Genomic DNA, 114,137 nt, shown 5'->3' on the forward strand with positions numbered 1-114,137 from the left:
GGGGGCCGCGGGGGGGGGGGGCGACACGGCCGCCAGGGAGGGGCGGGGCGCGGGGGGGGGGGGGGGGGGGGGGGGGGGGGGGGGGGGGGGGGGGGGGGGGGGGTTTGCCGCTCAGGCTGCCAGGTTTAGCTCCTGGTCGGTGACCGGCATCGGCAGCGCGACGTCGGGGGGCGCCGTCGGCACCGGCCGCAGCCGGGCCCGCGCTGCGGCATTCGCCGTGGGCAACAGGTGTACGGCCGACTCGGCGGCCCGGGCCAGCAACCGTCGGTCGGCGTCCCGGGCCGGATGCAGCGCGCCGGCGATCGTCACCGAGACCACCAGCTCCCGCGCCGCCACCACCCGTGCCACCGAGCGCAGCAGGGTGTCCGCACCGAGGAAGGCGGCGGCCGTGGTGGTCGACCCGGTGACCGAACAGCGATAGGTGAGCCGCAGCGGCACCACCGGGCTGCCCGTGTCGATGGCCGCCTGGAACGTGGCGGGCCGGAAACCACCGCCGGGGCGGCAGTCGGTGGCGCCGTTTCCGGCGCACCACGTCGTACCCTCCGGGAAGACCGCCACCGACCGCCCGGCGCGCAGCGCGTCGGCGACCCGGCCGACGGTCCTCGGCAGCGCCAGCGGCCGGGAGCGGTCCACGAAGACCGTGCCCGCCGCCGCGGCCAGTAGACCCACCACCGGCCAGGAGCGGACTTCCCGCTTCGCGACCATCCGGGTGGGCGTGACCGCCAGCACCGCGAGGATGTCCAGCCACGAGACGTGGTTGGCGACCAGCAGCGCGCGTCGCCGGGGCAGCCGACCCCGGACCACCAGGCGGACGCCGAAGGCGCGCAGGGTGGCCCGCGCCCAGCCACTGACCAGACCCTGCCGTTCCCGGGTGGGAAGCACCGGCAACAGCAGCACCACCGCGACCCCGGCCAGCAGCATGCCGAGCGCGGCGGCCAGCCGGAGCACCCGGCGGGCCGCCGGCACGGTGGGCACCTCGCCGGCCGCCGGCAGGCAGTCGTCGTCGCAACCCGAGGAGGGCCACCACAGGTCGCGCGGCACGGCGGTCACCGCTGCTCCCCGCCCAGGAAGTGCCGCAGGTAGCGCGGGTTCATCCGGTCCAGGGAGAAGAGCACGTAGAAGTCCGCGCACCCGAAGTCGGGGTCGTACGCCGGCTCGCCGCAGATCCACGCGCCGAGCCGGAGGTAGCCACGCAGCAGCGGCGGAACCGCTACCCGCCCGGCCGGCGCGGCGGGGACCGGGCCGACGGCGGACGCGGCCTCGCAGAACCAGGGCCGCAACGGGCGGACCCGCAGCGGCGGCGGCGACAGGTGCCGGGCCTGGGCCTGGGCCCACACCTCCGCGACCGTCCGCCCGCCGTCGGCCACCGGCACCGACGCACAGCCGCCGAGCCAGCGGGAACCACGCAGGTGCAGGTAGCGGGTGAGGCCAGCCCACATCAGGTTGATCACGGCGCCGGAGCGGTGGTCCGGGTGCACACAGGACCGGCCGGTCTCGACCAGGTCGTCGTGGAGCGGGTCGAGCGCGGTGAGATCGAACTCGTCCTCGGCGTACCGCCGAGCGGTGCGTCCCGGCGGCAGCAGCCGGTACGTGCCGACCACCTCGCCGGTGCTGTCCTCGCGGACGATCAGATGGTCGCAGTACGCGTCGAAGGGATCCACGTCCAACCCGGCCTCGCCGGGAAGGAGGGTGGCGCCCAACTCGGTGGCGAACACCTCGTGGCGCAGGCGTTGCGCGGCCGCGACCTGGATGGGGTCGTCGGCGATCAGCAGGGTGTATCCGCTGGTCGTCAGAGGGGCGCCAGCGGCATGCAGAACGGCCATGGGATCTGTGTAGGTGCCGGGGTTGCCATCCACGGGGACCACTGGTGTCGGCAGGATGAACGGCGGCCGGCAGATGGCTCCCCGCCCGACCGTGCGAGGCTGCGGGACGGACCGGCGAGGACCGCCGGCACGCCCCACCGGAGGTCGACGATGCGCATCGAGTCCCAGTACAACGGGCCCGCCGGTTCCGGCAACGGCGGCTGGAGCGCGGGGATCTTCGCCACCGGGGCGGACGGCAGCGAGCCGGTCGAGGTGACGCTGCGCCGGCCACCACCGCTGGAGACCGAGCTGACCCTGGCCGACGGCGAGGTCCGGGACCCGGCCGGCGAGTTGGTGGCCGAGGTGCGCCCGGCCGGGGTGGTCGATGCCGTCGTACCCCCGGTCGACCTGGCGACGGCGGTGGCCGCCGCGGCCCGCTACCCCGGCCTGGTCGAGCATCCGTTCCCCAACTGTTACGTGTGTGGGCCGCAGCGGGCCGACGGGCTGCGGATCTTCCCCGGCCGACTGCCGGATGGACGCACCGCTGCGCCGTTCCGCGCGCCCGCGCAGGTCAGCGAGGCCACGGTCTGGGCGGCGCTGGACTGCCCCGGCGGTTGGGCGGTGCTCGCGCCGGGCCGCCCGTACCTGCTGGGTCGGATCGCCGCCGTGGTCGCGGCGCTGCCCCAGCCGGGCGACGAATGCGTGGTGACCGGGGCGTTGGTGCGCGTCGATGGGCGCAAGGCGCTCGTGCACACCAGCCTGTACGGCCCGGACGGCGCGTTGCTCGGCGCCGCGCGGGCCACCTGGATCGCCCGCTGAACACGGCCGTAGTCCGGAGGGAGGAGTCACCTCCACCCCGCGACGGAGGCGAAAGTACGGACCGCGCCTGATTGACCTTGTTGCCACGGGCGGTCACGCTGTGCCACGGCGTACCTCGACGCCACACACGGGAGGAGAACGATGACTGACGGGCAGCGAAGCCCCACCAGCGACGGTCAGATCGTGGTGTCCGGTCTGTCGAAGCAGTACAAGAACGTCCGGGCGGTGAACAACCTGTCCTTCACCGTGGCACCGGGACGGGTGACCGGCTTCCTCGGCCCGAACGGCGCAGGTAAGACCACCACGCTACGCATGCTGCTGAACCTGGTCACGCCGACCGCCGGCACGGCCACCATCAGCGGTCGGCGCTACGTCGACCTCTCCGACCCGCTGCGGCACGTCGGCGCGGTGCTGGAGGCGTCCAGCGCGCACAAGGGCCGCACCGGCATCAACCACCTGCGGGTCATCTGCGCGGCGGCCGGGCTGCCCAAGCAGCGGGCCGACGAGGCGCTGGCCCTGGTCGGGCTCACCCCGGCGGCGAAGCGCAAGTTCAAGGGTTACTCGCTGGGCATGAAGCAGCGGCTCGGCATCGCCGCCGCGATGCTCGGTGACCCTCGCGTGTTGATCCTCGACGAGCCGGCCAACGGGCTGGACCCGGAGGGCATCCGGTGGATGCGTGGGTTCCTCAAGAACCTCGCCCACGAGGGCCGTACCGTGCTGGTCTCCAGCCACCTGCTGTCGGAGATGCAACTGCTCGCCGACGACGTGGTGATCATCGCGGCGGGGCAGCTGGTCCGGCAGGGACCGGTCGACCAGGTGCTCGGGTCGATGGCCCAGGGTGCCCGGGTTCGGGTCCGCACCCCGCAGGCCGAGGTGCTGACCGCCGCGCTGAAGGCGCAATCGGCGACCGTGGACGTCGACGAGCACGGCGTGCTGCTGGTCGCCGGGGTGGACGCCCCGACGGTCGGCCGGTCCGCCCTCGCCGCCGGGGTGGAGCTGCACGAACTGACCACCGAACGGCCCGACCTCGAACGGGTCTTCCTGGAGCTGACGGCCGGAAAGGCGGGCATCCGATGAACCTGGTCCGATCCGAGCTACTCAAGATCCGTACCACCAGCACCTGGTGGTGGCTGGCCCTCGGCGCGTTCCTGTCGATCGCCCTGGCGTTCGCGTTCAACGCCTGGTACGCCGTCACCGTCCTCGGCGGCGACGGCGCGGAGTTCGGTGCCAGCGCCGAGCAGTCGACACCGGCGGCGCAGGCGGCGAACATCTACACCTCGGGCCAGTACCTCGGCCTGATGTTCGTGATGCTCATCGGCATCCTGATGGTCACCAACGAGTTCTTCCACCAGACGGCGACCACGACGTTCCTGACGACCCCGCGGCGGACCTCGGTGATCGTCGGCAAGCTCGTCGCCGCCAGCCTGCTCGGCTTCTTCTTCTGGCTGGTGACCACGCTGATCGACCTGGCCGCCGGGACGATCTTCCTGTCGGCGAACGACTACGGCACCCAGCTCGGTGAGTGGCCGGTGCAGCGGGCGCTGCTGTTCAACCTGCTTGCCTACGCCATCTGGACGATCCTCGGGGTGGGCATCGGCACGCTGATCACCAACCAGCTCGGAGCGGTGATCACGGCGGCGGTGCTCTATCTGATCGGCACCCAGGTGGTGGGTCTGCTGTTCCTGCTCCTGTCGAACGTTCTCGACAGCGAGGCGGTGCTCAAGTGGCAGGTGGTCTGGCCCGCGGTGGCCTCCCAGGTCATGATCGCTGAGGGCACCTCGGAGTTCACTCCGTCCTGGTGGGTCGGCGCCCTGGTGCTGATCGGCTACGCGGTGGTCAGCGGAGTTGTCGGAGTCCTGCTCACCCGACGGCGCGACATCGCCTGACGACGTCCGCGACCCCGGGGCGGCGACGACAAGCGCCGCTCCGGGGTCGGGGCGCCACGGTCGGCAACCGGCCGCGCGAGGCCGGACGGGTACCAGTTCGACACGGGTCGCGCAGGCGTTGCTGAACTTCTGGCATCTTCTGTGAAACCGGCCACGGGACCGAGGCGGAAATGCCTGCGGGATCGGTACGGCGTAGCCTGGGAGCTGTCCAGTCCGTGCTCCTAATCGGGTGCGACGGGACACACCGCGTGCCACACAACCCGCGTGAAAGAGGCGAATACCGGCCGTGTCGACCCAGCAGACTTCGCAGGAGAACCCACTGGCGGGTTTCGGCCCGAATGAGTGGATCGTCGAGGAGATGTATCAGCGTTACCTCGCCGACCCATCGAGCGTTGATTCGGCCTGGCACGACTTCTTCGCCGACTACCGGCCGGCACCAGGCGCGGGCACCCCGGGCGGTGCCGAATCGTCGGGCAAGCCCGCCGCCGCTCCCGAGCCGGACGGCCAGCCGGAGCCCGCCGCCACCGTCGCCCAGCCGAGCGCCCCGGCCAAGCCGGCCGCCGCGAGCAAGCCGGCGACCGAGAGCAAGCCGGCCGCCGCCCAGCCGGCACCGACCAAGCCCGCCGCTGCGGCCCCGCCCAAGGCCGCGCCGGCGAAGGCCGCCCCGGCCAAGCCGGCCGCCAAGGCCACCGAGCCGAGCGCTGACGGCCCGCAGACCACGCCGTTGCGGGGCGTCGCGGCGAAGATCGTCCAGAACATGGACGCCTCGCTGAGCGTGCCCACCGCGACCAGCGTGCGCGCGGTCCCGGCCAAGCTGCTGGTGGACAACCGCATCGTGATCAACAACCACCTCGCCCGTGGGCGGGGCGGCAAGGTCAGCTTCACCCACCTGGTCGGCTACGCGATGGTGCGCGCGCTGGTCCAGCACCCCGAGATGAACAACTCCTTCGCCGAGGCCAACGGCAAGCCGGCGATGGTCCGCCCGGCACACGTCAACCTCGGCATCGCGATCGACCTGGCCAAGCCGGACGGCAGCCGCAACCTGGTGGTCCCCTCCATCAAGGGCTGCGAGCAGATGGACTTCCGGCAGTTCTGGCAGGCGTACGAGGACGTGGTCCGACGGGCGCGGCGCAACGAGCTGACCATGGAGGACTACTCCGGCACCACGATCTCGCTGACCAACCCGGGCGGCATCGGCACCGTGCACTCGATGCCGCGGCTCATGCAGGGGCAGAGCGCGATCATCGGCGTCGGCGCTATGGAATACCCGGCCCCCTACCAGGGGATGTCCGAGGCCACCCTGGCCGAGCTGGCAGTCAGCAAGATCATCACGCTGACCAGCACGTACGACCACCGGATCATCCAGGGCGCGCAGTCCGGCGAGTTCCTCAAGGTGATGCACGAGCTGATCCTGGGCGAGCACGGCTTCTACGACGAGATCTTCACCTCGCTGCGCATCCCGTACGAGCCGGTGCGGTGGATGCGCGACGTGGCGGTCAACTCCGAGGGTCAGATCAACAAGACCGCCCGGGTGCACGAGCTGATCCACGCGTACCGGGTGCGCGGTCACCTGATGGCCGACACCGACCCGCTGGAATTCACGATCCGCAAGCACCCCGACCTGGACGTCCTCCAGCACGGGCTCACCCTGTGGGACCTCGACCGCGAGTTCCCGGTCAACGGCTTCGCCGGCCGGCAGCGGATGAAGCTGCGCGAGATCCTCGGCGTGCTGCGCGACTCGTACTGCCGCCGGGTCGGCATCGAGTACATGCACATCCAGGATCCGGAGGAGCGGCGCTGGGTCCAGGAACGGATCGAGCGCAAGTACGAGAAGCCGTCCGCCGACGAGCAGAAGCACGTGCTCAACCGGCTCAACGCCGCCGAGGCGTTCGAGACCTTCCTCCAGACGAAGTACGTCGGCCAGAAGCGCTTCTCGCTGGAGGGCGGCGAGTCGCTGATCCCGCTGCTCGGTGAGGTCCTGGAGTCCTCCGCCGAGAACGGGCTGGACGAGGTCGTCATCGGCATGGCCCACCGGGGTCGGCTCAACGTGCTGGCCAACATCGTCGGCAAGCCGTACGAGAAGATCTTCTCCGAGTTCGAGGGCCACCTGGACCCGCGCTCCACGCAGGGCTCCGGCGACGTGAAGTACCACCTGGGTCAGAACGGCAAGTTCACCACTCCCGACGGCGAGCACGCGGTCAAGGTGTCGGTGGTGGCCAACCCGTCGCACCTGGAGGCCGTCGACCCGGTGCTGGAGGGCATCGTCCGGGCCAAGCAGGACCGGATAGACCTCAAGCTGGAGGGCTACACCGTGCTGCCGCTGGCGGTGCACGGTGACGCCGCGTTCGCCGGGCAGGGCGTGGTCGCCGAGACGCTCAACCTGTCGCAGCTGCGCGGCTACCGCACCGGCGGCACCGTGCACGTGGTGGTCAACAACCAGGTCGGCTTCACCACCGCCCCGGAATACAGCCGGTCCAGCCTCTACAGCACGGACGTGGCCCGGATGATCCAGGCGCCGATCTTCCACGTCAACGGCGACGACCCGGAGGCCGTGGTCCGAGTTGCCCGGCTGGCGTTCGAATACCGGCAGACGTTCAACAAGGACGTCGTGATCGACATGGTCTGCTACCGCCGGCGCGGGCACAACGAGGGCGACGACCCGTCGATGTCCAACCCTCAGATGTACAAGATCATTGACTCGAAGCGCTCGGTCCGCAAGCTCTACACCGAGGAGCTGATCGGTCGCGGCGACATCACCGTGGAGGACGCGGAGGAGCTGCTGCGCGACTACCAGGCGCAGCTGGAGAAGGTCTTCAAGGCCACCCGGGACGCCGCCGCCGCACCGCGCCAGCTCAACCGGCCGCGCCGCGAGGAGGAGCCGGAGCCGCAGGTCGACACCGCCACCGACGCGTCCGTGGTCAAGGCCATCGGCGAGGCGCACATCAACCTGCCGGAGGGCTTCACCCCGCACAAGCGGATCCAGCAGCTGCTGGACCGGCGGGCCAAGATGTCCGTCGAGGGCAACATCGACTGGGGCTTCGGCGAGATCATCGCGCTCGGGGCGCTGCTGCACGACGGGGTCACCGTCCGGCTCGCCGGGCAGGACTCGCGACGCGGCACGTTCGTCCAGCGGCACGCCTCGGTGGTCGACTCCCGCACCGGCGACGACTACCTGCCGCTGAAGTCGCTCACCAGCGACGGCGACCGCTCCCGGTTCTTCGTGCACGACTCGCTGCTCAGCGAGTACGCGGCGATGGGCTTCGAGTACGGCTACTCGGTGGAGAACATCAACGCCCTCGTCGCCTGGGAGGCCCAGTTCGGCGACTTCGTCAACGGCGCCCAGTCGGTGATCGACGAGTTCATCTCGTCCGGTGAGGTGAAGTGGGGCCAGCGTTCCGCCATCACCCTGCTGCTGCCGCACGGCCACGAGGGTCAGGGCCCGGACCACACCTCCGGCCGGCCGGAGCGGTTCCTGCAGATGTGCGCCGAGGACAACATGCGGGTGTCCATCCCGACCACCCCGGCGAACTACTTCCACCTGCTGCGCCGCCAGGCCCTGTCGCCCAAGCGCAAGCCGCTGGTGGTGTTCACGCCGAAGTCGCTGCTGCGGCACAAGCTCTGCGTCTCGTCGGTGGAGGACTTCACCACCGGCACGTTCCAGCCGGTGCTGCGCGACACGGCCGCCCCGGCACCGGAGGCGGTGAAGCGGGTGCTGCTCTGCTCCGGCAAGGTCTACTACGACCTGTTCCAGGCCCGGCAGGAGCGCGGCGTCACCGACACCGCCATCCTCCGGCTTGAGCAGCTGTACCCGCTGCCGGTGGAGGAGATCCGGGCCGCCCTGGCGCAGTTCCCGAACGCGGAGGACTTCGCCTGGGTGCAGGAGGAGCCGGCCAACCAGGGTGGCTGGTCGTTCGTCGCGCTCAACCTGCTGGAGCACCTCACGGACGTGCGGCTGCGGCGGATCTCCCGCCCGGCTGCGGCCGCCCCGGCGGTCGGCTCGGCCAAGACCCACGAGGTCGAGCAGAACGCGCTGATCGAGGCGGCTCTCCCCCGCCCGTGACCTGACCTGAGCACGGCAGCCGGGGCAGGGCCGTTTCACCACGGTCCTGCCCCGGCTCTCGTAGGTCCCGCCGGTCGGGTTTCACCACCCACCCACCATTCGCCCGGTCCGAGCCGGGCCGAGCACGAGGACGTACCCATGTACTTCACCGACCGTGGCATCGAGGAGTTGGTCGAACGCCGGGGCGAAGACCAGGTGACCCTGGAGTGGCTCGGCGAGCGTCTGCGCGACTTCGTCGACCTCAACCCCGACTTCGAAACCCCCATCGAACGCCTGGCCACCTACCTGGCCCGCCTAGACGACCCCGACGACGACGACGCCTAACCCCACCCACCCACCCCCACCACCCCCCACCCCCCACACCCCCCGCGCGTTGATCATGAAGTTATGCGCGCGTGTCGTCGGCGTGTCGAGCTATAACTCCATGATCACCGGGGCGAAGGGGCTGGGCGCGGGGGTTGGGGGTTGGGGTGTGGAGGGTGGCGATCTTTTAGGGTGGGGCTGTGGCACGGAGTGTTTACCTCACCAGCGTGGGGTCTGGCGGGGGCAAGTCGACGATCGCCCTCGGGTTGGCGGAGTTGCTGTCCCGCCAGGTCGGGCGGATCGGCGTGTTCCGGCCACTGGTCGCCGACACCGGGCAGGACCCGATCCTCGCCCTGCTCAGCGAGCGCTACCGGGTCGAGGTGCCGCTGGCCGAGCTGGCCGGGGCGAGCTACGCCGAGGCTGCCGCCCTGGTTGCCGAAGGCCGACGGGAGCAGCTCATCTCCGCGATCGTCGAGCGCTACCGGGCGGTGGAGCGGCAGTGCCCGGCGGTGGTCGTGGTGGGCAGCGACTTCGACGACCCGGGCGACCCGGCCCGCCCCCGCGAACTGGCCTTCAACGCCCGACTGGCCACCGAGTTCGGCAGCGTGGTGGTGCCGGTGGTGGACGGCTTCGAGCAGGAGCCGGCGGCCGTCGCGTCGGCCATGCGGGGGGCGTACCACGATCTGGCTGACCTGGGCGCGACGGTGCTCGCGGTGATCGCCAACCGGGTGACCGAGCCGATGACGCTGCCCGAGCTGCCGGTGCCCGCGTACGCCATCCCGGAGGTGCCGAGCGTGTCGGCGCCGACGGTGGCCGAGGTGGCGGCGGCGCTCGGCGCCACCCTGCTGGCGGGGGACGACGCCGCGCTCGGTCGGGACGTGCTGGATTTCGTGGTCGGCGCGGCGCATGTGCCGACCCTGCTGGGCCACCTCACCGAGGGCGCCCTGGTGATCACTCCTGGGGACCGGGCCGACCTGCTCGTCGCCGCGAGCGCCGCGCACGTGGCCGGGCAGGTGTCGGTGGCCGGGCTGGTGCTCACCCTCGGCGAGCAGCCCGACCCCCGGGTGATGCGGCTGGTGGAGGGGCTCAACACCGGGTTGGCGGTGCTCTCCGTGCGCAGCGACAGCTACGACACGGTGGCCGCGTCCAGTCGCATCGAAGGCCGGCCCAGCGCGGCCAATCCCCGCAAGGTGGAGGCCGCGCTCGGCGCGTTCGAGCGCTGTGTGGACACCGACGACCTGGCCCGTCGGCTGCGGGTCAGCCGGTCGACGCGGGTCACCCCGTTGATGTTCGAGAACGAGCTGATCGACCGGGCCCGCTCGAAGCCCCGGCACCTCGTGCTGCCGGAGGGCAGCGACGAGCGGATCCTGCGCGCGGCGGAGATCCTGCTGCGCCGTGGAGTGGCCGAGCTGACCCTGCTCGGCCGGCCGGACGACATCGCCCGGCGCACCCGGGAGCTGGGCATCGACCTCGGCGACGCGCACCTGGTCGACCCGGACACCAGCGGGTGGCGTGACGACTTCGCCGCCGAGTACGCCCGGCTGCGCGCCCACCGCGGCGTCACCGCCGAGTTGGCGCACGACATCGTGGCGCAGCCCAACTACTTCGGCACCCTGATGGTGGCCACCGGCCGCGCTGACGGCATGGTCTCCGGCGCGACACACACCACCGCCGCGACCATCAGACCGGCGTTCGAGATCATCCGTACGCTGCCGGACGTCTCGGTGGCCTCCAGCGTCTTCTTCATGCTGCTCGCCGACCGGGTGCTGGTCTACGGCGACTGCGCGGTCAATCGCGACCCGGACGCGGCCCAGCTCGCCGACATCGCGATCTCGTCGGCCGACACCGCCGCCCGGTTCGGCATCGAACCGCGGGTGGCCATGCTGTCGTACTCCACCGGCAGCTCCGGCGCCGGCGCGGACGTGGAGAAGGTCGCCGCGGCCACCGCGCTGGTCCGGGAGCGCCGGCCCGACCTGCTGGTCGAGGGGCCCATCCAGTACGACGCGGCGATCGACCCGGCGGTGGCGGCGACGAAGCTGCCGGGCAGCCCGGTCGCCGGCCACGCCACGGTCTTCATCTTCCCGGACCTGAACACCGGCAACAACACGTACAAGGCGGTGCAGCGCTCCGCCGGGGCGGTCGCCGTCGGCCCGGTCATGCAGGGCCTGCGCCGACCGGTGAACGACCTGTCCCGGGGCGCGGGAGTGCCGGACATCGTCAACACGGTGGCGATCACCGCCATCCAGGCGGCCAGCGAGGAGGCGTCGTGAGTCGGGTGCTGGTGCTCAACTGCGGATCGTCGTCGGTGAAGTGGCGCCGCTACGACGGTGACCGGGCGCTCGACCACGGCACCGTCGAGCGGATCGGTGAGCCCGGCGGCGGCCCGAAGGACCACACCGACGCGGTCCGGCAGATCCTGGCCGGGCTGGACCTCACCGGGCTGGCCGCGGTCGGGCACCGGGTGGTGCACGGCGGCCGGACGTTCAGCGCACCGGTGCTGGTCGACGACGCGGTGCTGGCCGCGATCAGGGATCTGGTGCCGCTCGCCCCGCTGCACAACCCGGCCAACCTGGCCGGCATCGAGGTGGCCCGCGCGGCGCTGCCGGACATCCCGCAGGTCGCCGTCTTCGACACCGCGTTCCACCACACCCTGCCGGAGGCCGCCGCGACGTACGCGATCGACCGGGACACCGCCGAGCGGTACGACATCCGCCGGTACGGTTTCCACGGCACCTCGCACGCGTACGTGTCCCGCCGCACCGCCGAGCTGCTGGGCCGCCCGTACGAGCAGGTCAACACGATCACCCTGCACCTGGGCAACGGGGCCAGCGCCTGCGCGGTGGCGAACGGTCGCAGCGTCGCCACCTCGATGGGCATGTCCCCGTTGCAGGGGCTGGTGATGGGCACCCGCAGTGGCGACATCGACCCGACCGTGATCTTCCACCTGCGCCGGGAGGGCGGGTTGTCGGTGGACGACATCGACGACCTACTCAACCACCGCAGTGGCCTGCTCGGGCTGACCGGCGTCAACGACATGCGCGAGGTGCTGGAACGCCGGGCGGCCGGTGATCGGGCGGCGACGCTGGCCTTCGAGGTGTACTGCCGGCGCATCACCGGCTACGTCGGGGCGTACTACGCACTGCTCGGCCGGGTCGACGCGATCACCTTCACCGCCGGGGTCGGCGAGCACGCCGCGCCGGTGCGGGCCGCCGCGCTGGCCGGCCTGGAACGGCTCGGCATCACCGTGGACGACGCCCGCAACGACGGCGAGGGCGACCGGGTGATCTCGCCCGACGGCGCCGAGGTGAGCGTCTGCGTCATCCACACCGACGAGGAGCGGGAGATCGCCCGGCAGACCAGGGATGTGGTCGGGGCGGCCTGAGGCCAACCAGTCGCGCACCCTCGGGGAGGCCCGAGGGTGCGCGCGAGTCGATGAAACCCGATCAGCCGGTGGCCAACCAGGCGACGAGTGCCACCAGCACCACGACGACCACTGCCGCGCCGATGATGAGCGGCAGGCGGGACGGGGCCTCCGCCGGCGCCGCAGCCTCCGGCGTCTGGGTGAAGGCGCGGAACGCCTCGGTGTTGCCGCTGGGGTCCGTGTAGTTCTCAGGCATGTCGGTGACCCTAGCGAAGCTGGTCACGCGGCACCGTCCCCGGCCCTCGGCGCCGGGGAGGGTGGACCCGGCCGGCGGAGGTGACCCGACCGGGTGGCGGGTGTACCCGAGCCGGACGGCGGGGCTGCTACGCCCGCCCGGGCACCTACCGTGGAACGATGGGGGCGGGGCGGCTACTGGCCGTACTGGTGACAACGCTGCTGGCCGGCTGTGCGCCGGTCACGGCGGTGGCCGGCGCGGCCACCGGGCCACTGCCGGAGCGTCGAGCGCCCGAGGGGTCGTACGCCGTCGGCGTGCGTACGCTCACCCTCGATCCACACTCGGCGCGCCCCCTGCCGGTGACGATCTGGTACCCGGCGTCGACCGATCAGGTGGCGGCCGGGCGGTTCCCGGTGGTGATCTACAGCCACGGGCTGGGCAGCCTGCCCGAGCTGCACGCCGGCCTGACCACGCGTTGGGCGGCGGCCGGCTTCGTGGTGGCCGCGCCCGCGTACCCGCACACCCGACAGGGTGCCGCGCACTTCACCCGGGCGGACGTACGCCACCAGCCGGCCGACGCCTGGCGGCTGATCCGATATCTGAGCGGCCTCGACCGGAGCCGGGTCGACCCCCTCGCCGGGCACCTCGACCTGACGTCGGTCGCCGCCGCCGGGCATTCGGCGGGCGGCTTCACCACCTCCGGCATGTTCAGCGAGGGCCACCCAGCCCGGTTGCGGGCCGGGATCGTGATCGCCGGTGGCGGGTTGCCGGGCAGCTTCGCCGGGTCGCCCGCACCGGTGCTCTTCGTGCACGGCACCGCCGATCCGGTGGTGCCGGTGACTGTCGGCCGGGCCGCGTACGTGCGCACCCCCGGGCCGGCCGCGTTCCTCAGCCTGCTCGGCCAGGACCACGGCGCGTACCTCACGCCGGGCCACCCGGGATTCGCCCCGGTCCTCGCCACCACCACCGACTTCCTGCGCTGGACCCTCTACGGCGACCGGGCCGCCGGTGCCCGCCTTCCCGCCGACGCCCACTCCCCCACCCTGACCCGTTACGAGTCCCGCCCGGCCCACTGATCGCCCCGGCACGCCGAGCACGCCCGCCGGACAGGGCACAATCGGATTCATGTCGCGTCGCGTCACACCCGCACTGATGGCCAGCGCTCTCCTCATGGCCGGCCTGGTCGGCTGCTCAGCGGATGCCAGAAGGACCGAGGGCCCGCAGGCGGCCGTCGAACCACCGCCCGCCGCCACGCCGACACCGCAGGTGCCCGCCGGAAAGGCCCCGCAGCGCGCCTTCGCGGTCGGCGTACGCCAGTTGAAGCTGAAGCGGGACGGCCGCGCGCTGCCGACGACGCTCTGGTACCCGGCGGCCGGGCAGTCCGGCGGCGCGGCCAAGCGGTCGGCGACGGCGGCGGACGGCCGGTTCCCGGTGGTGATGTTCAGTCACGGCCTGGGTGGGCGACCGGACGACTACGCCACGCTGCTGACCCGCTGGGCGGCGGCCGGTTTCGTGGTGGCCGCGCCGACGTTCCCGCACACCTCCCGGGGCGCTGACAACAACGTCCTCGACGTGCTCAACCAGCCGGCCGACGTGTCGTACGCGTTGGATCAGGTGCTGGCGTTGGACGACAGGGCCGGCGACGCGTTGCGCGGCCGGTTGGACGGCGAGCGGGTGGCCGCGGCCGGCCACTCGGCGGGCGGGGTGACCACCATCGGCCTCTTCACCGCGAGCCGGGACGAACGGCTGGACGCGGGTGTGGTGTTCGCCGGCACGGCGCTCGGTGTGGGCACCGCGTTCGCCGGCGCGGCCGCCCCGCAGTTGTTCGTGCACGGCGAGTTGGACGAGGTGGTCGAGTACGCGGCGGGCAAGGCCGCGTACGACAAGGTGCCCTGGCCGAAGGCGATGCTGAGCCTGCCCAAGGGTGACCACGGGCGGGCGCTGCTCAGCGACGGCGCGACGTTGCGGGTCGTGTCGGACACGTCGGTCGAGTTCCTGCGCTGGTCGCTCTACGGCGACGCGGACGCCAAGAAGCGCATCCCCACCGACGCGACGCGCGGCGACATCGCCACCTTCGACGACCACCTCTGAGGTCCCGCCCGCTCGGACCGCTCAAGATCGCGCTTCAACCAGGAAATAGTGGCCTCCCACAACGCGGAGACCACTATTTCCATGATGTTGCGCGATCTTGGGGTGGGCGCGCGCGGCGCGGGGCGCGATCTTGGGGTGGGCGCGCGCGGGGTGGGCGCGCGCGGCGTGGGGCGCGTCAGGCGGTGTGGTCGATGACGACCTTGCCGAAGGCGTCGCCGGAGTGCAGTCGGGCGAAGGCCTCCTCGGCCCGGCTGAACGGGATGACGCTGTCCACCACCGGGCGCACCTCGTTGTCGGAGCAGAACGCCAACAGCTCGTACAGCTCACCGGGCGTGCCCATCGAGGTGCCCAGGATCTCCAGCTGCATGGCGAAGACCCGACGCAGGTTGACCGACGGCTCGTGCCCGGCGGTCGCCCCGGAGACCACGATCCGGGCCATCGGCGCGGCCGACTTCAGCGAGTGGTCGAAGGTGGCCGCACCGACCGTCTCGATCACCACGTCGACCCGTTCCGGCAGCCGGGCACCGGGCTTGAAGGCGGTGGCGCCGAGGGCCGAGATCCGGTCCCGTTTGCCGGCGTCGCGGCTGGTCGCGTACACCCGCTTGCCCATCGCGACGGCGAGCGCGACCGCCGCGGTGGCCACGCCACCGCCCGCGCCCTGGACCAGCACGCTGTCGGCGTCCGCGACGCGGCCCTTGGTGGTCAGCATCCGCCACGCGGTCAGCCAGGCCGTGGGCAGGCACGCCGCGTCGGTCGCCGCCATGCCGTCGGGCAGCGGGATCAGATTCGACCGGGGTACGACCACCCGCTCGGCGAGCGTCCCGGAAAAGTGCTCGGAGAGGATGGAAACCCCGCGCGGGTCGCCCGGGGTGACGACCACCGGGTACACGACCACCGGGTTGCCCTCCGGGTCCAGCCCGACCGCGTCGCAGCCGAGGATCATCGGCAGCTGGGCCTCGGTGAGGCCCACCCCGCGCAGCGACCAGAGATCGTGGTGGTTGAGCGAGGTGGCCCGCACCTGCACGGTCACCCAGTCGTCGGCCGGTGGGGTCGGCTCGGGCCGCTCGCCGACGGTGAGCGCGGCGAGCGGGTCGGCGTCGTCGAAACGGGAGGCAAAGGCAGCACGCATGATCGGCACCGTAACAAGCTGAGCGCTCGTTAAGAAGGCGTGCGCGCTAGCGGCGGGCTACGCCGTCGCGGCGGGCCGCTTCGGCGACCGCCTCGGCCACGGCCGGCGCGACACGCGGGTCGAGCGGGGACGGCACGATCGCGTCGGCGGTCAACGACTCGGCCACCACACCGGCGATGGCGTCCGCGGCGGCGACCTTCATCGCCTCGGTGATCCGGGTGGCGCCGGCATCCAGGGCGCCGCGGAACACCCCGGGGAAGGCCAGCACGTTGTTGATCTGGTTGGGGTAGTCGCTGCGCCCGGTGGCGACCACCGCGACGTGCCGGGCGGCCACCTCGGGGTGCACCTCGGGGGTGGGGTTGGCCAACGCGAACACGATCCCGCCGGGCGCCATCTGCGCCACCGCCGCCTCGGGGATCTGCCCACCGGAGACCCCGACCAGCACGTCCGCGTCGCGCAGCGCCTCGGTGATGTCGCCGTGGCGGCCGTCGGCGTTGGTGCTCGCCGCCAGCTCGGCCTTGGTGCCGGTCAGCTCGGTGCGGTGCCGGCCGATGATCCCCTTGGAGTCACAGACCACCACCTGGTCGGGGTTGACGCCGCCGGCGATCAGCATCTTCGTCACGGCCACCCCGGCCGCGCCCGCGCCGCTCACCGCCACCCGCAGGTCACCGAGCTTGCGATCGAGCAACGTAGCGGCGTTGCGCAGCGCGGCGAGCACCACGATCGCCGTGCCGTGCTGGTCGTCGTGGAAGACCGGAATGTCCAACGCCTCGTCGAGTCGACGCTCGATCTCGAAGCAGCGCGGGGCGCTGATGTCCTCCAGGTTGATCCCACCGAACGAGGGTGCCAACGCCCGCACCACCGCGACGATCTCGTCCACGTCCTGGGTGTCCAGGCACACCGGCACCGCGTCCACCCCGGCGAACTGCTTGAACAGCACCGCCTTGCCCTCCATCACCGGCAGCGCGGCCCGGGGGCCGATGTTGCCCAGCCCGAGCACCGCCGAGCCGTCGGTGACCACCGCGACCGTGTGCGACACCCAGGTGTAGTCGTCAACCAGGGCGGGGTCGGCGGCGATCGCCTCACACACCCGGGCCACCCCCGGGGTGTACGCCAGGGAGAGGTCCTCCCGGCTGGTGAGCGGCACGGTCGAGGTGACGGCCATCTTGCCGCCCCGGTGCAGCTGGAAGACGGGATCAGCGGGGTCCACGGTGGACGAAGACATGGTGGTGACTCCAGGATCTGTCGAGCAGATGTGAGGCGGCGACCTCGCCGGAGGTGGGCGGCGAGCGGTGGCACGCGGTGCGGGGGGTCACCCGGGCACTTTCCGAGCATAGTGTCGACACCACCCCCGGGATGTGAGCAGGGTCATATCTGACGACGAGGCACCCGTCCTGGGCGCGGCCAGTAGCGGGCCACCACCCGTCCGCGCACGTCGGCCACCCCGTACGCGCGGGAGTCGTCGGTGATCAGGTCGTTGTCGCCACGCAGCCACCAGCCACCGTCCTGCGGCCGTACCGCACGCTTCACCACCAGCAGATCGGGCCGGGCCCGGAAGACCGCGACCACCACGTCGCCGGCTCGGATCGGGCGGCCACCGGGGCGAACCAGCACCGCGTCGCCGTGCCGCAGCGTCGGGGCCATGGACGGGCCGGTGACCAGAACGGCGGTCAGCGGCCTCCGCAACCGAGGCGCCTCAGCCGGGTGATCGGCGGCCACTGGTTTCACCTCCACCCGGTTCGGGGAGCATCCCCAGGAGTAATGTCGCCTTTGATCATCGCAAACTTCCCATGGAGGACCCTGATGCGACTTCCGCGCATCCTTGCGCCCCGCGTCACCGCGAGCGCTCACTGCGACCTACCGTGCGGCGTCTACGACCCGGCTCAGGCCCGGATCGAGGCCGAGTCGGTCAAAATGATCTGCGAGAAGTACCAGTCGAACACCGACCCGGAGTTCCGCACCCGGGCCGTCATCATCAAGGAGCAGCGCGCCGAGCTGGTCAAGCACCACCTGTGGGTGCTCTGGACCGACTACTTCAAGCCGCCGCACTTCGAGAAGTACCCGAACCTGCACGGCCTGTTCAACGAGGCCACCAAGCTCGCTGGCGCCGGTGGCGTCAAGGGCAGCCTCGACCCGGCCACCGCCGACAAGCTGCTCGCGAAGATCGACGAGATCTCGAAGATCTTCTGGGAGACCAAGAAGGCGTGACCACTCCGGTCATCCCGACGGTTCGGCCGGCACGTCCTGAGGACGTGCCGGCCGTCGTCGCCATGGTGCACGAGTTGGCCGAGTACGAACGCGCCCCGGAGCAGTGCCACCTCACCACCGAGCAGCTGACCTCGGCCCTGTTCACTCCGGCTCCGGCGCTCTTCGGTCACGTCGCGGTCAACGAGTACGACGAGCCGGTCGGCTTCGCGCTGTGGTTCCTCAACTTCTCCACCTGGGCCGGCGTGCACGGCATCTACCTGGAGGATCTCTACGTCCGCCCGGCGGCCCGGGGCACCGGCGCGGGTCGACTGCTGCTCGCCACGCTGGCCGACCTCTGCGTACGACGCGGCTACCAGCGGCTGGAGTGGTGGATGATCGACTGGAACCCGGCCGCCGGTTTCTACGCCTCGATCGGCGCGAAGCAGATGAGCGAGTGGGTTCCCTATCGGCTCACCGGCGATGCGCTCCACCAGCTGGCCGAGCACGCCACCACTGCCGGCACGCGTACGGGCGACTGACCGGGTAGAGTCCCCGACCGGGGGGATGAGGCGTGACTCAACTGACTGGCCAGCCAGCAACCGACGATGACGTGGTGCACCTCACGGTGCCCGCCGACGGCGGTTACCTCGGCGTGCTCCGCACCGCCACCGCCGGTCTCGCGGCCCGGTTGCAGTTCGCGCTCGACGAGATCGAGGATCTGCGCATCGCGGTCGACGAGGCGTGCGCCATGCTGCTCGCCATCGCCACCCGTGACGCCGAGTTGGAGTGCCGCTTCGCGGTCACCGAGGACGCGCTGACCGTCGAGGTGACAGTGCCGACCGTGCGCGGTGCCACCCTGCCCGCCGAGTCGTCCTTCGCCTGGAAGGTGCTCACCGCGCTGACCACCTCGGCGTCCGCCACGTCCGCCGACGGTCGGGCCACGATCGCGCTGCTCACCCGCCGCTCCGGCGGCTACTGACCGGCCCGACCCGCCGGCGCGGTCACTCGAACCGGGGCGGTCACTCGAAGCCGAGGGCGCGTGTCGTCGGCGGGCAGACCAGCAGCCAGCCCACGCCCAGGCCGAGCGCCATCAGCGGCACGCCCAGCCAGCCCAGGCCTGCCTGAATCATGAACCAACCGATCGGCAGCAGCATCAGCTGGAGCACGATGGCGGGGGCGCGTGCGCCCGCCTGACGGCGCAGCAGCGCGCGGCCCAGCGCCCAGAGCACGGCCGCCGCCCCGATCGCGAACCCGGTCACCAGTAACGCCGCCAGCAGGTCGGTGCGGGTGGCCGTGAGGTCGGCCCAGATCAGCCAGACGGCGATGAGCCCGACGACGGCCGCCTCTGCCCACAGCAGCCGGACCGCCCAGCGGAGCGTGACGGGGATCGGGGCCGAGTCGATGGTCACGCGCGCCACGATACCCGGGCCACCGGAAGGTACAGTGCCGCCCATGCGGGCCGTCCTGGTGGTCAATCCGAAGGCCACCACCACCAGCGAACGCAGCCGGGACGTGCTCGTCCGGGCGCTGCGCAGCGAAGTCGATCTCAGCGTGCGCTACACCCGTCGGCGCGGGCACGCCGTGGCACTGGCCCGGGAGGCAGCCGCCGAGGGGGTCGACCTGGTCGTCACCCTGGGTGGCGACGGCACGGTCAACGAGGTGGTGAACGGCCTGATGACGGCCGAACCACCGACTCGCGCCGGCGACGCGCCGATTGCCGAGCGACTGCCCGCGCTGGCGACCGTCCCCGGTGGCTCGACCAATGTGTTCGCCCGCGCGGTGGGGCTGCCCCGGGAGTGGCCGGAGGCGACCAGCATGATCCTGGAAGGGCTTCGGTTGGGCCGGAGCCGGACGGTGGGGCTGGGCCGCGCCGACGACCGCTACTTCACCTTCTGCGCCGGGTTCGGCCTGGACGCGGCGGTGATCCACCGGGTGGAGCAGGCCCGGCGGAAGGGGCGGGTGTCCACGCCGTCGCTCTACCTGCGTTCGATCATGAACCAGTACTTCCTCGCCTCGGACCGGCGGCATCCGGCGATCGTCCTGGAGCGTCCGGGCGAGCCGGCGGAGGCCGAGCTGGCCACCGTCATCATCCAGAACACGGCTCCCTGGACGTACCTGGGCGACCGGGAGGTCAACCCGAACCCGGAGGCGTCGTTCGACCTCGGGCTGGATGTGCTGGCGTTGCGTCAGCTCCGGGTGGCTAGCACAACACGGACAGTGACGCAGTTCCTGTCCCGGCAGCCGGATCCGCGCGGCCGACAGGTGTTACGACTCCATGACACGGCGGAGTTCACCCTGGTCTCCAGCCGCCCGCAGGCGTTCCAGCTGGACGGGGACTATCTCGGCGAGCGGGAGAAAGTCAGATTCACCTCCGTTCCCGCCGCACTGAGAGTAATCTGCTAGGTCTCGGGTACTGCCCTTGGTCGACACGGTGGCCACAACCGATCGGCCTGGTCGCCGCCACACCGAGGGGCAGGTGCCGGAAATGTCAGCAATGTCACGCGGACTGTACTATATTGATCCTCGACTGTGGCACGCCGGGTAACCAGGAAAGCGCGGAAACCCGGACAAACGGGTTGTGGGCTTGCTCACCGCCCGGAGTTTTTCCGAGCGTCACCCTTGACATCACGACTGTTCGTGAAAGTATTCACAAGCGAACTTGAGTTACCGGGACATTGCCTGGATATGCTCGTCAGGTTGAGCTGTTCCAGCAGGTCCCCGGCGCTAACCGCCTGCTCACGCACTGCCGAATGGACGAACGCTAACTGTCACCTCGGCACTGCGGATGCATATAGGAAAAGCACGACAAGCAATATTTGCCACCCATCCAGAATGAGGAGTGTTGCCGCCATGGACTGGCGTCACCATGCTGTCTGCCGCGACGAGGACCCGGAGCTGTTCTTCCCGATTGGGACGTCCGGACCGGCTCTCCTGCAGGTCGAGCAGGCCAAGGCCGTCTGCAGGCGCTGCTCCGTGACCGACCAGTGCCTTCAGTGGGCACTCGAGTCTGGTCAGGACGCCGGCGTCTGGGGCGGAATGAGCGAGGAGGAGCGGCGCGCTGTCAAGCGGCGCGGCGGTCTCCGGGTGCTGCGCGCTCACTCCGCCTGATCCCCAACGACACAGCTGTACGCCCCGGTGGGTTCGCCCGCCGGGGCGTTCCGCTGTCTCCGGCACCGGATGACCGTGCCGGTACGGGTCACCCAGTCGACGCCGGCACAGGCCGGTCGTCGACCCGACGCAGCACCAACTCGACCAACTCCGGTGCGTCGGTCAACGGCGCGGCAACCGCCACCGCACCCGCCGCCACGGCCGCCTCGGCCACCGCGTCGTGGAACAACCCAGGTGCCAGGAAGTACGCGGACACCGCGACCCGGCGCGCGCCGGACGCCCGCAGCCGGGACACCGCCACGCCAGCCGCCGGTGGAGCCGCCGACGCGTACGCCACCCGGCAGGGCACCCCGAACCGCACGCCGAGCGCATCAGCGACCCGGCCCACCGAACGACGCGCCCGAGCGTCCCGGGTGCCCGCCGCGGCCAGCACCAACGCGTCGAAGCCACCCGGACGCAACACGTCGGAGCCGCCCGGACGCACCGCGCCAGAGCCACCCGGACGCACCGCGCCAGAGCCACCCGGACGCACCGCGCCAGAGCCACCCGGACGCACCGCGTCGGAGCCACCCGGACGCGTCTCGCCCAGCCGACGGCACAGCCCGGCCAGCAGCGCCGGATCGGGCGTGTGGTCCGCCGGGCCGAGCACATCGGTCACCCGTACCGCCAGCGGTGGCCCCGACTGCGTCGCCGCGGCGACCGCCGCCGGAATGTCCACCCGATTGTGGTACGCGGCGGTCAGCAGCAGCGGCACCAGCACCGCCCGGCGGTGACCGGCAACGGCCAGCTCACGCAGCACCTCGGTCGGCCCCGGCTCGGTGTGGTCCAGCCAGCTCGCCCACACCGGTGTGCCCGGCCGGGCCGCCGACACCGCCCGAGCCAGGGCCCGGGTGGCATCGGCCGCTCGTGGATCACGGCTGCCGTGCGCGACCAGCACCACCGGGTCCGCCCCGCCGGCCGCACCGGTCAGGGGCGTCCCCGTGGAGGTCAGATGTGCAGCCCGCACTCGGTCTTCTCGAACATGGCCCACCGGCCGGCCCGCGCGTCCTCGCCGGCCTTCGTCCGGCGGGTGCACGGCCAGCAGCCGATCGACCCGTACCCCTGCTTGAAAAGCTCGTTGACCGGCACGTTGAAGCGGGCGATGTAGGCGTCCACATCCCGCTGCGACCAGGCGGCGATCGGGTTGACCTTGACCTTGCCGCGGCGCGCGTCGAAGGTCACCACCGGTGTGTTGGCCCGCGTCGGGGACTCGTCCCGGCGCAGACCGGCGGCCCAGGCGTCGTACCCGGTCAGCGCCCGCTCCAACGGCTCCACCTTGCGCAGCTGGCAGCAGTCGTCCGGCGACTTGTTGAACAGCCGGGGACCGTACTGGCCGTCCTGCTGGCCGACGGTGAGCCGGGGACGGATCGACCGGACGTTCACCGGCAGCGTCCGGGCCACCTCGTCGCGTACCCGCAGCGTCTCGGGGAAGTGCAGGCCGGTGTCGAGGAAGACCACGTCCACGCCGGGGGCCACCCGGGACACCAGGTGCGCCAGCACGGCGTCGGCCATCGAACTGGTCACGCAGAACCGCTCACCGAAGGTCTGCGCCGCCCAGCGGGCGATCTCCAGCGCCGGGGCGCCCTCCAGGTCCCGAGCGGCCCGCTCGGCCAGGGCCCGCAGCTCGTCCGGGCTGCGACGGGTCGGGTCGGCCGGGGTCGCGCCCGGCCCCACCAGGCGCAGGCTCGCCGCCGAGACGAGACTCATCGGGTCACCGTCCGGCTGAGCAGCCCGGTGAACTTCACCGAGAAGACCCGGGTGCAGGCGTGGCACTCCCAGGCGCCGTGCCCCGCCTCGTGCGGCCGCAGGTCTTCCTCGCCGCAGTACGGGCAGTACAGAGGTGCCGCTCGGTTCTCGCTGCTCACCGCAGTTCCTCCTCGTCGACTCTGATCACCCAGTTGGCGAACGTCTCGCCCTCGCTCCGACCGGCCAGGTAGCGGCGGGCGAGCCGTTCCACGTACTCCGGAAGCTCGTCGGCGGTGGTCTTCAGGCCGCGCAGCTTGCGGCCGAAACCGGCGGTCTGCCCCTGGGCCATGCCCAGCCCGCCGCCCAGGTGCACCTGGAAACCCTCAACCTGCCGGCCGTCCGGGCCGACCACCAGTTGACCCTTCAGGCCGATGTCGGCCACCTGGGTGCGTGCACACGCGTTCGGGCAGCCGTTGATATGGATCGAGATGTCCGCGTCGAAGTCACGCAGCCGTTGCTCAAGCCGGGCCACCAACTCCTCGCCGCGGGCCTTCGTCTCGACGATGGCGAGCTTGCAGTACTCGATGCCGGTGCACGCCATCGTGCCGCGCCGCCAGGCCGACGGCCGGGCCTCCAGACCGATCCCGCGCAGCGCGTCGACAAGCGCCTCCGTCCGCTCCGACGGCACGTCGAGCACCAGCAGCTTCTGGTACGGGGTGAGCCGCACCCGGTCGCTGCCGTGCGCCTCGACCACGTCGGCCAGCTGGCTGAGCTGCGCGCCGGAGACCCGCCCGACCACCGGGGCGGCACCCACGTAGTGCCGCCCGTCGGCCTGCTCGTGCACGCCCACGTGGTCGACCGGCTTCGACGGCAGGATCGGCGCTGGGCCGTCGAGCAGCGTACGACCGAGGTACTCCTTCTCCAGCACCTCGCGGAAGCGCTCCACGCCCCAGTCGGCGACCAGGAACTTCAACCGGGCCCGGTTGCGCAGCCGGCGGTAGCCGTAGTCGCGGAAGATCCCGACCACGCCGGCCCACACGTCCGGCACCTCGGCCAGCGGCACCCAGACGCCGAGACGCTTGGCGAGCATCGGGTTGGTGGAGAGCCCCCCGCCGACCCAGACGTCGAAGCCGGGCCCGTGCTCGGGGTGGTCGACACCGAGGAAGGCGATGTCGTTCGACTCGTACGGGGTGTCCACCAGCCACGAGATCGACGTCTTGAACTTGCGGGGCAGGTTGGAATACTGCTTGTCGCCGACGTACCGGGAGACGATCTCGTCGATCGCCGGGGTCGGGTCGAGCAGCTCGTCGCGGGCCACCCCGGCGACCGGGCTACCCAGCACGATCCGCGGGCAGTCGCCGCACGCCTCGGTGGTCTGCAGGCCGACCGACTCCAACCGGCGCCAGATCTCCGGCATGTCCTCGACCCGGATCCAGTGGTACTGGATGTTCTGCCGGTCGGTGATGTCGGCGGTGTCCCGCGCGAACTCCCGGGAGATGTCCGCGATCACCCGCAGCTGGGCCAGGCTGAGCTGACCGCCGTCGATGCGGACCCGCAGCATGAAGAACTCGTCCTCCAGCTCGTGCGGCTCCAGCACCGCGGTGCGCCCACCGTCGATGCCCGCCTTGCGCTGGGTGTAGAGGCCCCACCAGCGGAACCGGCCCCGCAGGTCCTGCGGGTCGATGGAGGCGAAGCCGCGGTGCGCGTAGATGTTTTCGATACGGGCCCGAACGTTGAGTGGGTCGTCGTCCTTCTTGATCCGCTCGTTGGGGTTGAGCGGCTCGCGGTGGCCGAGCGCCCACTGACCCTCACCCCGTGGCCGGCGCGGCGCTCGGGTCGGGCGAGCCGTCGGGTCCTCGGAACGGGCCGGGATGCTGCTGACCGCCATCGCGGCGTCCTCCGTTGTCTGCTGTGCCTCGGGTTACGCGGGGCGCGGCGGCCGGCCCGGCGAAGCGGGCGGGACAACGGTGTCTTCAGACAGCCGGCGCGAGCGCGCCCGAGACGGATTGGTCGGGCGTCGTCAGTAGGCCGGACAGATCGCGCTGCGCACGCGGCCGTAATCGACGTGGCGACGTGCCACGAAGCGGCGGACGACTGCGGCGGTCATGCGCTCATGCTGCCACACCCCAACCGGGCCGGCCAATGTCCGCGTGCTGGATCCCACATCACGGGCCGCAGGTCAGCCGACCAGCTGGTCGCCGAGGACAGTTCGGGCATAACGCACCACCCGTCCCTGACGTACGCCGACGATCAGGCCGTTGTCCCGCAGCGTGGTGAGGTGGTGCGACGCTGTCGCCGGCGCGAGACCCAACATCGCGGCCAGCTCACCGGTGCTCAGCGGCGCGTCGAGCAGAGACAGCGCCGCCGCCCGTGTACCGCCGAGCAGGGCGCCCAGCGCGGCGCTGGGCGGCGGGGCGGCCCACAGGTCACCGAGCCCGGCGGGCGGATAGCAGAGGGCCGGCCCGGCGTCGCCCTCCATGATCGCGTGCACCGTCGGCCCGGAGAAAGAGGTGGGCAGCAGCGTCCACGGGCGTCCGTCCAGACCGGCCGGCCTGGTCGTGCCAACGGCGACCCGCAGCGCCGCGCCGTCCCACCGGATCAACGGGTGCAGCTCGCGGAGCAGGGTGCGCCCACCCTGCTCGGCGGCGAGCAGCGTCCGCCGCCGGATGTCGGCCAGTGCGAGCGCCCGCAGTCGGGGCCAGTCCGGTGCGATCAGCAGTGTGAAGTACCGGTGGAGCTGCGCGACCAGCTCGTCCGCGGTCAGCCGGGGTGCACCGGCCCGGTCCAGTTGCCGGCGCACCAGGGACGGGTCGGTGCCGGCGACCGCCCGCAGCTCGGCGGCCAGGTTCGGTGCCGCCCCGATCGGAGTGAGGAAATCCGGCACGTAACCGTTGGACGACCTGAGCACCGCCAGCAGCGGCTCCAGGCCGGCGTCCGGCAGCAGCCGCTCCGCGCGTTCCCGCCACGGGCGGTGCATCCAGTACTTCGTCGGCTTTCGCAACGCCCAGGAGCTGGCCACCAGCTCGGCCAGCGGCGAGTGCACGAACCGGACCCGGCTGAGGTCGTCGGGCGAGAACCGAACCTCGATCACCCATAGATTCGACCACGGTCGAACAGTTCGGCGACAGCGCGGGGCCATACCGAGGATCCTCGGTATGGAGTACAGGCAACTGGGCCGGTCGGGCCTGCGCGTCAGCGCGGTCGCGTACGGCAACTGGGTCACCCACGGCAACCAGCTCGACGACGACGCGGCGGCAGCGTGCGTGGCCGCCGCCCTGGACGCGGGCATCACCACGTTCGACACCGCCGACCGGTACGCCCACGGGCGGGCCGAGGAGGCGTTGGGCAAGGCGCTGAGCGGCGTCCGGCGCAGCTCGATCGAGCTGTGCACGAAGGTGTGCCTGCCGGTCGGGCCGGGGGCCAACGACGCCGGGCTGTCCCGCAAACACATCATCGAGGGCTGCCACGCCTCGCTGAGCCGGCTGGGCACCGACTACGTCGACCTCTATCAGGCGCACCGGTACGACGACAGCGTGCCGCTGGAGGAGACGATGCTCGCCTTCGCCGATCTGGTCCGCCAGGGCAAGGTGCTCTACGTCGGCGCCTCCGAATGGACCGCCCCGCAGCTGCGCGAGGGCCTGCGGCTCGCCGCCGAGCTGCGCATTCCGTTCATCGCCAACCAGCCGCAGTACTCGATGTTGTGGCGGGTGGTGGAGGCCGAGGTGTCGCCCGCCTGCGCGGACCTCGGCCTGGGCCAGCTCGCCTGGTCACCACTCGCGATGGGCGTGCTGACCGGTCGGTATGAACCTGGCCGACGTCCGCCCGCCGGCTCCCGGGCCACCGACGGCTTCGGTGGCTCGTTCATCGCCCGCTACTCCTCGGATCTGCTGCTCTCCCGGGTACGCCAGCTCCGACCGGTCGCCGAGGCGGCTGGCTGCACGATGGCCCAGTTGGCGGTGGCGTGGGTGCTGGCCCGTCCGACCGTGGCGAGCGCGATCGTCGGCGCGTCCCGGCCGGAGCAGCTCGCCGAGACGGCGAAGGCGGCCACGGTACGGCTCGACGACGAGCTGATCGCCCGGATCGACGCCGTGCTCGACGAACTCGTGGAGCGTGATCCGGCGAAGACGGCCCGACCGAACGACGTGATGTCCGCCTGGCGCCCGGCCCCTGCCGCTGGGTGACGCCCTACGGAGGGGGTGGCCGTGGCAGGCTCGGACCGTGGGGCAATTGTCCGAGAGGTCGGCCGGGACGGCGTGGGAGCGGCTGCGCCGCCTGCCGGTCTGGCTCCCCACGGCGCTGCTGACCCTGGTGGTGACAGGGTCCGGGCTGGGCTCCGCCCAGCTCTGGCGCGACGAGCTGGCGACGTGGAGCGCGGCCACCCGCTCGCCCACCGACCTGGCCCGGCTGGCCGGCACCATCGACGCCGCCACCGGGCCGTACTACCTGCTGATGCACGGCTGGACCACTGTCGTCGGCGACTCCACGATCGCGCTGCGGCTACCGGCCGTGCTGGCGATGACGGTGGCGGCCGGGCTGCTCGCCGTGCTCGGCGCACGGCTCGTCGACCGGCGCGCTGGCCTCTTCGCCGGGCTGCTGTTCGCGGTGCTTCCCGGCACCTCCCGCTACGGGCAGGAGGCCCGGCCGTACGCGCTGGCCACCATGCTCGCCGTGCTCGCCACACTGCTGCTGGTGACCGCGTTGCGCCGGCCGAGCTGGGCCCGTTGGGCCGGTTACGCCACCGCCGTCGCCGCGCTCGGGCTCATTCACCTGATCGCGCTCACACTGCTCGCCGCCCACGCGCTGGTCGTCCTCATCGCCTGGTGGCGCGGCCCGGCTGCGGCCGGCAGCACCGCCCCGCGCCCCGACGCCGAGCGGGACCGGCGGGCATGGCGGTGGCTGGTCGCCGTGCTGCCGGCCGCGCTGTTGGCTACCCCGTTGCTGGTCAAGGCCCGGGCCCAGCAGTCCCGGCAGTTGAACTGGGTGCACCTGGTCCGGCCGGACGACCTGAGCGCGCTGCCCGGCGGCGTGGCCCAGAGCAGTGTGGTGGGTGGCCTGCTGGTCGGGGTCGCCGCGTTGGGCGCGGCCCGGCTCGGGCGGCGCGCGGTGCTGCCGGTCAGCGCGGTGCTGCTGCCCGTACTGCTGCTCTTCGCCGCCGGCACTGTCGTACCGCTGTGGGTGCCCCGCTATCTGGTCTTCGTGGTGCCCTTCGCGTGCCTGCTGGCGGGCGCGGCGCTGGCCGCCGTGGCCGCACCGGCGGCGCTCGTCGTGGTCCTCCTGGCCGGGCTGCTCGGCCTGCCCGACCAGGCAGCGCTGCGGCGCACACACGAGTGGCCGCGCAGCGCCCCGGTTGACTACGCGGGGGCGGCGCGGGTGATCGCGGACGGTCAGCGACCGGGAGACGCGGTGGTCTACTCGCCCCGGCACAGCTGGCTCTTCCTCGACCTCGGCATCGAGTACCACCTCGCCGACCCACCACGCGACGTGCTGGTCACCGAGGACGAGGTACGCCGCGGCGATCTGTGGGCCGCCGAGTGCCCGCAGCCGGCACAGTGCCTGGCCGGTACGACGCGGGTGTGGCTGGTCGTCTCCGGCCGGCAGGCCGACCCGCTGGCCGCCGTGCCCGACGCCAAGGGCGACGCGCTCCGCGCGGACTTCACCGTCGCCCAGGTCTGGCAGCGCCCCGGCCTCACCGTCGCCCTGCTGACCACCCGCTCCGACCGCTGACCGGTCGCGGGGCGCCGGCTGGGTTCCGTGACGTGCGGGTGTGCGGCGGCGACCGGGCCCGCTCACCTCGATGCGCCTGATGTCTCTCAGTCATCCTGATGACTGAGAGACATCACTCCCATCCCGACATCCGCTCCCGCTGCGGATCCCGCCCACCGGAGGCGGCCGGACGGGTCAGGCCTGCGAGCGGCCGTCGGGGGTGGTGCGGGCAAGCGGGATGACCAGCACGGCCTCGGTGCCACCGTTGGCGCCGGCGCGCAGTTCGATGGTGCCGCGCAGCTCCCCGGTGATCAGGGCTCGGACGATCTGGAGGCCGAGCCGGCTGCCGTTTTCGGCGTCGAATTCCGGGGGCAGGCCGCGGCCGTTGTCGGTCACCGACACGTGCAGCATCTTGCGGAACCGGTGCGCCGAGACCACCACCTCGGGCCGCAGCGACGGGTCCGCCTCGGGAGCGGCGACCGGCACCATGCCGGACGCGGCGGGCACCGGCACCTCGTCCGCCTCGTCGGCCGGCGGGAAGCCGTGCTCGACGGCGTTGAGCAGCAACTCATTGAGGACCATCACCAGCGAGGTGGCGATCTCCGCCGGCAGCACACCGAAGCTGCCCCGCCGCCGCATGCCGACGCTCACCTCGGTCGCCGCGACCTCGGTCGCCGCGCTGGCCACCCGGTCGACGATGCCGTCGAACTCGACCGCCTCGTCGCTGGACATGGAGAGCGTCTCGTGCACCAGGGCGATCGAGGCGACCCGACGGACCGACTCCTCCAGCGCGACACGGGCCTCCGGCATCGCCACCCGGCGGGCCTGCAACCGCAGCAGCGCAGCCACCGTCTGGAGATTGTTCTTCACCCGATGGTGGATCTCCCGGATCGTGGCGTCCTTGGTGATCAGCGCCCGGTCCCGGCGGCGGACCTCGGTGATGTCCCGGACCAGCACCAGCGCTCCGATCGGCACCCCGGCCGGCATCAGCGGCAGCGCCCGGGTGAGCATCGTGGCACCTCGTGCGTCGATCTCCCGGCGGGGTGGCGCCTCACCGCGCAGCGCGGCCAGGATGCCGTTCGAGGCCTCGGTGCCGTCCAACGGGTCACCGGCCAGCCGGCGGTGCAGCGCGGCCAGATCCTCCCCCACCAGGTGGGAGGCGTAGCCCAGCCGGCGGTACGCGGACTGCGCGTTCGGGCTGGCGTAGGTGACCTTCCCGCCGGCGTCGAGCCGGACCAGGCCGTCGCCGACCCGGGGGGCCGAGGTGGTCTCGCCCGGATGCCTCGGCGGCGGGAAGGTGCCGTCCGCGATCATCTGCGCCAGGTCGTCGGCCGTGGTGAGGTAGTTGAGCTCCAGCTGGCTGGGCGTACGCGCGGTGGAGAGGTTGGTGTCCCGCCCCACCACGGCGATCACCTCACCGGCCTCCCCCTCGGCGGTACGCAGCCGAACCGGGATCGCCTCGTGTCGGGCCGGCACGTCGCCGTACCAGACCGGGTCGCCCTCCCGCCAGATCCGGCCCTGGGAGTACGCCACCCCCAGGTGGGCCACCTCCGGCCCGCCGACGATCCGGCCCACCTGGTCGTCCTGGTACGCGGTCGGTGCGGTGGTCGGGCGAACCTGGGCGACACAGAGGAACGTGCCGTCAGCGTCGACCGGCACCCAGAGCAGCAGGTCAGCGAAGGACAGATCGGAGAGCAGCTGCCAGTCGCCGGCGATCCGGTGCAGGTGGTCGATGTCGGCCGGACGGAGATGGGTGTGCTCCTCGGCGAGGTCGCGCAGCGTGGACACGGTGACCAGGGTGCCACGCCGCACCTCACATCGTCGCGGTGACCTTCTTCAACCCGCGCGGCGCGTCCGGGTCCTCGCCTCGGGTGAGCGCCAGGGCCAGCGCCAGACGCTGCATCGGCAGGATGTCCAGCAGCGGGGCGTACCGCTCGTCGACCTCGGGCACGGCCAGCCGGGTCGCGCCCGGCACGTCGGCGGAGCCGACCACCACGACGTCGGCGCGGCGTTCGCCGAGGCGGGGCAGCACCTCACCCATCGACCGGCCACCGGGGCCGGAGCCGACCACGGCGAGCACCGGAACCTCCGGGTCGGTCATCGCGAGCGGGCCGTGCAGCAGGTCGGCGCCGGAGAAGGCGAGCGCCGGCAGGTACGAGGTCTCCATCAGCTTCAGCGCGGCCTCCCGCGCGGTCGGGTAGGCGTACCCCCGACCGGTGGTGACCAACTGGCGGGCGAACCGGTAGCGCGGGGCGAGCTGAGCCGGGGTGCAGTCGGCCAGGGTGCGGGCAGCCAGCTCGGGCAGCGCGTCGAGCGCCTCCCGTTCGGCCTTCGGGAGCACGCCGTCGCCGGCCCGGATCCCCTCCACCAGCATCAACAGGGCGAGCAGCTCGGCGGTGTACGTCTTGGTGGCGGCCACCGCCCGCTCGTGCCCGGCGGCGATGTCGACGCTCAGCTCGGCCACGTCGACCAGCGGCGAGTCGGGGGCGTTGGTCACCGCAAGGGTCAGCGCCCCGGAGGCTCGGGCGGCGCGCAGCACCTCGGCCAGGTCGGGCGAGCCACCACTCTGGCTGACCCCGACGACCAGCGCGTCGGACAGGTCGGGGCGGGCCCCGAACAGGGTGACGACGCTGGGCGAGGCGAGCCCGGCGGGCAGGCCGAGCCGGATCTCGGTCAGGTAGGCCCCGTAGAGGGCCGCGTGATCGGAGGTGCCTCGCGCGGTGAAGACCACGTGCCGTGGGCGACGTTCGGCGATGACCGCTGCCACCCGGGCGATCTCGGCGGCGTTGGCAGCGGAGAGCAGGCGCGCGTAGCCAGCCGGCTGCTCGTCGATGTCGGCGGCCATTCCAGCCCCTGCACGTGTCACGGAAACCCCTCCCCTGCGCGGTTGCCGCGCGCTTCTTGCTCAGTCTTGCACTTTTGAGCGCATCTCAGCAAATTAACGAGCAGGATCGAGCAGATGATCACCAGTTGATCTCAATATCAACTAAGCTTTACCCGCTACACCCCGTCTCACTGCCACGAGAGGACGACGTGCCCGAGGGAACGGACGATCCCGCGCTCTCCGTGACGGAGGAGCTGGCGCTGGCCCGGCTGGCGCTCGACGAGGGCGACCTGCACCACGCCGCCGGCCACCTCGCCGGCGCGTTGGCACAGGCCCCCACCCTCCCGGAGGTGCACGAGACGCTGGCCCGGCTCGCCGCGACCAGCGGCGGCGGCCTCGACCTCTTCCCGATCAACCACCACACCTTCGTCGGTGCGGTCGTCGCCCGCGCCCACCTCCTGGCCACCGCCGGCCGCCCCGCCGAAGGGCTGGAGCTACTGGCCGCGGCCACGGCGTACGCACCCGGCACCGAGTGGGCCGGCGTGCCCTGGGTAACCGCGCCCGAGCTGGCCGAACGGCTGGACCCGGAGCACATCGCCCGCGTCCTCATGCAGATCTGCGCTGCCCTGCCCGACCCGGTGCCGCGGATCGGCCGGGCCCCGCTGACCTCGTACCTCACCCTCGCCCGCAACGCGGCCACCGTGCACCCCGAACACGGTCTGCTGCTGGGCGCGGCGTCCGCGCTGGCCCGGCGCCTCGGCGAGGCCGAGCTGGCGGTCCGCTGGGCCACCCGAGGCGTACGCGCCCAGCCCTCGAAGATGGGCGAGGTGTGGCTCGGGTACGCGTACCGCAGCTCGGGCCGGACCCGCGACGGCCTCGCGGCTCTCGGTCGGGCCGTCGAGCTGGACCCCGACGACCTGGCGATCTACGCGGACATCGCCGGCACCCTGGCCGAGATCGGCCGCCTGGACGAGGCGCTGGAGTGGATCGAGCGGGCGCTGGCGCGCGATCCGTCGTTCGACTGCGCGGTGCACACCGCCCACCGCCTGCGGCACCTGCGCGACGGTGACCTCGCCCACCTGATCGCGCTCGCCGACTTCGTGCGGGACCACCCGGACGACAGCCACGAGCACGGCGACCTGGCCCAGTGCTGCCGGGGCCGGCCCTGGCTCGGCCAACTCACCCCGGCCGGCGGGCCCCTGATCGACGCGATGCGCCAAGCGGTGGCCAACGACGACAACGGTCTCGGCGGTGCCGTACGCCTGCCCGCCGCCGCCCCGCCGAGCGCGGTCGGGACGGCGATCTCCACCGCCCCCGGGCTGCGGATCGAGGTTCTCGGCGCGCCGGAGCCCGACCCGCGCGAGCCCCGACGGGCATCCGCTCAGCGGTTGTGGCACTACGCCGACGCCGTCCCCACGCCCGCGCTGGCGGCACCCTCGGCGGCGGCGGTCGAACGGATCGGGCAGATCGCCCACCCGGCGTGGGCGCATCCACCGGCGGCGTACGACGCCGCAGTGGGCCTGGCCGGCCTGGATCTGGCCGACCTGCTCGGCCTGCTGGTGCACCCGCCGGCGGCGCCGGCCAGCGGGGTGGGTCGGCTGCTGGCCGCCCACGACCCGTCGGTCTGGGTCCGTGGGGTGCAGGTGTGGGCCTGTCTGGGGCTGCTGCACCACCGCACCGACGAGCCGTGGGAGGGCTCGACCCGACGCCGGGTGCTGCTCGATCTGATCTGGGGCGTCGAGGACTGGGTCACTGAGGCAGCGTTGTTCGCCCTCGTCACCGCGGCCTGGGTGGACCCTTCGGTCCGGCCGGACGTGGCCCGGGTGGTGGCGGAGCGGCTGGCCGACGTCGCTGACGTGGCGCGGAGCCGACCGGTCCCGATCGCCGCCTCGCTGGCTCACCTGGCCCTCGCCGCCCCACAGTTGGCCCCGGCGACGGCGGCACTGGCGACCGAACTGCTGGCCAGTCAATCCCCGCAGCTGCCCCGCCCCCGCAACCCCCTACGCCGCCTCTGGCAACGCCTAACCCGCCGCCCCTAACCCACCCTGCCCGCCCTGCCCCGCGCCTCATCCCCGCGATCTTGCACTTTCTGTTGGCGTTTTGCCCGGATAGAGGGCTTATGCAACCGCACAAAGTGCAAGATCGCGGGGTGTGGGGCGGGGCGAGGGTGTTACGCGACCGGGGCGGCCTTGCCGAGGGCGACCTCGGCGTCCTCCTCCGGGGTGGCCTGCGGCGGCGCCTCGTTCGCGGTGCGCAGCGGGATCTCCTTGATGAACCAGGCGAGCACCGGAATCACGATGGTGAACAGGACCGCCCAGAGGAAGACGTGCGAGATGGCGTCGGAGAGTCCGCCGAGCACCGCCTCGCGGGCCTGGGCGGGCAGCTCCTTGAGCTTCTCCAGATCCATCCCGGCGCCGGCCTCGCCGCCACCGAAGGCCCGACCGCCCTCAGAGCTGGCCAGTCGGTTGGCGAAGATCGCGCCGAACAGCGAGATGCCGAACGAGCCGCCGATCGACCGGAAGAAGGTGGCCGCACCGCTGGCCGCGCCGAGGTCCTTCTGCTCCACGCTGTTCTGCGCGATCAGCATCGACGTCTGCATGAGGAAGCCCATGCCGACACCGAGGACGATCATGTACAGCGAGGACATCAGCTTGCTGGTGTCGGTGTCGAGCATGGACAGCAGCGCCATGCCCCCGGTCATCACCACACCGCCGATGATCGGGTAGGCCCGGTACCGGCCGTTGCGGGTGATCGCCCGGCCGATGACCAACGAGACGACCAGCATGCCGAACATCAGCGGCAGCAGCAGCAGACCACTGTTGGTCGCCGACGCCCCCTGCACGGTCTGCTGGTAGAGCGGCAGGAAGTTCATCGCGCCGAACATCGCGAAGCCGAGCAGGAAGCCGATCACCGAGATCAACGCGAAGTTGCGGTTGGCGAAGAGCGCCAACGGCAGGATCGGCTCCTGGACGCGGCGTTCGACCAGGCCGAACGTCACCAACGCGAGCACGGCCAGGACGGCCAGGCCGAAGATCTGCGCCGACGTCCAGTCGTACTCGTTGCCGCCCCAGGTGGTGATGAGCACGATCGCGGTGATGCCGACCGAGAGCAGACCGGCGCCGAGCCAGTCGATCCGGTGCTCGGTGCGGTACTTCGGCAGATGCATGGTCGTCATCAGCACGAGCAGCGCGACACCGCCCAACGGCAGGTTCACGTAGAACGCCCAGCGCCAGGAGAGGTGGTCGGTGATGAAGCCGCCGGCCAGCGGGCCGGCCACCATGGCGATGGCCATGATGCCGGCGATCATGCCCTGGTAGCGCCCACGCTCGCGGGGCGGGACCAGGTCACCGATGATCGCCATCACGCCGACCATGAGGCCGCCGGCGCCGAGGCCCTGCACGGCCCGGAACGCGATGAGCTGGACCATGCCGTCCTGCGGGCCGCCGAACATCCCGGAGCCGGCCATGCCACAGAGGGCGGAGCCGACCAGGAAGACGACGACCGAGGTCAGGAAGACGGACTTGCGGCCGTAGAGGTCACCGAGCTTGCCCCAGATCGGGGTGGAGACGGTGGTGCCCAGGACGTACGCGGTAACCACCCAGGTGAAGTGGTTGAGCCCGCCGAACTCGCCGACGATCCGCGGTAACGCGGTGCTGACGATCATATTGTCGAGCATCGCGAGCATCATCGCGATCATCAGCCCGAACAGCACCACCCGTATGTTGTTGGGTCGTGTGCCGGCCTGTGTTGCTTGAGTCATGGGTAAGCTCCCCCCGAGGATTCCCGTACTTACTTGCCGCCCGGCTAGTCACCTTACTAGCCGCACGGTAAGTTGGGTACGAGGAACGGTCAAGCCAATTGGAGGGCGTGGGTGAGCGAGAGCACAGGCGGCGGAACGCGGGAACGGATCAAGGCCGTCGCGCTCGAACTCTTCACCGAGCAGGGGTACGAGAAGACCTCGCTCCGAGAAATCGCCGAACGCCTCAACGTCACCAAGGCCGCGCTCTACTACCACTTCAAGAGCAAGGACGACATCGTCGCCAGCTTCGTCGAGGACCGACTGGAGCGGATGGACGCGCTGACCGCCTGGGCCGCCACCCAGCCCGCCACCCTGGCCACCCGGCGCGAGCTGATCTCCCGGTACGCCGACACGATGTTCGACGGCACCCAGCCGTCGGTGATGCGCTTCTTCGAGCAGAACCAGACCGCGCTGAAGAGCCTCTCCTCCGGCCAGAAGATGCGCGGACGCATGATGGAGCTGGCCGAGGCGCTCTGCCGGGGCGACGACTCCCCCGCCGCCCAACTGCGCGCCGTGCTGTCCCTGTTCGCGGTGCACACCAGTTGGTTCGCGGTACGCGCGCCGCACATCACCGACGACGAACGCCGCAAGCTCGCGCTGGAGGTGGCCGACGAACTGCTGGCCGCCATCGGCACACAGCCCGGCGCCTGACCCGGGCTCAGCCCGGCCCGTCGGTCGACGGCTCAGCCCGGCCCGCCGGTCGACGGCTCAGCCGCGCGTCAGCTCCAGGCGCAGGCCGAGCAGGTCCACGCCCGGCAGCGGTGACCAGTCCTTCTCCGGAAAACGGACGAACCCACGCCGCGAGTAGAGCCGGTGCGCCGAATCGGCCATCCCGGCCCGGACGCAGATCACCACCGCCGTGCAACCCAACTCGGTCGCCCGGTCGACACATGCCTCGACCAACGCGGCGCCGACACCCCGCCCCTGAGCGCCCGGGTCGACAGCGAGCATCCGGAACTCCGCCTCGCCCGGCCCGGACAGCTCCGCGAACGGAGTGCCCGGCAGTACGAACGTGACCGAGCCGAGCACCGCCTCGGTCACCTCGTCGACCGCGACCAGCACCTCGCCGCTGGCCGCTCGGGTCGACACATCGGCCAGCACCTCGCCGTACCCGTGTTCGCCCTTGAGCTGGCCGTCCGCCTCGTACGCGGCCACGGTCAGCCGGGCCACCGCCGGGAAGTCGGCGCGCTCCGCCGGACGGACCCGCAACCCGGTCAAGCGATCACTGCGATCAGGTCACCGTCCTGCACGACGTCGCCCTCGTGCACGGCGAGCTGCTGGAGCACACCGTCGGACTCGGCGATGACCGGGATCTCCATCTTCATCGACTCGAGGATCACCAGGGTGTCACCCTCGGCCACCGTGTCACCCGCCGTGGCGACGACCTTCCAGACGTTGGCCACCATCTCGGCGCGGATCTCCTCGGCCATGTCCAGGCCCTCCCTCTTCGCGACGTGCCTGCCGGTGTATCCAATCATGCGTCGACCCGTGGTGGGCGCGCAGCGGCGCAGCCGGGATGGCAGGCCCGCCCTGGGGAAGGCGGCGGGTGTCGACCGCACTACCATCAGCGGGTCGGACCCGACGCCGGACCGCCGGTGGCTGCATCGGCGCCGAGGTCGTGCGCAGGACGGATCCGACCCATCACGAGGAGGTCAGCATGGCGAAGAAGTCCCGGAAGAAGAAGGCCCGTAAGAAGAGCGCCGCGAACCACGGCAAGCGTCCCAACTCCTGAACGGGTCGACGGGCCGGCTGCCCGTCGCCGCTCAGCCGGCCGAGGCCGGGTACACCGGTGGCCCGGGTCGACATCGACCCGGGCCACCGGTCTTGCCAGCTCGCGCCGACGCTCGGTCGGCAGCTCAGACGCTCAGTCGGCCAGCTCACGGGAGTCGCTGGTCTCGAAGACCACCAACTCGGTGAGCTTGACCCGCAGCCGCTCGCGCAGCTCGTCCGGCGCGGTCTCGTTGCCACAGCAACGCGCCACCAGCGCCCGCACCTCCTGCTCCAGCCCGTACTCGCGCAGGCAGGGCCCGCACTCGTCGAGGTGGTGCCGGATCAGCGAGCGACGCTCGTCGGCGCACTCCAGATCCAGGTAGAGATACACCTCCGCGAGAACTTCGCGGCAGTCCGTCTCGTGCGGCTCCCCACAGCTCACGTCACACCTCCCGGCCGGCAGCGGCGGCGGTCGAGCCCTTCGCCGAGCGGGCCGCACTGAAGCCCCGCTCCCCCGCGTAGCGCTCGAGCAGCTTGCGCAGATTACGACGGCCACGGTGCAGACGCGACATCACGGTGCCGATCGGCGTGCCCATGATGTCCGCGACCTCCTTGTAGGAGAAGCCCTCGACATCGGTGAGGTAGACGGCCAGGCGGAACTCCTCCGGCAACTGCTGGAGGGCCTCCTTGACGTCACTGTCCGGCAGCCGGTCCAGTGCCTCCGTCTCGGCGGAGCGCAACCCACTTGAGGTGTGCGACTCGGCCTCGGCGAGCTGCCAGTCGGTGATCTCCTCCGTGGGCGCCTGGATCGGCTGGCGCTGCCGCTTGCGGTAGGAGTTGATGTAGGTGTTGGTCAGGATCCGGTAGAGCCAGGCCTTCAGGTTCGTGCCCTGCTCAAACTGGTGGAAGGCCGCGTACGCCTTCAGGTACGTCTCCTGGACCAGGTCCTCGGCATCCGCCGGGTTGCGTGTCATTCGCAGCCCAGCAGCGTAGAGCTGATCGACGAATGGCATCGCGTCCCGCTCGAATCGGGCCCTGCGCTCGTCCGTCTTCTCGGTGGTCAACCGCACATCCCCTCGCGTCGGATGCTTTCCCGCCGAGGATACGCGCACGGACCTACCCGCAGATTCACTTCCGGCTGGTGTGCCCGTGCTCACCGCACCCACCCCGCCCGGTCCCGCCGTCGCGGGCCACTCCGGGCCATCCAGCAGCTGCTTCAGCTGCCGGGCGTCCCGTTCATCCCGTTCCAGGCTTCGTGTCTCGGTTGGCACCGGTCACCCCCCTCGCAGAAAAGTCGTCCGCGGGTTGTAACGCGAGATGACCTGTGGGGCATTCCGGCCGGCCTCCCGTTCCTGGTCCCGGCCCCGACGGCGGCCGGCGCTGGGACCAGGAAGGGCCTGGGAGGACTGGTGTCACCGGCATTGATCGGACCGGCGGCACCATCGGATGCAACGACCCGTGCCCGCGCCGGAAACGGTGCCCCGGCGAGCCGGGGCACGACGGGTCAGCCGGCCGCCCAGCCCTGGGCTTCCAGCCAGTCGCGCACGGCGGCGGCGGTGCCGGCCGGATCCCGACGCAGATCGTGCGTCTCGCCGGGACGGCTCACCACCTGCACGGCCGGCCCCGGCTCCGGCGTCCCGAACGGGTCCCGGTCGCCGTTGACGACCAACGTCGGCAGACCAGTGTCCAGTTCGGCGGCCCGTGAGCGTTCCGGCCGGCCGGGTGGGTGCAGCGGGAAGGCCAGGGCGACGATGCCCGCCGCGCCCACCGCACGGGCCGTCCGGCAGGCCACCCGCGCGCCACTGGAACGCCCACCGACCACCACCGTCGGCACGTCGGCGTGCCGGTCACGCAGCACGCCGAGCACGGCCGCCCAGGCCTCGTCGAGGTGACCCGCCGGTGCCGGCGCGCGTCGACCGGCGACCCGGTAGGGCTGGGTCACCCGGACCACGGCCAGGCCGGCCGCGACCGACGCGTCCCGGACCGCGAGCAGGTCGGGAGCGTCGACGCTGCCGCCCGCGCCGTGCCCGAGCACGAGCAGGGCGGTCGCCGGGTGGACCGGCAGGTCGGTGTCGATGCGCGCCGGACCGCGCGGGGTGTCGATTTCGTTGCTGGCTGGCACCGGCCCATTCTGCGCCGCCGGTCGGGCGACGGGTGCGAACCCGGCCGCCGATCAGCTCAGCGGGACCAGGGTGAGCAGGCGATCGCGCACCGGTGGGCCGGCGTCGTCGATGGCGTCCGGGTCGGGGTCGACCTCGCCACGCCAGGCGACCAGCATCGCCCGTCGTTCCCGCGGCGTGGTGCCGCCCCAGACGCCATGGCAGTCGCCGACATCGAGGGCCCAGGCCAGGCAGGACCCCTGCACATCACAACTTCGGCACAGCGCGACGGCGGCGTCCGCCGGCTCGTTCGGTGCTGGAAAGAATGTCTCCGGATCGACGCTCTGGCAGGTGCCTCTGGTGCGCCACGCGTCGTCCTGTTGCCGTTCTCGCACGGCCCGCAGCAGTCGCGGATCCCGCCGCGCCGCCGCCACCTCGTGCGGACGCGGCATACGTGCCCGTGTCATCCGCCCACCTCCCCCGTGGGACCGGCAAGAACTGTGGACGTCGTCCGCCCCGTGCGAATCGATGACCACTACCGGCGCTGTGTTCTATCGCACTTGGCAACACCGGGACAAGGGTCTGCCGGGAACCTGACCGAACAGTCGGGAGACGAATGCACGGAACCCCGGCAAATCGGCGGCCAACGATGCGGGGAAACGTCAGAACAGGGTCAACTCCTGCGGTGTCACCGTCGGCGCCACCGCTACCCGGGCGGTCAGTTGCGGCCCGTCGTTGCGAACGTCTCCCACCGCCGCACCGACGGGGCGGATCTCCAGCCCCGCCAACTGCTCCGCCGACGCCGGAGTGAGCAGCCGCCCCGGCTCGTCGGTCGGCGCGAGCCACGACGCCCAACGCCCGGGTGGCAGCAGCACCGGCATCCGGTCGTGCACGTCGGCCAGGTCGCCGAGTGCCGCGGTCGTCAGCACGCTGAAGGTGAGTCGGGTCTCGACGTCGGACTCCCAGACCGACCAGATGCCGGCCAGAGCGAGCACCGAACCGTCGCGAGGGGTCATGAAGTACGCCTGTCGGCCGCCGTCGGGCAGCCGGACCCACTCGTACCAGCCGTCGGCCGGCACCAGGCAGCGGCGACGGGAGAAGGAGCCCGCGTACGCCCGACTGGTGGCCACCGTCTCCGCACGCGCGTTGATCATGCGGGCGGCTCCCGAGGCGGACCGGGACCAGTGCGGCAGCAGACCCCAGCGGCCGACACAGAGGCTGCGGTGCCCCTCCGGAGTGAGCCGGACCAGCGGCACCGGGTCGGTCGGCGCGACGTTGTGATCGGCCCGGACCAGGCCGTCGGAGTCGTCGGACGACTCGAACAGCGCGCTCAGCTCGCCGGAGCTCCGGGTCGTCGCGTACCTGCCGCACATGGGGAACACGCTAACGCGTCGGAGGCCTCGTCGGCTGTCCCGCCAACCGGGAGTGCGAACGCCGGTTGCCGCCGCCCACCCGCCGACACGGCAGAATGTAACCGTGGGGAACCTGACCGCGACCCGGCCGCCGCAGCCGTGGACCGCACCGACCGCATCCGACCCGGTGGCGGCGACGCTGCGCCTGCCCGGTTCCAAATCGATGACGGCCCGCGCCCTGGTGCTCAGCGCCTTGGCTGCCGGCCCGTCGACGCTGGCCCGGCCACTGCGCGCCCGCGACACCGAGTTGATGGCCGCCGGCCTGCGGGCGATGGGCGCACACGTCTCGATCAGCGACGACGAGCGCTGGCTGGTCCGACCGCACCCGCTGGTCGGCCCCGCCCACGTCGACGTCGGGTTGGCCGGCACCGTGATGCGGTTCGTGCCGCCGGTGGCGGGCCTGGCCGACGGGCAGGTCACCTTCGACGGTGACCCGTACGTCCGCACCCGGCCGCTCGGCCCGCTGGTCGACGCGCTGCGCTCGCTGGGCGTCCGGATCGACGTCACCGGCACCGGCAGCCTGCCGCTGACCGTGCTCGGCACCGGCCGGATCACCGGCGGCGAGGTGGTGATCGACGCGTCCGCCTCCAGCCAGCTGGTCTCCGGGTTGTTGCTGGCCGCCCCGCGCTTCGACCGGGGTGTCGTGGTGCGCCACGTCGGCCCGCCGGTGCCGTCCGCGCCGCACCTGCGGATGACCGTGCAGATGCTGCGGGCCGCCGGCGCGGCGGTCGACGACAGCACCCCCGACGTCTGGGCCGTCGAGCCCGGCCCGCTCACCGGGCGTGGCTGGGAGATCGAGCCGGACCTCTCCGGCGCGGTGCCGTTCTTCGCCGCCGCCCTGGTCACCGGCGGTGAGGTGACCCTGCAGGGCTGGCCGCACAGCAGCGCGCAGCCGGTCGAGCAGCTCCGCTCGCTGCTGCAACGGATGGGCGGCGAGGTCACCCTCTCCACCGACGGGCTGACAGTGCGGGGCACCGGCGTGGTGCACGGCCTGACCGCCGACCTGTCCGACGTCGGCGAGCTGACCCTCGTGCTGACCGCGCTGGCCATGCTGGCCGACTCGCCGTCGGTCTTCACCGGCGTCGGGCACATCCGGGGCCACGAGACCGACCGGCTCGCCGCGCTCGCGCGGGAGTTCGGCGGCCTCGGGGCGGACATCACCGAAACACCGGACGGGTTGGAGATCCGCCCCCGCCCGCTGCGCGGCGGGATCTTCCGCACCTACCACGACCACCGGATGGCGCACGCCGCCGCGGTGGCCGGGCTCGCCGTTCCGGGCATCGAGGTGGACGACGTGGGGTGTACCTCCAAGACGATGCCCGAATTCCCGGCACTATGGTCAGCGATGGTGACCGGCAAGAGCTGACGCGACGGAGGAACGTCCTGGCGACCAAACGGCGGGAGTACGACGAGGACGACGTACGGGTCCGGCCCGGAAAGTCGTCGCGCCCGCGTACGCGCACCCGCCCGCAGCACGCCGACGCGGTCGACGGGTTCGTCATCGCCGTCGACCGGGGTCGCTACACCTGTGTGCTGTCCGGGGCCGAGCGCGGCGTGGTCGGCGCCGAGCTGCCAACGGTCACCGCGATGCGGGCCCGCGAGCTGGGCCGCAAGTCGGTGGTGGTCGGTGACCGGGTCAGTCTGGTCGGCGACACGTCCGGCGCGGAGGGCGCGCTCGCCCGCATCGTCCGGATCGCCGAGCGCCGCTCGGTGCTGCGGCGTACCGCCGACGACGACGAGACCACCGCCGAGGGTCGGCTGGAACGGGTGGTGGTGGCCAACGCCGACCAGTTGGTGATCGTCAGCGCGCTGGCCGACCCACCGCCGCGCACCGGGTTCATCGACCGCTGCCTGGTGGCCGCGTACGACGCGGACGTCGAGCCGCTGCTCTGCCTCACCAAGGCCGACCTGGCCGGGCCGGAGGAGGTGCTGGGCTACTACACCGAGCTGGAGCTGCCGTACGTGCTCAACCGTCCCGACTCCGACCTCGACGCGCTCCGTGCGCTGTTGAGCGGCAAGGTGTCGGTGTTGGTCGGGCACTCCGGGGTGGGCAAGTCGACGCTGGTCAACCGCCTCGTTCCGGACGCGCTGCGCGCGGTCGGCGTGGTCAGCGCGATCGGCCGGGGCCGGCACACCTCGACCAGCGCGGTGGCGCTGCGGCTGCCGCCGGTGCCCGGGATCGATACCGACCCGGGCTGGATCATCGACACCCCGGGCATCCGCAGCTTCGGGTTGGCGCACGTCTCGGCCGACAGCCTGCTGCACGGCTTTCCGGACCTGGTCGAGGGCACCGTCGACTGCCCACCGAACTGCCCGCACACGGCCGACGAGGCCGACTGCGGGCTGGACGCCTGGGTCGCCGCCGGTAAGGCCGACCCACGCCGGCTGGCCTCGTACCGCCGGTTGCTCGCCTCCCGCGCCGGCGAGGGTGACTCGCGCGGCGACAGTGACCAGCGCGGGCCTGGCGAGGGTGACCGGCGCGGGCCCGACGAGTGACCCGACGGGCGTGGGCTAGGTTGCCGGCATGACCGGGTACGCCGACGACCTCACCCTCGCCCACCTGCTCGCCGACCGGGCCGACGCCATCGCCACGGCCCGGTTCCGCGCGCTCGACCTGCGCGTCGAGGCGAAGCCCGACCTGACGCCGGTCTCCGACGCGGACACCGCCGTGGAGCGGGAGATCCGGGCCCTGCTGGCCGAGCACCGGCCGGCCGACGGGCTGCTCGGTGAGGAGTACGGCGCGCAGCCGTCGACGGACCCGAACGGCCGCCGGTGGATCATCGACCCGATCGACGGCACCAAGAACTTCGTCCGTGGCGTGCCGATCTGGGCCACCCTGATCGCGCTCTACGACGGCGACCGGCCGGCGGTCGGCGTGGTGTCCGCACCAGCGCTCGGACGACGCTGGTGGGCCAGCGCGGGCGCGGGCGCGTACGCCGGGCCGGGCCCTGCGGCCGGCGAACGGATCAGCGTCTCCGCGGTGCGGGAGGTCGCCGACGCCAGCTTCTGCTACTCCTCACTGAACGGGTGGGAGGACGCCGGGCGGCTCGACGCGGTGCTCGACCTGATGCGGGACAGCTGGCGCAGCCGGGCGTACGGCGACTTCTACGGCTACATGCTGTTGGCCGAGGGGGCACTCGACGTGATGGCCGAGCCGGAGCTGTCCCTGTGGGACGTGGCGGCCTTGGTGCCCATCATCACGGAGGCGGGTGGCACGGTCACGGATCTGTCGGGTCGACCGGCCCCGGCCGACGCTGCGGGCACCGACAGCAGCGCGGTGGCCACCAACGGTGTGCTGCACGCCGACATCCTCGCCCGCCTCGATCGGCCAGCCGCGCGCTGACCCCCGGCAACCTCTATCCTCGCCAGGTGGTCTCCTCCGGCTGGTGCTTCCTCGCGGCGATGATCGTCGCGTACGGCTTCGCCAACCTGCTCCAGTCGGTGGCGGCGGCCCGCACCACGGTCCACCACACCTTCGATCCGGGCCTGCTGCTGCGCCTCGCCGGGCACCGGACGTACCTGGTCGGCCTCAGCTGTCAGATCGGCGGTTTCGTGCTCGCCTTCCTGGCCCGACGGGACCTGCCGCTCTTCCTCGTGCAGGCCAGCGTGGCCGCCGGGCTCGGGGTGACCGCCATCCTCGGGGTGCTGGTGTTGAAGTGGCGGCTACCGGCGGCGGAGGTGGTGCTGCTGGCGCTGCTCTTCGCGGGCATCACCGCGCTGGTGCTGTCCGCCCGGCCGGCGCCGTCGAAGCAGCTCGGCCCCGCCGGCTCGATCGCCCTGCTGGTGGCGCTCGGCGTGATCGCGGTGCTCGGTGTCTTCGCCGTGCGGCTGCACGGGGCGCCGGGTTCGGTGGCCCTCGGCTCACTGGCCGGGCTCGCGTTCAGCTCGGCCGCGGTCGCCGCCCGGCCACTGGCGTCCGCGCCGTCCGCCGAGGCGTTCCTCGCCGACCCGCTGTTCTACCTGCTGATCGCCCACTCGATCGTCGGTCAGCTGTTGCTCGGCCTGGCTATGCAGCGCGGCTCGACGACAGCCGCGGTCGCCGCGATGGACGCGGCCGGCGCGGTGCCGGCAGCGATCGTCGGCCTGCTGCTGCTCAACGACAAGATCTGGCCGGGGCGGGAGTGGCTGGCCGCGGCCGGCTTCCTGGTCACCCTGGCCGCGGTGATCGGCCTGACCCGGTACGCCGAACCGCAGCAGCAGCGTTCGGTGGCAGCCCGTCGGGACCACGCCATGGTCGGCGCCGGCCGGCCCGGCTGACTGGCGCAGCTCAGGCCTCGACCGGCTTGCGCCGGCTCACCACCCGCTCGTAGAGGCGCTCCAACGCGCCGGCTGTCCGCTCCCAGGTGTAGCTGCTGCGCACCCGGTCCACCGCGGCGTGTCCGTACGCGAACCGGCCGGCGTTGTCGCCGAGCAGGCGGCGCAGCGACACGCCGAGTGCGCGTACGTCACCGGGGGGCACCAGGCGGCCGGTGACCTCGTCGACGACGGCGTCCGCCAGGCCGCCCATCGCGTAGCCGACCACCGGCACCCCGCAGGCCATCGCCTCCAGCGACACCCGCCCGGCCGAGGAGTAGTGCGGCGTGCAGGCGACCACGTCCGCCGACCGGTACCAGGTGGCCATCTGGTCGTGCGGCACCGCCCCGACGAGCCGTACCTGGTCGACGACGCCGATCTGTTCGGCCAGCTCGCGCAGCCGTCGCGCCTCGGCGTGGTTGGTCAACTGGTCGGCCGGTGGCCCACCGGCGATCACCAACTCGGCGTCGCCGACCAGCCGCATCGCCCGGATCAGGTCCTCCTGGCCGTGCCCGGCGGCGAGCGAGCCCACCGAGAGGATGCGGGACCGCTGTTCGCGCGGCGCGGCCTCGCCATCGGGATGGAACAGGTCGATGTCGACGCCGGCCGGCACCAACGCGACCGAACTGCGTTGCAGACCCATCCGGGTCAGCTCGTCGACCTCGTCGTTGGACTGGGCCACGGCGATGTCGACCGCCCGGGTCAACGCGCGCTCCAGCGTGATCCGCTGGCCCGGCCCGTCGTAGTGACCGCCCAGGTGACGCAACTGCTCGATGCCGAGCGAATGGAACGTCTGCACCACCGGTATGTCGGTCTCGCGAACGGCGTGTGCGGCGGCCAGGCCACCGACCCAGTAGTGCCCGTGCACCACCTCGGGCCGCCAGGCACCCGACCAGTCGTCGGCCAGCCAACGGCCGACCTCCGTCACGTACGGGATCAGCTCGGCGGTGGGCAGTGGGGTGGGCGGGCCGGCGGGCACCTGGTGCACCTGGTAGCCGTCGACGTTCATCGTCGCCGGCACCGCCGGGTCGTCCCGGCGGACGTAGAGCCGGACGTCATGGCCGCGCTCGGCCAACTCCGCCGCGACCCTGGCGATGTGTTGTCGGGTACCGACCGGTGGGCCGTCGGCGTGGCGGTACGAACTGGCGTGCGCGCAGACGAGGCCGACGCGCATGGGTCACCTCCCTGCGATCTTTCCTCGGCGGTGGTCCTCCCGGTCAGAGCGTCCCATTAACCCCGCGACGCTGAGCCGAAACCTGACAGATCAGGAAGAGTCCGCGCGACTTCCACCGACACTTGCGCCACGGCAAGCACAGGCGACACGACCGTACGGGTCGACGATGATCGACAGGCTCTCGGTGGTGTGACCAGGTCCGGCCGGGGGTACCGCTCAGAAATGCCGCTGACCCGCAGCCTCGACGATTCGACCGTGGTGATCACCGGCGCATCCAGCGGGATCGGCACGGCGACCGCGTACGCATTGGCCCGCCGGGGTGCCGCCGTCGTGCTGGCCGCCCGCAGTGAGCCCGCCCTGCGACAGGTCGCCCAGCGCTGCCGGGAGTTGGGCGGTCAGGCGCTGGCCGTACCGACCGATGTGACCGAACTGGAGTCGGTGCGGCGACTGGCCGACCAGGCGGCGGCCGAGTTCGGCCGGATCGACGCCTGGGTGAACAACGCCGCGGTCAGCGCCGTGGGTCTGTTCGACGAGATCCCGGTCGCCGAGTTCCGTCGGGTGCTGGAGGTCAACCTGCTCGGGGCGGTGCACGGCATCAAGGCGGCCATGCCCTACCTGGGCGCCGCCGGCGGCGGTGTGCTGGTCAACAACGCCTCGGTGCTGGCCGAGGTGGCCATGCCGTACCAGTCGGCGTACAACGCCGCCAAGCACGGCATCCGAGGGCTGGCCGACACCGTCCGACAGGAGCTGCGGGTCACCGGTCGGGGGCACATCTCCATCTGCACCGTGCTGCCGGCCACGATCGACACCCCGTTCTTTCGGCACAGCGGCAACCACAGCGGCCGGGAGCTGGTGCCGCCGCCCCCGATCTACCCGCCGGAGGTGGTCGCCGAAACCATTGTCCGGCTGCTGCGCCGGCCCCGCCGCGAGGCGTACGCCGGTGGCGCGGCCCGGTTGATGGGCCTGCAGTGGCGGCTGGCGCCAACGCTGGTGGAGCGCGCCCTCGGCTGGTACGCGCACCGCACCCAGTTCGGGCCGGGCGCCCGGGTGGACAGCAGTGGCAATGTGTTCCACGCCGATGCTCAGGCACGTCAGGACGGCGGCTGGCACGGTCGACGGCGGCAGTTGGTGCGGATGACCGCCGCGTTCGGTCTGGCCGCCGCCGGCACCGCTGTCGGCACCCTGGCGGCCTTCAGCCGCCGATCCCGGTCGGACCGCTGATGGCCGATGTCGAGCGCCCGAATGCGCTGACCGTCACCGGCACGCACAATGGGGCGATCATGGCGAGTTGTCTCGTGGAAGTCGACGAGTCGTCGGCGGTGGTCCGGCTGACCGGTGTGCTCGATGCCGCTGGAGCGGAGGCGGTACGCGGCGCGCTGCTCGGCCGCCTCGCGGACCGGCCCGGTCCGGTGGTGGCCGACGTGAGCGGCCTGCGGGTCGTCGACCCGGCCGGGCGGGGCGTCTTCGCCGACATTCGCCGGGAGGTCGCCGACTGGCCCGCAGCGGATCTGCTGCTGTGTGACCCGGCGGTGGCGACGTCCGCCCACCCGGATCCCGCGCTCGCCGGCGTGCCGGCCTGGCCGACGCTCGACGGCGCGCTGGCCGCGGTCGCGGCGACACCTCTGGCGGCGGTGCTCACCGCCGAACTGGCCCCGGAGGTGGGAGCCGCCCGGCAGGCACGCGAGTTGGTCACCACCGGGTGCGAGCGGTGGGGCATGCCGACCCTCGCCGACCCGGCGTGCATCGCGATCACCGAACTGGTCAACAACGTGGTGGCGCACGCCCAGACCCCGATGACGGTTCGGCTGGCGCCCCAGGAGACCACCCTGCACCTGGCGGTTCGCGACCACTCCCCCCGCCGCCCGGCGTTCGCCGGGGTGTCCCCGCCGACCCAGGCCGGCGGCCGGGGCCTGCTGCTGATCGACACGGTGACCCGTCGCTGGGGCAGCAGCGCCGTACCGGACGGGAAGGTCGTCTGGTGTGTGCTGCACCCGGACGACGAACCCACCTGAGCGGGCTTTCGCCGTCGGTGCCCGGTTCGGCGCCGTAACGCCGAAGCTCACCCGGTTATGGCGGGAGGGCAGCGGGTAGTGATCAGACATGCGCGACAACGAGTACCCGACCCCCGTGTCCGACACCGAGGCGCAAGGGCTGCCCGACACCGCCGATGACGACTCGACCGCCAACGACGACGTCCTCACCGGGCGGGAGGCGGACGGGCCGGACCCGGCACAGCTGCCCGGCGACCGCACGCCGGTGGCGGTGGACCGGTTCGGAACGACCGCCGAGGAGCAACTCGACGGTGAGTCGTTGGACTACAAGCTCGACCGTGAGGTCTACGAGCGCCCGGCGGACGACCCACTGGCCGGCACGATCGACCCGAAGATCGCCTTCGAGGCGGACAATCTGGAAGCCGCTGCGGAGGCTCAGCTGGACGCCGACGTGATGGATCCGGGGCCGACCTCGGACCCGAACTCACCCGTCTCCCTCTACGACCACGGTCAGCTCGGCACACCCGCCGACGCCACAGTGGGCCGGCTGGTGGAACCGGACGAGGGGTCGCACACCGACCAGGAGACCGACTCGGTGGCGTACGACGCCGGATCGGCCGGGGGCGGAGCGACAGCCGAGGAGTTGGCCATCCACGAGACGGAGCCGCCGCGCTCGGTCTGACGTCCGTTCAGTCGTCCAGGCCGCGTTCGATGGCGTACCGGGTCAGCTCGACCCGGTTGTGCAGTTGCAGCTTGCCCAGGGTGTTCTGCACGTGGTTCTGCACGGTGCGGTGCGACAGGCCGAGCCGCTGGGCGATCTGCTTGTACGACATCCCCTTCGCCACCAGCCGCAGCACCTCCGTCTCCCGTTCGGTGAGCTGGGGCGTCGCGGGTTCGGCAGCGCCGGCCCGGCCGGTCCCCCGCCCCGGTCCGGCGGCCAGCCGGCGGTACTCACCGAGCACCAGCCCGGCCAGGCCGGGGGTGAAGACCGCCTCGCCGGCCGCGGTGCGGTGGACCGCCTCCAGGAACTCGGCGGGCGCTGTCGACTTCACCAGGTAACCGGTTGCCCCGGCCTTGACCGCGTCCAGCACGCTCTGCTGTTCGCCGCTGGCGCTGAGCATCAGCACCCGCACGGCGGGCAGCGCCGCGCGCAGGCCCAGGATCACCTCGACGCCGGAGATGTCCGGTAGTTGCAGGTCGAGGACGACGACGTCGGGCCGGGCGGCGGCGGCCACCCGAATGGCCTGTCGCCCCTCGCCGCTGGTCGCCACCACCAGGAAACCGGCCTCGGTCAGGTCGCGGGCCACCCCCTCGCGCCACATCGGATGGTCGTCCACCACCATCACCCGGATCGGGTTCACCGCGGTGACCTCGGCACGCTCAGTTCGATCTCGGTGCCCGCCTCGGGTGCGGACACGATCCGGACCGTCCCGCCCACGTCGGCCACCCGCCCCCGGATCGACTGGGTCACACCGAGCCGACCCTGGGCGGCCGCCTCGGCCAGCCGGCCGTCCGGGATGCCCGGCCCCTCGTCGCGGATCGACACGGTCACCGTCGCCCCCTCGTCTTCGATCAGCACCCAGGCCCGCCCACCGGCGTGCCGTCCCACGTTGTCCAGGGCCGCGCCGGTCGCGGCGGCCAACTCTCCGGCCACCCGTCGGGGCAGCGGCACCGGGGTGGCCGGGGCGGAGAGCGCCACCGCCGCCGAGGCGTACCGCCCGAGCAGGGTCCGCAGGTCCACCGCCTCGCCGCTGTCCGAGAGGCTGGCGTCGGCCGGGCTGACACCGGCGATCAGCGCCCGCAGCGCAACCTCCTGCTCGCCGGCCAGCCGGGCCAACTCGCCGGCCTCCCCGGGCAGGTCGGCGCCGCGCCGCTGCACCAGCGCCAGCACCTGGAGAACCGAGTCGTGAATGTCACGGGCCAGCCGCTCCCGCTCCCGGGTGGCGGCCTCCAGTTCCACCGCCCGTTGCAGCCGCTCCTCGGCGGTCGCCGCGAGCCGGGCCACGTGCCCGACCACCACTCCGGCGAGCAGCATCAGGATCACCCCGGTGAACGAGGACTGGCCGATCCGCTCCCGGGTGGCCAGGTCCGCACCGGCGACCAGCAGCGCGGCGACCGTGCCCCGCCGGCGGCCACCGGAGACAGCCCAGGCCAGCACCGGGCCGGCCATCCAGGCCACCCCGAGGGTGGGTACGCCGTGGCTGAGCGCCGTCCGACCGACCACCCACGGGGTGGCCAGCACGATGGCCACCACCACGCCGAGGTCGGCCAGCAGCAGCGGCCACCGCCGCCAGGCCGGCCGGGCGTATCCGATCGCTGTCGCCCCGGTCCAGACGATCATCAGCAGGATCAGGGCGCCGACGGCGTACGGGTGGGCGTACCGGTCGGCGTCGCGCACCGCGAGCGCGCAGACGTACGCCAGGGAGGCCAGTCTGAACACGGTGAGCGCACGCCACAGCGGCACCTCGAATCCACTCGGCGGCGACGGCATGGCGGTCAGGATGCCACAGCCGGGCGGAGCCCCCGGCGAGCAGCGAGTGCGGTTCGGGAAACCCTGACGTACGGTGGAAAAGCCGCGAATACTCCGAGATGCGCCGCCGGGACGGGCCCATGACGAACGCAGACCCGCACGCACCGCGTACGGTTGTGCCCATCGAACCTGCCCTCCTGATCGCCGAGGCCTTCAACCAGGCCCAGGTGACCGAGATTCGACACTCGGTCGCCTCCTGCGCGCATGCCTCGGGCCTCAGCGGCCAACGGCTGGACGACTTCGTGCTCGCGATCAACGAACTGATCACCAACGCCGTGCGACACGGCGGCGGGCGCGGCTGGCTGCGCCTCTGGCAGGAGCCGGGTGTGCTGGTCTGCGAGATCGCCGACCACGGGCACGGGATCAGCCCGCAGCGACTGGGCGACCGCAGTCGGCCGACCCCGGACACCGCCGGCGGCTGGGGGCTCTGGCTGGCCCGCGAGCTGACCGACGCGATGGAGGTGGCCACCAGCACCGCCGGCACCACCGTCCGCATCACCACCGGCTTGACCACCAACAACCACACCCCGAGCTAAACCCACCCCACCCCACCCCACCCCACCCCACCCGCGCGATCTTGCACTTACTGTCGCGACGAATCACCTAAACCCGCTCATCCTGGCGACACAAACTGCAAGATCGCGCAGCGTGAGGGGTGCCTTGCGGGTCAGGCGAAGAGGGCGGAGACGGATTCTCCGTTGTGGATCCGACGCATCGCCTCGGCCAGGGCCGGGGCCACCGACAGGACCTGCAACTTGGGGACCCGCTTGCCGGCCGGGATGGGCACCGTGTTGGTGCAGACGATCTCCAGGACGCCGTCCTGGTCGCTGAGCCGTTGCAACGCGTCGCCGGAGAAGAGGCCGTGCGTGCAGGCGAGCCGGATCGACCGGACCTTCAGGCCGCGCAGATGCTCCATCAGCTCGACCACCGTGCTGCCCTTGGCGATCTCGTCGTCCAGCACGATGACGTCCCGGTCGGTCACGTCGCCGATCACCGCGCTGATCTTGACCAAGTCATCGCTGAACCGCTGCTTCGCCCCGGCCGCGACCGGCGTGCCGAGCAGCCGGGCGAAGGCAGCGGCCTCCTTGGCGTTGCCCAGGTCGGGCGAGACCACCACGGTGTTGCTGAGGTCGTAACGCCGGAAGTGGGTGGCCAGCTCGCGCAGCGCGTGCAGATGATCCACCGGCACGCTGAAGAAGCCGTGCACCTGCGGCGAGTGCAGGGTCATCGCGAGCACCCGGTCCGCACCGGCGGAGGTGAGCAGATCAGCGACGAGCCGCGCGCCGATCGAGATCCGCGGCGCGTCCTTCTTGTCCGAACGGGCGTACGCGTAGTGCGGCAGCACCACCGTGATCCGACCGGCGGAGGCCCCTCGGGCAGCGTCGATCATCAGCAGCAGCTCGACCAGGTGCTCCTGCACCGGCGGCACCAGCGGCTGGATCAGGAAGACGTCGCGCTCCCGGCAGTTGGCCTGCAACTGGACTTCCAGACAGTCGTTCGCGAACCGGGAGACCCGCACCGGGTGCAGCGGCACCCCCAGGTGAGCACAGATCTCGGCAGCCAGGTCGGGATGGGCGGTTCCACTGAAAACTGCGATGTCGCGCACGTTCGCACATCGTAGGCGAAGCGGAGGGCCCCCGACGGCGGTGGGCCGGAACCCCACCGTCACGCCTGTCGCACCGCGCCGCCGTCCGGGTACGGTGCTGCGGTGACCCCCCAGTACGTCGCCGCCATCGACCAGGGCACCACCTCCTCGCGGTGCATCGTCTTCGACCGGGCCGGGGACATCGTCGCCGTGGCCCAGCGCGAGCACCGGCAGATCTTCCCCCGACCGGGTTGGGTGGAACACGACGCCGAGGAGATCTGGGACAACGTCCAGCAGGTGGTCGCCGAGGCGCTGCGGGCCGCCGACACCGACGCGTCCGGGTTGGCCGCGGTCGGCATCACCAACCAGCGGGAGACCACCGTCGTCTGGGACCGGGCCACCGGCCGCCCGGTGGCCAACGCCATCGTCTGGCAGGACACCCGGACCGGGCCGCTGCTGCGCGAGCTCGCTTCGGCGTACGGCGAGGAGCGGTTCCGGGCCCGCACGGGCCTGCCGCTGGCCACCTACTTCGCCGGGCCGAAGCTGCGCTGGCTGCTCGACGAGGTGGACGGCCTGCGCGGGCGCGCCGAGCGCGGCGAGGTGCTCTTCGGCACCATGGACAGCTGGCTGATCTGGAAGCTGACCGGCGAGCACGTCACCGACGTGACAAACGCCAGCCGGACCATGCTGATGGACCTCACCACCCTGGACTGGGCGCCGGAGCTGCTCGACGCGATGGGCGTTCCGGCGGCGATGCTGCCGGAGATCCGCTGCTCCGCCGAGGTGTACGGCACGGCCGGCGGGGTGCTCGCCGGGGTGCCGGTGGCCAGTGCGCTCGGCGACCAGCAGGCCGCCCTGTTCGGGCAGACCTGCTTCCAGCCGGGCGAGGCGAAGTGCACCTACGGCACCGGCAGTTTCCTGCTGCTCAACACCGGGGCCACCCCGGTGCCGTCGACCCACGGCCTGCTCACCACGGTCGCCTACCGGATCAAGGACCAACCACCGGCGTACGCCCTCGAAGGTGCCATCGCGGTCACCGGCTCACTGGTGCAGTGGCTGCGGGACAACCTGGGGCTGATCTCCTCGGCCGCCGAGGTGGAGGAGTTGGCCCGCAGCGTGGACGACAACGGCGGCTGCTACGTGGTGCCGGCGTTCTCCGGGCTGTTCGCCCCGCACTGGCGCAGCGACGCCCGTGGGGTGATCGCCGGCCTGACCGGCTACATCACCAAGGGGCACCTGGCGCGTGCGGTGCTGGAAGCGTCGGCGTGGCAGACCCGCGAGGTGGTCGACGCGATGAACGCGGACTCGGACGTGGCGCTGCGCCGGCTGCGGGTGGACGGCGGCATGACCGCGAACGGCCTGCTCATGCAGTTCCTCGCCGATGTGCTCGACGTGCCGGTGGTCCGCTCCCGGATCACCGAGACCACCTGTCTGGGCGCCGCGTACGCGGCCGGTTTGGCGGTCGGTTTCTGGCCGGACCTGGCCACCCTGCGGGCCCAGTGGCGCTCCGACGCGCAGTGGGAGCCGACCATGGCCCCGGAGCTGCGCGAGCAGGAGCTGCGCCAGTGGCACAAGGCCGTGCAGCGCACCCTGGACTGGGTGGACTGACCTCAGCGGCCGGTGCGGACCAATGCCACGAACGCGCGCCAGGCCGTCGGCGCGAAGGTGAGGACGGCACCGGGCGCTGTCAGCGGTGTCCTGGTCACTCCCAGCGGTTGCCGGTGAGCTTCTCGTAGACGTCGACGTAGCGGGCCCGGGTCGCCTCGACCACCTCGGCCGGCACGTCCGGGGCGGGGGGCTGCTTGTCCCAGCCGCCGCCGGTGGCCCAGTCCCGCACGTACTGCTTGTCGTAGGAGAACTGCACGCGGCCCGGCTGGTACGACTCGGCCGGCCAGAACCGCGACGAGTCGGAGGTGAGCAGCTCGTCGGCGAGGACCAGGGTGCCGTCCGGCGCCCAACCCAACTCGATCTTGGTGTCCGCGATCAGGATGCCCCGGTCGGCGGCCAACTCCGCGCCGCGCCGGTAGACGTCGAGGGTGATCTGCCGAAGCCGCTCGGCGGTGGCCTCGCCCACCTTGTCCACCACGTCGTCGTACGTGATGGGTTCGTCGTGCTCGCCCATCGGCGCCTTGCTCGACGGCGTGAAGATCGGCTCGGGCAGGATCGACGCCTCGCCCAGCCCTCGGGGCAGGGGCACGCCGGAGACCGCGCCGGTCCGCTCGTACTCCCGCAGGCCGCCGCCAGTCAGGTAGCCGCGAGCGACGCACTCGACCGGGATGATGTCCAGCCGCTGGCAGCGGATGGCCCGCCCGGCGAACTCGGCGGGCACGTCGGTGGCCGAGATGACGTGGTTCGGCACCAGGTCGGCGAGCTGCTCGAACCACCAGAGCGAGAGCGCGGTGAGCAGGCGACCCTTGTCCGGGATCGGCGTCGGCAACGCCACGTCGTAGATCGAGATGCGGTCCGAGGCCACCAGGATCAGGTCGTCGCCGTCGGCGTAGACGTCCCGGACCTTGCCCGAGTGCAGAAGTTCCACGCGCCCTAGTACACCACGCGACACGGGAAGGCCCTGATTCGACCACCCAGCCGAGGGTGACCGGACGGACGTTGACACCTTCGTGCGCTGCCTGCGTGAATGGTCCGACCGCCACCCCCGTAGGTCCAGGAGAGCCCCGTGCCCGTTGTTCGACAGCCGCTCGACCGCCTCGGCGCCGACCTGGGCCGGCGCCGACTGCTCGGCGCGCTGCTCGGCGCACCTTTGCTCGCGTCCGGCGGGCTGGCGGGATGCAGCGACGGCGCCGCGACCTCGACCCATGACGGGCCCGTCGAGCTGTCGGTCTTCTGGTGGGGTGACGCCAGACGGGCCGAGCTCACCGAGAAGGCGCTCCAGCTCTACTCGAATCGCAACCCCCGGGTCACCTTCCGGGTCACCTGGCAGGGCGCCGACGGCTACTACGACCGGCTGGCCACCCAGTCGGGCGGCGGGAACGTACCGGACCTGATCCAGATCGACGACGCCATGCTGACCGAGTACACCCAACGTCAGGTCATCCTCGACCTCACCGACCGGCACCTGGATCTTCGGGGCCTACCGGAAGGCCTGATCCGCTACGGCACGGTGGAGGGGCGGACGATGGCGGTGGCCGCCGGGCAGACCCACGCCGTCGTGGTGTTCAACCGGGACCTGCTGCGGGAGCTGCAGATGCCGGAGCCACGGGCCGGGATGACGTGGGCCGACTACATCGCCTGGGCCACGCAGGTCACCGAGGTCAGCGACGGCCGGGTGGCCGGCACCATGGACGGGTCGGGCGACTACCGGGCGCTCTGGCTCTGGCTGCGGTCGCAGGGCGGCGAGTTCTACCGGGGCAACCAGCTCGGTTTCGGCGCGGACGAGCTGATCGCGTGGTTCGAGCTGTGGCAGCGGGCTCGCCGAGCACGGGCCACGCCGAGCGCGGCGCTGGTCGAGCAGGCCGACAGCGGCGAGCCGGCCCGACAGCTGGTGGTGAACGGGGCTACCGCCGCGTCCTTCGCCTGGTCGCATCAGCTACCGGAGCTGCAACGACTCAGCAAATCCGAGTTGGCCATCGTCGGCTTCCCCGGCCCGCCGGGAGCCCAGTGGGCACGGGCGTCGATGTACTGGGCCGCGTTCCGGGGCACCCGCCACCCGGACGCGGTCGTCGACGTGATCAACTTCTTGACCAACAATGGTGAGGTCGGCGCCGTCCTCGGCCACGAGCGTGGGCTGAACGCCAGTTCCGCGGTCCGCCGCTACGCCGAGGGCAGCATCACCGACCCGGCCCAGCGACGTGCCGCCGCGTTCGGCGCCAGCATCGCCGACCTGCTCGGGCCGGCGCCGGCACCGCCGCCCCAGGGGCACCCCAAGGTGCGCACCCTGCTGGTCACCGCCGCCGAACGCATCCGCGTCAAGCGCGACGGCACCCGCGAGGCCACCGCGCGCTTCCTGTCCCAGGCCATCGCGGCCCTGGCGGTGTAGCACCAGCGGCCGGCCCGGGGCCGGCTGCTGCTGGTCCGTCGGCGCCCCCGACCCGCTCAGCGCGGCGGGCCACCCCGGCGGTTGCGCGTCAGACGCAGCACCAGGAACACGACGATCGCGACCACCACCAGGCAGCAGAGCAGCGGCAGCACCCCGAAGCCGCTGCGGCCGCGCCGGCGGGCGGCCTCCACCACGAGTTCGCCGGTGCCCGTGGACGCCCAGGCCGCGACCGGCACGAAGACCGCCAGTACGACCGCACCGAAGACCGCGCTCAGGCGGCCCCACCACTTACCGAATGAAGACATGTGCCCATCCTCGCCGAGGGACGCAACCTCGGCACGTCGGTCCACCTCGAATTCCGCGACCGAATCGTCCGAAACTCCCCGGCGGCGCGCAACGTGCTCACCGGCCGGCGCGCAACGTGCTCGCAACACCCCGGAAAAGATGATGATCTTTACATGAATCTCCGGAGGTGATCGGATTCTTTCCATGGTCAACTTTGTAGACAGTGCGCGGATTCTTCGCATCCGAAGATCTGCGGCGGCAGCGGTCGGCGTCACCCTCGTCGCCGCTCTCCTGAGCACCCCCACGGCGGCCCACGGCGCCACCACACCTCCCGCGCCACCGCCATCGTCACCGCCCCGGACAGGCAGCGCGGACCGCACCCCCGTGACGGTCACGCTGATCACCGGCGACCGGGTGACGGTGACCCCGGGCACCGGGGGCACCTCCACCCCCACGGTGGACGTCACGCGCGCGCCAGGCGCCACCGGCTCGGTGCGGATCTCCACCCAGCGCGGGGACACCTACGTGTACCCGGACGAGGCGGTGCCGTACCTCGCCACCGGTCGACTCGACAAGCAGCTCTTCAACGTCACCCAGCTCATCGCGCAGGGCTTCGACGACACGCGGACCGCCGAACTCCCCCTGATCGTCACCCGCGCGGCGGGTTCGGCGAAACTCCGGGCCGGCTCCACGCTGCCGGGCGCGCAGATCACGATGGAGCTCTCCTCCGTCGATGGTGAGGCGATCCGCACCCGCCGGTCGGAGGCCGCGCGCTTCTGGTCAGGCCTCACCGGCGGTGCCGGGTCGGCGACCAGCCGCAGCGCCGCCACCGCGGCACCCTCCTTCACGGCCGGTGTCGACACGGTCTGGCTCGACGGCAAGGCGAAGGCCACCCTCGCCGACACCACCGCGCAGATCGGCGCCCCCGCAGCCTGGGCTGCGGGCGGCACCGGCAAGGATGTCCGGGTCGCCGTCCTGGACGGCGGCGTGGACGCCGAACACCCCGATTTCGCGAACCAGATCGTGGCGTCACGGAGCTTCATCCCCGGCCAGGACGTCTCCGACCACAACGGGCACGGCACCCACACCGCCTCCACCGTCGCCGGGACGGGCGCCGCCTCCGGCGGCAAGGAGCGGGGCGTCGCCCCCGAGGCCGATCTGGTGATCGGCAAAGTCCTCGACGAGAACGGCAACGGGTCGATCTCGGGAATCGTCGCGGGCATGGAGTGGGCGGCCCGGACCGAACGCGCCAAGGTGATCAACATGAGCCTGGGTGTGAGCGCGTGGCACACCCAGAACGACCCGCTGAGCCAGGCCGTGAACAAGCTGACCGCTGAGACGGGCGCGCTCTTCGTCGTCGCCGCCGGCAACAATGGAAACGACCCGTCCACCCTTGGCGCACCGGGCACCGCGGACGCCGCGCTCACCGTCGGTGCGGTGGACGCCGCCGATCACCTGGCCATCTTCTCCAGCGGCGGGCCGCGGCTGAACGACGAGGGCCTCAAGCCCGACCTGACCGCTCCCGGCGTCAACGTGCTGGCGGCGAGCTCCCATTACAGCCCCTTCAGCCCGGGTTACTACGTCGAGAACAGTGGCACCTCGATGGCGGCCCCACACGTCGCCGGGGCAGCCGCCCTGCTGGTGCAGAAGCACCCGACCTGGACCCCGCAGCAGATCAAGGACGCGCTGATGGGCACCAGCGTCCGTACCCCCGACTACAACGCCTACCAGGCCGGCACCGGTCGGCTGGATGTGGCCGCCGCGTACCACCAGGATCAGGTCATCGCGACTGGGTCGGTCGACGCCGGGCCCGTCAAGTGGGCGTCGGGCACGACTCCGCAGCCGATCAAGCGGAAGATCACCTACACCAACACCACCGCCAAGCCGGTCACCTTGGAGATCTCGGTCGACCGCGGCGCCTACCCCGCACAGACGTTCACGGCGGGCGCCAACCACGTCACCGTGCCCGCGCGAGGAACCTCGACGGTCGACGTCGTGGTGGACCCGAAGGGCCTTACGCAGGGCCAGCACTCCGCACAGGTCAAGGCGCGCTCAGCAGCCGGTGAGGTGCACACCGCCGTCGGGGTCTCCGTCGAGCCCAAGAAGTACGGACTCTCCCTCCGCCTGAAGGACCGTGCCGGCCGACCCGCGAACGGCGAGGTCGAGATCCTCAGCGCCGATGGTGGCTACCAGTACATGTGGACTCTGAACGGCGAGCTCAACGCCCGGCTGGTTCCCGGCACGTACAGCCTGGTCACCACGGTGGACGTGGAGGGGCGCAACGGTCCGCACTCGCTCGGGATGGCGATGCTGAGCGCTCCTGAGGTGGAGTTGACGGCCGACCGGGTCGTCACCCTCGACGCGTCGAAGGCCCGCGAGGTGAAGGTGGCGACCGCCCAGCCAACCACGATCGCCAACAGCAGGATCGACGTACACCGCTCCTTCACCTCGACCGAACCGTCGCCCAGCGACTCGACCGCCCTACTCACCAGCACCTTCCCCAGCGCCGCCTACGACAGCCTCTGGGCGCTGCCCACCGAGAAGGTGAAGAAGGGCAGCTTCATCTTCGCCACCCGGATCCGGGCCAAGCAGACTCCGCTGGAGATCAGCTACGACGGCCGCCGCCTCAGTGAACCACTGCTCCAGCCGGGAACCCCGGCCCTGCCGGACGGCACCACGCGGCTGGACGCTGTCTTCGCCGGCAACGGCGCGAAGGGTGACTACGCCCAACTGTCCGCACGGGGCAAGGCGGTGGTCGTCCGCAGCAACGACTCGGTGGCCCCCACGGATCAGGCTGCCGCGGCACACGCCGCCGGCGCGGCGATGCTCCTCGTGGTCAGCGCAGAGAACGGCCGCAAGAACGACTGGTACGGCAACCCTGACGTGGTGACGACCGGCCCGATCCCGGTCGCCAGCCTCCTCTCGGACGAGGGCGAGCGGCTGATTCAGAAGATCGCCGCCGCCGGTCGCAAGTCGGTACGGCTGGCCGTGGAGGCCCACCCCGCGCCGCGATACCTCTACGACCTGGTCGACCACCACCGCGGCGGGGTGCCCAGCGACCCCTCCGCCAAGACCGACGCCCGGAGCCTCGCCCGGATCGACCTGACGCTTTCCCCGATCCCGGGGCAGTCGTCGCTGGAAAGGCGGGTGGACTTCCCGCCGTACGCCTACGCCGCCGCACCCGCGTTCCGACCCCTGCCGGTCTCCCCGGGGCCGCGGACCGACTGGGTCACCGCCAGCAGCGACATCAAGTGGCAGCAGCAGACCGACATCGGAGACTGGGCGCAGTCACGCACGGACGTAACGACCTACCAGCCGGGCAGCTCACAGAAGGACCGCTGGTTCGGCCCGATCATGCGGCCGCGCCTACTCCTGAACAACACCCTGGTCCGGGCTGACACCTGGTTCAGCGCCACCCTCGAGGTGTTCAGCGACGCGGGAGCCGCGCACGGCGGCGGAACCCGGCTGCCGCAGCGGGCCGTCCTCTACCAGGGCGACAAGCAGGTGGCCCAGGCCTCCGGCTTCCCCTGGCTCAACGCCTCTGATCTGCCACCGGAGAAACTGCCGTACCGGCTGGTCATCGACACGACGGGCGTTGCGGACTTCAGCCCGTACTCGACCAGCACACGTACCGAGTGGAGCTTCGTCTCCGGTAGCAACCAGGAGATCAAGGCCGTCCCGCTGGTCCAGCTGGACTATGAGGCGGATGTGGACTTCACGGGGCGGGCGAAGCGTCGCAGCGACCTCTCCATCACGCCCATGGTGTTGGGCAGCGCCGCCGCTCCGGACGCGGTCTCCTCGCTCACGTTGGAGATCTCCTACGACGACGGGGCGACCTGGCAGCGGCAGGACCTGCGGGAAAAGAAGGGCACCTGGCAGGCGTCCCTGAACGCGCCGCAGCGGGCCGACTTCGTGTCGTTCCGGGTCACCGCCAAGCAGCGCAACGGCGGCGGCGTCACGCAGAGCGTCACCCGGGCCTTCGGCCTGCGGTAGAACCCGCCGGGGGCCGGTGCCTGCCAGGTGCCGGCCCCTCCGTGGGCCCTCATGTCGCAGCGGCACCAAAAAAGTCCGGCCCCCACAGTGTGGGGGCCGGACTCATATCACTTTCAATGGTAGCGGGGACAGGATTTGAACCTGCGACCTCTGGGTTATGAGCCCAGCGAGCTACCGAGCTGCTCCACCCCGCGTCGACTGGTTAAGACTAACCCATCCGTCCCGGCGATGATCAGTGGGGGTCGCCAAGCGCTGCGGCCGGTGCCACAGAATGTCGAAAGCCCGCCCCCGGTGACCCGGAGGCGGGCTTCGAACTGGTGTTTCTCTCGTAGCGGGGACAGGATTTGAACCTGCGACCTCTGGGTTATGAGCCCAGCGAGCTACCGAGCTGCTCCACCCCGCGTCGGCTCGCTAACCGTAGCGCACCTCCCCCGCGCCCCGCAAAACGACATCCGAATCCGCCGGATCGAGGGCCGGCACACCAGGTCAGCCAAGCCACCTCCGGATGGCGGCGACCGCGCGGCGACTGTCCGCGTCGACCTGCGCCCGCTGGCTGGAGGTGTTCTCCCAGCCCTGCTCCCAGAGGATCGTCACCACGTCGCCGACCCGGATCGCCCGGACCAGCCGCACGTCCTGAACACCGGTCGGGTCGCCGTTGACGTCCTGACCCGCGCTGCGCATCTCGAACAGCACCGACTCGTCGCCGAACCCGCTGTCGGGGAGCAGCCGCTGCCTGCTCCGCGCCGACGTGTCATCGCCCGGCAGCTTCTGCTCGGGGCAGTCCCGCACCGCCTGCCGCAACTCCTCCAGCACGTCGTCGGCGCGCCCGGCCCGGTAGATCGCGATGGAGTGGGTGTAGCTGCCGTCCGGGACGTACCCCTCGCCGGGGTTCTGCGGCAGCTTGTAGACCAGGAGCCGGGTTCGACGGTGTACGACCGTCTCGCTCGGGATGTCCGCGCCGCACAGGCCCGGCAGCGCGGCCACGTCCCGGAACTGCGGTGCGATGCCGATCTGGTTGGCCGACGCGAGCGCGAAGAACGCCCGATCCGGGATGCTGGTCGGCGTCCTGGGCTGCGATGTGCCGCTGACACCCGGAGACGTCGCCGTCGCACCCGGCGAGCGGCCCGGCGGGGTCGGCGTGACAGGCGACGACGGCGCACCGCCAGTCACGTTCGGAGACGGCGACACCGACGGCGTCGGGGTCGACATGCCGGCCGGCGCGGGTACGGCTGCCGGCGGCGGGGCGACCACCTGGGCCCCGATCAGCACACCCACCACCACCAACCCCACGGCGAGGGTGCTCCCGGCCGCACGAAGCCGGGCCCGACGGTCCGCCTGGTGCCGCAGCACGTCGGGAAGGCCCAGCTCGCGAGCGTCCGCGTCGGCGGCGAGGGACCTGTACAGCTCGGACAGTTCATGCGACATCGGTGGCCTCCAATTCCACGACGACCAGATCGGGCAGCAACGCGGCGAGTCGGGCCCGGCCGCGGGAAAGCCACGACTTCACCGTGCCGACTGGCACATCGATTTCATGGGCGATCTCCTCGACCGGCATGTCGAACAGGTAGTGCAGCGCCAACGCTCGCCGGTGGGTTGCCGGCACCTGACGCAGGGCCTGGACCAGCAGCACGCTGTCCTCGTTGGGCGGAGACACCGGCAGCGGGGGCCCGGCCAACCGCAGCGCGCCGCGCAGACCCCGCAGCCGCCGCCAGCGGTCGGTCGCCAACCGGGCCACGACCAGCCGCAGCCACGCCTCCGGCGCCGGATGCTCCGACAACCTCCCCCACTGCCGCCAGGCCCGGGCGTACGCCTCCTGCACCAGGTCCTGCGCCTCGGTGTAGTCGCCGACGACCGCATAGCCGTACCGCATCATCCGCCGCGTGCTGCTGCGGTAGAAGTCATCGAAGCTCTGCGCGTCCCTCACCACTGCTCCCCCTCATCCACCCCGTTGCACATGAGGACGGCGGGCCGATACCGCAGGTTGCGGCCCCGTCCACGCCTGTCGGCGAGATGACAGAGCGGCACGGCTCCGGACACGGCGGAGCCCCCGCCGTGCGGACCGGTGCGGTCCGACGACGAGGGCTCCGAAACGTACTCCCGGGCGTGCCGGGTCAGCCGCCGGCGCTCGGGGTGGCACCCGGCGCACCAGCGGCCTGCTGCGCCTGCTGGAACGCGGTGAGCGCCTCGTCGAGAGCCTTCAGCGCGCGCCCGTACCGCTCGAAGTCGCCTGACGTCTGCGCGGCCCGGACCTCGGTGATCGCGGTCTGCACCCGGTCCGCGGCGGCAGCCAGGTCACCGGTCGGCGGCGGGGTGCCGGCGCTGGGGGTCGGCGTCGGCGTCGGCGTCGCCGTCCCCGACGGCGTCGGAGTCGGAGTCGTCGGGTTGCCCCCGGTCGTCGGTGGCGGCGACGTGCCCTGCCCGGCCTTCTTACCCTGCTCGACCAACTGCTTGATGCCGTCGTTGATGTTGTCGGCGAGCGCCACGAAGGAGCCACCATCACCGTACGAGAGGAGCACCTTCTGCAACAGCGGGTACGCGTCCTGCTGGTTGCTCTTCACGTAGACCGGCTCGACGTAGAGCATGCCGTCGGCGAAGGGCAACGAGAGCAGGTTGCCGTACTGCACCTGCGCCTGGTTGCTGGAGAGCAGGTTGAGCTGCTGACGGATGTTCGCGTTGTTGGTCATCTGCTGGTGCACCTGCACCGGGCCGGAGATCCGGGTCTGATCCGGCAACTCCAGCACCTCCAGCCGGGGCTGACCATCGACGTACGACCCGGAGATCAGCGCGGCGAGGTTCTGCCGGCCGTTCGGGGTGACCGCCGAGGTGAGCTGGAACCGGGGGCTCTCCTGCCCGGGGAACTGGGTGAAGAGGTAGTACGGGGGCTGCTTCTGACCGCTGTCCGGAGCGTCCGGCACGTTGGGCACCTGCCAGAAGTCCTGCGCGGAGTAGAAGTCACCCGGGTTGGTCACGTGGAACTTGGTGAGCAGGTTGCGCTGCACCTTGAACATGTCCGCCGGGTAGCGCAGGTGCTCGCTCAGCTCGACCGGGATCTCCGCCTTCGGCAGCACCAGGTCACCGCCGAACGCCTTGTTCCACGCCTTCAGCACCGGGTCGGTGTCGTCGTACTCGTAGAGCTTCACCGTGCCGTCGTACGCGTCGACGGTGGCCTTCACCGAGTTGCGCATGTAGTTGACGTCCTCCCGGGCCAGCTGGAAGGTGCCCCGGTTGGTCAACTCGTCGGTGGTCTCGGTCTGCAGGTTGACCTTCTCCGCGTACGGGTAGGAGGCCGCCGTGGTGTAACCGTCGACGATCCACTGCACCCGACCGTCCACCACTGCCGGGTACGGGTCGCCGTCCAGGGTGAGGAACGGCGCGACCTTCTCCACCCGGTCGCGCGGGTTACGCACGTAGAGCAGCTTGGAGTCCTTGTTGACCGCCTCGGAGAGCAGGAAGTTCGACTCCTGCTCCTTGATGGCGTACAGCAGTCGCCGGGTGAAGGAACCGATCTCCACACCGCCCTCGCCGGTGTAGGTGTAGGACTCGCCGCCACCCTCACCGACCGGCCGGTCGAACTCGGCCTTCTTGTTCGGGTCGGACTGCCCGACGATGGCGTAGTCGTCGGCCTCCATCCGCTCGCCGTAGTAGATGCGCGGCTGCTTGGCCGGGATCTGCTCGGTCTGCGAGGAGCACGCCTCCTGGGTCTTCTCGCCGAGGAAGCCGGAGACGAAGAACGGCTGCCCACCGCAGACCACCTGGTTGGCCGGTGCGGCCACCAGCCCGAACCCGTGGGTGTAGACGGTGTGCCGGTTGATCCAGGTGTTCTGCTGGTCGGTCAACTCGCCGTAGTTGATCTCCCGGACGCCGACCACGTAATCGGAGACGTTGCCGTTGACCCCGTACCGGTCGATGTCCAGCTTCGGACCGAAGTCGTAGAAGCCACGCACCTGCTGGAGCTGGGTGTACGTCTCGCTGACCAACTGCGGGTCGAGCAGCCGTACGTTCGACACCACCGAGGTGTCGGTGGCCAGGTTCCCCGGTGGGGTGAGGTTGTTCGCCGCGTACGGGGTCGTCTCGGTGGCCGCCAACCCGAACGCCGCCCGCGTCGCGTCGATGCTGCGCTGGATGTACGGCGCTTCCTTGTCCTTGGCGCTCGGCTTGACCTCGAAGGTCTGCACCGCCCAGGGGTAGATGCCGCCGATGGCCACCGCGGACACGCCCAGCAGCGCCAGCGAGATCCCCGGCCAGACCAGGTTCCGCATCCAGGCGTTGGAGAACACGAGGATGGCGATCGCCACCACGATCGAGATGTAGGCGAGGATCTCCTTCGCCGGCAGCAACGCGTTGACGTCGGCGTAGCCGGCGCCGTACAACTTGGCGCCCTCGTTGTACTCCAGCAGCATCGCCCGCCGGTCCAACACGTACGCGATCGCCTTCAGCAGCACGAAGACCGCGACCAGGGTGCTCAGGTGCGCGCGGGCCGCGTTGCTCATCCGGTCACCGACGCCCTGCAGGCGGACACCGCCGAAGAGGTAGTGCACCGCCAGCGCGCCGATCACGGCCAGCACCACCGCGGTGAAGGCGACCCCGAGCAGGTAACGCCAGAACGGCAGTTGGAAGACGTAGAAGCCGATGTCGACCCCGAACTCCGGGTCCTTGATGCCGAAGTCACCGCCGTTGCGGAAGAGCAGCCACTGGTTCCACCGGTTCTGCGCGGAGAGGCCGGCGAAGAGCCCGACCACCGCGGCGGTCAGCAGGATCCAGGTGCCCAGACGCGGGCTGAGCACCATCCGGTAGCGCTCCAGGGTCGCCTGCTCCACCGAGTGCGGACGCATTCGCGGGCGCAACCGGTAGGCCAGCCACAGGTTGCCACCGACGATCACCGCCATGCCGAGGCCGATGGCGAGGAAGAGCACCAGCCGGGTGAGCAGGACACCGGTGAAGACCTCGGTGTAGCGGACCTCGTCGAACCAGAGCCAGTCGGTCCACGCCTGGACACCCCAGCCGAGCAGGGTGAAGAGCACGAACACCCCGACCAGGACAGCGATGGTGACGCGCCCGCGCCGGCTCATTCTCGGGAGGGGGCTGCTGCTACGCATGACCACTGTTGGCTCCGCACGCTCGATATGATCGGCTCCGACCAGGCACCCAGAGTACGGGGTGTTCCTGAGCGTGTCGGGGCACGGTCACACCCGTCAGCAACGCGTCGGCTGACCGCCCCCGCGCAACGTCTCCAGAGCGGTCATCGCCTCGTCCAACGAGCCGACCCGCAACAGCGGCAGATCGGGCTGTGGGTTGCGGACCGCCTCGGCGCAGTTGTCCGCCGGCACCAGGAAGACCTTCGCCCCGGCGCGCTTGGCGCCGACCAGCTTCTGGGCGATCCCGCCGATCGGGCCGACGACACCCTCGTCGTCGATGGTGCCGGTGCCGGCGATGACCTGACCGCCGGTGAGGTCGGCGGGGGTCAACTTGTCCACGATCCCCAGGGCGAACATCAGACCGGCGCTCGGCCCACCGATGTCCCCCAGGTCGATACCGAGCGTGAACGGGTGCGGCTGCTGCTGATCGATCTCGACCCCGATACGCGGTCGGCCGTCCTGCTCCTGACTGGTCACCGTCGCGGTGGCCGGCACACCGTCACGGGTGTAGCCGATGGTCAACGCCGTGCCCGCTGGCTTGGCCCGGACCAGCTCGGTGACCTTCGCGGCCACCGGCACCGGCTGGCCGTCGACCGAGGTGATCAGATCGCCGGCCTTCAGCGCCCCGGCCGACGGACCGTCCCCGGCCACCGTCTTGATCACCACCTGCACCGGAAAGCCCAGCTTTCGCAACGCGGCGGTCTCCGCGCTGGTCTGCGACGCCTTGAAGTCCTCGGCATTGCGCTGCTCGACCTGCTCGGTCGACTCCCCCGGCGGGTAGACCAGCTCGCGCGGCACCACCGCCTCGTCGTCGGAGAACCATCCCGCGATCGCCCCACGCAACCGCACAGTGGGCTGCACCCCCACCGTGGTCAGCCGCAACTGGCCGGCCGAGGTCGAGGTCTCCCGACCGGTGACCTGGATGACCTCCTTACCGTCGGCCGTACCGAGGGTGTTGACCGTCGGACCAGGGCCCAGCACCACGTACGGAATCGGCACCCGGAGCACCCCGATGCTCAGCAGGGCGGTGAACAGGGCCCCGAGCAGGACCGTCAGGCCACGACGTCTCATGCCGCAGAGCGTACCGACCGGGCCCGGGCCGCCCGCCGAATGCGCCACGCGACTTCGCCCTCAGCGCAACGCCAGCAGCGGCGACCTGGGGCGCGGTCCGCGTACCGTAGATGTCGTGCCTGATATTCCGTTCGGATTCGCGCTCCCGGGTGGGCAGCCACCAGACCCCAACGATCCCGCGCAGATGCAGCAGTTCATGTCGCAGTTGCAGCACCTGCTCTCCGCGCCGGGCAGCGGGCCGGTCAACTGGGACCTGGCCCGGCAGGTCGCAGCCAGTCAGCTCGCGGCCGCCGGTGACCCGGCTGTGTCGATGTACGAGCGCAACGCGGTCGAGGAGGCGCTGCGCCTGGCCGACCTCTGGTTGGAGCCCGCCTCGGCGTGGCCCTCCGGCATCCAGAACCCCGTTGCGTGGAACCGCAACGAGTGGATCTTCAAGACGCTGGACGTGTGGCGCAAGCTGTGCGACCCCGTCGCCAGCCGGATGGTCGGCGCGATGGGCGACCTGGTGCCACCGGAGGCGCGCGCCCAGCTCGGCCCGATGCAGTCGATGGTGGCGTCCCTCGGTGGCGCGCTCTTCGGTGGCCAGTTGGGCCAGGCCCTCGGTTCGCTCGCCGCGGAGGTGCTCTCCGCCGGCGACATCGGGCTGCCGCTCGGCCCGGCCGGCACCGCCGCGCTCATCCCGGCCAACATCCGGGCGTACGGCGAGGGCCTGGAGCTGCCCGAGGACGAGGTCCGCCTCTACGTGGCGCTGCGCGAGGCCGCTCATCAGCGGCTGTTCCAGCACGTCCCGTGGCTGCGCGGTCACGTGCTCAGCGCAGTCGAGATGTACGCCTCGGGCATCCGGGTCAACCGGGAGGCGATCGAGGAAGCGATGGGGCGGGTCGACCCGACCGACCCGGAGTCGATGCAGGCGATCGCCCTGGAGGGCATCTTCACCCCGGAGGACACCCCGGCCCAGAAGGCCTCACTGGCCCGCCTGGAAACCGCACTCGCCCTGGTCGAGGGCTGGGTGTGCCACGTCGTGGACAGCGCCGCCAGCGACCGGCTGCCCAACGTCGTCCGGTTGGGCGAGGCGTTCCGCCGTCGCCGGGCCGCCGGCGGTCCCGCCGAGCAGACCTTCGCCGCGCTGGTCGGTCTGGAGCTGCGCCCCCGCCGGCTGCGCGAAGCCGCAGCACTCTGGGCGGCGCTCACCCAGCACCGTGGCATCGAAGGCCGCGACGCCGTCTGGGGCCACCCGGACCTGCTCCCGTCGGACGACGACTTCGCCGACCCGGTCGCCTTCGCGATGAACGACATGGACCTCAGCGAGCTGGACAGCTTCGACTTCACCGCCCCCGGAGGGGTCGAGGAGCAGGCCCCCGGCCAGTCGGGCCCGTCGGGTCAGGCTGGTCCGTCGGGTCAGTCGGGTCCGTCCGACGAGACCGACGGTGAGGGCGACGCCAAGTCCTGACGTCCGCGCATCGACGACCTGCGCCCCGGGTGCCCGCATGATCGACAGCGGGCACCCGGGGCGCGTTCGGCTGCCCGGAGGCTCAGGCAGTGCCGGCGGTCCAGTCAGGGCCGGCGGTTCAGGCAGTGCCAGCGGTTCAGGCAGGTCGGCCTGAACCGGAGAGAAGGGCGCGCGTCGCTTCCCAACCCTCGAAGGCTGGGTCCAGCGTGGCCAGGTCGGCCGGGCCACGCAGCCGGCGCCAGCCGGCGGTGACCGCCACGTCACCCGGTCGCGGGGCGTTGGCGCGCGCCTGCGCCGGCGTCGCCGTGTCCAGTTCCAGCGTCGGTAGCCAGCTCGGCGCGGGCAGTCGTACCGCGACTCCGAGCAGACCCGGACCGCCGCCCTCGACCGGAGCCACGGCGACCGGTCGGGTGGTGAGTGGGCGGAGCAGCTTGCCGACGGTCAGTGCGGGCAGGTCAGGCACGTCACTGACCAGCACGGCCGCTTGGTCGTACCCCTCCAGCGCGGCGAACACGGCGTTGGGTGTCGGCTCGGCCACCTCGTACACCGCTGTGCCGGGCCAGACCAGCGCATCGGCCAGAGCCCGGTCGGCCGGGGTCACCGCGACCGCGACCTCCACCTCGTTGAGCGTGGCGAGCAGGTCGATGACGTCTTCCGCGAGAGCCGCTCGCCACTCTGCCAGGTCCACGCCGGGCGGCGACCAGTACACCGGCCCAAGTAACGCCACCACCACCCGTCGCGCCATCCCCCGACCCTAGCGCCCCACCGGGCGTGCCCATTCGGTGACGTGATCGACTCGGCTTCATGAAAGTCGCGGTGTCATTGGGTCGTCGATAGCGCGGTATTCAGGAAACCGAGTTGATCTAGACCGATCGCGCCTCACCCGACACCTGACGGAGCTCCGCAGGGGTGTGGATCAGGTGGGGAGCGGTGCGCAGGAGGCGGCGGCGACCCCTTCGAGGTAGCCGCGAGCGCGTTCCGCCTTGGGGTAGCGACCAACCAACGCCCAGAACCGGGCGTTGTGGCTGGGCACGATGAGGTGCGCCAACTCGTGGAGCAGCACGTAGTCGATCACCCATTCGGGCATCTCCTGGACGCGGTGCGAGATTCGGATGCTGCGGTCTGCCGGCGTGCAGGAGCCCCAACGGCCGTTCTGGTTGGTGACCCAGCGGACGCTGGCCGGCACCGCTTTCGTGGCGTATTCGGCGAGGTAGAGGTCGATGAGCCGGTTGGCGCGGGCCAGTAGCTCGGCATCGGAGCGGGCGAGGCGCCCCTCCCGCGCGGCGAGTCGGGCGAGCATCCGATCGACCCACTCGCTCTCCTCAGCGCGGGAGAACTGGTCGGGGATGAGGACGACCACTCGCTCACCGTCACGGTACGCGGACACCGTGCGTCGTCGACGCTGGCTGCGCCGCACCTCGACGACCGGCTTGCGCGTCCCCGCCATCACTGGCCCGCGCAGCCTCGGCTACGTGTCACGAAGGAAAGCTAATGCCCACTGACCAGGGGTCCGCAAGGGTCAACCGCGCGACACGCGCCCAGAAAGTGGTGATTGGTCGCTAGGCGTCCCGAAAATTTCTTGACTGCAGCGCCATCGCGCCATCTCGTCACCCTTCGTGAACGCCGATGGCACCGGTACGCGGCACCTCCCCACCGTAGGTGATCACCGTCCCGGATGCCCCCGCGGGGGCACTCGCACGGGTGGCTGTCAAGGTTTGGTCGGCGTGTCCCCGCCAAACTGACTTATCCGACCTATTTCGCCATGCACACTCTCGACGTCGACTTGCTCACAGTGTCGATGCACAGCTGACATGGAACTGCCCAGACCTGGGTAGGGTCCGCGAACCAGCGGTCACGAAGGTGGCCGCGGAGTGAGACCCAGCGCCGGCGCCCCGTGTGGCCCGCCGCCGGGCACCCCGCCGGAACGGCATTGACCGGCGGACGAGACGAGGAGGGCACCGTGGCCGACCAGGCCCAGACGACCTACAACGGTTACTGCGTGAAGTGCAAGGAGAAGCGGGACTTCGAGGGGCACGTCGAGGTCTCGAAGACCGGAATGAACATGGCCAAGGGCAAGTGTCCGGTATGCGGAACAACAGTGAACCGCATTCTGGGCAAGGCCAAGGTCTGACCCGAACGGGTTGAACGGGGTGGGGTGGCTGCTGGCCACCCCACCCCGTTGCCATCGCGAGTTCGGTGCCACCGACGTCGGTAGCCCTGTCGGCTGACCGACAACAGGGACGGCGGGCTGTGGAAAACTCGCCAAATCCTGTGGATAGCGCTGGACAGCGGCCTGGCCGCCTGTGGACAACGATCGACCAAGCGCGAGGATGCGGTCACGATTCGTGACCATGAGCCGCACCGTACTGCCCCGCCCCACCCTGCTGCCCGGCCTCAGCCGGCTCTGGCGGGACCGGCACACCCTCCAACTCGGCGTCGGCCCCGGGCCGGCCGTCCTCCTGGAGTTGGCCAACCCCCGCGCCGCCCACCTGCTCGACCTGCTCGACGGCACCCGCAGCGAGCGCACCGTGCTGGCCGAGGCGGCGACCGCCAAGGTCAACACCGACGACGCGCGCACCCTGCTCGACACACTGCACAGCGCCGGCCTGTTGGTGCCCGCGCACAGCCTGCTCCCCCGCGACCTGACCGGCCCGGTCCGTGCCCGGCTCGCGGCAGAGGCCGGCGCGCTGGCCCTGACCGCCGCCCGACTGCCCGGCACCCCGGCGCAGGTCCTGCGTCGGCGGCGGGCGTCCCGCGTCCTGCTCACCGGCCCCGGTGCGCTCGGCGGGCCGCTGACGGTGGCGTTGGCCCAGTCCGGCGTGGGGCAGGTGATTCCCCAGCTCACCGGCCCGGTACGCCCCGTCGATCTGATCGGCACGGGCATCCCCGCCACCGATCTTGGTCGCCCGTTGGCGCCTGCTGTGCGAGCCGCGGTCAACCGCGTCGCACCGGGCACCGGCACAAACCCGAGCCGCGCCGGGCGGATCGACCTGGTTATCCAGCTCGGCTCGGACCGGCCTCCCGCACTGCTCGCCGCCGGTCTCGCCCAGCGCCGGCAGCCGCACCTGCTGGTCACGCTCCGCGAAGGCGTACCGGTGATCGGGCCGTTGGTCCGCCCGCCCGCCGGCCCCTGCCTGCACTGCGTCGAGCTGCACCGGGCCGACCGCGACCCGGACTGGCCGCGGCTCGCCGCTCAACTCGCCGCCGCCGACCCGGCGGCCGCCGGAACGACCGGCACCCTGCTCGCCGCCTGCGGGTACGCGCTGGCCGAGGCACTGACGCAGCTGGACGGAGGCCATCCGGAGACGCTCGGTGGCGCCATGGAGATCACCGGTGCCGGCCATTTCCGTCGTCGGGGTTGGCCGCCACACCCGGCGTGTGGGTGCTCGCAGGGACGAGTGTCCGGACCAGCCCGGCCGCAGAGCAGCAGGGGTGCCCTCCGGTCGGTAACAATGACCGGGTGACCGACATCCCGCGCCGCGCCGTGTCCCGCACCGCCAAGCTCGCCGCCCTGCCGCTCGGCTTCGCCGGCCGGACCGTTCTCGGGATGGGAAAGCGCGTCACCGGGCTCGCCTCCGACGTGATCTCGGCAGAGATCCAGCAGCGCACCGCCGAGCAGCTGTTCAGCGTGCTGGGCCAGCTCAAGGGCGGGGCGATGAAGTTCGGCCAGGCGCTGTCGGTCTTCGAGGCGGCATTGCCGGAGGAGATTGCCGCGCCCTACCGGCAGGCGTTGACGAAGTTGCAGGAGGCTGCGCCACCGCTGCCGGCCGCCAGCGTGCACAAGGTGCTGGCCGAGCAGCTCGGCCCCGACTGGCGGGACCTGTTCGTCGAGTTCAACGACGTCCCCGCCGCCGCCGCGAGCATCGGCCAGGTGCACCGGGCGCGCTGGCGCGAGCCGGGGTTCGACGAGACGGGCGCACCGAACAGCCGCGACGTAGCGGTCAAGATCCAATATCCGGGGGCAGGTGACGCCCTGCTCGCCGACCTCAAGCAGCTCTCTCGACTGGGTGGGATGTTCCGTGCCATCCAGCCCGGCCTGGACGTCAAGCCGCTCCTGACCGAGCTGCGCGAACGGATCACCGAGGAGTTGGACTACGAGTTGGAGGCCGAGTCGCAGCGCGCCTTCGCCGCCGCGTACGCCGACGACCCGGAGATCTTCATCCCGGAAGTGGTAGACGCCTCGCCCCGGGTGCTGGTCACCGAGTGGGTGACGGGCACCCCGCTGGCCGACATCATCCGCGAGGGCACCGAGGAGGATCGGGACGAGGCCGGCCGGTTGATGGCCACCCTGCACCTGTCCGCGCCGCAGCGGGCTGGGCTGCTGCACGCCGACCCGCACCCGGGAAACTTTCGGCTGCTGCCCGACGGTCGGCTCGGGGTGATCGACTTCGGTGCGGTGGCCCGGATGCCGGAGGGCACTCCGGAGCCGATCGGTCGGATCGCCGCGATGGCCCTGCGCGGCAATGCCGACGAGGTGGTGGCGGGGCTGCGCTCGGAGGGGTTCATCGGCTCGGCCGAGGAGATCGACGCCGAGGGGGTGCTCGACTTCATGCGCCCCATGCTGGAACCCATCGCGGCGGACGGCTTCCGGTTCACCCGAGCCTGGCTACGGGCCGAGGCGGGTCGACTGGCCAGCCCTCGCTCCCCCACGTACCAGCTGAGCAGGCAGCTCAACCTGCCACCGTCGTACCTGCTGATCCACCGGGTGACACTCGGGTCGATCGGGGTGCTCTGCCAGTTGGAGGCGAAGGCTCCCTACCGGAGCATCCTGGAGCGCTGGCTGCCCGGCTTTGCTCCGGTCGCCTGACCGCGCCGAGTCCCGAGCCGCCTGACCGCGCCAAGGCTCGGGCGGCCTGACCGCGCCAAGGCTCGGACGCTTCACGACATGGGGAAGGGCGGGTGCCGGTCGGCACCCGCCCTTCCCCAGTGGGGTGGTACTAGAGAACGCCCAGGTCGCGGGCCGCCTGGTTGCGGCCGGTCATGGCGACGGTACGGGCGGATCGGGTTGCCTCAGTGCTCGTGGTGGTACGACCGGCCTGAGGCCGCCGCATTCGAGCCCGGGTCAACGCTTCGTGGAGTAGTTGCATCTCGAAGGCCCCACTCGGAATGTTCAACATCGTTTTCTCACTCACTGCCGGTGTGCCACCGGCGTAGTTGGAACTGGTCGGGAACATGTCAGGCTGCCAGCCGGACCGCGCCACGCACCTCGGACAGCCCACTGGCCGCCAGGCGCGCCTCGGCCTCGACCCGAAGCGCAGCGTCACGGGCGACGTCTTCCTTACGCGGACGGCCACGGGGCCGCTTACGCGGGACAACCGCGCCACGCTCGAAGATCTCGCCGCCCCAGACGCCCCACGGCTCCGCTCGCTCAACGGCTCCGGCCAGGCACTCGACGCGCAGCGGGCAGTCCCCGCAGAGCGACTTGGCCAGCTCGAGCTCGGTGGGCGAGTCGGAGAACCACAGGTCGGGGTCGAACTTCCGGCAGGGCAGGTTCGCCTCCATCTCGACGCTCATGTCGAGGGGGGCCAACGCCAGACTCATCTCCCGGTCACCTCTCTCTCACTTCGATCTCGTGGATCGCATTCCGACGTACTTACGGCGGGCAAAAAACTGAGGCCGCGGATCCCGGTAAGCGGGTTCCGCGGCCTCGAGGTGAGCCGGAGTCTGATGGTCAGACCGGTCTACCTCGAGGTGGAACGCCGCGGACATCCATACGCTTCTTGACGTCATTGATGCCCATGCCCGTGGTGCCACTGGTCCCCTCGACTCCGGTGGGCGCGACGGTCAGGATCAGCTCGGCCTGAACCTGGTGCACCTGCGGAACCGACGGTCGTGCGGCCGCAAGGGCCACCCGGACAGCCGACAGCGGAGCGTGGACAGACGGCATCGCCGTCAGACGCTCATAGGTGAAGATCTCCACAGGTGCCACCTCCCTCACGTTCCTCGAATCGACTGGACCGACCCCGTGAGCAGCCGGAATGGCGCCGCTCGCGTGGTGTGTCCTGAGGCTATTCCTCGCGCCGGGGCGAGGGCAAACGAATTTACGACGAGATTTCGAAAGTTTTCTCCGGGCAGACATCGTCCACCCCGGCACCAGCCACGAGCGCCAGCACCGACTCCCCGTAGAGGCCCAACTTGCGCGGGCCGATACCGGCGATGGCGATCAGTTCCTCCGACCGGCCCGGTCGCCGCTCGGCCAACGCGATCAGCGTCGCGTCGGTGAAGACCACGTACGCCGGGACCTTCTGCGCACCGGCCACCCGTTGCCGCCACTCCCGCAGCCGTTCGTGCAGCTCATCGTCGATGTCGGACGGGCAGGTGGGGCAGCGACCGAGCTTGCGGTCCGGGCCGGCGAGCAGGGTGGCGCCGCAGATCCGGCAGGAGACGATCTGGGTTCGCCGCCGCTCGGGACGGCGGGCCGGACCGGTGCCGCCGGTCGCCCGTTCGGTGCCGCCGGAGCGGTCCAGCTGGGGCAGGAACCGAGACGGCCGCCGGGCCCGTCCGCCCGGCGAGCGCGCGGTCGCGTACGACAGCCAGAGCCACTCCCGGGCGCGGGTGATCCCGACGTAGAGCAGCCGGCGCTCCTCCTCAACCTGCTCGACGGTCTTGGCGTACGTGGTGGGCAGGGTGCCCTCGGCGAGGCCGACCAGGAAGACCGCGTCCCACTCCAGCCCCTTCGCCGAGTGCAGGGACGCCAGCGTCACCCCGTCCACCGTCGGCACGTGCTGCTGGGCGGCCCGACGCGCCAACTCCTCGGTGAAGTCGGAGAGGGTGACCGGGCGCTCCACCGAGGCGGCCTCGCCGATCGGCACGACCTCGGGGGTGGCCGCGTACTCCTCGGCGAGCTGGACCAGCGCGGACAGCGCCTCCCATCGCTCGCGGGCGGCGCCACCGGCCGGGGGCGCGTCCGGGGCCCAGCCGACGGCGGTGAGCGCCTCGACGACGGCGGCCGGCAATGGTGTCTCCCCCGGGATGGAGCGGGTGGCGGCACGCAACGCGACCATCGCCTGGCGCACCTCGGCCCGTTCGAAGAACCGCTCCGCGCCCTGCACGACGTACGGCACAGCGGCCTCGGTGAGCGCCTTCTCGTACGCCTCGGACTGCGCGTTGACGCGGAACAGCACGGCGATCTCCTTCGCCGGCGTGCCCGCGTCGATCAGCGACCGGCAGCGCGCGGCCACCGCGTTCGCCTCCGCCGGCTCGTCGGTGAAGATCCGCAGATCCGGTTCGGGGCCGGGTGGGCGTTGCCCGCTCAACTCCAGCCGCAGCCGTGCCTCGGTGCCCCGGGCCTGGGAGATCACCGCGTTGGCCAGCCCGACCACCTGGGGGGTGGAGCGGTAGTCACGGACCAACCGGACCACTGTCGCGCGGCGGTGTCGGCGAGGGAAGTCGACCAGGTACGCGGAGGTCGCCCCGGTGAACGAGTAGATCGTCTGGCTGGCGTCCCCGACCACGGTCAGGTCGTCCCGGCCGCCCAGCCAGGCGTCCAGCAGCCGTTGCTGGAGGGGGTTGACGTCCTGGTACTCGTCGACCACGAAATGCCGGTACTGGCCGCGAACCTGCTCGCCGACGTCCGGGTGCTCCTCGATGCCCCACACCGCGGCCCGCAGCATGTCCTCGAAGTCGATCACACCGTTCGAGCGCTTGAGCTGCTCGTACGCGGTGAACACGTCGGCCACCTTCGCCGGCTCGTGGGGTGTGTCGCGCAGCGCCCGGGCCGCGGCCACCACGTAGTCCGCCGGTTCGACCAGCGACGACTTCGCCCACTCGATCTCGCCGGCCAGGTCGCGGGCGGCGGCCCGGTCGGTACGCAGACCGACCCGGGCGGCGGCGAGCGTGACCAGTCGCACCTTGCTGTCGAGCAGTTCGGGCATGGCGCGACCGGCCAGCAGCCGGGGCGCGAAGTACCGCACCTGGCGCAGCGCGGCCGCGTGGAAGGTCCGCGCCTGGACACCTTGCGCCCCGAGCAGAGTGAGACGGTGTCGCATTTCGGCGGCGGCACGGGCGGTGAAGGTGACCGCGAGCACGTGCCGGGGGGAGATCTCCCCGGAGAGCGCCCGGTGGGCGATTCGGGAGGTGATCGCCCGGGTCTTGCCCGTGCCGGCGCCGGCCAGGATGCAGACCGGGCCGGCGGGTGCGGTCACGGCGGAGCGTTGCTCCGGGTCCAGCCCGGCGAGCACCTGTTCCGACGCTGAGTGAACCACCACAACCAGGAATCATCTCAGCTCCTCCCAGCGTTGCAGCGAACAGCCTCGGCTTGATCCGCAAGCCGCGGCCGGAGGAGTTGGAGGATCCGACCATGCTGACGATGTATTCCACCCCCTGGTGCGGCTACTGCCACCGGCTGAAGTCGCAGCTTGACCGGGAGGGCATCGGGTACGAGGTGGTCGACATCGAGCAGGACCCGAAGGCCGCGGAGTTCGTGATGAGTGTCAACGGCGGCAACCAGACGGTGCCGACGCTGCGCTTCGCCGACGGCAGCGCCCTGACGAATCCCTCGATCACTCAGGTCAAGCAGCACCTGGAAACCCTCAACGTCTGATCTCCCGGTTCATTCTCGGTGCGCGGCCGCCCCACCCGGGGCGGCCGCTCGTCGTGGATCGGTGGGTGCTGGAAGTCCGGGTCGGTCGGCGTCCTCGGCCGGTCGGCGAGGCGCCGGGAGCGTCGGGCGGGTGGGCGGCGTCGGCGGGCGGGCCCCGGTCGGCGCGCTCAGATGCCGACCCCGCCACAGGTAGCTGCCGGCGGCCAGGGTGGCCACCCCGACCAGCGCGAACAACAGCCGGTAGTCCAGGAACCCGACCAGCAGGGCACCCGCCCCAATGGAGAACGCCTGTGGCCCGCTGACCACCGCCTGGGTGGCCGCGGCGACCCGGCCGACCAGCTCGGGCGGGGTGCGGCGCTGGATCAGCGTGTGCAACCCCACCATCGTCAGTGGGAGCGAGACCCCGGCCAGCAGCACCGCCGCGAACCCGAGCCGCAGATCGGGGTACGCGAGCGCGAGCGCGGCCGGAGAGAAGAAGGCGACCCCGGCGGCCAGCGTGCCGACCTCTCCGAGCCGGCGGACCAACGTCGGTGAGCAGAGCCCGCCGAGCAACCCACCCACGCCCTGCACGGTGACCAGCACACCCACGAACGCGGCATCCCGGTTCAGCCCCTGGTCCACGTAGGCGAAGATGAGCGACTCACTGAAGCCCATCACCAGTGAGCCGAGCCCGTAACCGAGCAGGGCCCGTCGCAGGGCCGGCTCGCGGGCCAGGTGCCGCAGGCCGGCGCCCAGCTCGGCCGGCCACCGCAGCCGTACGGCCGGCGGCACCTGTCGCGGGGTGGGCAGCGCGGTCACCACCGCCGCCGCGGTCAGAAATCCGACCATGCCGATTCCGGCCAGCGCCCACCCGCCGAGCGCCGCGTAGAGCGCCGCGCCCATCAGCGGGCCGACCAGTCGTATCCCCTGGCGTACGGTCTGGAGCACGCCGTTCGCCTCGGCCAGCAGCTCGACCGGCACCAACTCGCGGATGAGCCCGCTGAGCGCCGCGCCGAGCGTGATGGACGAGAGTCCGTACAGGGCGGCCACCAGGTAGACGACCCAGACGTCGCCCGAGTCGTGGACGGTGAACAGCGGGGTGAGCAGGGCGGCGGTCACCACGTTCGCGGCCACGAAGAACGGTCGGCGCGGGTAGCGGTCGACGACCCAGCCGACCAGCGGCGCCAGCGTCATCGGCGCGATGACCGCGAAGATCGTGGCACCGGCCAACCCGTTCGAGCCGGTCAGATCCTTGACCCAGATCGCGAGTGCGAGCAGCAGGATCGACTCGGCGGTCATGCTGGCCAGCAGGCCGCCGAAGAGCAGGCGGAAGTCGGGTCGGCGCAGGATCGTGCGCATGGGTCCCTCCGGCGGGATGGCGTGCCCAGGTGGGCGAAGTCGACTGGCCGCGACCTCGGGTCCGTCGCCGTTCGGCATTCCCGTGGTCCGATTTTCGCAAGACACGCCCTCGCCGGAACCTCCGACACCGGTCGCGCCGTCCATACTGACCGTGGGGGGCGAATTTCATACAGTTACCGTCGCGTCTGCGGCGGTCGACGGGAAAGAGGACACTGTGCCTCCTGCCGCACCCAGCCCGATCCTGCGTCGTCGCCGGTTGGGCATCGAGCTGCGCCGCCTGCGTGAGGCTGCGGGCCTCACCGGCGATCAGGTAATCGAGCGTATCGGTTGGGCCTCCGCGTCCAAACTGTCCCGCCTGGAGAACGGCCGCAGCCGACCGGACCCGCAGGACGTCGGCGACCTGCTCGACCTCTACGGTGCCGACCAGGCGCTGCACGACGAGTTGCTGGGCATCACCAACGAAGCCGGCGACATGCGCGGCTGGTTGAAGAACTTCCCGGTGATGACGCAGCAACAGCGCGGCTGGGCCGAGCTGGAGGCGGGCTGCGCGGAGATCTCCGAGTACAACCCGGTGCTGGTGCCGGGCCTGTTGCAGACCCCCGGGTACGCCCAGCTCCGGATCGTGTCGGCCCGCCAGGTGAACGCGGGCGCGGGCGAGCCGGAGCCCGGCGACGAGCCGGAGACCGAGGTGCAGGCGCGGCTGGCCCGCCAGTCGCTGCTCACCCGGGAGCCGCACGCTCCCCGCTACACCGCCGTGTTGGAGGAGGCGGCTCTCGGCCGCCGGGCCGGGCCGCCGGAGGTCCTGCACGAGCAACTGCTCCAACTCTGCGAGCTGGCCCTGCTGCCGAACGTGACCCTGCACGTGCTGCTCCGGGACACCCAGATCGGCGATTGGTACCTTCCGCCGACCGCTTTCTCGGTCTATCGGTTCGCCGATCCCCTCGATCCGGAGACATTGGCCATCGAAGGTGGCTTCACCGACGTCATGTCGACCGAGTCAATCACGCTAAATCGCTATAAAGTGGTGTTCGAGTGGCTATGCACGGCGGCACTTGACGCCTCGGACACCCTCTCCTGGCTGATCGAGGCGACGGGACGGCTGACCGAGGCGACGCCCCCATCCACAGTGGCGTTCGGGCCGGCAACGGCGCCGACCCAACGCCGCCAGGGTTCGGGGCGACTGACGGAACGGTGATCCACGGGGGACCCTCCGCCAGAACGTGCAGCACCACTCGTCCCATCGGATCGCTGCACATCAGGAGCAGAACCATGAACGACATCCGCAACACGCCGTCCGTCTCCGCCCACTCGTTGGCGGACGCCCCGTGGCGTACCAGCACCCGCAGCCAGACCTCCAACTGTGTGGAGGTCGCACCGCTCGCCACCGGCCCGTCGGCCGTCGCCCTGCGCGACAGCAAGGACCGAGGCGGCCCGGTGCTGCTGTTCAACCGCGCGGGTTGGCTCGGTTTCATCACCGGAGCGAAGAAGGGCCAGTTCGATCTGAACTGATCCGGTGACCGGGCACGGGGCCGTCGGCACACTGCCGGCGGCCCCGTCGTCGTGCACCGCCGACCCCGGCGCTCGAACAACCCGCCAACCCCGCTGAGCAGCCCTCGGCCAATCGGACGAGGCTCGAAACCGATAGGCGCGTTTCAGTTGCTGGGACGAACACGGGGCGTAACATGGCCCTCGGATACGTGGAACTTCCACACAGGCTCATCCGTCGCGGTTCATCCGGAGACCCTCATGCGGTTCCTGATCGTTCGCACCGACATCCGCGCCGTCGCCGACGGGGACATCGCCGCCGCCTGGGCGGACGGCCACCGACTTCGCGACGAGACGACCGCGCCCGAGCCGCGGCGGCAGATCGTGCACGCCGAGGACCGGGACGCCGCACTGCTGCTGGCCCGTGCCCTGGCCACTGTGGGCGCGGTCCGCGCCGGCAAGCAGCGGGTCAAGGTCCTGCCGCTGATCGAACCGCGGCCCGCCTTCCGACACAGACCGGGCCGCATCGGCACCTGATCCCACAGGTCGTCCGTCGTGGTCGGACCGGCTCCCCCGCCGCGTTACTCGCACCCACCGACCACGACGGCCCGTGTTCCCGGCCCGTGACCGTCGCGGCAACGGCGGCCACGGGCCGGGACCGTGCTCAGCTGCCGGCGTCGACCCAGCCGTCCAGCCAGCGGTGAATGAGGAACAACGCGATCGACGACGGCGGCGGCAGAATCAGTCGGGCCCCATCACCCACGTCCACCGTCTGCCCGGCCAACGCCGCCCCGATCTCCCGCCGGGAAAACCACCGGGCGTACGCGATCTCGGACGGGTCGACCCGCACCGGCTCCGACGGGTTCGCGGTGGCCAGGAAGCCCAGCATCAGCGAGCCGGGGAACGGCCAGGCCTGGCTGCCCACGTACCCGATGCGCTCGACCCCGATGCCCACCTCCTCGCGGACCTCACGCAACACGGCCGCCTCCGCCGACTCGCCCGGCTCCACGTAGCCAGCCAGACAGGAGTAGCGGCGACCACCGCCGGGGGTGCCCGGCCAGCTGGCGTTGTTGCCGAGCAGGCAGCGGCCGTCCGGGCCGTCCACGCCGTCGTGAACCAGCACGATCATCGCCGGGTCGGTACGCGGCCAGATCCGCCCGCCATTGCGGTCCACCCGGGACCAACCGGCCTCGTCCATCGCGGTCGGCGCCCCGGTGCTCGTCGAGTAGCCGTGCCGGGTGTGCCAGTTGACCAGTGCCAGCGCGGTGGTGAAGATGCCGGCCTCCCGGTCGGCGAGCAGGTGACCCACCTCGCGGAGGTGCACCGCCCGGGTCCCCGGGATCGCCGGCAGCGGCGCGTCGACCGCGAAGACCGGCACCCCGTCCGGCTCGACACCCAGGAACATCGCCATCGACTCGGACCCGGCGGGCACGTCACCCGCCCCGAACAGCACCAACGTCGGAGGCGACGTCTCGGCGCGGACCAGCGTCCGACCCTCGTCGGTCGAATCGAGCAGCAACACCCGAGCGCGCAACCACGCCTCGGTCAGCCACTGCGCGTCGCCCCGCCGGTGTGCCGCCCGATCAAGCGTGGACCGCGCCAACGGCGGCGCCGCCTCCCCGCTCACGCCAACGCTCCGCTGCGCCCCGCGTCGGCCGGAGACGGCACGCCGCTGAACCCCAGGGCTCGCTCGCTCATGCCTGTCGCTCGGTGTTGACAGTGGTCAGCGCGGCCAGCCCCGGGGTGACCCGCTCGGCGTCGCCGAGCACCACGATCGCCGCCCGAGCCGGTGCCAGGTAGCGGGCCGCCGCCTGCGCGACGTCCTCGATACTGGCCTTCGCCAACCTCGCCGCGTACTCGGCGAGGAAGTCCAGGCGCAGCCCATTGCCCGCGTACGCGCTGGTCAACGCCGCCAACCCGGCCTGGGTGGACATGCCGAGCTGGAGGGTGCCCAGGGCGTACTGCCGGGCCTGCTCCAATTCCTCGGGCTTCGGTGGCAGCGACGCCAAACGACCCAGCTCGTACGTCGTCTCCAGCAGCGCCGGACCGGTGACCTCGGTGGCCACGTCGGCGGCGGCGACCAGCACCGACCCGGCGACGGAGTGCTCGATCACCGAGTGCGGGCCGTACGTGTAGCCCTTGTCCTCGCGGATGTTCTCCACCCATCGGGAGGAGAAGTAGCCGCCGAAGATCAGGTTGGCCAGTTGCAGCGGGGCATGGTCCGGGTCGGTGCGCGACACCGCCGGAAGCGCGATCCGCAGCGAGGACTGCACCGAGCCCGGCCGGTCGACCAGCAGCAGCGGCCCCGGCTCCAACGGCGGAGTCGCCGGCAGTTCGGCCGTACGCCCGGCACCCGACCAGCCGCCCAGTGCCCGCTCGGCCGCGTCCAACGCCTTCTCCGGCTGCACGTCGCCGACCAGCACCAACTGCGCGCCGGTCGGGTGGACCCGCTCCGAGTGCAGGGTGCGCAGCGCCGCCGGTCGGACGGCACGGATCTGGTCGGGCTCGGGCGTCTGCGTCGCGTAGGGGTGCCGGCCGTAGATCCGCTTGAGCAGCGCCTCCCGGGCCAGGTGCGCCGGTTGACTCTGCGCCACCTGGATCCGGTCGACCAGCCGGTCCCGTTCGGTGGCCACCTCGTCGCTCGGGTAGCTGGCGCCGGTCAGCACCTCGGCCAGCAGCTCCAGCATCCGGTCCAGACCGGTGACCAGGCCGGCGCCGGAGAGCATCAGCCGGTCCGGGTCGACGCCCGCGGAGAGCCCGCCGCCCACCTTCTGCAACTCGGCGGCGATCTGCACGCTGGTCATCGACTCGGTGCCGGAGAGCATGGTCTGCGAGAGCATCGCGCCGCGGGCCAGGTGCACCCGGCCGAACGGCACCCAGAGCCGCAGTTCGACCAGGGGCACGGCGGGCCGGCGTACGGCGATCACGGTGAGACCGTTGCGCAGCGTCCGCTCGGCCTGCTTGGGCACCTTGAGCTTGCGGGTCGGCCCCAACGGAGGCAGCGTGCGCGGCCCAGCAGGAGCGGTGGTGACAGTCATCGGGCGCCTCCGGCAATGACCTCGATGGCGGCCCGGCGCTCCGGGCGCAGGGTGGCTGCGGCGGCCCGGACCTGCTCCTCGGTGACCTCGCCGACCAGCCGGGGCAACTCGTTGAGCAGGCCCGGTTCGCCGCGTTGCTGCTCCAGCACGGCCATCCGCAGCGCCCGACCGAGCACCGCGTCGGTGTCCCGCAGCAGGTGCGTCGCCATCCGGGCCTGGGTGCGGGCCAGCTCACCGTCGGTCAGCCCGTCGGTGGCCAGCCGGTCCAGCTCCTCGTCAACGGTGCGCAGCACCTTGTCCACATCACCACCGGGCGGCAGGTGCGCCTGCAACAGCAGCGCGGTGGGGTCGCGAACGTCGAACGGGTCGCCCATGAAACCGAGGTATCCGCCAAGGCTGGTCACCGTGCGGTCCCGCTGCACCAGCCGCTCGACCAGCCGCGACGCGTCGCCGTCGGTGAGCACCTCGGCCAGCACCACGTACGGCAGGTAGCCGGCGAAGTCGGTGACCGGGTCGGGCACCCGCCAGGCGCCGGCCACCGCGGGCAGCGGCGCCAGAGCATCGGTGTACGAGGTGCGCCGCTCGGCGCTCAGGTCGGGCTCGGTGAAGTCGGGCCGTTGCGGTGCCGGTCGGGCCGGCACGTCGCCGAAGTGCCGGGTGACCAGTTCGGTCGCCTCGGCCACGTCGATGTCGCCGCTGACGGCCAGCACGGCGTTGCCGCTGGCGTAGTAACGGCGGAAGAAGTCCGCGGCGTCGGCGACGGTCGCCGACTCCAGATCGTCGAAGGAGCCGTAGCCGTCGTGGGCGTTCGGGAAGGTGTCGAACATGACCGGTGGCAGGGTCAACCAGGGGAAGCCGCCGTACGGCCGGTTGAGGACGTTGACCCGGATCTCCTCCTTGACCACGTCGACCTGGTTGCGCAGGTTCTCCTCGGTCAGCCGGGGGCCGCGCATCCGGTCCGCCTCCAGGAACAGCGCGCGTTCCAGCGCGTTGCTCGGCAGCGTCTCGAAGTAGTCGGTGTAGTCCAGGTGGGTGGAGCCGTTGAAGGTGCCGCCCGCGCCCTGCACATGCCGGAAGTGGGCCAGCTTCTCCAGGCTCTCCGAGCCTTGGAACATCAGGTGCTCGAAGAGGTGGGCGAAGCCGGTGCGCCCCTCCGGCTCCGAGCGGATGCCGACGTCGTAGACCACCGCCACCCCGATCACCGGGGCACTGCGATCGGGGGTGAGCACCACCCGCAGGCCGTTGTCGAGGGTGAACCGCTCGACCGGATACTTCGTCGCTGGAATTCTGGATCTCCGCGCCGCCACGGAGTCGACCCTAGCGCGTCGACACCGTCGCCACCCGCGACCTTCCCGGAGCCGCCGCGACCGGGGCCGTCACCAGGGGCAACACCTCGGCGCCAACCCGCTCGGCCTCCTCGCGGTGCGGCCAGCCGGAGAGGATGAACTCGTCGACGCCGAGCGCGGCGTACTCGTCGATTCGGGCCGCGACCTCGGCGTAGCTGCCGACCAGCGCGGTGCCGGCGCCCTCGCGGACCAGGCCGACGCCGGCCCAGAGGTTCGGTGCGACGGTGAGCCCGTCGGTGCGGCCGGCGTTCAGCGCGGCCATCCGGGCCTGACCCACCGAGTCCATCCGGCGGAACCGGGCCTGGGCGGCGGCGATCCGCTCCGGGCTCATGCCGGCCAGCAGCCGGTCGGCCTCGGCCCACGCCTCGGCGCTGGTCGGCCGGGCGATGACGTGCAGTCGCAGGCCGGTGCGCAGGGTGCGGCCCTGTTCGGCGGCGAGCGCCCGGACCCGGGCGACCCGGGCCGCGATCGACGCTGGCGGTTCACCCCACATCAGGTACACGTCGGCCTGTTGGGCGGCCACCATCTCGGCGGCCGGGGACGCGCCGCCGAAGTAGACCGGCGGCGGCGCGGCGAGCGGGGTGGCCAGGCCCCCGCCGTCGACCCGGTAGTGCGCTCCGGCGTAGTCGAACGGCCGGCCGGCCCAGGCGCGGCGAAGCACCTCGACGAACTCAGCGGTGCGCGCGTATCGGTCGTCGTGCCCGAGGAAGTCGCCGTACGCCCGCTGCTCGGCCGGGTCGCCGCCGGTGACGATGTTGAGCGACAACCGACCGGCCGAGATGGATTGGAACGCCTCGGCCTGCTGGGCGATCAGGGTGGGCAGCGCGAAGCCGGCCCGGACCGCGACCAGCATGCCGAGCCGTTCGGTGTGCTGGGCCACCGCCGCACAGACGATCCACGGGTCGGGGCAGCCGGCGCCCACCGGCGTGAGCACGGCGGTGAACCCGTTCGCCTCGGCGGCCCGGCCGACCTCGGCCAGATAGGCCACCGTCGCGGCCCGGTCGTGCCTCGCGGCCCCCGCGGTGACGGTGGCGGCACCGACCTGGTCGCCGTCGCCGGAGGTGGGCAGGAACCAGTGGAAGGTCATCGCGATGTCGCCTCTCTGCCGGTCACCGAATGCCGATTACCCTAGCAAGCTGGTAGGAAATACCGACATAACTGAGACGCGCCATCCCGCCATGTGGATGGGCCTTGACGCTGACCGCGGCCTGGCCCACTCTTCCTACCAACTAAGTAGGAATACTGCGGATTGGATGGACGATGAGACGGCTCCCCCTGCGCCGGTTGGTCACCCTGGCCACCCTCGCCGCCCTCGGCGCGGCGACCCTGGGCAGCACCGCCGCGTGCGGCGACGACAGCGAGGGCGCGGGCGGCAGCTCCGGCCCGGTGACGTTGCGCCTCGGCTACTTCCCCAACATCACCCACGCGCCGGCGGTCGTCGGTGTGGAGAAGGGCATCTTCGCGGAGAAGCTCGGCAGCAACGTCAAGTTGGACCCGAAGACCTTCAACGCCGGCCCGTCAGCGATCGAGGCGGTCTTCTCCGGCGCGCTGGACGCCACCTACATCGGCCCGAACCCGACTGTGAACGCCTTCTCCAAGTCCAAGGGGGAGGCCGTCCGGGTCATCTCCGGCGCGGCCTCCGGCGGCGTGGCCCTGGTGGTCAAGCCCAACATCACCGGGGTGCAGGACCTCAAGGGCAAGAAGATCGCCACCCCGCAGCTGGGCAACACCCAGGACGTGGCGATCCGCTACTGGCTCAAGCAGCAGGGCCTCAAGACCACCAAGGAGGGTGGCGGCGACGTCAAGATCGTGCCGCAGGAGAACGCGCAGACGATCGAGACGTTCAACAGCGGCACGATCGACGGCGCCTGGGTGCCGGAGCCGTTCGTCTCCCGCCTGGTCAACGCCGGCGGCAAGGTGCTCGTCGACGAGCGCGACCTGTGGCCGGACAAGAAGTTCGTCATCACCAACCTGCTGGTGAGCACGAAGTTCCTCAAGGCACACCCGGACGTGGTGCAGAAGCTGGTCGACGGCCAGGTGGCCGCCAACGAGTTCGTCAACAGCAAGCCGGACGAGGCGCAGCAGGCCATCTCCGACGCGATCGGCAAGATCACCGGCAAGCCGCTGGACCTGAAGCTGATCAAGCAGGCGTGGCCGACGTTGGAGTTCACCAACGACCCGATCACCTCCTCCCTCAAGGCCGGGCTCGACCACGCCGTCGACGTCGGCCTGACCGAGCCGGTGGACCTCAACGGCCTGTACGACCTCAAGTACCTCAACAACGCGCTCAAGGCGCAGGGGAAGCCCGAGGTCGTCCAGCCATGACGTCGACCACGACGACGCCGAAGAGCGCGACCACCGCGGTCGCGCTCTCCGGCGTGACAAAGGTGTACGGACGCGGGGCGAACGCTGTCCTGGCCCTGGACGGTGTGTCGCTCGACGTCGCACCCGGCGAGTTCGTCTGCCTGGTCGGCGCGTCCGGCTGCGGCAAGAGCACGCTGCTCAACCTGGTGGCCGGGCTGGACCGGGTCAGCGGTGGGCAGATCACCCTGGCCGGCGACGCCAACCCGGGCCTGATGTTCCAGGAGCCGGCGCTCTTTCCGTGGCTGACAGTCGACGCCAACGTGGAGGTGCCCCTCAAGCTGCGCCGACTGCCCCGGGCCCGACGCCGCGAGCGGGTGGCCGAGCTGCTGCGGACGGTGCACCTGGCCGACTTCGGCCGCAAACGCCCACACGAGCTCTCCGGCGGGATGCGGCAGCGCGTCGCGCTGGCCCGCACGCTGGCCCTGGACACCCCGGTGTTGCTGATGGACGAGCCGTTCGGCGCGCTGGACGCGATGACCCGGGACATCCTGCACGACGAGCTGGAACGGATCTGGTCCGAGCGCAACCTCTCGGTGCTCTTCGTGACGCACAACGTCCGCGAGGCGGCCCGGCTGGCCGACCGGATCATCCTGCTCTCCAGCCGACCCGGTCGGATCATCTACTCCACCGAGGTGAACATCCCGCGCCCGCGCCGGATCGACTCCCCCGAGGTCGCCGCCATCGCCGCCGAGGTCACCGAGCGGCTCCGTACGGAGGTGGGCCGCCATGGCCAGTGACACCCTCACCAGTTCGGCGCGTACCGACGCGGAGATCACCGGCCTCGACGCGCTGGAGATCGCCGGTCGGGACAAGGAGGTCTCCCGGGGTGCCCGGATCTGGGCGGCCACCTGGCCCAAGCTCGCCGCGCTCGCCATCGCCATCGCCGCCTGGCAGCTCGTGGTCCTCTCGGGTTGGAAGCCGCCGTACTCGTTGCCCGGCCCGCTGGAGGTCGGCCGCGAGCTGATGGCCCAGGCCCAGGGCCCACAGCTCTGGGAGGGCCTGGTCACCACGCTGCGCCGGGCCGCCCTCGGGTACGTCTTCTCAGTCGCCGTCGGTCTGCTGCTCGGCCTCGCGGTGGCCCGATCCACTGTGCTGCGCGCCGCCATCGGCTCGATGATCACCGCGCTGCAGACCATGCCGTCGATCGCCTGGTTCCCGCTGGCCATCCTGCTCTTCGAGCTGAGCGAGAAGGCGATCTTCTTCGTGGTGGTGCTCGGTGCGGCACCCTCCATCGCCAACGGGGTGATCTCCGGTGTGGACTACGTGCCGCCGCTGCTGCTGCGCGCCGGCCGCAACCTCGGTGCCCGGGGGCTCAACCTCTACCGGTACGTCATCGCACCGGCCGCCCTGCCGGCGATCGTGGCCGGGCTCAAGCAGGGCTGGGCATTCTCCTGGCGCAGCCTGATGGCGGGTGAGCTGCTCGTGGTCGGCATCTCGCAGACCTCGCTCGGTGCCCAGCTCACGTACTCCCGCGAGTTGTCCGACGCACCCTGGCTGCTCTCCACGATGATCGTCATCCTGGTCGTCGGCCTGGTCGTGGACGCCGCGTTCGGCGCGGCGGACAAGGCGATCCGACGCCGCTGGGGCGTACTGGACCAGGCTGGTCAGTGACGTGTTCGTCTCCGCGCGCAGCGACTACGCGCTCCGGGCGATGCTCGCCGTCGCCGCCGCTGCCAGTCGTGGCGGCGACGGCGACGGCGACGGCGACAAGGTCGGCGAGTTGGTGAAGGCGGCCAGCCTGGCCGAGGTGCAGGACATCCCGCTCAGCTTCCTGCAGGGCATCCTGCTCGACCTGCGCCGGGCCGGTCTGCTGCACAGCCATCGCGGCGCCGACGGCGGGTACGCGCTGACCCGCCCAGCCGACGAGATCACCGTCGGCGACGTGCTGCGCGCGGTCGGCGGCTCACTCACCACGGTGCGTGGCCTGCCGGCCGAGCGGGCCGGCTACCACGGGGTGGCCGCCGGGCTCACCGACGTCTGGCTGGCGGTGCACGGGGCGATCGCCACTGTCGTGGACAGCACCACCCTGGCCAACCTGCTCACCCACGCCCCGAGTGCGGTCAGCACCGACGCACCGCTCGCATGATCGCGTTCGATCATTGATGTAGTGGCCTCGTCCGCGTGGTGAGGGACCTACTTCCTGGGTCGAGCGCGATCTTGGGCTCGTGCGTCGTGCTCGAGCACACCGAGGAGGGTGCTAAGGCGATGTGGTCGGGCCGGTGCCCCGCCGGCCCGACCACACCTCGTACCGATCCTGACCGGGCCTGCCCCTCCGCCGGCGCCGGTAGGCCGGTCGCCGCTCAGCCCACGTGTGTGGCCGCCGGGCCGGAGCCCGGGCCTCCAGGACTGTGCAGCTCCACCAGACCGGCAGGAGCATTACCCGCCGGGGTGGCATGCCAGGGCGCGAAGGCCGCAACCATGGCGAGCAACAACCCGGCGAGCGCGACCGCGACCACCAGGATCAGTTCACGCAGTGCGCCCGAGCCGACTTCGCCCGCCATGGTCACCCCTCCCGTGCCGGGCCCCCCGCCCGACTTCCCCCCGTCGGTCAGCCTCGACCACGACCGGCCGGGGCGCAGTCGGCCAGCCGACCCAGCGGAGGCTGATTACCGACTCAGAAATGTGGTCCGTCCGGCGCGGCCGGTGGGCCGGTCGGGCGGCACCGACGGCCGACCGGCCCGGAACACCGCACAGACGAAACCGACCCGCCCCGCCGAAGCGGGACGGGTCGGTCGACGCGCAGAAGATCAGACGGTACGGGGGCGACGCGGGCGACGGGAGCGCCCCGACGCGCGGTGCGCCGGGCGGGCTCCGCCGTCGGCCGCCGAACCGCCAGAGGTACGCGCCCGAGAGGCGGGCGCCGGCGGCGCGACGATGGTCACCGGCACACCGGACGGCTCACGGGCACCGGTCACCCGGGCCAACGCCCCGTCACCCGGGCGCACCTGGACCGACTCGGGCCGGATGCCGGCGGTCGCCATCAGCCGGGACACGTCCCGGCGCTGCTCCGGCAGGACCAGGGTGACAACGGAACCGGACTCGCCGGCCCGGGCGGTACGGCCGCCCCGGTGCAGGTAGTCCTTCGCCTCGGTCGGCGGGTCCACGTTGACCACCATGTCCAGGCCATCCACGTGGATGCCCCGGGCCGCCACGTCGGTGGCGACCAGAGCGGTCACCTGACCGTTGCGGAACTGCTCCAGGATCCGGGTGCGCTGCGGCTGGGACTTGCCGCCGTGCAGCGCGGCAGCGCGTACGCCCTTGGAGAGCAGTTGGCGGGCCAGCCGGTCGGCGCGGTGCTTGGTGCCCATGAACAGGATGGTGCGGCCCTCGCGGGCGGCGATCCGGGTCAGCGCGTCGGGCTTGTCGACCGCGTCGACGTGCAGCACGTGATGGGTCATCGCGGTGACCGTGGCGGTGCCCGGGTCGACCGAGTGGGTGACCGGGTTGCTCAGGAAGCGGCGGACCAGCCGGTCCACGCCACCGTCCAGCGTCGCGGAGAAGAGCATCCGCTGCCCCTGCGGCGCGACCTGCTCCAGCAGCTTGGTGACCTGCGGCAGGAAACCCATGTCGGCCATCTGGTCGGCCTCGTCGAGCACGGTGATCTCGACCTGGTCGAGCCGGGCGTCGCCACGGTTGATCAGGTCGTGCAGCCGGCCGGGGGTGGCGACAACCACCTCGGCGCCGGCGCGCAGGGCGTCCGCCTGGCGCTGCAACGACAGCCCGCCGACGACGGTGGCGCAGCGCAACCCGAGCGCGCGGGCGTACGGGGCCAGGGCGGTGGTGACCTGCTGGGCCAGCTCACGGGTCGGCACCAGCACCAGGGCCAGCGGACGTCCCGGGCGGGCCTTGCGGCCAGCGGTACGCGAGAGCAGCGGAAGCCCGAAGGCGAGAGTCTTGCCGGAGCCGGTGCGGCCCCGTCCGAGCACGTCCCGGCCGGCGAGCGAGTCGGGCAGCGTCGCCGACTGGATCGGGAACGGCTCGGTGATGCCCTGCGCGGTCAGCGCGGTGAGCAGCGCCGGCGCCAGACCGGTATGAGCGAACGAGGGAACAACTGTGGTCATGCGGAAGCCTTCCTCGACGCGGCACGTGTCGAGGGAGGGCGCCGAAGTCGGCGCTGTCACCAGCGAAAAAGGCCGCCAGGACTCACAAGCACGAACCGATTTGGAGTACAGGCCGGCCCGCCGCCGGGCCGCCGCCTGCGTGAGCAGGCGGCGGCGGGGCGGGCCGGTCCCGTCACCGTCACACCCGGAGGGCGCGACAGGTAATGCTGACCGATCCGAAGATCAGAGCGGGCGGATGTTCTCCGCCTGCGGGCCCTTCTGGCCCTGGGTCACCTCGAACTCGACCCGCTGGTTCTCGTCCAGGCTCCGGTAGCCGGAGGACTGGATCGCCGAGAAGTGGGCGAAGACGTCAGCGCCGCCGCCGTCCGGGGTGATGAAGCCGAAGCCCTTGTCAGCGTTGAACCACTTCACGGTGCCAATAGCCATGTGTTTCGTCTCCTTGACGGAACGTCGGACACACACTTGTTGCGTGCCCGAAGAGGAGCGCTCCGCGCGGGGATGCGCGAATCGCCTGTCGCTTCTGGTCGCCCCGCCCGGAGAACTCCGGACACAACAAAGAGCGCCTGGGGCCACAATCCCGCCAGGCGCACACAGAGTCTCTGGTAACCAAAACTGCAACCCGGTCAACCTACCACGGTTTTCCCCGCAGTGGTCAACGTTGGGCAGAATCCTCGGGCAACTGGGCGATCATGGCCGTGAGGCCCGCCACATCCAGCAGGTCGGCGGGCCGGACGGTCACCCCGTGCCGGACGTAGTGGAACGCCGCGCCCACCCGGTCGACCGGCACGCCGGCCAACTCCGCCCAGGCCAGCCGGTACACCGCCAGCTGCACCGCGGCCACCTCCGCCGCCGTCCCGGTGGGCTGCGCGCCGGTCTTCCAGTCGACCACGTCGAACCGGCCACCCGGCCGGGCGAAGACCGCATCCATCCGGCCCCGCACCACCACCCCGGCGATCACCGTGGCGAACGGCACCTCCACCTCCACCGGTGACCGGTCGGCCCACTCGCTGGCCAGGAACCGTTCCTGAAGCTCGACCAGAGCCTCGTCAGGTGCGGCATCGGCGTCGGCCGCGCCGGGCAGCTCGTCCAGGTCCAACAAACGGTCGGCGCCGAAGCGCTGCTCCAACCAGGCGTGGAAGGCGGTGCCCCGACGGGCGTACGGGTTGGGTTCGGTCGGCACCGGGCGACGCAGCGTACGGGCCAGCGCCGCCGGATCACGCCGCAGCGCGACCAGTTGGGTGACACTCAACTGCCCGGGCAGCGCCACCTCGACCGCACCGGAGAGCCGGGTCAGCTCGGCGCGCTCGGCCAGCAGCAGGTCTGCCTCGCGCTGCCAGCGCGCCACCTCCGGATCCAGCTCCGGCTCGGCCGGCTCGACCGTCGACCCCAGTGGCGTCACCGACCCGGCGAGCACCGGCCCGACCGGCCCGGGCAGCGCCGCCGCCGGACCGTCGGCCATCAGCCGACGTACCAGTCCGGCCGCCTCGGCCAGCGCCGGCCGTCGACCGCCCAGCGGGTCGGCGGGCCACTCCGCGCGGAGCACCACCTCAGCCGTGGGGTTCGTCGCATCGGGCGTCGGCTCCGGCGCCCACGCGTCGATCAGGTGCCCCGGCCCGCCGTCGAGGCAGGCGTCGTACACCTCCCGCAGGAAGACCGACGGACCTCGCGGTCGCTTCGTGCCCTCCCCCCACCAGTAACCGGAGCAGAGCAGCAGCCGGCGCGGCCGGGTCACCGCCACGTACGTCAGCCGGCGCTCCTCCCGCTCGTCGTGGGCCCGCCACGCGTCGGTGAAGTCGGTCACCGCCCGCGCCACGGCCCGCTGGTCCCCCGCCTCGTCGAGCGCCAATTCAGGCAGCCCGTCGGCATCACCGCGCAGCGGGAACGGCAGCACACCCAGCCCGCCCAGCCAGTGGTCGGAGTTGCGGACCGGCCCCGGCCACAGCCCACGACTGAGCCCGGCCACCGCCACCACGTCCCACTCCAGGCCCTTGGCAGCGTGCGCGGTGACCACCTGCACCGCGCCCTCCACCACCTCGACCTCGCCCGGCGCCAGGCCACGCTCCTCGTCCTCGGCAGCGGCCAGGTAGGACAGGAAGCCGGACAGGGTCGCGCCGGGCGTCTCCCCGCTGAACCGGGCCGCCACGTCGCCGAGCGCGTCCAGGTGCCCCCGGGCCAGGCCCGCGTCGCCAGCGCCGTCCCGGCCGGCCCGCACCGCGACCTCCACGTCCAGGCCGATGGTCCGCTCGATGTCCGCGATCAGGTCCGGCAGCGCCTGGTCCAGTCGGTAGCGCAGCAGCGCCAGCTCCCGGCCGTACGCGCGCAGCCGCGCGAAACCCTCCGCCGAGTACGCCTGCGCCGGCCCGAGGTCGGCCAACGCCTCCACCAGAGTCGCCTCGTCCAACAGGTCAGGGCTGATCTCCGCGGCGTCGTCGGCGGCCACCTGTCGCCGGGCCCTCGCGATGGTTCGAGCCCGCCGGTGCAACGCCACCAGGTCACGCGGCCCGATCCGCCAACGGGCGCCGGTGAGCAACCGCAGCAGCGCGGCCCCGTCCGTCGGGTCGGCCAGCACCCGCAGCGTGCAGACCACATCGCGCACCTCGGGGGTGTCCAACAGGCCACCCAGCCCGACCACCTCGACCGGCAGGCCACGCTCACGCAGCGCCGACTCGATCGCCGGGATCTGGCTGCGCACCCGGACCAGCACGGCGGTCGTCGGGCGCCGCGCCACCGGGATGTGCTCCGGGGCCACACCCGGCATTCCGGCCGCCCCGCGCCACGCGGCGAGCACGCTGTCGGCGATCCAGTCGGCCTCATCGGCGTACGTGGGCAGCATCGCGCAGTGCACCGTGCCGCCGGCCGAACCGCCCGGGCTGCGGTGCGGGATCGGGTCCCGGACGGTCAACGCGGAGCGCAGCTCCGGCACCCGGGCACCCGCCGCCCGCAGCGGGGTGGAGAGCGCGTTCGCCACCCGGAGGATCTCCGGGCGGTTGCGCCAACTCGTGGTGAGCCCCAGCGCCGGGGCCGGCTCACCGTCGGCGCGGGCGAACTCGGTGGGGAACCGGTCCAGGGTGCCCGCGCTGGCCCCCCGCCAGCCGTAGATCGACTGGCACGGGTCGCCCACCGCGGTCACCGGGTGCCCCCCACCGAACAGCGCGTTGAGCAACACCACCTGGGCGTGGCTGGTGTCCTGGTACTCGTCGAGCAACACCACCCGGAAGCGGTCCCGCTCGATCACGCCGACCGCCGGGTGATCCCGGGCCACCCGGGCCGCCCGGGCGAGCTGGTCGGCGAAGTCCATCGCCTCGAAGTCCAACTTGCGCCGGGCGTACGCCCGCACCAGCGGCAGCAGCCGCAACCGGGTCTGCTGGAGGGTGAGCGCCTTGCGCACGTCTGCGTACACCCGACCCGGCCGGGACTGCACCTCGGCGAAGAACCGACCGGTCCAGGCGGCCAACTCGTCCGGCGCGACCAGGTGCTCGTCCAACTCGCCGGCGAGCGCCAGCACCGCGTCGGTGATGGTGCTCGGCATCCGGTCCACCTCGGACATGTCGCCGTCGTAGTTGCGCACCAGCAGGTCGACCAACTGCCAGCGGGACGCCTCGGTGAGCAGTCGGGTGGACGGCTCGTAGCCGGCCCGCAGCCCGTGCTCGGTAACGATCCGCCCGGCGTACGAGTGGTAGGTGGAGACTGTCGGCTCACCCGCGAGCGGATCGTCCAACGGGTCCCGTCCCTGCCGGCCGAGGCGGCGGATCAGCTGGTCGAGCCGGGTCCGTACCCGATGGGCCAGTTCACCGGCCGCCTTGCGGGTGAAGGTCAGCCCGAGGATCTGCTCCGGCCGCACGTACGAGTTGGCCACCAGCCAGACCACCCGCGCGGCCATCGTCTCGGTCTTGCCCGACCCGGCACCCGCGACCACCAGCAGCGGCTCCACCGGGGCGGCGATGATCGCGGCCTGTTCCCGGGTGGGTGCCGGCAACCGCAGCAGCTTGGCCAACTCCACCGGTGTGTACCGGGGGCCGGAGTCCGCGAGCCGGGGCGTCGGCGCGGGACCGGCGCCGAACAGGGTGGGCTGACTCACGGTGTCGTCACAGGCTGCAACACCGGCTCACTCCTCGCGACTGCGGGGCTGGCAAGCTCACTCCTCGCCCTCACGGGTGCGTCGGACGGTGGGCGGCTCGACGACCTGGCGCCCCTGCCCGGAGACCGGGCAGCTGGTGCGCACCGGGCAGACCCGGCACTTCGAGTTGGCCACCGCGGCGAACGTGGCGGCTGCCATCGTATCGGCGGTCCGCCGGACCAGCGCGGTCGCCCAACCGGCCGCCGGCCCCTCGCCGGCCGCTGGTTGGTTCTGCTCCCTGGCGTCCTTGGCGGACGTGCCGAGCTGCACCAGCGCGGCGCCCCCGGACTCGTCACCGAACTCGGCGAATGCTCCCGCCTCCACCGCCGCCTGGTAGGCGCCGAGCTGCGGGTGCTCGGCCAGATCGGTGCCGGTGACAGCTGTGGACTTGCCGGTCTTCAGGTCGATCACCACGAGCCGCCCGGCCTCGTCGACCTCCAGCCGGTCGACCCGGCCAGTCAGGTCGACGGGCCGATGCGGATCGTCCAGGCGGACGGCGAACTCGTGCTCGATCGCGAGCAACCGGCGCGGGTTGGTGGCCAACCACCGCAGCAGTTTGTCGACCATCGCCTCGGCGCGTTCCCGCTCCGGCCCGGCCATCCACCGGGCCGCCAGCTCGATCGCGTCGAACCGGGCGGCCACGTAGTCGAGCAGCGCGCCCCGGTCGGCGCTGGCGTCCTCGGCGAGCATCGCGGCGGCGTGCACCAGGTTGCCCACCCCCTGGGCGGTGCTGGTCGGGCCGCTGCCGCCGTGCCGTTCCAGCAGCCAGCGCAGGCTGCACCGCAGCGCGCTCTCCATGGCCGACGGGGTGACCCGCACCGGGTCTCCCTCGTCGACGAGCGGCCGGTCGTCGGAGAGCGCGCGCAACCCCCACCAGTCGTCGGGGTGCGCACCGGGTACTCCGGCGGCGGCGAGCCGGGCCAGTTCGGCCGCCGCAGCGCGCCGCCGGGTCGCCGGTGCGGCCGGGTCGGTGATGGCGGTACGCAGTTCCGCGACCAACGCGGGCAGGGTGAGCGCCCGAGGTGGACGGGTCACCGGCAGCGCCCCGGGGCGGTCCGGCTCCTCGTCGCCGCTCTCGCCAGCCGCAACGCCCCCGGTGCCGCCACCGGGAGACGGCTCGGTGCGTGGACCGGGCGTACCCGGTGGCGTGGGCGGCGTGCTCGGTGGCGAGGGCGGCGTGCTCGGCGGCGTGGGCGGCGAGGGCGGCGTGCTCGGCGGCGTGGGCGGTGGCGGCGTGCTCGGGCCCAGCTCGTGCAGGAACCTGCTCGGCTGCTCCTCATGATCGTCACCGCCGACAGCGGCCGACGCCACGGCGCTGACCAGCAGCCGGTGCCGGGCCCGGCTGATGGCGACGTGGAAGAGCCGGCGCTCCTCGTCCAGCAACGCCGAGGTCTGACCCACCACGTTCGCAGCGGTCGCCCCGTCGACCGACCGGCCGGCCAGCACGTCGACCAGCCGCTCGGAGCCGAGCAGGCTGCCGCGCAGCCGCAGGTCCGGCCAGATGCCCTCCTGCACGCCGGCCACCGCGACCAGGTCCCACTCCAGCCCCTTCGCCGCGTGCGCGGTGAGCAGGCGTACCGCCGCACCCCGGTCGGCCGTCGGGGCGATGGTGTCGGCCGGCAGGTCCTGGGCGAGCACATGGTCGAGGAAGACCTCGGTACGGGCACCGGGCAGCCGGTCGGTGAACCGGGCCGCCGCGTCGAAGAGGACCAGCACGGCGTCCAGGTCGCGGTCGGCCGCCTCGGCCCGCCGTCGCCGGGCCAGGTCACCCTCGCCGGCCTCCGGGCGGCCCTGGTTGATCGCGCCGGCCCACCGCTCGGCGAGACCACTGGCGTGCCAGACGGCCCAGAGCACGTCCTCGGCGGTCGCACCCGGCCGGGCGGCGGCTTCGCGCGCGATCGCCAGCAGCCCGGCCACCGCCTGCGCCGGCTCCGCCCAACGCCGCTCGATGCCGGCCAACTCCTCCGGGTCACGTAACGCCTCGACGATCAGCTCCCCGGAGGGCCGTCGGTCGCCGCCGGCCAACGCGAGCACACGCAGGCCCTGCCGCAGCCGTCGCTCGGCCAGCGGGTCGGCCCCACCGAGCGGCGAGTGCAGCAGCGCGACTGCCGACTCCTCGTCGAGCCGTTCCGGCTCCAGCGCGCAACGCAGCAGGAGCAGCAGCGGCGCGACCGCCGGTTGCAGGTGCAGTGGCAGATCCTCACCGTGCACGACGGTGGGTACGCCGGCCGCGTGCAGCGCCCGTCGCAGGGTGGGCAGCTGCAACGCGGTGGACCGCACCAGCACCGCCATCCGTGACCAGGGCACGCCGTCGAGCAGGTGAGCCGAACGCAGCGCGTGGGCCAACCAGGCGGCCTCGCTGGTCGCCGAGCGGAACGTGTGCACCTCGACCACGCCGGGCGGCGCGTCAGGCAGGGGGTGCAGCCGACGGTGCGCGGCCGGACCCCGCAGCCGGCGACCCAGCCGGGCGATCGCCGCGAGCAGACCCGGCCCGGCCCGGTACGACGTGGTCAGCAGCACCTGCGCGGACGGCGCACCGGAAGCCGTCCGGAAGCGGTGCGGGAACGACGCCACCCCGGCCGGGTCGGCGCCCCGGAAGGCGTACGTGGAGGAATCAGGGTCGGCGAACGCGACCAGCGACTTGCCTCCGCCCGCGATGACCGAGAGCAGCTCCAGCTGGGCGGGGTCCGTGTCGGCCAGTTCGTCGAGGTAGACGTGGGCGAGCCGGCGGCGCTCGGCGGCCAGCAGCTCCTCGTCGTCGCGCAGCAGCCCGGTGGCCGCCCGGACCAGTTCCGCCGGGTCGTACGCGATGGAGCCGCGGTTGCTGACGTCGCGCAGCGCGAGCACGGCGACGTACTCCCGTAGGAAGCGGGCGGCGGCGGGCCAGTCGGCGCGGCCGAGCTTCTCACCCAGGCGGGCCAGGTCGACCGGGCCCACACCGCGCTCGGCGGCACGCATCAGCAGGTCGCGCAGCTGGCCGGCGAACGCCCGGGTCCGCAGGGCGGGACGCAGGTCGGTCGGCCAGCCGACCGGGTCGTCCTCGGGCTCCTCGCCCACCACGTCCAGCAGCTCACGGATGATCAGATCCTGCTCGGGGCCGGTGAGGAGCCGGGGCGACGGTTCGCCCCGCTCGGCGGCGGCGCGGCGGAGCAACCCGAAGGCGTACGCCGGGAAGGTGCGCACCAGCGGCTCGCGCAGCACCCGGTGGCCGTCCTGCGCGATCCGGGCCTCGATGCGCTGCCGCAGCGCGGTGGCGCCCCGGCGGCCGAAGGTGAGCACGAGGATCCGTTCGGGGTCGACCCCCTCGGCCACCCGGGCGGCGACCGCCTCGACCAGCGTGCTGGTCTTGCCGGTGCCCGGGCCACCGAGCACGAGCATCGGCCCGTCGGTGTGCCCGACCACCTCGGCCTGCACGGGATCGACCCGCCAGCCGCTGCCGACGACTGCCAGCTCAGCCCCGACCGCCAGCTCAGCCCCGACCGACCGCTCGGACCCACCCACGCGCTCAGGCCCGCCGGACGCCCCGACACCGCCCCCAGACGTGCCGCCGCTGGCAGGCACGGACGCGCTGTCAGGCGTCGCCCCGTCCCCCCGCGCCGGCCCTCCAGGCCGCCGCACCAACCGGTACGCCTGCATCAGCTCATCCCATCAGATCCATACGACACCTACCCAATCCCCGAACCCCACCCCAACCCACCTCGTCGATCATGACGTTAGCGGCGCGACACGCCGACATCGACGTCGCTAACTTCATGATCGACGGGGCGGGAGGAGGCCGGGAGGGGGCCGGCCGGGGGCCGGGAGGGGTGGGGTGGGGGTGGGTGGGTGGGGGTCAGGTTAGGTGGGATTCCAGGACGTTTAGGGCCTCTGTGACGGTGGTGGTCACGATCAGGAGATCGCGGCCGGCGGGCTTCAGGAAGGTCTGGTCGGCCAACGCGTCGAGCCAGTCCAACAGAGGGCGGTAGAACCCGTCGGTGTCGATCAACACCATCGGCTTGGCGTGCAGCGCGAGGGTGGCGGTGGTCCAGACCTCGAACAGCTCGTCCAGGGTGCCCAGCCCGCCGGGCAGGGTGAGGAAGGCGTCCGACTTGTCGATCATCAGGGTCTTGCGGCTGGCCATCGAGTCGGTCACCAGCAGCTCGTCCGAGGCCAGGTCGGCGACCTCCAGGTCGACCAGCGACTGCGGGATCACGCCGACGGTGCGCCCACCGGCGGACCGGGCGCCGTCCGCCAACGCGCCCATCATGCCGACGCAGCCACCGCCGCTGACCAGCGTGTGCCCGCGCCGGGCCAGCTCCGCACCGGTCTCGGCGGCCAGGTCCAACCAGCGCTGATCGAGCGTACGAGAGGAGGCGCAGAAGACGCAGATCGCCGCCATCAGTCGCGATCCCGGGGCCGCTCGCCGGCCTGAACGGCTGCGGCCTGCTGGTCTGCCCCGGCACGGGCGACGGCCTCCTCGCGGACCGCCTCCTGCTCGGCGGAGAGCACGGCCTCCGCCTCGACGATGTACCGGACCGCCTCGTTGACCTCGTCGGTGAGACAGATCAGGTCCAGGTCGACCGGCCCGATCTTGCCGGTGGCGGCCATCGTGTCGCGCAGCCAGTCCAGCAGGCCCTGCCAGTAGGCGACACCCATGAGCACCACCGGGAACCGGGTGACCTTGCCGGTCTGCACCAGGGTGAGCGCCTCGAACAGCTCGTCCATGGTGCCGAACCCACCGGGCAGCACGACGAACGCCTGCGCGTACTTGACGAACATCGTCTTACGGGCGAAGAAGTAGCGGAAGTCGATGGCCAGGTCGACCCACTCGTTGATGCCCTGCTCGAACGGAAGCTCGATGCCGAGGCCCACGGAGAGCCCACCGGCCTCGCTGGCCCCGCGGTTGGCGGCCTCCATCACCCCCGGCCCACCTCCGGTGATCACCGCGTAGCCGGCTCGGGCCAGCGCGCCGCCCAACTCCTCGGCCAACTGACACTCGGCGCTGTCCGGCGCGCTGCGCGCGGAGCCGAAGACGCTGACCGCCGACGGCACGTCGGCGAGGGTGTCGAAACCCTCGACGAACTCGGCGAGGATGCGCAGCGCGCGCCACGCGTCCTTGGTCTTCCAGTCGCCGCGCCCCCGCGAATCCAGCAGACGCTGGTCCGCGGTGCTGCTCGGGATCGCCCCCCTGCGCAGGGTGACCGCACCGCGATGCCGCTCCTGGCCCGGACCGCGACCGGCCTCCCGCCCGTTGCTCTGGCTCATGGAGCAACCGTAGTGGAGCAGCACCGGTCGGGTGCGCGGGGCGGGGACGCCGAGAAATTGTTCCGGATCAAGGGCAACTATTCGACGCTCCCGTACGTCTTACTATTCACATACCGGGTATGCCCCGGCGCGCGCCTTCGGGGGAGGAGACAGCGTGATCAGCAACAGCGAGATGATCCGGATCCGTCGCCAGATGCAGCGACGGATCCGAGACGTGGTGGCCGAACGCCGCCGCACCCGCCAGCAGAACCCAATCCCCGCCTCCCCCACCCCGTCCGGAGCCGATCAAGAGGTTTGCGTCGCCGACAACGGGCCAGGCTGACGCAAACCTCTTGATCACCGGCGAGCGGGCCGGGGGCCCGGTGGGCAGGTGGGGTTGGGGTCAGGCCGGGGCCAGCCAGCGGTGCAGGGTTGCCGCGCCGTCGCGGATCTTGCTGATCTCGACGTGCTCATCCTTGTGGTGGGCCAGGTTCGGGTCGCCCGGGCCGAAGTTCAGCGCCGGAATGCCCATCGCCGCGAACCGGGCCACGTCCGTCCAGCCCAGCTTGCCGATCGGCGCGGCGCCGACCGCCGCCAGAAACTCCTTCGCCGGAGCCGCCTCCAGCCCCGGGGCCGCACCAGCCGCCGCATCGGTCACCGCTACCTCGAAGCCGGCGAAGACCTCCCGCAGGTGCTCCTCCGCCGCAGCCGGGTCACGATCCGGCGCGTACCGGTAGTTGACCTCGACCTCGCAGAGATCGGGGATCACGTTGCCGGCGACACCACCGTTGATCCGTACCGCGTTCATGCCCTCGCGGAATTCGCACCCCTCGATGGTGACCCGGCGCGCCTCGTACGTCTGGAGACGCCGCAGCACCTCACCGGCCGCGTGGATGGCGTTCACGCCGTGCCAGGACCGCGCCGCGTGCGCCCGCTCACCGGTCGTCGTCACGATGGCCCGCATGGTGCCCTGGCAGCCCGCCTCGACGATGCCGTACGTCGGCTCCAGCAACACCGCGAAATCCGCCTGCAACCACTCCGGGAACGCCTCGGCGACGAGGTTCAGGCCGTTGTACCGGGACTCGATCTCCTCGGCCTCGTAGAAGAAGTACGTCACGTCGTAGCGCGGCTCGGGCAGCGTCACCGCCAGGTGCAGCGCGTACGCGGTGCCGGACTTCATGTCGGAGGTGCCGCAGCCGTACATCAGGTCGCCGCGCATGGTCGACGGGAAGTTGTTGTTCAACGGCACCGTGTCGAGGTGCCCGGCCAGCACGACACGCTGCGACCGACCGAGGTCGGTGCGCGCCATCACCGTGTTGCCGTGCCGGTGGGTGGTCAGGTGCGGTACGCCCCGCAGCACCTCTTCGACACAGTCGGCGATCGCCTTCTCGTTCAGGGACACGGACTCTATGTCGACCAGAGCGCGGGTCAGCTGCACCGGATCGGCGAGGACCTCGGGGGTCAGCGGGTTCTCCATGGTTCGCACGGTACCTTCAGGTCTGTCAGCGCGAGGAGCGAGCCGAGGTCAGCCCGGCCGTGACCGAGAGGTGTAACAGTGACGTCCGCAGATTCCGCCTGGGGCATCGGCCTGGCTACGGTCACCGCAGACGAGCAGGTGCTCGATACCTGGTACCCGACCGGCAAGCTGGGCCTGGGCGAGCTGCCGCTGGTCGCCGGCGAGGACAAGGCGGACGTGCTCGACCTGCCGCCGGCCGCGCTCGGTGACCGGTCCCTTCCCGGTCTGCGTACCGTGCAGGTGGTCACCGTGATCGGCTCGCTGGACGACCCGATCAAGGACGCGTCCGACGCGTACCTCCGGTTGCACCTGCTCTCCCACCGCCTGGTGCGACCCAACCAGCTCAACCTCGACGGCATCTTCGGCAAGCTGGCCAACGTGGCCTGGACGTCCGCCGGGCCGTGCCCACCGGAGCGGGTGGACGAGCTGCGGGTGATCGAGCGGGCCGCCGGCCGACACCTGTCGGTGTACGGGGTGGACAAGTTCCCCCGGATGACCGACTACGTGGTGCCCTCCGGTGTGCGGATCGCCGACGCGGACCGGGTGCGGCTCGGCGCCCACCTGGCCGCCGGCACGACCGTCATGCACGAGGGCTTCGTGAACTTCAACGCCGGCACCGTCGGCACCTCGATGGTCGAGGGGCGGATCGTGCAGGGCGTGCTGGTCGGCGACGGCTCCGACATCGGCGGCGGGGCCTCCATCATGGGCACCCTCTCCGGCGGCGGCACCGACAAGATCAGCATCGGCGAGCGGAGCCTGGTCGGCGCGAACGCCGGCGTCGGGATCTCGCTCGGCGACGACTGCGTCGTCGAGGCCGGCTGCTACATCACCGCCGCGTCGAAGATCACCCTCCCGGACGGCCGGGTGGTCAAGGCCCGGGAGTTGTCCGGCGTCGACGGCCTGCTGTTCTGGCGCAACTCGGTGACCGGCGGGCTGGAGGCCCGGCCGCGCACCGGCCGGGGCATCGAGCTGAACGCCGCCCTGCACGCCAACGACTGACGGACCTGCCGGGTCTGCGGTGTTCAGCCGCGGACCCGGCCAGCCGACGTACGAAAAGTGACGGACCCGCCACGAGCTGGCAAACCGGGCCGGCATGATCGAGCGGTGACCTCGATGAAGGACAAGATGCTCGCCGGCGAGCCGTACATCGCCGACGATCCCGAGATCATCGCCGACCTGGACCGGGCCGCCCGGCTGATGGAACGCTTCAACACCAGCCCCGCGGCCGACCCCCAGGCACGGATCGCGGCACTGCGCGAACTCCTCGGCGAACTGGGCGAAGGCACCTGGATCCGCCCACCGTTCTACTGCGACTACGGCTGGCAGATCCGAATCGGCCCGCGCAGCTTCGTCAACTACAACGCGGTCTTCCTCGACGTTGGTCGGATCACCCTCGGCGCGGACGTCCAGGTCGGCCCGAACGTGCAGTTGCTCACCCCGACGCATCCGGTCGAGCCCGGCCCGCGCCGGGACAAGTGGGAGGCGGCCAAGCCGATCACCATCGGCGACAACGTGTGGCTCGGCGGCGGCGCGATCGTGCTGGCCGGCGTGACGATCGGCGCGAACACCGTCGTCGGCGCGGGCGCGGTGGTCACCCGGGACCTGCCCGCCAATGTGGTGGCGGTCGGCAACCCCGCCCGGCCGGTCCGTCAACTCGACTAAGCCGGCGGGGGCTCCGCCAGGCGGACCACCAGGTCAGCCCGGTCGGCCGTGGGGGTGATCAGGGCCGCGTTCGACTCGTCGCTGCCCAGCGCCCACGCCCGCGCCTGCTCCGGAGATCGTCCGAATGCCTCGTGCCGTGCGGTCAGCCGGCGGTGCCGCATCTCGGCGTCCAGGTCGAGAAACCACGCCTCGTGCAGCAGCGGTCGAACTTCCTGCCAGGGGAAATCCTCCAACAGCAGGTAGTTGCCCTCGGTCACGACCAGCCGGACCGACGGCAGCACCTCGATCGCGCCGGCCACCGGCTCCTCCAACTCCCGGCGGAACTCCGGGGCGTAGACCGACGTCGGCTCCAACCGGCGCAATCGGCGCAGCAGCGAGACGTACCCGTTGGCGTCGAACGTGTCGACCGCGCCCTTGCGGTCGGCGCGGCCCAGGCGGACCAGCTGCGACTGCGCCAGGTGGAAGCCGTCCATCGGCACCAGGCAGGCGGTCGACCCGAGCTCGGCGACGATCCGCTCCGCCAGGGTGGACTTGCCGGCACCCGGCGCACCGGCGATGCCGAGCAGTTGTCGCGGCCCGGCCTCGGCCAGCGCCGACGCCCGCGCCACCAACTCGTCGGCGGACAGCACCCGGGCCGGCGGCATCAGCCCAGAACCGGGTCGCTGATGGTGAACCGCGCCTGAACCGCCGCCTGCACGGTCTGCGGCTGCGGGTCCAATTCAAGCTCCGGTGGGCCACCACCCGCGCCGCCGCCCCCGGCGAAGGCAGCACGGGCGAACATCGGCCGGTCGGCGGGGCCCGCATCGGCCAGCTCGATCAACGAGGTGACCTGGGCGCCCAACGCCTCCGCGTACTCCCGGGCGCGCAGCAGCGCGTCGCTGATCGCGGCGTGCCGGGCCGCACGATGGGCGGGGCTGTCCGGACGAAGCTCCCACCACGGACCCGCCACCTCGACCTGGTCCTGGTCGGCGAGCCGGAGCATCAGCTCACCCAGCGCGGTGAAGTCGGTGACCGTGACGGTGGTGGTGACGCTGCCGTGCCAGGCGACCACCCGCTCACCCGAGCGCCGGGTCTCCGGCCGCACCCGCAGGTCGCCGGTCTCCCGCCGCGCCACCACCGGCCCGGAGCCGTCCAGCAGCACCCGGACCGCCGCGGCCCGCTCGGCCAACCGGGTCAGCGTCGCCTCCCGGTCCCGGTCGCGGGCTGTCGCGGTGACCGTGAACCGGGCCAGCTCGGGCGGCACCTCCCGGTACGCCTCGCCGCGCACCTGCACCACCGGACTGTCCACCGCCATGCCCTCAGCCTAGTCAGCCACGGGGCGCCGCGCCGCGTAGGAGACAGTGTCCGCGTCGACGTGCAGGCCGGTCAGGTGGCCGCCGGCGACCCCCAGCTCGCGCAGCCAGGACACCTCTGCGGCGTGGTCACCACCGGCCGGGAACTGCCGGTCGTACGCGTCGAACCGCCGGTCGCGCAACGCCGCGCGGGAGGCCCGCGCCTCGTCGTAGCGCGCGGTGAGCCCTGGAGCGTCGTCGGCGCGCAGAGCGGCGGCCAGGTCGTCCAGGAAGGCGGTGACCTCGGCCAACTCGCGCAGCACCCGGTCCCGGTTGCCCAGCAGCATGTTGGCGGTCCGATCGGCCGGCGTTCCGGCGACCCGGGTGCCGTCGGAGAAGCTGCCGGCGGCGAGCGCGAGTATCGCGTCGCGCAGCGGTGCGCGCTGCACCGCCCCGGCCAGCGCGCCGGCGAGCAGGTGCGGCACGTGCGAGGCGAGCGCGGCGGCCGAGTCGTGCTCGGTGGCGGACATCGGCACCACCCGCGCCTCGAAGAGCTCCACCAGCAGTTCGGCCAGCCAGCGGAACGCGGTGGTCGCCGGACCGGGTGCCGGGCAGAGCACCCAGGCCGCGCCGGTGAGCAGGTCCGGCCGCGCGGCCGTCAAGCCGGCCCGATCGGTACCCGCCATCGGGTGCCCGGGCACGAACCGGTGGGTCAGCCCCTGCGCGGCGGCGAACGCGGCCACCTGCTCCTTGGTGCTGCCGACGTCGGTCAGCACACAACGCTCACCGGTCATCGCCGCCACCTCGACCAGCGTCGCCGGCAGGGTGGGCAGCGGCCCGCACAGGAAGACCACGTCCCGGTCAGCCACCGCGTCGACCAGCCGCTCCGGCGCGGGTACGCCCACCCGGCGAGTCTCCCGCCGGGTCGCCTCGTCGGGGTCCCACCCGATCACGTCGACGCCGGCGGCCACCATCCGGAGCAGCACCGAACCACCGATCAGGCCGGTGCCGACCACCGCCGCCCGTACCCGCGCGCCCGGTTCGTCCACCATCCGCACACCTCGACGTTCCTGCTGGGGTGCGGGGCCGCCACGGCCCCGACCAGGTCCGGGCCGAGGATATCGCTCGGGCCCGCCGGCCCCCGGCCCGCTGAGTCGATCGGGCCGACCGTAGATCTTGACGAGGCCGACCCGAAAGGGGTTGTCCACTTCGGAACCGACGTCGTACGGTCCGCACCGCCGCCCGCCGCTCCGATGCGGGCACACAGCGGAGGGAAACGAAATGTCCGCGACATACCGGGCGCTCGCCTCGGTGGTCATGTTGATCGGCTTCTACGTCGTCGCGCTCCTGCAGCTCGCCGCCGTCGCCGCGCTCGGGGTCTGGCTGTTCAATCACACCAACAGCCTCGTCACCGGCAAGGTACTGCTGCCCCTGGTCGTCGCGCTGGGCGCGGTGGCCGTCGGGCTCTGGCGGGCGATGCGCGCGAAGAACGAGCCGGCCCCGGGCCTGATCCTCACCGAACGGGAGGCCCCGGGCTTGTGGGCCGCCGTCCGCGAGCTGGCGACCGCCGTCGACACCCGCGCCCCGGACGAGATCCGGCTGGTGCCCGAGGTGAACGCCGCGGTCGCCGAGCAGAGCCGACTGCTCGGCCTGGTTGGTGGACGACGCACCCTGTATGTCGGCCTGCCGCTGCTCCAGGCGTTGCGGATGGACCAGTTGCGCTCGGTGCTCGCGCACGAGCTGGGCCACTATTCCGGCAAGCACACCCGCCTCGGCGCGGTGGCGTACCGGGGTCGGCTGGCAATCGCGGAGACGCTGAGCCGGATCAGCCCACGCAACCCGATCGGCTGGGTCTTCAAGGGCTACTCGCGGCTCTACCTGATGGTGGACAACGCCGCGTCCCGCCGGCAGGAGCTGGAGGCCGACCGGTCCTCCGTACTGCTGGCCGGGCCTGACGCCGCGACCTCCGCGCTGCGTGCCCTGCCGGCGCTCGACGCTGCCTGGGGCTTCTTCATGCGCCGGTACGTCGAGCCGGGCTGGTCCGCCGAGCTGGCGCCGGACGACCTCTTCGGCGGCTTCGGCCAACTGCTGCGCGGCCGGCAGGACGAGATCGCCCAGCTGCGGGAGAACACCCCCGACCGGAAGCCATCACGGTGGAACACCCACCCGCCGATCGGCGTCCGGGTTGCCGCGATGGCGGGTCTGCCGGCGGGAGCGGCCACGTCCGACGACCGGCCCGCCGCGCTGCTGCTCGCCGACATCGACACCGCCGGTCGGCAGTTGCAGGGCATCGTGGTCGACCACGGCCACCGTCAGCTGCTGCCCTGGCCGCAGTTCATCGCCGCGGCGGTCGCGGCCGGGGTGCAACGGCAGTCGGACAGCGTCTACCGGGCGGTGGGGCGTTTCACCGGCGTCAGCGGGCCGGGCCTCACGACGGTGCTGGACCTGGTGCGCTCCGGCCGGTTGGGCGAGTTCGCCGAACAGTTCTTCGGCGACGCCACCGACGAGGAGGCCGCCGCCCGGTTCGCCGGGACGATGGAGACGCTGCTCGACAACGCGGCCGTCCGCTCCGGTCGGGCCCACTGGCAGCTCTCCTGGTCCGGCCCGGCCCAGCTCGTCGGGCCGGAAGGGCAACCATGGGACCTCGCCGAGATCGCCAAGCTGGCTGTCGCGCCGCAAACCCTGGACGTGGCGCTGGCCCGCCTCGCCGAGTTGGGCATCGACCCCGCCGGCGCGACGGTGGTGGAGGACCGGGTCTCCGGGCGGGACGCCGACCTGATCGGCGCACTGGCCAACATCAAGATCGACGGTACGGAGCACGACGTCCTCGTCCTCGACCGAGGGCTGGTCCTGGTCGCCGACCCCGGCAAGGCCAGTCAGGGCGAGAAGAGGCTCCGCGAATTGGTCGGCTCGGTGCCGATCGCGGAGCTGGCCGCCCGGCACACGTTCCTGCCGTACGAGGAGATCGTCTCCGTGGACGTCAAGCGGGAGGTGCCGCTGAAGGCGGAGCTGACCATGCACGACGGCCGGGTGCTCGCCATCCAGGAGCTGTACTCCAGCGAACTGCTGGAGAAGCAGAGCCGGAACACCCTGCTGCGGGTCTTCCGCCAGATCAGCGACTGACGCGTGCGGGCGGTCGACCTACCGGATCGACCGCCCGGACCGCGATCAGGCGAGGCGGGCCGCGACGCTGGCGATGTGCTCGTCGGACTCGGTCAGCGCGACCCGGACATACTGCCCGGCCGTGGGGCCGTAGAAGACGCCGGCGGCGACCAGGATGCCACGTCGGGCCAGCCAGTCGACCGTCTGCCAGCAGTCCTCACCCCTGGTCAGCCAGAGGTAGAGGCCCGCCTCGGAGTGCTCGACGGTGAACCCGGCACCGGTGAACGCCGCGGTGAGCACCTCCCGCCGGGCGCGGTAACGCTCCCGCTGCTCCTCGGCGTGTCGCTCGTCCTCCAGCGCGGCCACCATGGCCGCCTGCACCGGCGCGGGCACGATCATGCCCGCGTGCTTGCGCACCTTGAGCAACTCGGCGACGAGCGCCGGGTCACCGGCGACGAACCCGGCCCGGTAGCCAGCGAGGTTGGACCGCTTGGAGAGCGAGTGCACGGCGAGCACGCCGGCATAGTTGCCCCCGCTGACCTGCGGAGACAGCACCGAAACGGGCTCGGCCGACCAGCCCAGGGGCAGGTAGCACTCGTCGCTCGCGACGACCGCGCCGCGTTCGCGGGCCCAGTCGACCACCTTGCGCAGGTGCGCCGCGGGCAGCACCCGGCCGGTCGGGTTGCCGGGCGAGTTGACCCAGACCAACCGGACCCGCGGGGTCGGCCCGAGCGAGGTGAGCGAGTCGGTACGGACGACGGTGGCACCGGCCAGCCGGGCGCCGTCTTCATAGGTGGGGTACGCGATCGACGGCACCACCACCACGTCACCCGGGCCGATGCCGAGCAGCGTGGGCAGCCAGGCCACCAGCTCCTTCGAGCCGATCGTCGGCAGCACACCGAGACCGTCGACGCCGGCGCCACAGGCTCGGGCCACCCACGCCGCGATGGCGGCCCGCAACGCTGGGGTGCCGGCGGTCAGCGGGTAACCGGGAGCATCGGACGCGTCAGCCAACGCCCGCCGGATCACCTCGGGCACCGGGTCGACAGGCGTACCCATGGAGAGGTTGATCAGGCCCTCCGGATGCGCCGCGGCCAGCGTGGCCGCGGCGTCCAGGGTGTCCCAGGTGAACTCGGGCAGCCGCGACGAGACCGGCGCGGGCCGGTTCAGTGCCCCTCGCCGCGTGGCGGCTGCGCGGCGACGAAGGTGGCGTCCTTCTCCACCTTGCCGATCTTCGAGGCGCCACCGGGCGAGCCCAGGTCCTCGAAGAACTCGTAGTTCGCGCCGGTGTAGTCCTTCCACTGCTCCGGGACGTCGTCCTCGTAGAAGATCGCCTCCACGGGGCAGACGGGCTCACAGGCACCACAGTCGACGCACTCGTCGGGGTGGATGTAGAGCATCCGGTTGCCCTCGTAAATGCAGTCGACCGGGCACTCCTCGATGCATGCCTTGTCGAGCACATCCACGCACGGCTCGGCGATGATGTAGGTCACCGGTCTTCTCCTCCGCAAGACACGTCGCGATCTCCCGCGACGGTAAGAGCCTAGTATCTCGCCGGGGAGGGGGTCGATCGTGCTCCGACAGCAGGATGTGGGACACCGGATCGTGGTCCGCCGGATTGTGGGGATTCGCGAGGGCCGCCCGCTATTCTCCGACGCCCTCGGCGAGTTGGTCGAGCTGAGCGAGACTCATCTCACGCTGGCCACCGCGCAGGGGCAGCTGCGGGTTCCGGTGGCGCAGGTCCACCGGGCCAAGCGTGTACCGCCGACCCGGCGGCCGACCGCCGCCGCGGTCGTGGCGTTGGAGCGGGCCGCCGACGAGGCCTGGCCGGCACCGACCCGGGGCCGGCTCGGTGACTGGTTGCTCCGGTCGGCCGAGGGCTGGACCGGGCGCGCCAATTCGGCACTGCCGATCGGCGATCCGGACCGACCACTGGCCGCAGCGGTGGACGCGGTGGAGCGCTGGTACGCCGACCTGGGCCAACCCGCGTTGATCAACACGCCGCTGCCGCTCGCCGCACCGGTCGGCGCCGAACTGGACGCCCGCGGCTGGGGCGCCCGCCCACCGACGCTGGTGCAGACCGCGCCGCTACCCTCGCTGACGTCGACACTGGGTGGCGGGTCGGCCGGCGAACGGGGTGGCGGGCAGGGCGGCGGGGTGGCCGGCGGGTCGCGCGCAGCGAGCGTCGAGCTGGCCACCGCGCCCAGCGACGCGTGGTTGGCGATCGCCGCCGGCCGCAAGGGCGGCCTTCCGGACGCCGCCCGACACGTGCTCACCGCCGTGGACCAGGTCCGCTTCGCCCACGTGTACGCCGACGGCGCGCTGGTGGCCGTCGGCCGCGGCACGGTGACCGGCCAGGGGCGTTGGCTGGGCCTGAGCCTGATCGAGGTCCTGCCGGCGGCCCGCCGACAGGGGTTGGCCCGCCGCGTGATCCACGACCTGGCCAGTTGGGGGGCGTCCAGCGGCGCGACGCACGCGTTCCTTCAGGTCGAGCAGCGCAACACGGCGGCGGTCGCGCTCTACCAGCGACTCGGCTTCGTCACCCACCACACCTACCTGACCCGGGTCGCCCCGAACTGACCCAGGCCCGGCCCGGCCCGACTCGGCCCGGCAGGGCCGGCTGGGTCAGCGGCGGACGACCCGGCGGGGCTTGGCGGCCTTGACCTCCGCGTACCGCTTGAGCTGCTGAGAGCGGTAGTCACGGCCGAGCGCGGTGAGCACCAGGTAACCGATCAACAACCCCGCGCCGCTGGCGAGCAGGTAGAGCCAGATCTGGGCGAAGAAGGTCGCCGCACCGCCGGCGAACGGGTTGTGACCGACCAGCAGGGCCCCGACCAACACGGTCAGCAGCATCGCCACCGGCACCACGAGGGCCATGTCAGCGGCCCAACCCGCCAACGGCCGGCGACGACCCCAGCGGAAGGCGACCACGGCGAGGATCAGCCCGATCACCGCGAACATCGCCAGCGACACCCGGTCGGCGGCGGTGTCGTCACCGTCGAAGCCGAACTGGGTGATCAGTCGGGCGACCACGTTGACCGCGAACAGCGCCGCTACGAGCACCCCGAGGTCACGCCACCGTTTGTCCATCGCCGGACCCTCCTGCCGTACGCCCCATCGTGGGGACCGCATCCCTGGCAGGAATATCTACCATCCTTACCTGGGAGACGTCATCAGCCCGACGTCCGCCGACGAAGCAGCCGGGCGTCAGCTGCCGAGCAGCGGCGGCTGCGGGGCGAGGATCTGCCGGAAACCCATCACCGCGAACGTCATCGCGCCCGCCACGATCATGGCCAGCCCGACCCAGTTGTCGCCGGCCAGCAGCAGGTCGCCCTCGTTGGTCCGGATGGCCGCGACCGCCATCAGCGCGAACCACGGCACCGCCGGCAGCGCCACCGCCCAGCGACGGCCGACCGCCTCGTACGCGAACCAGCTCAAGATGATGTTGGCGCCGATGGCGAGGAGCACCGACACGCCGATCAGTTGCCCGCCGACGCGGGCTGTTGCGAGCAGCAGCTCCAGCACGCCGGTCACCACGCCGGCGACGACCACGACGACCGCGCCGACCAGCCGGATGCCCAGGTCCAGCAGGCGCGGCGGTGGCCCCGCCGGCGGCGGAGCTTCCTGATCGTCGAGGACCGTCATCGGTGCGGCCGGCAGGGTCACCGCAGACCCGCCGCCGCGACCGGGGACCGGTCCGGGGCGGCCTCCGCAGGCAGGCCGGCGAAGAGGTCGTCCTCCCAGCCGTACGGCCCGGTGCCCGGCCCCTTCTCGCCGACCGCGAGGGTGAAGAACTCCACGCCCATGAACTCGCCGCCGAAGTTGCCCGCGATCGAGTAGAGCCAGGAGTTGGCCGGGATCTGAGTGGCGTGCGCCCGCATCGCGGCCTCCTTGGCCAGGTGCTGGTCGGTGCCGTCGATTCGGGCGGCGATCTGGGCGTCCGGGGTGCCGAAGGGCAGGTCGGCGATGTCCTCGATGCCGCCGAACGGGTTGTCGGCGGACTCGGCGAAGTGCGCCATGCCGGCCTCCAGGACGCTGAGCGGCATGGCCGTCCAGTAGACCTTGACCGGGGCGCAACCCTCGGCGGCGGCCAGCTCGACGGCGCGCATGGCCACCCGGTGCGCCTGGATGTGGTCGGGGTGGCCGTAGAAGCCTTTCGGGTCGTATGTGACGAGCACCTGCGGGCGTACCTCCCGCATGATCTCCACCAGATGCCCGGCGGCCTCGTCGAGGTCGGCCTGCCAGAACGCCCGGGGGTGCTCGTTGGTCGCGAGCCCCATCATCCCGGAGTCGCGGTAGCGCCCGGCACCGCCGAGGAAGCGGTGGTCGCTGACGCCGAGCGCGGCGCACGCGGCGGCCAGCTCGGCGACGCGGTACCCGCCGAGCTGGTCGGCCTCGGCGGCGGCGAGCTGGGCCAGCGCTGGCACGTGGATCTCGCCCTCCTCGCCGAGCGTGCAGGTCACCAGCGTGACGTGCGCGCCGGCGGCGGCGTAGTGGGCCATCGTCGAGCCGGTGCCGATCGACTCGTCGTCGGGGTGCGCGTGGACCAGCAGCAGGCGGCGGTCGGGCAGCATCGTCACGACGGTCACTCTAACTGGCGGTTCGGCCCAGCCAAGGCTGACGCGTCCACCCAGGTCGGCCACATCACCCCCGCTCCGGCTCTACGATTTGGCGTGTGGACTTTCCGGAGCTGGCCGCCCGCACCCGCCGGTTCAGCCACGGCGCGCCGCGCGCTGTCTCAGTGGCTGAGGACGGCTCCCGGGTGATCTTCCTGCGCTCCGCCGGGCCCGAGGATCCGGCGGACGCGCTCTGGCTGCTGGACGTGGGCACCGGCGAGGAGCGGCTGGTCGCCGATCCGGCGACCCTGCTGGGCGAGGGCGGGGATGCCCGGTCCCTCTCCCCCGGTGAACGCGCGCTGCGCGAGCGGCTGCGGCTCAGCGCCGCCGGCATCGGCTCGTACGCGTTGGACGCGGCCGGCCGGGTTGCGGTGTTCGCGCTGGCCGGGCGGCTGTTCCGGGCCGACCTGGTGCACGGCGACGTGGTGGAGGTGGCGGCCGTCGGCCCGGTGCTGGACCCACGTCCGGACCCGAGCGGGCAACGGCTGGCGTACGTGACGGACGCGGCCGACGGGGTGCGTCGGGGTGAGCTGCGGGTGATCGACCCCGACGGCACCGACACCCTGCTGGCCGGCGAGGACGCCGGGGTGAGCTGGGGGTTGGCCGAGCACATCGCGTCGGAGGAGTTCGGCCGGTATCGGGGGTACTGGTGGGCGCCGGACGGTCGTTCGGTGCTCGCTGCCCGGGTCGACGAGTCCCGCCTGGAGCGGTGGCACCTGCACGACCCGGCGCAGCCGGCCAGCCCGCCGACGGCCGTCGCGTACCCCCGGGCTGGTGGGCCGAACGCGGAGGTCAGCCTGCACCTACTGGACCTGGACGACGGCTGGGTCGACGTGCACTGGGACCGGGAGACGTACCCGTACCTGACCGGGGTCAGCTGGGGTGAGGGCAGCCCGTTGATCACCGTGCTGCGCCGCTCGCAGCAGCACGGGTTGGTGCTGGCGGTGGACCCACGAACGGGTGAGACGCAGGTGCACGCCGAGCTGGCCGATCCGCGCTGGGTCGAACCGATCGCCGGCACCCCCGCCCATCTGCCGGACGGCCGGGTGCTGGTCGGCGGGGAGCTGGCCCACGACGGGTACGACGCCCGGTGCCTGTTCGCGGACGGCACCCTGCTCACCCCGCCGTCGCTGTACGTGCGGCGGGTGGTTGGTCGGCTGCCGGCCGCCGCCGGCCCGGCCGACCTGCTGGTGGAGGCGAGCGACGGCGAGCCGAGCGAGCGCCACCTGTTCCGGATCCGCACCACCATCGGCGGCGGGGTGGACGCGCGCCGGCTCACCACCGACTCCGGCTGGTACACGGCCTCGGTCGGCGGGGACGTGCTGGCCGTCGGCGTCGCCTCTCTCGATCACGCCGGGGTGCGCTGGACGGTCCGCCGCGGCAATCAGGAGATCGCCGAGCTGCGCTCGTTCGCCGCCACCCCGCCCTACTCGCCGCTGCCGCTGCTGGAACGGGTGACCGATCGGCGGCTGCCGGCGGCGGTGCTCTACCCGGACAACCACGTGACGGGCCGGCGGCTGCCGGTGCTGCTGGACATCTACGGCGGCCCCGGGCACCAGGAGGTCGTGGCGGCGCGGGCCGCGTGGTTGGAGCGGCAGTGGTGGGCCGACGCCGGCTTCGCGGTGGTCACCATCGACAACCGGGGTACGCCGGGCGTGGCGCCGTCGTTCGAGAAGGCGATCCACCGGCGGGTCGCCGACGTGATCCTCGCCGACCAGATCGACGCGCTGACCGCGCTCGCCGGTAAGCACCCCGATCTGGACCTGGAACGGGTGGCGGTGCGCGGCTGGTCGTTCGGCGGGTGGCTGGCCGGGTTGGCGGTGCTACGCCACCCGGAGCTGTTCAAGTGCGGCATCGCGGGCGCCCCGGTGACCGACTGGGCGCTGTACGACACCGCGTACACCGAGCGTTATCTGGGGTTGCCGGAAGACGGCCTGGACATCTACGCGCACCACTCGCTGGTCGAGTTGGCCGCCGAGCCGGTCACCAGCCCGGACCAGGCCCGCCCTTTGCTGCTGGTGCACGGGATGGCGGACGACAACGTGGTGGCCGCGCACACGTTGCGGCTCTCCGCAGCTCTGCTGAGCGCCGGCCGACCGCACGCCGTGCTGCCGTTGACCGGGGCCACCCACATGGCCGCGAACGGCACCGCCGAGCGGCTGCTCCCCCTGGAGCTGGAATTTCTCCGTACCCATCTGCGGTGAACGGCGCAATCACCACCGTTCCACGAGGTGTTCCCGGCCCGGCGGCGGGTCGTACGGCTCGGGCCAGTAGTCGATGATCTTGGCGATCAGCCCGTCTTCGGAAATCTCCAACCAGACGCACGCCTCCTGCTGCTCAACACCGACCCGAACGTCGAGCAACAGGGCAGCGAGGCGGCCATCGGCGATCACCCGTCGCGGGTGCAGGTGCCAGTCACCGGGGTACTCAATGTTGAACCGCAGAAAAGCGTCCCTGCCGCGAATGCGCTCCCGGGTCTGCGGCATCTCGTAGACCACATCATCGGTGAGCAGGGTGGCCAACCCGGCCCAGTCGCGGCGCTCCAGAAGATCGACGTAGGCGTGGGCGGTCTGCCGCGCCATCGAGGTGTCATCCACGGCCCGGACCCTAACCTCCACCAACGACAACGTGGCGAGCCCTGATCCGCCCAACGACAACGTGGCAAGCGCTGCGTCCCGCCCAACGACAACGTGGCGAGCGCC

105 protein-coding genes, 2 tRNA genes and 2 pseudogenes are annotated in these 114,137 nt (G+C 71.9%); 48 read left to right on the forward strand and 61 right to left on the reverse strand.

Features of this window, described 5'->3' with window-relative positions; all coding sequences use genetic code 11:
• Positions 1–111 precede the first annotated feature (111 nt).
• Complete coding sequence (locus V6U86_RS14895) at positions 112–1,050, reverse strand: lysophospholipid acyltransferase family protein (RefSeq protein ID WP_334503396.1); 939 nt, start codon at positions 1,048–1,050, stop codon at positions 112–114.
• Positions 1,047–1,823 (reverse strand): GNAT family N-acetyltransferase, encoded by a 777-nt coding sequence (locus V6U86_RS14900; RefSeq protein WP_334503398.1) that lies wholly within the window; start codon positions 1,821–1,823, stop codon positions 1,047–1,049. Before V6U86_RS14900 ends, V6U86_RS14895 begins: the two co-directional genes overlap by 4 nt.
• A 150-nt stretch (positions 1,824–1,973) precedes the next feature.
• Here V6U86_RS14900 and V6U86_RS14905 point away from each other — a divergent pair, with 150 nt between their 5' ends.
• The 7 genes from V6U86_RS14905 to V6U86_RS14935 all read left to right on the forward strand — a co-directional run bounded on the left by V6U86_RS14905 (position 1,974) and on the right by V6U86_RS14935 (position 12,252).
• Entirely contained in the window at positions 1,974–2,621 is a 648-nt protein-coding gene (locus V6U86_RS14905) for a hypothetical protein (RefSeq protein ID WP_334503400.1), read from the forward strand.
• 141 nt (positions 2,622–2,762) lie between these two features.
• Entirely contained in the window at positions 2,763–3,698 is a 936-nt protein-coding gene (locus tag V6U86_RS14910; RefSeq protein WP_334503402.1) for an ABC transporter ATP-binding protein, read from the forward strand.
• Entirely contained in the window at positions 3,695–4,507 is an 813-nt protein-coding gene (locus tag V6U86_RS14915) for an ABC transporter permease (RefSeq protein ID WP_334503404.1), read from the forward strand. The genes V6U86_RS14910 and V6U86_RS14915 overlap by 4 nt, the downstream gene beginning before the upstream one ends.
• A gap of 286 nt (positions 4,508–4,793) precedes the next feature.
• The gene (locus V6U86_RS14920) at positions 4,794–8,567 is read left to right on the forward strand and encodes a multifunctional oxoglutarate decarboxylase/oxoglutarate dehydrogenase thiamine pyrophosphate-binding subunit/dihydrolipoyllysine-residue succinyltransferase subunit (protein WP_334503406.1); all 3,774 of its coding nucleotides are present in this window, start codon (positions 4,794–4,796) and stop codon (positions 8,565–8,567) included.
• 138 nt (positions 8,568–8,705) lie between these two features.
• A complete protein-coding gene (locus V6U86_RS14925) occupies positions 8,706–8,891 on the forward strand; it encodes a DUF6104 family protein (protein WP_334503408.1) in 186 nt (61 codons plus the stop codon).
• Between the two features lie 179 nt (positions 8,892–9,070).
• A complete protein-coding gene (gene pta, locus V6U86_RS14930) occupies positions 9,071–11,140 on the forward strand; it encodes a phosphate acetyltransferase (RefSeq protein WP_334503410.1) in 2,070 nt (689 codons plus the stop codon).
• A complete protein-coding gene (locus V6U86_RS14935; protein WP_334503413.1) occupies positions 11,137–12,252 on the forward strand; it encodes an acetate/propionate family kinase in 1,116 nt (371 codons plus the stop codon). Before pta ends, V6U86_RS14935 begins: the two co-directional genes overlap by 4 nt.
• A gap of 61 nt (positions 12,253–12,313) precedes the next feature.
• Here the strand turns inward: V6U86_RS14935 and V6U86_RS14940 are convergent, their stop codons facing one another.
• Entirely contained in the window at positions 12,314–12,487 is a 174-nt protein-coding gene (locus V6U86_RS14940) for a hypothetical protein (RefSeq protein WP_279519143.1), read from the reverse strand.
• A gap of 158 nt (positions 12,488–12,645) precedes the next feature.
• On the opposite strand from V6U86_RS14940, the gene V6U86_RS14945 reads away from it, so the two are divergent.
• A complete protein-coding gene (locus V6U86_RS14945; RefSeq protein ID WP_334503419.1) occupies positions 12,646–13,542 on the forward strand; it encodes an alpha/beta hydrolase family protein in 897 nt (298 codons plus the stop codon).
• A 49-nt stretch (positions 13,543–13,591) separates the two neighbouring features.
• Positions 13,592–14,557, forward strand: a complete 966-nt coding sequence (locus V6U86_RS14950; protein ID WP_334503421.1) for an alpha/beta hydrolase family protein — start codon at positions 13,592–13,594, stop codon at positions 14,555–14,557.
• Between the two features lie 175 nt (positions 14,558–14,732).
• Here the strand turns inward: V6U86_RS14950 and V6U86_RS14955 are convergent, their stop codons facing one another.
• The 3 genes from V6U86_RS14955 to V6U86_RS14965 form a co-directional block, all read right to left on the reverse strand.
• Entirely contained in the window at positions 14,733–15,695 is a 963-nt protein-coding gene (locus V6U86_RS14955) for a zinc-binding dehydrogenase (protein WP_334503423.1), read from the reverse strand.
• A 37-nt stretch (positions 15,696–15,732) separates the two neighbouring features.
• Entirely contained in the window at positions 15,733–16,911 is a 1,179-nt protein-coding gene (locus tag V6U86_RS14960) for an NAD(P)-dependent malic enzyme (RefSeq protein ID WP_334503425.1), read from the reverse strand.
• A gap of 143 nt (positions 16,912–17,054) precedes the next feature.
• Positions 17,055–17,405, reverse strand: a complete 351-nt coding sequence (locus tag V6U86_RS14965; protein ID WP_334503427.1) for a S24/S26 family peptidase — start codon at positions 17,403–17,405, stop codon at positions 17,055–17,057.
• Between the two features lie 84 nt (positions 17,406–17,489).
• Between V6U86_RS14965 and sodN the strand changes: the two genes are divergently transcribed.
• The 3 genes from sodN to V6U86_RS14980 all read left to right on the forward strand — a co-directional run bounded on the left by sodN (position 17,490) and on the right by V6U86_RS14980 (position 18,852).
• Complete coding sequence (gene sodN / locus V6U86_RS14970) at positions 17,490–17,894, forward strand: superoxide dismutase, Ni (RefSeq protein WP_124776233.1); 405 nt, start codon at positions 17,490–17,492, stop codon at positions 17,892–17,894.
• Positions 17,895–17,956: 62 nt separating this feature from the next.
• Positions 17,957–18,412, forward strand: coding sequence for a GNAT family N-acetyltransferase (locus V6U86_RS14975; RefSeq protein ID WP_442934945.1), 456 nt, complete (start codon positions 17,957–17,959; stop codon positions 18,410–18,412).
• Between the two features lie 32 nt (positions 18,413–18,444).
• The gene (locus V6U86_RS14980) at positions 18,445–18,852 is read left to right on the forward strand and encodes an ATP-binding protein (RefSeq protein ID WP_030336681.1); all 408 of its coding nucleotides are present in this window, start codon (positions 18,445–18,447) and stop codon (positions 18,850–18,852) included.
• A 40-nt stretch (positions 18,853–18,892) separates the two neighbouring features.
• Here V6U86_RS14980 and V6U86_RS14985 read toward each other — a convergent pair whose 3' ends face one another.
• Positions 18,893–19,282, reverse strand: a complete 390-nt coding sequence (locus V6U86_RS14985; protein WP_334503438.1) for a hypothetical protein — start codon at positions 19,280–19,282, stop codon at positions 18,893–18,895.
• 43 nt (positions 19,283–19,325) lie between these two features.
• On the opposite strand from V6U86_RS14985, the gene V6U86_RS14990 reads away from it, so the two are divergent.
• A complete protein-coding gene (locus tag V6U86_RS14990; RefSeq protein ID WP_334503440.1) occupies positions 19,326–20,276 on the forward strand; it encodes a diacylglycerol/lipid kinase family protein in 951 nt (316 codons plus the stop codon).
• 447 nt (positions 20,277–20,723) lie between these two features.
• Positions 20,724–20,981, forward strand: coding sequence for a WhiB family transcriptional regulator (locus V6U86_RS14995; protein WP_007072794.1), 258 nt, complete (start codon positions 20,724–20,726; stop codon positions 20,979–20,981).
• Between the two features lie 88 nt (positions 20,982–21,069).
• On the opposite strand, the gene V6U86_RS15000 is transcribed toward V6U86_RS14995, so the two are convergent.
• The 5 genes from V6U86_RS15000 to V6U86_RS15020 form a co-directional block, all read right to left on the reverse strand.
• On the reverse strand, positions 21,070–21,987 hold the full coding sequence (locus V6U86_RS15000) for a sirohydrochlorin chelatase (RefSeq protein ID WP_442934944.1): 918 nt from the start codon (positions 21,985–21,987) through the stop codon (positions 21,070–21,072).
• A complete protein-coding gene (locus tag V6U86_RS15005) occupies positions 21,969–22,727 on the reverse strand; it encodes a phosphoadenylyl-sulfate reductase (RefSeq protein ID WP_334503461.1) in 759 nt (252 codons plus the stop codon). The genes V6U86_RS15000 and V6U86_RS15005 overlap by 19 nt, the downstream gene beginning before the upstream one ends.
• Positions 22,724–22,885 (reverse strand): hypothetical protein, encoded by a 162-nt coding sequence (locus V6U86_RS15010; protein WP_334503463.1) that lies wholly within the window; start codon positions 22,883–22,885, stop codon positions 22,724–22,726. The genes V6U86_RS15005 and V6U86_RS15010 overlap by 4 nt, the downstream gene beginning before the upstream one ends.
• Positions 22,882–24,594, reverse strand: coding sequence for a nitrite/sulfite reductase (locus tag V6U86_RS15015; RefSeq protein WP_334503466.1), 1,713 nt, complete (start codon positions 24,592–24,594; stop codon positions 22,882–22,884). The genes V6U86_RS15010 and V6U86_RS15015 overlap by 4 nt, the downstream gene beginning before the upstream one ends.
• A 291-nt stretch (positions 24,595–24,885) precedes the next feature.
• The gene (locus V6U86_RS15020; protein ID WP_334503468.1) at positions 24,886–25,797 is read right to left on the reverse strand and encodes an ArsR/SmtB family transcription factor; all 912 of its coding nucleotides are present in this window, start codon (positions 25,795–25,797) and stop codon (positions 24,886–24,888) included.
• A gap of 64 nt (positions 25,798–25,861) precedes the next feature.
• Here V6U86_RS15020 and V6U86_RS15025 point away from each other — a divergent pair, with 64 nt between their 5' ends.
• Together V6U86_RS15025 and V6U86_RS15030 are read left to right on the forward strand one after the other, a co-directional pair.
• Positions 25,862–26,887, forward strand: coding sequence for an aldo/keto reductase family protein (locus tag V6U86_RS15025; protein WP_334503470.1), 1,026 nt, complete (start codon positions 25,862–25,864; stop codon positions 26,885–26,887).
• Positions 26,888–26,924: 37 nt separating this feature from the next.
• On the forward strand, positions 26,925–28,430 hold the full coding sequence (locus V6U86_RS15030) for a glycosyltransferase family 39 protein (RefSeq protein WP_334503476.1): 1,506 nt from the start codon (positions 26,925–26,927) through the stop codon (positions 28,428–28,430).
• Positions 28,431–28,604: 174 nt separating this feature from the next.
• On the opposite strand, the gene V6U86_RS15035 is transcribed toward V6U86_RS15030, so the two are convergent.
• Entirely contained in the window at positions 28,605–30,197 is a 1,593-nt protein-coding gene (locus V6U86_RS15035; RefSeq protein WP_334503855.1) for a histidine kinase N-terminal domain-containing protein, read from the reverse strand.
• A gap of 25 nt (positions 30,198–30,222) precedes the next feature.
• Positions 30,223–31,254, reverse strand: a complete 1,032-nt coding sequence (locus V6U86_RS15040) for an SIS domain-containing protein (RefSeq protein ID WP_334503857.1) — start codon at positions 31,252–31,254, stop codon at positions 30,223–30,225.
• Between the two features lie 188 nt (positions 31,255–31,442).
• Between V6U86_RS15040 and V6U86_RS15045 the strand changes: the two genes are divergently transcribed.
• On the forward strand, positions 31,443–33,272 hold the full coding sequence (locus tag V6U86_RS15045) for a tetratricopeptide repeat protein (RefSeq protein ID WP_334503478.1): 1,830 nt from the start codon (positions 31,443–31,445) through the stop codon (positions 33,270–33,272).
• 131 nt (positions 33,273–33,403) lie between these two features.
• On the opposite strand, the gene V6U86_RS15050 is transcribed toward V6U86_RS15045, so the two are convergent.
• The gene (locus V6U86_RS15050) at positions 33,404–34,993 is read right to left on the reverse strand and encodes an MDR family MFS transporter (protein WP_334503480.1); all 1,590 of its coding nucleotides are present in this window, start codon (positions 34,991–34,993) and stop codon (positions 33,404–33,406) included.
• 111 nt (positions 34,994–35,104) lie between these two features.
• On the opposite strand from V6U86_RS15050, the pseudogene V6U86_RS15055 reads away from it, so the two are divergent.
• Positions 35,105–35,840: pseudogene (locus V6U86_RS15055) on the forward strand (TetR/AcrR family transcriptional regulator).
• Here the strand turns inward: V6U86_RS15055 and V6U86_RS15060 are convergent.
• Together V6U86_RS15060 and V6U86_RS15065 are read right to left on the reverse strand one after the other, a co-directional pair.
• Positions 35,741–36,250: a GNAT family N-acetyltransferase gene (locus V6U86_RS15060; RefSeq protein ID WP_334503484.1), complete on the reverse strand. Its 510-nt coding sequence runs from the start codon at positions 36,248–36,250 to the stop codon at positions 35,741–35,743. The pseudogene V6U86_RS15055 and the gene V6U86_RS15060 sit on opposite strands and share 100 nt — an antisense overlap.
• Complete coding sequence (locus tag V6U86_RS15065) at positions 36,247–36,468, reverse strand: biotin/lipoyl-binding carrier protein (protein ID WP_030490397.1); 222 nt, start codon at positions 36,466–36,468, stop codon at positions 36,247–36,249. The genes V6U86_RS15060 and V6U86_RS15065 overlap by 4 nt, the downstream gene beginning before the upstream one ends.
• A gap of 221 nt (positions 36,469–36,689) precedes the next feature.
• Here V6U86_RS15065 and V6U86_RS33395 point away from each other — a divergent pair, with 221 nt between their 5' ends.
• The gene (locus V6U86_RS33395; protein WP_369814844.1) at positions 36,690–36,764 is read left to right on the forward strand and encodes a 50S ribosomal protein bL37; all 75 of its coding nucleotides are present in this window, start codon (positions 36,690–36,692) and stop codon (positions 36,762–36,764) included.
• A 132-nt stretch (positions 36,765–36,896) separates the two neighbouring features.
• On the opposite strand, the gene rsrA is transcribed toward V6U86_RS33395, so the two are convergent.
• The 5 genes from rsrA to V6U86_RS15095 all read right to left on the reverse strand — a co-directional run bounded on the left by rsrA (position 36,897) and on the right by V6U86_RS15095 (position 40,214).
• Positions 36,897–37,184 carry a mycothiol system anti-sigma-R factor gene (gene rsrA, locus V6U86_RS15075; RefSeq protein WP_030336658.1) on the reverse strand — a complete coding sequence of 96 codons (288 nt, stop codon included), beginning with the start codon at positions 37,182–37,184 and terminating at the stop codon, positions 36,897–36,899.
• Between the two features lies 1 nt (position 37,185).
• Positions 37,186–38,013, reverse strand: coding sequence for a sigma-70 family RNA polymerase sigma factor (locus V6U86_RS15080; RefSeq protein ID WP_334503490.1), 828 nt, complete (start codon positions 38,011–38,013; stop codon positions 37,186–37,188).
• A gap of 233 nt (positions 38,014–38,246) precedes the next feature.
• Positions 38,247–38,864: an alpha/beta hydrolase family protein gene (locus V6U86_RS15085; RefSeq protein ID WP_334503492.1), complete on the reverse strand. Its 618-nt coding sequence runs from the start codon at positions 38,862–38,864 to the stop codon at positions 38,247–38,249.
• A gap of 51 nt (positions 38,865–38,915) precedes the next feature.
• A complete protein-coding gene (locus V6U86_RS15090) occupies positions 38,916–39,308 on the reverse strand; it encodes a WhiB family transcriptional regulator (protein ID WP_334503494.1) in 393 nt (130 codons plus the stop codon).
• 195 nt (positions 39,309–39,503) lie between these two features.
• Positions 39,504–40,214, reverse strand: coding sequence for an SOS response-associated peptidase (locus V6U86_RS15095; protein WP_334503496.1), 711 nt, complete (start codon positions 40,212–40,214; stop codon positions 39,504–39,506).
• 103 nt (positions 40,215–40,317) lie between these two features.
• Between V6U86_RS15095 and aroA the strand changes: the two genes are divergently transcribed.
• From aroA to V6U86_RS15115, 4 genes and pseudogenes are all read left to right on the forward strand, one after another.
• Positions 40,318–41,619, forward strand: a complete 1,302-nt coding sequence (gene aroA / locus V6U86_RS15100; protein ID WP_334503498.1) for a 3-phosphoshikimate 1-carboxyvinyltransferase — start codon at positions 40,318–40,320, stop codon at positions 41,617–41,619.
• Positions 41,589–42,749: a ribosome small subunit-dependent GTPase A gene (rsgA, locus tag V6U86_RS15105; RefSeq protein WP_334503501.1), complete on the forward strand. Its 1,161-nt coding sequence runs from the start codon at positions 41,589–41,591 to the stop codon at positions 42,747–42,749. Before aroA ends, rsgA begins: the two co-directional genes overlap by 31 nt.
• A gap of 28 nt (positions 42,750–42,777) precedes the next feature.
• Positions 42,778–43,596 carry a histidinol-phosphatase gene (gene hisN / locus V6U86_RS15110; RefSeq protein ID WP_334503504.1) on the forward strand — a complete coding sequence of 273 codons (819 nt, stop codon included), beginning with the start codon at positions 42,778–42,780 and terminating at the stop codon, positions 43,594–43,596.
• 59 nt (positions 43,597–43,655) lie between these two features.
• Positions 43,656–44,563, forward strand: a pseudogene (locus tag V6U86_RS15115) (hypothetical protein).
• Here V6U86_RS15115 and V6U86_RS15120 read toward each other — a convergent pair.
• A complete protein-coding gene (locus V6U86_RS15120) occupies positions 44,521–45,720 on the reverse strand; it encodes a glycosyltransferase (RefSeq protein WP_334503506.1) in 1,200 nt (399 codons plus the stop codon). The pseudogene V6U86_RS15115 and the gene V6U86_RS15120 sit on opposite strands and share 43 nt — an antisense overlap.
• A 222-nt stretch (positions 45,721–45,942) precedes the next feature.
• On the opposite strand from V6U86_RS15120, the gene V6U86_RS15125 reads away from it, so the two are divergent.
• The 3 genes from V6U86_RS15125 (at position 45,943) to V6U86_RS15135 (ending at position 48,393) form a co-directional block, all read left to right on the forward strand.
• Complete coding sequence (locus V6U86_RS15125) at positions 45,943–46,941, forward strand: SDR family oxidoreductase (RefSeq protein WP_334503508.1); 999 nt, start codon at positions 45,943–45,945, stop codon at positions 46,939–46,941.
• On the forward strand, positions 46,941–47,732 hold the full coding sequence (locus tag V6U86_RS15130; RefSeq protein ID WP_334503510.1) for an ATP-binding protein: 792 nt from the start codon (positions 46,941–46,943) through the stop codon (positions 47,730–47,732). Before V6U86_RS15125 ends, V6U86_RS15130 begins: the two co-directional genes overlap by 1 nt.
• 88 nt (positions 47,733–47,820) lie before the next feature.
• The gene (locus tag V6U86_RS15135) at positions 47,821–48,393 is read left to right on the forward strand and encodes a DUF5709 domain-containing protein (RefSeq protein WP_334503512.1); all 573 of its coding nucleotides are present in this window, start codon (positions 47,821–47,823) and stop codon (positions 48,391–48,393) included.
• Between the two features lie 7 nt (positions 48,394–48,400).
• Here the strand turns inward: V6U86_RS15135 and V6U86_RS15140 are convergent, their stop codons facing one another.
• Positions 48,401–49,054, reverse strand: a complete 654-nt coding sequence (locus V6U86_RS15140; protein ID WP_334503861.1) for a response regulator transcription factor — start codon at positions 49,052–49,054, stop codon at positions 48,401–48,403.
• Between the two features lie 14 nt (positions 49,055–49,068).
• The gene (gene macS, locus V6U86_RS15145; RefSeq protein ID WP_334503514.1) at positions 49,069–50,202 is read right to left on the reverse strand and encodes a MacS family sensor histidine kinase; all 1,134 of its coding nucleotides are present in this window, start codon (positions 50,200–50,202) and stop codon (positions 49,069–49,071) included.
• 119 nt (positions 50,203–50,321) lie between these two features.
• Between macS and V6U86_RS15150 the strand changes: the two genes are divergently transcribed.
• Positions 50,322–50,777 (forward strand): ATP-binding protein, encoded by a 456-nt coding sequence (locus V6U86_RS15150; RefSeq protein ID WP_334503517.1) that lies wholly within the window; start codon positions 50,322–50,324, stop codon positions 50,775–50,777.
• A 131-nt stretch (positions 50,778–50,908) separates the two neighbouring features.
• Here the strand turns inward: V6U86_RS15150 and V6U86_RS15155 are convergent, their stop codons facing one another.
• Positions 50,909–51,847, reverse strand: coding sequence for a ribose-phosphate diphosphokinase (locus V6U86_RS15155; RefSeq protein WP_334503519.1), 939 nt, complete (start codon positions 51,845–51,847; stop codon positions 50,909–50,911).
• 102 nt (positions 51,848–51,949) lie between these two features.
• Here V6U86_RS15155 and glpK point away from each other — a divergent pair, with 102 nt between their 5' ends.
• Positions 51,950–53,434, forward strand: a complete 1,485-nt coding sequence (glpK, locus tag V6U86_RS15160; protein WP_334503521.1) for a glycerol kinase GlpK — start codon at positions 51,950–51,952, stop codon at positions 53,432–53,434.
• Positions 53,435–53,528: 94 nt separating this feature from the next.
• On the opposite strand, the gene V6U86_RS15165 is transcribed toward glpK, so the two are convergent.
• The gene (locus tag V6U86_RS15165; RefSeq protein ID WP_334503523.1) at positions 53,529–54,362 is read right to left on the reverse strand and encodes a phosphoribosylaminoimidazolesuccinocarboxamide synthase; all 834 of its coding nucleotides are present in this window, start codon (positions 54,360–54,362) and stop codon (positions 53,529–53,531) included.
• Positions 54,363–54,500: 138 nt separating this feature from the next.
• Between V6U86_RS15165 and V6U86_RS15170 the strand changes: the two genes are divergently transcribed.
• The gene (locus tag V6U86_RS15170) at positions 54,501–55,820 is read left to right on the forward strand and encodes an ABC transporter substrate-binding protein (protein WP_334503525.1); all 1,320 of its coding nucleotides are present in this window, start codon (positions 54,501–54,503) and stop codon (positions 55,818–55,820) included.
• A 56-nt stretch (positions 55,821–55,876) separates the two neighbouring features.
• On the opposite strand, the gene V6U86_RS15175 is transcribed toward V6U86_RS15170, so the two are convergent.
• Positions 55,877–56,125 carry a hypothetical protein gene (locus V6U86_RS15175; RefSeq protein WP_334503527.1) on the reverse strand — a complete coding sequence of 83 codons (249 nt, stop codon included), beginning with the start codon at positions 56,123–56,125 and terminating at the stop codon, positions 55,877–55,879.
• A gap of 364 nt (positions 56,126–56,489) precedes the next feature.
• On the opposite strand from V6U86_RS15175, the gene V6U86_RS15180 reads away from it, so the two are divergent.
• Positions 56,490–60,098 carry a S8 family serine peptidase gene (locus V6U86_RS15180; protein ID WP_334503529.1) on the forward strand — a complete coding sequence of 1,203 codons (3,609 nt, stop codon included), beginning with the start codon at positions 56,490–56,492 and terminating at the stop codon, positions 60,096–60,098.
• Positions 60,099–60,215: 117 nt separating this feature from the next.
• On the opposite strand, the gene V6U86_RS15185 is transcribed toward V6U86_RS15180, so the two are convergent.
• From V6U86_RS15185 to V6U86_RS15210, 6 genes are all read right to left on the reverse strand, one after another.
• Positions 60,216–60,292, reverse strand: a tRNA-Met gene (locus tag V6U86_RS15185).
• Positions 60,293–60,427: 135 nt separating this feature from the next.
• Positions 60,428–60,501, reverse strand: a tRNA-Met gene (locus tag V6U86_RS15190).
• Between the two features lie 83 nt (positions 60,502–60,584).
• Entirely contained in the window at positions 60,585–61,523 is a 939-nt protein-coding gene (locus tag V6U86_RS15195; protein WP_334503531.1) for a hypothetical protein, read from the reverse strand.
• A complete protein-coding gene (locus V6U86_RS15200; protein WP_334503533.1) occupies positions 61,513–62,022 on the reverse strand; it encodes an RNA polymerase sigma factor in 510 nt (169 codons plus the stop codon). Before V6U86_RS15200 ends, V6U86_RS15195 begins: the two co-directional genes overlap by 11 nt.
• A gap of 187 nt (positions 62,023–62,209) precedes the next feature.
• Positions 62,210–65,194 carry a UPF0182 family membrane protein gene (locus tag V6U86_RS15205; RefSeq protein ID WP_334503535.1) on the reverse strand — a complete coding sequence of 995 codons (2,985 nt, stop codon included), beginning with the start codon at positions 65,192–65,194 and terminating at the stop codon, positions 62,210–62,212.
• A 96-nt stretch (positions 65,195–65,290) separates the two neighbouring features.
• On the reverse strand, positions 65,291–66,304 hold the full coding sequence (locus V6U86_RS15210; protein ID WP_334503537.1) for a YlbL family protein: 1,014 nt from the start codon (positions 66,302–66,304) through the stop codon (positions 65,291–65,293).
• Positions 66,305–66,488: 184 nt separating this feature from the next.
• Between V6U86_RS15210 and V6U86_RS15215 the strand changes: the two genes are divergently transcribed.
• The gene (locus V6U86_RS15215; protein WP_334503863.1) at positions 66,489–67,754 is read left to right on the forward strand and encodes a zinc-dependent metalloprotease; all 1,266 of its coding nucleotides are present in this window, start codon (positions 66,489–66,491) and stop codon (positions 67,752–67,754) included.
• 136 nt (positions 67,755–67,890) lie between these two features.
• Here the strand turns inward: V6U86_RS15215 and V6U86_RS15220 are convergent, their stop codons facing one another.
• Together V6U86_RS15220 and V6U86_RS15225 are read right to left on the reverse strand one after the other, a co-directional pair.
• Positions 67,891–68,499 (reverse strand): hypothetical protein, encoded by a 609-nt coding sequence (locus V6U86_RS15220; RefSeq protein WP_334503539.1) that lies wholly within the window; start codon positions 68,497–68,499, stop codon positions 67,891–67,893.
• A 171-nt stretch (positions 68,500–68,670) separates the two neighbouring features.
• Entirely contained in the window at positions 68,671–69,201 is a 531-nt protein-coding gene (locus V6U86_RS15225) for a M48 metallopeptidase family protein (RefSeq protein WP_334503541.1), read from the reverse strand.
• A gap of 513 nt (positions 69,202–69,714) precedes the next feature.
• Here V6U86_RS15225 and V6U86_RS15230 point away from each other — a divergent pair.
• From V6U86_RS15230 to V6U86_RS15240, 3 genes are all read left to right on the forward strand, one after another.
• Positions 69,715–69,885: a DUF5679 domain-containing protein gene (locus V6U86_RS15230; RefSeq protein WP_167457767.1), complete on the forward strand. Its 171-nt coding sequence runs from the start codon at positions 69,715–69,717 to the stop codon at positions 69,883–69,885.
• 220 nt (positions 69,886–70,105) lie between these two features.
• On the forward strand, positions 70,106–71,218 hold the full coding sequence (locus V6U86_RS15235) for a TOMM precursor leader peptide-binding protein (RefSeq protein WP_334503543.1): 1,113 nt from the start codon (positions 70,106–70,108) through the stop codon (positions 71,216–71,218).
• Positions 71,215–72,561, forward strand: a complete 1,347-nt coding sequence (locus V6U86_RS15240) for an ABC1 kinase family protein (protein ID WP_334503545.1) — start codon at positions 71,215–71,217, stop codon at positions 72,559–72,561. Before V6U86_RS15235 ends, V6U86_RS15240 begins: the two co-directional genes overlap by 4 nt.
• Positions 72,562–72,929: 368 nt before the next feature.
• Here V6U86_RS15240 and V6U86_RS15245 read toward each other — a convergent pair whose 3' ends face one another.
• The 3 genes from V6U86_RS15245 to V6U86_RS15255 form a co-directional block, all read right to left on the reverse strand.
• Complete coding sequence (locus V6U86_RS15245; RefSeq protein ID WP_030337583.1) at positions 72,930–73,295, reverse strand: WhiB family transcriptional regulator; 366 nt, start codon at positions 73,293–73,295, stop codon at positions 72,930–72,932.
• 130 nt (positions 73,296–73,425) lie between these two features.
• Positions 73,426–73,674 (reverse strand): hypothetical protein, encoded by a 249-nt coding sequence (locus V6U86_RS15250; RefSeq protein WP_334503549.1) that lies wholly within the window; start codon positions 73,672–73,674, stop codon positions 73,426–73,428.
• A 121-nt stretch (positions 73,675–73,795) separates the two neighbouring features.
• Positions 73,796–75,961: an ATP-dependent DNA helicase UvrD2 gene (locus V6U86_RS15255; RefSeq protein WP_334503551.1), complete on the reverse strand. Its 2,166-nt coding sequence runs from the start codon at positions 75,959–75,961 to the stop codon at positions 73,796–73,798.
• A 92-nt stretch (positions 75,962–76,053) separates the two neighbouring features.
• On the opposite strand from V6U86_RS15255, the gene V6U86_RS15260 reads away from it, so the two are divergent.
• Positions 76,054–76,296 (forward strand): mycoredoxin, encoded by a 243-nt coding sequence (locus tag V6U86_RS15260; protein ID WP_334503553.1) that lies wholly within the window; start codon positions 76,054–76,056, stop codon positions 76,294–76,296.
• A gap of 9 nt (positions 76,297–76,305) precedes the next feature.
• Here the strand turns inward: V6U86_RS15260 and V6U86_RS15265 are convergent, their stop codons facing one another.
• Positions 76,306–77,634: an MFS transporter gene (locus V6U86_RS15265; RefSeq protein ID WP_334503555.1), complete on the reverse strand. Its 1,329-nt coding sequence runs from the start codon at positions 77,632–77,634 to the stop codon at positions 76,306–76,308.
• Positions 77,635–77,848: 214 nt separating this feature from the next.
• Here V6U86_RS15265 and V6U86_RS15270 point away from each other — a divergent pair, with 214 nt between their 5' ends.
• From V6U86_RS15270 to V6U86_RS15280, 3 genes are all read left to right on the forward strand, one after another.
• Entirely contained in the window at positions 77,849–78,829 is a 981-nt protein-coding gene (locus tag V6U86_RS15270) for a helix-turn-helix domain-containing protein (RefSeq protein WP_334503557.1), read from the forward strand.
• Between the two features lie 74 nt (positions 78,830–78,903).
• Positions 78,904–79,143, forward strand: coding sequence for a DUF397 domain-containing protein (locus tag V6U86_RS15275; protein WP_030337575.1), 240 nt, complete (start codon positions 78,904–78,906; stop codon positions 79,141–79,143).
• A 237-nt stretch (positions 79,144–79,380) separates the two neighbouring features.
• A complete protein-coding gene (locus V6U86_RS15280; RefSeq protein ID WP_196929638.1) occupies positions 79,381–79,656 on the forward strand; it encodes a hypothetical protein in 276 nt (91 codons plus the stop codon).
• Between the two features lie 127 nt (positions 79,657–79,783).
• Here V6U86_RS15280 and nudC read toward each other — a convergent pair whose 3' ends face one another.
• The 4 genes from nudC to V6U86_RS15300 all read right to left on the reverse strand — a co-directional run bounded on the left by nudC (position 79,784) and on the right by V6U86_RS15300 (position 84,590).
• Positions 79,784–80,746 carry an NAD(+) diphosphatase gene (gene nudC / locus V6U86_RS15285; protein ID WP_334503562.1) on the reverse strand — a complete coding sequence of 321 codons (963 nt, stop codon included), beginning with the start codon at positions 80,744–80,746 and terminating at the stop codon, positions 79,784–79,786.
• A gap of 67 nt (positions 80,747–80,813) precedes the next feature.
• Positions 80,814–82,157 (reverse strand): M16 family metallopeptidase, encoded by a 1,344-nt coding sequence (locus tag V6U86_RS15290; protein ID WP_334503564.1) that lies wholly within the window; start codon positions 82,155–82,157, stop codon positions 80,814–80,816.
• Complete coding sequence (locus V6U86_RS15295; RefSeq protein WP_334503566.1) at positions 82,154–83,464, reverse strand: M16 family metallopeptidase; 1,311 nt, start codon at positions 83,462–83,464, stop codon at positions 82,154–82,156. Before V6U86_RS15295 ends, V6U86_RS15290 begins: the two co-directional genes overlap by 4 nt.
• A gap of 10 nt (positions 83,465–83,474) precedes the next feature.
• On the reverse strand, positions 83,475–84,590 hold the full coding sequence (locus tag V6U86_RS15300; protein WP_334503568.1) for an LLM class flavin-dependent oxidoreductase: 1,116 nt from the start codon (positions 84,588–84,590) through the stop codon (positions 83,475–83,477).
• 173 nt (positions 84,591–84,763) lie between these two features.
• Between V6U86_RS15300 and V6U86_RS15305 the strand changes: the two genes are divergently transcribed.
• From V6U86_RS15305 to V6U86_RS15320, 4 genes are read left to right on the forward strand one after another with little or no spacing between them, the layout of a single operon-like run.
• Positions 84,764–85,828 (forward strand): ABC transporter substrate-binding protein, encoded by a 1,065-nt coding sequence (locus tag V6U86_RS15305; RefSeq protein WP_334503570.1) that lies wholly within the window; start codon positions 84,764–84,766, stop codon positions 85,826–85,828.
• Complete coding sequence (locus tag V6U86_RS15310; RefSeq protein ID WP_334503572.1) at positions 85,825–86,604, forward strand: ABC transporter ATP-binding protein; 780 nt, start codon at positions 85,825–85,827, stop codon at positions 86,602–86,604. The genes V6U86_RS15305 and V6U86_RS15310 overlap by 4 nt, the downstream gene beginning before the upstream one ends.
• Entirely contained in the window at positions 86,594–87,478 is an 885-nt protein-coding gene (locus tag V6U86_RS15315) for an ABC transporter permease (protein ID WP_334503573.1), read from the forward strand. The genes V6U86_RS15310 and V6U86_RS15315 overlap by 11 nt, the downstream gene beginning before the upstream one ends.
• 1 nt (position 87,479) lies before the next feature.
• On the forward strand, positions 87,480–87,953 hold the full coding sequence (locus V6U86_RS15320; RefSeq protein ID WP_334503576.1) for an RrF2 family transcriptional regulator: 474 nt from the start codon (positions 87,480–87,482) through the stop codon (positions 87,951–87,953).
• A gap of 214 nt (positions 87,954–88,167) precedes the next feature.
• Here the strand turns inward: V6U86_RS15320 and V6U86_RS15325 are convergent, their stop codons facing one another.
• From V6U86_RS15325 to V6U86_RS15355, 7 genes are all read right to left on the reverse strand, one after another.
• Positions 88,168–88,368 carry a hypothetical protein gene (locus tag V6U86_RS15325; RefSeq protein WP_334503578.1) on the reverse strand — a complete coding sequence of 67 codons (201 nt, stop codon included), beginning with the start codon at positions 88,366–88,368 and terminating at the stop codon, positions 88,168–88,170.
• A 246-nt stretch (positions 88,369–88,614) separates the two neighbouring features.
• Complete coding sequence (locus V6U86_RS15330) at positions 88,615–89,928, reverse strand: DEAD/DEAH box helicase (protein ID WP_334503580.1); 1,314 nt, start codon at positions 89,926–89,928, stop codon at positions 88,615–88,617.
• A 222-nt stretch (positions 89,929–90,150) separates the two neighbouring features.
• A complete protein-coding gene (gene cspE, locus V6U86_RS15335; protein ID WP_007464836.1) occupies positions 90,151–90,354 on the reverse strand; it encodes a transcription antiterminator/RNA stability regulator CspE in 204 nt (67 codons plus the stop codon).
• Between the two features lie 226 nt (positions 90,355–90,580).
• Positions 90,581–94,006 carry an ATP-dependent helicase gene (locus V6U86_RS15340; protein WP_334503582.1) on the reverse strand — a complete coding sequence of 1,142 codons (3,426 nt, stop codon included), beginning with the start codon at positions 94,004–94,006 and terminating at the stop codon, positions 90,581–90,583.
• A gap of 57 nt (positions 94,007–94,063) precedes the next feature.
• Positions 94,064–97,681 carry an ATP-dependent helicase gene (locus V6U86_RS15345; protein ID WP_334503584.1) on the reverse strand — a complete coding sequence of 1,206 codons (3,618 nt, stop codon included), beginning with the start codon at positions 97,679–97,681 and terminating at the stop codon, positions 94,064–94,066.
• Between the two features lie 196 nt (positions 97,682–97,877).
• Positions 97,878–98,423 (reverse strand): TIGR00730 family Rossman fold protein, encoded by a 546-nt coding sequence (locus tag V6U86_RS15350; protein ID WP_334503586.1) that lies wholly within the window; start codon positions 98,421–98,423, stop codon positions 97,878–97,880.
• Positions 98,423–99,289 carry a TIGR00730 family Rossman fold protein gene (locus V6U86_RS15355; RefSeq protein ID WP_334503588.1) on the reverse strand — a complete coding sequence of 289 codons (867 nt, stop codon included), beginning with the start codon at positions 99,287–99,289 and terminating at the stop codon, positions 98,423–98,425. The genes V6U86_RS15350 and V6U86_RS15355 overlap by 1 nt, the downstream gene beginning before the upstream one ends.
• A gap of 154 nt (positions 99,290–99,443) precedes the next feature.
• Here V6U86_RS15355 and V6U86_RS15360 point away from each other — a divergent pair, with 154 nt between their 5' ends.
• Positions 99,444–99,611, forward strand: coding sequence for a hypothetical protein (locus tag V6U86_RS15360; protein WP_334503590.1), 168 nt, complete (start codon positions 99,444–99,446; stop codon positions 99,609–99,611).
• Positions 99,612–99,671: 60 nt separating this feature from the next.
• Here the strand turns inward: V6U86_RS15360 and dapE are convergent, their stop codons facing one another.
• Positions 99,672–100,745 (reverse strand): succinyl-diaminopimelate desuccinylase, encoded by a 1,074-nt coding sequence (gene dapE / locus V6U86_RS15365; protein ID WP_334503592.1) that lies wholly within the window; start codon positions 100,743–100,745, stop codon positions 99,672–99,674.
• A gap of 78 nt (positions 100,746–100,823) precedes the next feature.
• Between dapE and dapD the strand changes: the two genes are divergently transcribed.
• Complete coding sequence (gene dapD / locus V6U86_RS15370; protein WP_112640841.1) at positions 100,824–101,783, forward strand: 2,3,4,5-tetrahydropyridine-2,6-dicarboxylate N-succinyltransferase; 960 nt, start codon at positions 100,824–100,826, stop codon at positions 101,781–101,783.
• A 105-nt stretch (positions 101,784–101,888) separates the two neighbouring features.
• Entirely contained in the window at positions 101,889–102,446 is a 558-nt protein-coding gene (locus V6U86_RS15375; protein ID WP_334503598.1) for a sugar O-acetyltransferase, read from the forward strand.
• On the opposite strand, the gene V6U86_RS15380 is transcribed toward V6U86_RS15375, so the two are convergent.
• Genes V6U86_RS15380 through V6U86_RS15390 form a run of 3 tightly spaced genes read right to left on the reverse strand, consistent with a single transcriptional unit; the run spans position 102,443 to position 104,769 of the window.
• Entirely contained in the window at positions 102,443–103,090 is a 648-nt protein-coding gene (locus V6U86_RS15380) for a nucleoside/nucleotide kinase family protein (RefSeq protein WP_334503600.1), read from the reverse strand. The genes V6U86_RS15375 and V6U86_RS15380 overlap by 4 nt on opposite strands.
• On the reverse strand, positions 103,090–103,740 hold the full coding sequence (locus tag V6U86_RS15385) for an SIMPL domain-containing protein (protein ID WP_334503602.1): 651 nt from the start codon (positions 103,738–103,740) through the stop codon (positions 103,090–103,092). Before V6U86_RS15385 ends, V6U86_RS15380 begins: the two co-directional genes overlap by 1 nt.
• Before the next feature lie 9 nt (positions 103,741–103,749).
• A complete protein-coding gene (locus V6U86_RS15390; protein ID WP_334503604.1) occupies positions 103,750–104,769 on the reverse strand; it encodes a prephenate dehydrogenase in 1,020 nt (339 codons plus the stop codon).
• A gap of 229 nt (positions 104,770–104,998) precedes the next feature.
• Here V6U86_RS15390 and V6U86_RS15395 point away from each other — a divergent pair, with 229 nt between their 5' ends.
• The gene (locus V6U86_RS15395; protein WP_334503606.1) at positions 104,999–106,840 is read left to right on the forward strand and encodes a M48 family metallopeptidase; all 1,842 of its coding nucleotides are present in this window, start codon (positions 104,999–105,001) and stop codon (positions 106,838–106,840) included.
• A gap of 45 nt (positions 106,841–106,885) precedes the next feature.
• On the opposite strand, the gene dapC is transcribed toward V6U86_RS15395, so the two are convergent.
• Positions 106,886–107,989, reverse strand: a complete 1,104-nt coding sequence (gene dapC / locus V6U86_RS15400) for a succinyldiaminopimelate transaminase (RefSeq protein ID WP_334503868.1) — start codon at positions 107,987–107,989, stop codon at positions 106,886–106,888.
• The gene (gene fdxA / locus V6U86_RS15405; protein WP_007464872.1) at positions 107,986–108,312 is read right to left on the reverse strand and encodes a ferredoxin; all 327 of its coding nucleotides are present in this window, start codon (positions 108,310–108,312) and stop codon (positions 107,986–107,988) included. Before fdxA ends, dapC begins: the two co-directional genes overlap by 4 nt.
• Positions 108,313–108,391: 79 nt before the next feature.
• On the opposite strand from fdxA, the gene V6U86_RS15410 reads away from it, so the two are divergent.
• Complete coding sequence (locus V6U86_RS15410; RefSeq protein WP_334503609.1) at positions 108,392–109,399, forward strand: GNAT family N-acetyltransferase; 1,008 nt, start codon at positions 108,392–108,394, stop codon at positions 109,397–109,399.
• 45 nt (positions 109,400–109,444) lie between these two features.
• Here the strand turns inward: V6U86_RS15410 and V6U86_RS15415 are convergent, their stop codons facing one another.
• The 3 genes from V6U86_RS15415 to mshB form a co-directional block, all read right to left on the reverse strand.
• On the reverse strand, positions 109,445–109,909 hold the full coding sequence (locus tag V6U86_RS15415) for a hypothetical protein (RefSeq protein WP_334503611.1): 465 nt from the start codon (positions 109,907–109,909) through the stop codon (positions 109,445–109,447).
• 117 nt (positions 109,910–110,026) lie between these two features.
• On the reverse strand, positions 110,027–110,464 hold the full coding sequence (locus V6U86_RS15420) for a hypothetical protein (RefSeq protein ID WP_334503870.1): 438 nt from the start codon (positions 110,462–110,464) through the stop codon (positions 110,027–110,029).
• A 17-nt stretch (positions 110,465–110,481) separates the two neighbouring features.
• Positions 110,482–111,408: an N-acetyl-1-D-myo-inositol-2-amino-2-deoxy-alpha-D-glucopyranoside deacetylase gene (gene mshB, locus V6U86_RS15425; protein WP_334503613.1), complete on the reverse strand. Its 927-nt coding sequence runs from the start codon at positions 111,406–111,408 to the stop codon at positions 110,482–110,484.
• 86 nt (positions 111,409–111,494) lie between these two features.
• On the opposite strand from mshB, the gene V6U86_RS15430 reads away from it, so the two are divergent.
• A complete protein-coding gene (locus tag V6U86_RS15430) occupies positions 111,495–113,639 on the forward strand; it encodes a S9 family peptidase (RefSeq protein WP_334503615.1) in 2,145 nt (714 codons plus the stop codon).
• Between the two features lie 9 nt (positions 113,640–113,648).
• Here the strand turns inward: V6U86_RS15430 and V6U86_RS15435 are convergent, their stop codons facing one another.
• Positions 113,649–114,017: a nuclear transport factor 2 family protein gene (locus tag V6U86_RS15435; RefSeq protein WP_442934946.1), complete on the reverse strand. Its 369-nt coding sequence runs from the start codon at positions 114,015–114,017 to the stop codon at positions 113,649–113,651.
• Positions 114,018–114,137 lie beyond the last annotated feature (120 nt).

This window comes from Micromonospora sp. CPCC 205558 (genome assembly GCF_036902955.1).
Classification (GTDB): Bacteria; Actinomycetota; Actinomycetes; order Mycobacteriales; family Micromonosporaceae; genus Micromonospora.

Bases quoted from the DNA above. Each gene is read 5' to 3' on its own strand.
- V6U86_RS14900 (WP_334503398.1), bottom strand. From the start codon at position 1,823: ATGGCCGTTCTGCATGCCGCTGGCGCCCCTCTGACGACCAGCGGATAC.
- V6U86_RS14905 (WP_334503400.1), top strand. From the start codon at position 1,974: ATGCGCATCGAGTCCCAGTACAACGGGCCCGCCGGTTCCGGCAACGGC.
- V6U86_RS14910 (WP_334503402.1), top strand. From the start codon at position 2,763: ATGACTGACGGGCAGCGAAGCCCCACCAGCGACGGTCAGATCGTGGTG.
- V6U86_RS14915 (WP_334503404.1), top strand. From the start codon at position 3,695: ATGAACCTGGTCCGATCCGAGCTACTCAAGATCCGTACCACCAGCACC.
- V6U86_RS14925 (WP_334503408.1), top strand. From the start codon at position 8,706: ATGTACTTCACCGACCGTGGCATCGAGGAGTTGGTCGAACGCCGGGGC.
- V6U86_RS14940 (WP_279519143.1), bottom strand. From the start codon at position 12,487: ATGCCTGAGAACTACACGGACCCCAGCGGCAACACCGAGGCGTTCCGC.
- V6U86_RS14945 (WP_334503419.1), top strand. From the start codon at position 12,646: ATGGGGGCGGGGCGGCTACTGGCCGTACTGGTGACAACGCTGCTGGCC.
- V6U86_RS14950 (WP_334503421.1), top strand. From the start codon at position 13,592: ATGTCGCGTCGCGTCACACCCGCACTGATGGCCAGCGCTCTCCTCATG.
- V6U86_RS14960 (WP_334503425.1), bottom strand. From the start codon at position 16,911: ATGTCTTCGTCCACCGTGGACCCCGCTGATCCCGTCTTCCAGCTGCAC.
- sodN (WP_124776233.1), top strand. From the start codon at position 17,490: ATGCGACTTCCGCGCATCCTTGCGCCCCGCGTCACCGCGAGCGCTCAC.
- V6U86_RS14975 (WP_442934945.1), top strand. From the start codon at position 17,957: ATGGTGCACGAGTTGGCCGAGTACGAACGCGCCCCGGAGCAGTGCCAC.
- V6U86_RS14990 (WP_334503440.1), top strand. From the start codon at position 19,326: ATGCGGGCCGTCCTGGTGGTCAATCCGAAGGCCACCACCACCAGCGAA.
- V6U86_RS14995 (WP_007072794.1), top strand. From the start codon at position 20,724: ATGGACTGGCGTCACCATGCTGTCTGCCGCGACGAGGACCCGGAGCTG.
- V6U86_RS15005 (WP_334503461.1), bottom strand. From the start codon at position 22,727: ATGAGTCTCGTCTCGGCGGCGAGCCTGCGCCTGGTGGGGCCGGGCGCG.
- V6U86_RS15015 (WP_334503466.1), bottom strand. From the start codon at position 24,594: ATGGCGGTCAGCAGCATCCCGGCCCGTTCCGAGGACCCGACGGCTCGC.
- V6U86_RS15025 (WP_334503470.1), top strand. From the start codon at position 25,862: ATGGAGTACAGGCAACTGGGCCGGTCGGGCCTGCGCGTCAGCGCGGTC.
- V6U86_RS15040 (WP_334503857.1), bottom strand. From the start codon at position 31,254: ATGGCCGCCGACATCGACGAGCAGCCGGCTGGCTACGCGCGCCTGCTC.
- V6U86_RS15050 (WP_334503480.1), bottom strand. From the start codon at position 34,993: ATGACTCAAGCAACACAGGCCGGCACACGACCCAACAACATACGGGTG.
- V6U86_RS15090 (WP_334503494.1), bottom strand. From the start codon at position 39,308: ATGACACGGGCACGTATGCCGCGTCCGCACGAGGTGGCGGCGGCGCGG.
- V6U86_RS15095 (WP_334503496.1), bottom strand. From the start codon at position 40,214: ATGTGCGGCAGGTACGCGACGACCCGGAGCTCCGGCGAGCTGAGCGCG.
- rsgA (WP_334503501.1), top strand. From the start codon at position 41,589: ATGGTCAGCGATGGTGACCGGCAAGAGCTGACGCGACGGAGGAACGTC.
- hisN (WP_334503504.1), top strand. From the start codon at position 42,778: ATGACCGGGTACGCCGACGACCTCACCCTCGCCCACCTGCTCGCCGAC.
- V6U86_RS15120 (WP_334503506.1), bottom strand. From the start codon at position 45,720: ATGCGCGTCGGCCTCGTCTGCGCGCACGCCAGTTCGTACCGCCACGCC.
- V6U86_RS15125 (WP_334503508.1), top strand. From the start codon at position 45,943: ATGCCGCTGACCCGCAGCCTCGACGATTCGACCGTGGTGATCACCGGC.
- V6U86_RS15130 (WP_334503510.1), top strand. From the start codon at position 46,941: ATGGCCGATGTCGAGCGCCCGAATGCGCTGACCGTCACCGGCACGCAC.
- V6U86_RS15135 (WP_334503512.1), top strand. From the start codon at position 47,821: ATGCGCGACAACGAGTACCCGACCCCCGTGTCCGACACCGAGGCGCAA.
- V6U86_RS15140 (WP_334503861.1), bottom strand. From the start codon at position 49,054: ATGGTGGTGGACGACCATCCGATGTGGCGCGAGGGGGTGGCCCGCGAC.
- macS (WP_334503514.1), bottom strand. From the start codon at position 50,202: ATGCCGTCGCCGCCGAGTGGATTCGAGGTGCCGCTGTGGCGTGCGCTC.
- V6U86_RS15150 (WP_334503517.1), top strand. From the start codon at position 50,322: ATGACGAACGCAGACCCGCACGCACCGCGTACGGTTGTGCCCATCGAA.
- V6U86_RS15175 (WP_334503527.1), bottom strand. From the start codon at position 56,125: ATGTCTTCATTCGGTAAGTGGTGGGGCCGCCTGAGCGCGGTCTTCGGT.
- V6U86_RS15195 (WP_334503531.1), bottom strand. From the start codon at position 61,523: ATGTCGCATGAACTGTCCGAGCTGTACAGGTCCCTCGCCGCCGACGCG.
- V6U86_RS15205 (WP_334503535.1), bottom strand. From the start codon at position 65,194: ATGCGTAGCAGCAGCCCCCTCCCGAGAATGAGCCGGCGCGGGCGCGTC.
- V6U86_RS15210 (WP_334503537.1), bottom strand. From the start codon at position 66,304: ATGAGACGTCGTGGCCTGACGGTCCTGCTCGGGGCCCTGTTCACCGCC.
- V6U86_RS15215 (WP_334503863.1), top strand. From the start codon at position 66,489: ATGCAGCAGTTCATGTCGCAGTTGCAGCACCTGCTCTCCGCGCCGGGC.
- V6U86_RS15220 (WP_334503539.1), bottom strand. From the start codon at position 68,499: ATGGCGCGACGGGTGGTGGTGGCGTTACTTGGGCCGGTGTACTGGTCG.
- V6U86_RS15225 (WP_334503541.1), bottom strand. From the start codon at position 69,201: ATGGCGGGGACGCGCAAGCCGGTCGTCGAGGTGCGGCGCAGCCAGCGT.
- V6U86_RS15235 (WP_334503543.1), top strand. From the start codon at position 70,106: ATGAGCCGCACCGTACTGCCCCGCCCCACCCTGCTGCCCGGCCTCAGC.
- V6U86_RS15245 (WP_030337583.1), bottom strand. From the start codon at position 73,295: ATGAGTCTGGCGTTGGCCCCCCTCGACATGAGCGTCGAGATGGAGGCG.
- V6U86_RS15260 (WP_334503553.1), top strand. From the start codon at position 76,054: ATGCTGACGATGTATTCCACCCCCTGGTGCGGCTACTGCCACCGGCTG.
- V6U86_RS15265 (WP_334503555.1), bottom strand. From the start codon at position 77,634: ATGCGCACGATCCTGCGCCGACCCGACTTCCGCCTGCTCTTCGGCGGC.
- V6U86_RS15275 (WP_030337575.1), top strand. From the start codon at position 78,904: ATGAACGACATCCGCAACACGCCGTCCGTCTCCGCCCACTCGTTGGCG.
- V6U86_RS15280 (WP_196929638.1), top strand. From the start codon at position 79,381: ATGCGGTTCCTGATCGTTCGCACCGACATCCGCGCCGTCGCCGACGGG.
- V6U86_RS15290 (WP_334503564.1), bottom strand. From the start codon at position 82,157: ATGACTGTCACCACCGCTCCTGCTGGGCCGCGCACGCTGCCTCCGTTG.
- V6U86_RS15300 (WP_334503568.1), bottom strand. From the start codon at position 84,590: ATGACCTTCCACTGGTTCCTGCCCACCTCCGGCGACGGCGACCAGGTC.
- V6U86_RS15305 (WP_334503570.1), top strand. From the start codon at position 84,764: ATGAGACGGCTCCCCCTGCGCCGGTTGGTCACCCTGGCCACCCTCGCC.
- V6U86_RS15310 (WP_334503572.1), top strand. From the start codon at position 85,825: ATGACGTCGACCACGACGACGCCGAAGAGCGCGACCACCGCGGTCGCG.
- V6U86_RS15315 (WP_334503573.1), top strand. From the start codon at position 86,594: ATGGCCAGTGACACCCTCACCAGTTCGGCGCGTACCGACGCGGAGATC.
- V6U86_RS15325 (WP_334503578.1), bottom strand. From the start codon at position 88,368: ATGGCGGGCGAAGTCGGCTCGGGCGCACTGCGTGAACTGATCCTGGTG.
- V6U86_RS15330 (WP_334503580.1), bottom strand. From the start codon at position 89,928: ATGACCACAGTTGTTCCCTCGTTCGCTCATACCGGTCTGGCGCCGGCG.
- cspE (WP_007464836.1), bottom strand. From the start codon at position 90,354: ATGGCTATTGGCACCGTGAAGTGGTTCAACGCTGACAAGGGCTTCGGC.
- V6U86_RS15345 (WP_334503584.1), bottom strand. From the start codon at position 97,681: ATGCAGGCGTACCGGTTGGTGCGGCGGCCTGGAGGGCCGGCGCGGGGG.
- V6U86_RS15350 (WP_334503586.1), bottom strand. From the start codon at position 98,423: ATGGCGGCGATCTGCGTCTTCTGCGCCTCCTCTCGTACGCTCGATCAG.
- V6U86_RS15355 (WP_334503588.1), bottom strand. From the start codon at position 99,289: ATGAGCCAGAGCAACGGGCGGGAGGCCGGTCGCGGTCCGGGCCAGGAG.
- dapE (WP_334503592.1), bottom strand. From the start codon at position 100,745: ATGGAGAACCCGCTGACCCCCGAGGTCCTCGCCGATCCGGTGCAGCTG.
- V6U86_RS15380 (WP_334503600.1), bottom strand. From the start codon at position 103,090: ATGCCGCCGGCCCGGGTGCTGTCCGCCGACGAGTTGGTGGCGCGGGCG.
- V6U86_RS15385 (WP_334503602.1), bottom strand. From the start codon at position 103,740: ATGGCGGTGGACAGTCCGGTGGTGCAGGTGCGCGGCGAGGCGTACCGG.
- V6U86_RS15390 (WP_334503604.1), bottom strand. From the start codon at position 104,769: ATGGTGGACGAACCGGGCGCGCGGGTACGGGCGGCGGTGGTCGGCACC.
- V6U86_RS15395 (WP_334503606.1), top strand. From the start codon at position 104,999: ATGTCCGCGACATACCGGGCGCTCGCCTCGGTGGTCATGTTGATCGGC.
- V6U86_RS15415 (WP_334503611.1), bottom strand. From the start codon at position 109,909: ATGGACAAACGGTGGCGTGACCTCGGGGTGCTCGTAGCGGCGCTGTTC.
- V6U86_RS15420 (WP_334503870.1), bottom strand. From the start codon at position 110,464: ATGACGGTCCTCGACGATCAGGAAGCTCCGCCGCCGGCGGGGCCACCG.
- V6U86_RS15435 (WP_442934946.1), bottom strand. From the start codon at position 114,017: ATGGCGCGGCAGACCGCCCACGCCTACGTCGATCTTCTGGAGCGCCGC.